This is a genomic window from Paraburkholderia sp. RL17-347-BIC-D, assembly GCF_046027915.1.
Classification (GTDB): domain Bacteria; phylum Pseudomonadota; class Gammaproteobacteria; order Burkholderiales; family Burkholderiaceae; genus Paraburkholderia.
Genome location: NZ_JARESS010000002.1, coordinates 285485 through 400827, shown reverse-complemented (window position 1 = coordinate 400827; position 115343 = coordinate 285485). Strand labels below are relative to the sequence as shown.

The window sequence follows — 115343 nt, the reverse complement described above, 5'->3', positions numbered from 1 at the left end:
CAACCTCGTCCAGATGCTCCAGCAGATCGGCGGGATCGTCGTAGACCCGCAGTGCGCCCGCCCGTTCGAGTTCCTCCGTGCCGTACCCGCCCGACAGCAAGCCCACACCCAGCGCACGACAGCGCCGCGCCGCGAGCATGTCCCAGATGCTGTCGCCGACCACGACCGTGTTTTCGACCGGCACGCCGAGCCGCCCGGCCGCGGCGATGAACAGATCCGGATCCGGCTTTGCATATTTGACGTCGTCGCGCGTCACGACCACCGCCTTCGCGGGATCGACACCCAGCGCCTCCAGATTGAGCGCCGCCGTCTCCATGCGGCCGCTCGTCGCCACGGCCCACGGCGTTCCGGCTTGCGTCAGCGCGTCGAGCAAGGCCCGCGCGCCCGGCAGCGGACATACCTGCGCGCGCAATCGCTGATAGGCCGCGGCGTGAGCATGACGAAGACGCTCCACCCGCTCGGCGCTGATTTCACCGTGCGTTTCCCGCAGAAGCTGATTGGTGAAGAGCCCGCCGCTCATGCCGATCTTGCGGTGAATTCGCCAGACCGACAAAGGAATGCCTTCGCTGTCGAGCGCTTCTTTCCAGGCCAGCACGTGCTGGTAGACGCTGTCGACCAGCGTTCCGTCGAGATCGAAAAGGAAAGAGGTCTGGATCCGCATGGTGTGCTCCTGTTGATGACTCCGTTCGCCAATATGCCATGTCCCGGGGTTCGCCGGTCGCGCGAATCCGGCCTCGATTCCCTTGACCCTCACGTAGCGTAAGGTTCTAACCTCCAAGGTGCACACTGACCGGAGGCTCGAATGCTGTTGAAAGTGGGAGAACTTGCGAAGCGCAGCGGACTGACCGTCCGCACGCTTCACCACTACGACGCAATCGGACTGCTCACAGCTTCGGCACGTGCTGAGAACGGCTACCGGCTCTACGACCGCAACGACGTCGCCCGGCTTCATCAGATCCAGGCGCTGCGCCGTTTCGGACTCGCGCTCGCCGAGATTCACACCTGCCTGACGCAACCGGAGACGCCGCTGGTGTCGATCGTCGCGCGGCAGATCGCCATGCTCGACAGCCAGATTGCCCAGGCGAAGCGCTTGCGCGAACGCCTCGTCGACCTGCACGGCGTGTTGCTTGACGGCAAGGAACCGGAGCTGACCGATTGGCTTATCACGTTGGAGTTGATGACCATGTACGACAAGTATTTCTCCGAAGACGAACTCGCACGCATGCCGATGTACCGCAATAGCCAGACGCCGAACCCGGAATGGACCGAACTCATCGGCCAGGTCCGCACCTTGATGGACAGCGGCGCGCCACCCGAGGGCGACGAGGCGCGCGCCTTGTCGATGCGCTGGATGACGATGCTCGTGCGCGACACGAATGGCGACGCGCGCCTGCTCGCCAAGCTGAATCTGATGCACGACAACGAACCGTCGATGCAGACGCACGTCGGTATTTCGACGCAGTTGCGCGACTACGCGCTGCGCGCCTTTAGCGAAACCAAGCTGCTGATCTACGAGAAGTATCTGTCGCCCGAGGAGATTCGCTTCATGCGCGCCAATTACGGCAAGCGCGCGATGGAATGGCCGCAACTGATGGCCGACGTGCGCGATGCGATCGACGCGGGCGTCGGACCGCAGACATCGCGAGCGCGCGAGCTTGCGCTTCGCTGGCTCGAACTTTTCAGAAGCTACGCGGGCGACGATCCACGTACGCAAGCCAAGTTCCGCCATGCGCTGCAAACGGAGCCGGAGTTGATAGCCGGCACATGGGCGGATGAAACGCTGCTCGCTTTCATCCGCGAGGCGATGGCGAACGTTGCGCAGCCGCTTTGATGTGACGAGCGGCTTCCCGTCGATTTCGGCCGGCCGGGAGTTCAGTGGTCTGAACTGGGTCGATTCTCGCGCTGTGCTGTTCATGCTAGCCTCGTGACTTCCAATTACAGGACGTCGCATGAACACACGTCGATTGCGCCTTCATGGCCTGACCCGGCGACGCACGATCGCGATGCTTGCCGCGTTATTGACCATTTCGACCAGCCTGAATCACTCTTCCCTCGCGCAGACTGAGAACACGACTAGCGTCGAGTATTCCGGCTCAGTCGGCGAAGCGAAGGTCGGCATGACGCTCGTGCTGCATGGGAAGGTGGTCGGCAAAGGGCATTACTTCTACTACCGCTACCTCAAGGACATTGCACTGACCGGCCAAAAGTCCGGCAGCGATCTGACGTTGCAGGAAGCGAACGGCACGTTCAACCTGCACTTCGTGGGCAATGGATCGAACGGCGCCCAGCCACTCGATTTTTCCAATAGCGTGGGCCTTGCCGGCAGTTGGACTGGCGGCGGAAAGACCTTGCCGGTCAAATTCACTCTCGAAGGAATGTCATTCGCAGATGCGAATGCCGGACACCGCTACGGGATGATCACCGACGAAACGGACGACGCATTCGAAGCACGCGCTCAGGGCTTCTATTTCGCCGCTTTGAAAGGCGACCCGAAGCAGGCGGCGCGTTTCGTGCACTTTCCGCTGCGTGTGAACTGGAGCGCGACACATCACGAGATGATAGGTTCGGCGAATCAGCTTGCCGCCGACTGGAATCGCATCTTCACGCCCAAGTATCTTGCGGCGCTACGTGACGCCGTTCCGCACGATATGCCGGTGATCAAGAGCCAGTACGCGATGCTCGGCGCCGGGCTCGCTTTCTTTACGGATAAGGGTGTCGAGGTTTTGAATGCGCAGCGGTAGGCGTTGCGCAGGGTAGAGAATCTTGCAGCGCGTGCCGCTCTCTCCGTCTTTACGCGCGGCGAGCGCGGTCGGACTTCATGGTTACGATCGACGTCGGCGCGCAATGACTAAAGGGTGCCGTCGCCGACCTGACCGTGATGCGTAATCGACGCGCCGCCATTTCGGCGGCGCGTCGATCGTTTTCAGCGCTTATTGGACTGCTTATTAGCGCGCTAGTTGAGCCGCTTATTGGCCCGTGTAACCGAGCGGAACAGTCGCATTGGCCTTGGCAACCGTGGCGTTGTTCGACACGATGTACTGCGGCACTTCGGTGAGGGTCAGCGCGACCTGGCCGTTGGTGTAGGCAACCGTGCTGACATTGCCGTAACCATCGATCTTCGTCACATTGCCCGACGTGCCAGCGTTGTCGACCTGCAGCGAATAGCTGGTCGAATAGCTCTGGCTATACGTGCCGTTGCTCGTCGGCCACTGCGCGTTGTTGTGCGTCCACGCCGCGGTCACGACCTTGCCGTTGCCCAGTTGCTGGAACCCGTACGCAAAGACTCCGGCAGGCGCGCTCTTGATGCGGCCCAGGGTATTCGTGCCGTCGAGAACACGCGTCATCGTTGCGAAGGCCATCGCTTCAGGCTTCGGCGAAAGGTTCGTCGCACCGAACGCGCCTTGTGCGTTGTTCAGGTCGAAGAACGAGCCGTATCCCACTTCGCCCGGATAGTCGGGACCGTAGAACAGAGTCGTGACCTGTGCACCGCCGCCCAGCACGATGATATGCGCCCGCACGCCGACCGCCGCATGCGCGAACAACTGGTTCTGCGACGGCACATTCGGACCGTAGTTGAGACCCGGATCGTAGCTCACGCCGGCTTCCGTGAAGAAGAGCTTCATATTCGGCTTGCCTGCCTGCATGACCGAACGCAGTTGCGTCATCTGGTTGTCGAGCGCGTTGGCCTGGTTCGCCGGATTCGGATCGGAGTCCTGCAATTCAGGCGGATGGGCCGGGTACGTACCCGCATTCCAGTAGCCATGCGTTGAGACTGCATCGATGTAATTCCACAGACCGAGTGCGCCGAACTTCTGCAGATAACCCGTTGTACAGGTGTCGCAATTCGCGGCGAACGGATTGCCGGTGCCCATCACGACTGCATTCGGATCGGTCGAGTGAATGCCCTGGTAAGCAGCCTTGTACATGGCGACGAAGTTCGCGTCGCTATCCGCCCAGCCGAGGCTCGGTTCCCAGGTTACCTGATAGTAGTTCTTTTGCTGATTCGGGTAATTGGCAGCGCGGATCAGGCTCGTATCGGTGCCGACCTTGCTCATGAAGGTCTGGAACTCAGGCATGTTCGACGGCGCATAGTAGCTGTCGTTGAACTGACCGGTCTTCGAATCCCACGCCGGCAGTCCATCGAGACGCACGATACGCATCTGATCAGGATTGGCCTTGTAGAACGGATCGAGGTCGTTCACGTTCGGCGTATACGTATTGGGACCGTTGGGTTCCATGGCCGATACCTGACGGTCGTCGATCGTCCACGAGATGCCCAGAGCGTGCAGCGCGGCGATGTTGCCGTTGAAGCCCTGCATGCCGAAGCGGTGCTGATCCTGATGCGCATACGTCACGGTGCCCAGTGCCGAACTGAGGTTCGGCAACACGCCGAACGTCGCGATACCGACCGGCCGCGTGCCGCTTCTCGGCAACGTGCCGCCGTTCGAACGCAAGGTGGCGGTGAGTGCGCCATAGCCGGACCACGTCGACGTACACGGAATCGTGCTGGTCTGTACGCCTGCCTTGACTGCAAAACTGCCTTGCGTCTTGATCGCACCGTTGGAATCCGCTACGGACCAGACGACGGTATCCGCGCTCGGTGCGTTCGTGGTAATCGCCAGCTTGAACGGGGCGTTGTTCTGGAACACGCGCAGGCCGTCGGTGGTGGGCGTGTCGGCGCTGATCACGCCGTTCGCGGTTCCGCCGGCCGTTTGCGTCGGCGCGCTGCACGACATGGCCGAGCCGCCCGGCGTCGGGGACGGCGTCGCGCTCGGAGTCGGACTCGGCGCGGGAGTCGGCGTCGGGGTCGGTGTCGGCGTCGGCGTCGGCGTGGGCGTCGGGGCCGAGGCCGGAGTCGGCGTGGGAGTCGGCGTGGGCGTCGGCGTGGGGGTCGGGGTCGGGGTCGGGGTCGGGGTCGGGGCCGGAGTCGGCGTTGCGGCAACCGCTTTAACCCAGCAAGACTTGCCATAGCCGAACGCGGGGTCCGACTGCGACACTGCGCCGACGTAGCAGCCGACACCGTTGCTGAACGTGCGCGGCGCGCTCAACATCACCGAGGGCGAGGTGGGCGGAACCGCACCGAACACAACCGAACCCGTTCCGAGGAATGAGCACTTGCCATTTTCCTGCGCGCACAACTTGTATTGCTGCCCTGAGACCGTGATGGTGCTTGCCTGAGCCTGCGCGCTTTCCGCGGCAAACGATGCCAACACTGTTGCCGATGCAACGCCCAATAGTTTCAAGTATCTCGTCATTGTCCGTATGTTTCGCTAAAAGCAGGTTGTCCCCGAGAATTCAGCAAGATCGATCAGTCGTCCCGCCTTGACGTTATTGAGTCCAGAGAGAGGTGAACCTGAGAACGCGCTGACCGCGCTCATTGCTGATGAAGCTGAAGCTTTGATGTGCTGCTATCCGGTAGCGGACGCACTTGCCATCCGCTCGCATGCCGACTTTCGCCGAGCAGCGGCGCAACGTGCACCAACTCCACCTGTGCGCACCGATAGCGTAAAAAACTCTGTCGGCGCCGGGATGAAGAATCCCGCCGATCGAATGACTGGGAAAACATCACAAGGGGTCAATGCATGCCGCTGACGCGACTCGAACATCTGGCGAGGCTCGCACTGACAGGTCAGCGCACCTCAATTTGATAAACAAATTTCGCGCCAATATGCGCGACTTAAAAGTTAGGATAACGAAAAATTAATGCAATTTTTTTTCGTCCACCGTTGACAGCCCGTTATTGACGTGAACCCGTCGACTCGACAGCGACCGAGGGGCGCCCTCGCCTCGCGAGGCGGGTTCGGAACCCAAAAAACCGATCGACCCGCGGATTTTCTTCGCGCGATCCAGCGGCAGCGAAAGTGTTGATGCGTCAAATCGAAGCGAGCCACGCCTCCGCCAACGCCGCTTCGCGCTAAGAAAAGCGGCCTATCGCAGCGCAGCAACCGGTGATGTAACTGTTACAGAAGAGGCAGTGATCGACCAATCTGTCCGGTATTAGTTACAGAAGTTTTTGGCAGACGAATTATAAACGTTTCATCCGCGTAACGTGTCCGATTCAAGGGCGATAAGTGATAATTACAAAAAATTTCAATAGTATCCGTCCGAAGCTTTTCCAAACGAGAGTGAACGGAAAAGCTCTACCTCATGGCGCGCGTGAAAACGTAAATATTTGATTTATCAGCTCATTGAGGGTATTTTTGTTCGTCGTTTTTGCTCGCGCGCAATTCTTATATTGGTAATACAAATATGCTGAAGCCGTTGCCAACCGCTTGGCCCGAACAAACCGGCCAATTCGAACGAAATGCAGAAATAGGTTCGCATCCTTTTTTATCGGAAATTCAGTCCGTCCCAGGACACAATGGACTGAAAAATCGATGCGCCGATATTCCCGCATTTAGTTTGGATGACGAACCAACAGCGACCAGCAAAGTCGACGCGGCATCTGCACCGGCAACACATCCGCCGACAGCTCTTTTCGGCGATCTTCTCGAACTACTAGCTGTTGGATACGCTGATCTCCGGCGAGGGCATGCTGACGGCGGAAGCGCAAGACTATCTAGAACGCCTCGAAATCGTCCACAAGGTGTCGGTTCGCGACGGCGTGCGCCACTTCCGATCTGTCGACCGACCAGCGCAAATGGCTCGCGCTGGTGCACGCGTATCTGGAGCGCCGGCAGGTGATAGTGCTCGACGAATGGGCCGCCAACCAGGACCCGAGCTTCCGCTGGATTTTCTATAGCAAGATCCCGCCGGACCTGACGCGTCAGGGCAAAACGCTGATCGCGATTTCGCACGACGATCGCTATTTCAGCGCGGTCGACCGTTATATCCGGCTGGAAGACGGCCGCATCGTAGAAGAAGTGCGGCCCGTCCGCGCGTCAGCTCACGCCCTATCGCGCCGCCGTCACAAACAACACCGGATCGTTGCGATACAGATCCGGAAACATCCGTTTCAAGTCAGTCACTTTCGGCAGATCGTTGATCGCGATGTACGGGTAGTCCGGATGCAGCGCGAGGAAGTTCTGGTGATAACTTTCCGCCGGATAAAACCCCTTGAAGTCCTCCACGCGAGTCACGACTTTCGCCGAGAACACATGAGCGTTGTCGAGCTGCGCGATATACGACTGCGCGATACCGCGCTGCGCTGCATTCACCGGAAATATTGCCGAACGATATTGCGTGCCGTGGTCGGGGCCCTGATAGTCCAACTCGGTAGGATTGTGCGCGACCGAGAAGAATATCTGCAGTAGACGTCCATACGTGATCTGCGCCGGATCGTAAGTGATCTGCACCGACTCCGCGTGTCCCGTATCGCCGTCGCTGACGGTTTCGTATTGCGCCGTGGATGCCGCGCCACCGCTGTAACCCGACGCGACCTGCTTCACGCCGCGCACATGTTCGAACACGCCCTGCACGCCCCAGAAACAGCCGCCCGCGAACACCGCCGTTTCACTGTGCGTCGTACCGACTTTCTCGTCCTGTACGGGCACGGGAATCTTCGTGGCGGCTTCGGCCGAATGCGCGACATGCTGCGCGGCCACCACGCCCAGAGCAACGACGACGAGGCCCATGATTCGAGTGACGGAGAAACGCTTCCGCAGCGACGCTGTGCTGGTAGATATCGTGCGCATGGTCAGTCCTTTTGGTCAGTTGAGAGTTGTTGAGGCGGCTCGCTCGCGCCGCCTTAGCCGAACGTGAAGGCAAACGCCTGCACGCCCGGGTCCAGAAACTCGATCGAGAAAGTGTGATCCCCGACTTCGCCGGTTTGCCGCACCAGTTGATAGAGACGCTGTCCGGTCACGGTGCCGCTGCCATCGGCGGCGACGTCGGTGCCGTGCGACGCGCCGGGCGCGGCGCCGTCGACGCTCACGCGAAACCGCACCGGCTTGCCATCCTTGCCCGGACCGAGCACCAGATGCAGGTCGCGTGCATGAAAGCGATACACGATGCGTCCCGACGGGGCCGCGAGCGTGGCGTGCTCCGCGCCCACGTTCCATGAACCGGCGAGACCCCAGTCGTTGACGCCAGGTTGCGACGGCGCTGCATACGTGTGCGTCTTGTCAGCCACTTCCCCGCCCGGCGACGCGAAATTCTCTGCCCGCTGATAACCGACGTAGGTTTCCGGCGATTGCATGTCGGCGTTGTCGGCCGCGGCCTGCACGCCTTGCGCGCCGCCGTTTGCAATACCGATAGCGACCTTCGACGCGTTCGCATGGCCCGCTTCGGTCAGCAGTTGCTGGATCACCTTCTCGGATTCCGCGTAATCGCCTTCGCCGAAATGGTGATAACGGATCTGCCCTTTCGCATCGACGAAATAGTGCGCGGGCCAGTACTGGTTGTTCAACGCGCGCCAGATCGCATAGTTGTTGTCGATCGCGACGGGATAGTCGACGCCGAGGTCGTGCGTGGCTTTCTTCACGTTGTCGATATTGCGTTCGAAGGCGAATTCCGGCGCATGCACGCCGATCACGACGAGCCCCTGATCCTTGTACTTCTGCGCCCATGCTTTGACATACGGCAGCGAGCGCAGGCAGTTGATACACGAGTAAGTCCAGAAATCGACCAGCACGACCTTGCCACGCAAGTCCTGCGTCGTAAGCGGCGGCGAATTCAGCCATTGGACCGCGCCGTTCAACGGGGGCAGCACGCCTTCGACGGGCAGCGGCGCCGCCTCGGCGGCGGTGCGCATCATCGCGCCGCCCTGCGCGGCATTGGCCACGGTGGAATCCGCATCGGCGTTAGCGGCCGGTTGCGGTGCAGGGTTGGCGCTCGCCATCGCGCCGCCGGACGCGTCGCCCGAATTACCCGCGGCCGGCGCTTTGCCCGGCGCCGCGTTCGGCGACAGCTTATCCACGAGTTTCTGTTCGAGCCCGCCAGTTGCGACGGTCGAGACACGAGCGAGTATGCCGGTGTCGAAACCGAGCGCGATCGCCGCGACGCCACACAACATCAACGCGCCGATGCCGCGGCGAATCCATTCCCCCGCGCCCAGCGAACGCTTCATCGCCGTAAACACCTTGCCGCCGATCAGCAGCGCCACCGCCAGCGAACTCGCCGCACCAGCCGCGTAGGCCGCCAGCAGCAACGTCGTGCCGACGCTCGCGCCGCGCAATGCCGCGCCTGTCAGCACGAGACCGAGAATCGGACCGGCGCACGGCGCCCACAGCAGGCCGGTGGCAATGCCGAGCAGAAACGACGAACCCGCGCGGACCTGCTGACCGTCGGCCTGCGCGAAATTCGACAGGCGATTGCCGGCACTGACGAGCGGCCGCATCAGATGATCGGCGAAGCGCGGGAACAGCAGCGTCAGCCCGAAGATCGCGAGCAGTGCGATAGCCAGCCAGCGGCCGTACTGGTTGGCTTGCGTGACCCAGCCGCCGCCCACCGCGGCAAGCGTCGCGACGAGGGCGAAGGTCAGCGCCATGCCCGCCAGCAAGGGCAAGCCGCTGCGCACGAAAGGTTGATCGGCGCGCGCGAAAACGAAGGGCAGCACCGGCAGGATGCACGGGCTGAGAATCGTAAGGGCGCCGCCGAGATAGGCGAGAACGATGAGTAACATGTCAGTTCCGAACGTTCGTTTAGGTCGGTTAAAGTGGGCACGCTGGCTCAGGCGGCAGCCGGTGTGCAGTTCATCCAAAGCCTGATACTGCGGAAAGTGCCCACATCCTAGAGCGCCGCCGGTGTCGAAGTCCTCACGAAAAGTTAAATTAAATGTGATAACTCGCTGCCGGGAAATTTTGCACAATGGCGCAAGGGCCGTTTTTCCCGGCGGCCATGCCCGGCCCCTCTCCTCAACCACGCCCTGAACCGCGGCTGAAGCCCACCATGGACAATTTGAAGCGCATCCTGATAGTCGAAGACGACGTCGACATCGCCAACGTGCTGAGCCTGCATTTGCGCGACGAGCGCTATGAAGTCGTGCACAGCGCCGACGGCAATGAAGGGCTGCGCCTGCTGGAGCAAGGCGGCTGGGACGCGCTGATCCTCGATCTGATGCTGCCCGGCGTCGACGGACTGGAAATCTGCCGGCGCGCCCGCGCGATGACGCGCTATACGCCGATCATCATCACCAGCGCCCGTTCGAGCGAAGTGCACCGGATTCTCGGCCTTGAACTCGGCGCGGACGACTATCTCGCCAAACCGTTCTCCGTGCTCGAACTGGTGGCGCGCGTGAAGGCGCTGCTGCGCCGCGTCGACGCGCTGGCGAAAGACTCGAAAATCGAAGCCGGCAGTCTGCGCATCGCCGGGTTGTCGATCGATCCGCTCACGCGCGAGGCCGCCGTCGACGGCAAGCCGATCGAACTCACGCCGCGCGAATTCGACCTGCTGTACTACTTCGCGCAGCATCCCGGCAAAGTGTTCTCGCGCATGGACCTGCTCAATGCGGTGTGGGGCTATCAGCACGAGGGCTACGAGCACACCGTCAACACCCATATCAACCGGCTGCGCGCGAAGATCGAGGCCGATCCGGCCCAACCCGAGCGCATCCTGACCGTCTGGGGACGCGGCTACAAGCTCGCTGTGCCCGGCGAGCCACCGGCGCCCGCCAGCGCACCGAAGGACCCATCGTGAATCTGACGCTGACCCAGCGGCTCTCGCTCGTTTTCTCCGTACTGTTGCTGGCATGCTGCGGCGCGTCGGCCCTCCTGCAAATCCGCTCGAGCGATCTGCACGAGAAGGAAGTGATACAGAGCCTGTCGCGCAATCTCGCCGACCATATCGCTCATGGCAACTCGCTGATGGACGCCAACGGCTTGCGGCCCGACGCGGTCCGGCAATTGTTCGGTCAGTTGATGAGGGTGAATCCGAGCGTCGAGGTCTATCTGCTCGACAATCAAGGGCGCATCAAAGGCGACGATGCGCCCGCGGGACACGTCAAGCGCGAGCAGGTGAATCTTGCGCCGATCCGGCAGTTCATCGCGGGAGACGCGTTGCCGATTCTCGGCGACGACCCGCGCAGCGTCGACGGTAAAAAGGTGTTCAGCGCAGCACCGCTGCAATTGAGCGGACAGGCGCCGTCCGGCTATATTTACGTGGTCCTGCTCGGCGAGGAACACGATGCGCTCGCCGCGCGCGTGGCGGCCAGTTCCGTGCTGCGCACGACGTTGTGGTCAATGGCGCTAGTCGCCCTGTTGGGATTGCTCGCAGGTTTGACCGCGTTCGGCCTGATCACGCGGCCGCTGCGCCGCCTGACCGACGCCATGCGCCGATTCGATGCGGAGGGCGAGCCCGACACCCAGCCGAGCGTGCCGCGTTCATCGCCGGCCGGTCGGCGCGACGAAATCGCCGTGCTCGAAGCGACGTTCGCGCAGATGGCGCACCGCATCGGCGAACAATGGCGTGCGCTGACGCGGCAGGACCAGCAGCGCCGCGAACTGATCGCCAATATTTCGCACGACCTGCGCACACCGTTGACCTCGCTGCACGGCTACCTCGAAACGCTGTCGTTGAAGTCCGACACGCTCGGCGAGACGGAGCGCAAACGCTATCTGGCGATCGCGCTCGCGCAAAGCGTCAAGGTCGGCCGGCTCGCGCAGGCCTTGTTCGAACTGGCGAGGCTCGAACACGGCAACGTGCAACCCGCGCTTGAACAGTTCTCGCTGGTCGATCTGGTACAGGACGTCTTTCAGAAATTCGAATTGCCGGCCGAAGCGCGGCACATTCAGTTGCGAGCGAATATTCCGCCACGCTTGCCCAACGTCTGCGCCGATCTCGGCATGATCGAGCGCGTGCTGACGAATCTGCTCGACAACGCGATTCGACATACACCCGCTGAAGGATCGATCGAAGTCGATCTCGCGCATAAGGAAGGCAAGGTGTCGGTCACGGTCAGCGACACGGGCCCCGGCATTCCGCCCGAGCAGCGCGAAGGTCTGTTCGAGCGTCCATTCAGTTCGGGCGGCGCGCATCGGGGCGGTGGACTGGGGTTGCTGATCGTCCAGCGCATGCTGCAATTGCACCATAGCCAGATACGCCTGCTCGACACGGCGGGAACGGGCACGACCTTCTGCTTCGAGTTGCCGACGGCCGCTACCCGGTCGAGTGCCGCCGGTGTCCTGATGTAACTTACTTAACGAAGAGCGCCTTGCTTCGCTGCGGATTCAGGCTCAGGCCAGCAAGTCTTCATAGAACGCCCCGAATGGCCGGGTCGGATGGGCAAGCTGGATTTCCAGAATCCACAGGCCGGCGTCCGGACAATCGGCGAAATCGCCCAGGTTGCCGGCCTTGTAGATCGCGTGCGGAAAGTCGCTGACGCGATGGCCCTTGATATCCAGATTCAGACGCCAACCGAGCGCGGCCGCGCGCTGCTCCGCAAAGTCGTATAGCGCTTTTCCGCCAGCGCGGGTCGTGCGCCAATGGTGTTCCACCTCGTCGAATACCGTTTTCGCGGCATCCGCGCAGGCCTTCATCTCAGCGTCGTTGCCGACCACGAAGGTGGCGCCCGCGTCGCCTTCGTGCCCATCCCAAACCACACCGAGGTCGACGAAGAAAATATCGTCTTCCTTGAGCCGCGGGTCGCCTTCCGATGGCTGCTTGAACACCTTCAGGGTGTTTTCGCCAAAGCGCACCAGAATCGGATGCCAGATACGGTCCATGCCCATTTCGTTGAGCACGTTATGGCATTCCGCCTTTGCCTCTGTCTCCAGCATGCCAGGCTGTACCCGTTGCGCCAGCCGGTTCACGGCTTCCCACGTCTTGCCCTGCGCGTATTTCATCGACTCGAGCACGTATCTGCTTCCGACCGCCTGCTTTGCCGCAGCTTCCATCCCATCTCTCCGGTTATGTCCGCTTGAACATAGCGAGCGGGACAGCAAGTGTCCACGGCGCACGTCACCTTACTGTGTGTCATAAAGACGACAACTACCTACGAATTCGTTTACGAGAAGTTAACAGGCCGATATATTCCGCAAGACATAACGGGACAAGACGGCTCGCTTTTTCAAAGACACTCGCGCGCCGGACCGATTCGCCGATGCTCCGACGCGTCCGTCACCAGGCGGCGCCGATCGCGCACAACGTGGTCGTCGTCTCGCCCCCGTTCAATCGCACTCTTCAGACATCGATCTTTCCCTGCGCGGCCTCGTGCGGCTTTGCCGTGGACGCTCGATTCATGTCTGGTGCCGTTTGCCAACCCGGTTCGCGCCGCGCGCAACAACCTGCGCCGCGCAGCCACCCTATAAGAAGAAGGAAACGATGAAAAAGACCCTGCTCGCAACCGCCGTCCTCGGAAGCATGACGCTCAACGCACATGCACAAAGCAGCGTCACGCTTTACGGCCTGATCGATGCCGGTATCAGCTACGTGAACAACGCCCGAGCCGGCACGGGCCACGACCACCTCGTCAAATACGACGACGGCGTTGCGTCGGGCAGCCGCTGGGGCCTGCGCGGCACGGAAGATCTGGGCGGTGGCCTGAAGGCGCTGTTCGTATTGGAAGGCGGCTTTAACAGCGGCAACGGCACGCTCAGCCAAGGCGGCGCACTGTTCGGCCGTCAGGCTTATGTCGGTCTGTCGCAGAACAACGTCGGCGCGCTGACGTTCGGCCGCCAGTACTCGTTCTCGACGGACTACCTGGGCGGCACGTATTCGACCGGCAGCCAAACCGTTGCAGGCAACTACGATTATCACATCAACGACGTCGACCAGTTGACGTCCAGCCGTATCAACAACGCGGTCAAGTTCAGCAGCGCGAACTTCTCCGGCTTCACGTTCGGCGCGTTGTATGGCTTCTCGAACCAGGCAGGCGCTTTTGCCGGCGCACCGGCCAGCGGCACGGCCGCGGCACCGGTCGCGGGTTCGTCGCGCGCGTATAGCTTCGGGGCGAACTACGCGAACGGCCCGATCAGCGTCGGCGCCGCGTACACGGACATCCGCTTCCCGAGCCAGGCCGTCCCGACCTTCTCGACCACCCTTGCAAACGTGACGACAGGCAACGTGCGCGACCTGCGTACGTACGGTGTCGGCGGCCGTTACACGATCGGCGCGGCCACGCTGTGGGCGCTCTACACCAATACGCGTTTCGAAACGCTGACGGGTGCGGCGACCACGTTCACGGCTTACGATGCAGGCGCGAAATACGCGTTCACCGCGGCCTTGACGGTCGGCGCGGGCTATACGTACATGCATTTGAGCAACGCGAACACGGGCCACTGGAATCAGGGTGACCTGAGCGTCGACTACGCGCTGAGCAAGCGTACTGACGTGTATGCGCTGGGTATCTACCAGATCGCTTCGGGCCACAACACGGCAACGGGCGACGTGCAGGCGCAGATCGGCTCTAGCACGAGCTTCTTCGGTCCGTCGGGTCCGGGCGCGGACAACCAGTTGGCATTCCGCGTCGGCATTCGCCATCGTTTCTGATGCATACGCTCCTCGCCATGGCGAGTTGCGCTGTTAGTTGAACGGTATCTCGCCGCGCAACAACCGACGAGCTTCAGTGTCCGCACTTCTCTTTGTGCTGCACGCTGAAGCTCGTCGGCACATCCGGGGTCGTGAATGACACGCGATGAACGTCGAGAATCAGGCGTCAATCATCGCCTTCCGAAGCCGCCGACGTTCCACCCAGTTGCGTAGCTGGCCCGCCACGAACGCGCCGATCAGCAACGACAGATACAGCATCAGGATGTTGTGGCGCCATGCATCGAGCGCGAGTTGATGCCCGACCAGCTTCGGGTCGGCGTGCAATGGTCCGACACGAAGTGCCAGGACCGCCAGCTTCATTCGAACAAAACCCACAGCGGACAGTGTAGGCAACAGAACGAGCAGTGCAACCAGAAAGGGCTTCGCGCGCCGCGCCCCTTCACGATGACGCATACGCAGCCACAGTCCCAGACAACCATGTACCCAGCCCGGCGCAAGCAGTGCAAGCTGCAAACCTTGCGTGCCGCTGGTGATGAGCGATATCACGATGCGCTCGTAGTTCGGTTCGAAACCGTACAGCGACGAGGCAAGGCGGGTGGACACCACATGGCGGATCAGCAGTAGAGGCAGACTCAGTCCCGCCCAAAGCCGAACCCATTCAGTGAGCGGCAGCTTCCAGTGACGGCGGCCATAGATCGTTCGCAGCGCCAGCGAAAAATGCAATAACGAGGCGCCATAAAGGAGCACCGTTCCCGGCGCACTGCGCCACACCCGCAGCGCCAACACAAGACCGCGCCCCGCAAGATCCAGCGACCAGATTCCGAGTGCGTGATTGACCAGGTGCAGGGAAAGATAGACCAGCAGAACCACCCCGGACACGAGCTGACAGCGGCGCAGAAGAGTATGGACGGTCGATTCCCTCACAACGCGAGCAGACAAACTCAGCGGCCGCCGAAAAGGCATCAGCGGCGCGCGCCCGGCGGCTCGCAACATATCGCCCGCAAGCAGAGGCTTCCAGGTCGCAATGCGCGTTCGATTCATTTCGGCCCCCACGCGCGAGGCCGTTCCTGCCGGTTGCCACCCGTTTTGTGATTCGCCGGCGTCTGGCGAATAGCGTCCGCAAATTTCTGTAGCGCCGACAGCGAACCGCACACGCTGTGGTATTCCTCCCGGCCGATCCGGGCGTCGAGAATAACCGCCATTCCCGATTGACGGGCCATGTCGATGATGTCCATTTTGATCACCCCCAATTCGTGTCTGCACGCACTGCAAGACGCCGAATCCGAGCTGGTTATTCCCACGCTTTTCTCAACGCGCTGCCGGGAATAAGAAATCCACTCCGCTGGTTTACCGGTTCAGAGCGTGCTGATGCCGACTCGCGTCGAGTTCGAACATTGCGCTCGCATATCGAGGAGTATTGACATGAAACTGATCTCTCTGAACCGTCTCATGGTCCGCGCCGTAGCCGGCGCACTCGTCGCAAGCGCCGCCCTTCTGGCGACGGCGAGCGGTGCCTATGCGCAAACATCGGCCACGCCCGGTACGCATCAAGTCACGCGCGCAGAAGTGCGCCATGAACTCGAGGAGTTGGAAGCCGCCGGCTACGACCCGTCTCGCGGCGACGAAAGCGACTATCCCGCCGATATTCAGGAAGCGGAAAGAAAAGTAGCCGCCATGCACGCAGCCCAGCAGAGCGCGCTCAGCGACAACCAGCCGGCAATGCAAAACATGCCCATGCATTGATGGCGGTCCGGTGTGTGTGAACCTGTGGACAGCGGGTTCTCCTTTTGAGCGTCGGTCTTCTTCCGATCGACGCTCCTTTTTTCCCGGCATCGAACTCACCGCGCGCGGGCGTTCGCGTCTAGCGGCTGGAAGCGAAACTGCGGCTGGAGATCGAGATGGAATTGCCGTCGGGGTCCTTGGCATTGGCAAATGTGTAGCCGTCCGCCCGATGCGTTGCGCCGAATTGCAGGCCGTTCTTTGCGCATTGCTCCTTGAACGCCTCCACGTCCCGAATATCGAAAACGAGTTTGACGGTCACTTGTCCGGACTTCACTGCCTTCCCCGCCTGATGAACCATGATGATGGCGCAGCCGTGCGGCGACACCAATTCGATGATGCGGTCATCTGGGTCGACTTTGCGGGCGAATCCGAAGTGTCGTTCATAGAACGCACAGGTCTTAGCGACGTCTTTCACATACAGCAAAATCCGGTTCAAAGTGGGCTGCATTGAATTCCCGATTGTTTTTATAACGATGACGCGCAGCAGCCTTGATCGTCACAGGCTCAATGCGATCGTCAAACTGTTGAAAAGCGCATGCGTTGCAAATGTGGCGCGAAAGGCGGGCCCCGACCGTCTGGCTTCGATGATAAAGAGCGAAGTCAGAATTGCCGCGGTCGACAGCATTCTAATCGCGCGCCAATCGGTATGCCCGTGTCCGAGGCCGAACACCACGGTGGATACGACGCCGGCAACTCCCCACGAACGACGCAGCGGCCCTCGCAAGAACTTGATGATCAGCCACTGAAAAAGAAAAGTCTCATACAGCGGCGCAAATAAAGCGACCCATAGAATTTTGAGCCACAGTGGGCGTCCGGCAAACGGGTCGAGACCCGGCGTCGGATAACCGAATACTCCGCCGAGGCAAATAGAGATTGCATATTGCGCCAGAAGGATGGACGCTACCCCGGCAAAAATGAGAACCGGCGTGGGTACAGTCGTGAGAGCGGCGAGTGATCTGCTTCGAAGTGTCGATGTCGATTCCAGAATTGCCTCCGGTTTGCGGTTATTCGAGTTGTTATCAATCGCTGATTATCGACGAGAAACCGGCTGGTCGCACCACCACGTCATCGCTCCCCACGCAACGCCGCCCAACGGGAATACAACGAATGCCCACAATACTTCTCTGACGCTGATCGTCGAGTGAACATACCACCGGATGCCAAGAGAAATCAGTGCGCTGGAAACGCCGTACATCAATACGCCCCGGGTCACGATAAATCGAAGCATGGTCCATCCTTATGAGTTATTTGGGCAGATGTTCACCCGCGAGTGTTAACTCATCCGGACTTTTCGGCAAGACCCCGCTGCCGTCAAAAACCGAGGCAGCCTTGCTGCCTCAGTCGTCATCACATCTGATTCAGCATCACACTGTTCAATGTGCGCTGCACGATCGGCGCGAGCGACGCGCCCAGCCGCTCGCCCTGAGGTTCGTCGATCAGGCTCGTCAGAAGTTTGGAAAAGCGCGGCTCTTCAACCCCCGACACGATGTACTGCCAGCGATACGCATCCAGCATCCCGGCCTTCACGCGCGCCTGTTCGTGATCCGTGAACGTGCGTCCGGCATTGGCGAGAAAGTACTCCGCGTCGGCCTTGGCCTGCAATTGCAGCAAACCGTCCACCGCGCCGATCAATTCGATCAGGTCGCTAATCGCCGCATCCCGCGCCGTGGCATCGAGCTTCGCATCGTCGCGCAGCCATTCGAGTTCATCGATGATCGCGTGCTGCGACTCTTCTTTCCAGTGAAACAGGAACACGTCCTTGAACAGAGGCGACAGACTGTCATCGACTTCCATGCTCTGACGGTAATGCACCTGCGTCACGATTTCGATGCAGCAGGTCAGCGCGAGAATGGCCCACGTCGATTTGCCGAGAACGAAGTTCGCGACGTCGTCGGTCGGCGGCAAGAAGCGGTAACCCGTCGGCATGTCCTCACCGGCCAGTATCTCAATGCGGCGGAACAGTTCCTGATGCTTCAGTTCTTCTTCGGTGAAACGCATCACGGCTTCGAGCGCGATCTGGTCACCCAGCGCGTGATCGCGGCCTACTTCGAGCATCTTCGCGCCGACAAAACGCTCGACCAGCCGGAACATGTTTGCGTAAGTGCGTCCCTGCACCTGCGACATCAGCCGGCGCTCGTCCGCGTTCAGGAACGGCAGCCGGTCGACTTCCGTGAGACCGTCGGGCAGGAACTTGTGCGAGAGATCGAAGCGGCGTCCGCGAATCACGTCGCGGTCGATATCCCAGCGGATACGCCGGGACACTTCAATACATCTCGCGTAACGCTGGGACGGCAACTCAGCCTGGATGGCATTCATGGCACTACTCCTCGATGGAAAAGGGATTCGAGCGGCGCAGCGAGACTTCGCATGGGTCACCGTCTGAATCGAATTTTCCGTGTGGGGGTCGTAGCGCACATGAGGCGGCGGTCCCGGCAAGCAGCCCGGATAGCGCGAATTAGTGCAGTGCCAGGGGGACCTGTGTCCCGGATGCCCAGGCTGGTCCGATACCGTCAGGCGGCGGGAGAATCGAAACCCGCCTTGCGGGCGAGCACGATGGCCTGAGAACGGTTCTCCACTTCGAGCTTCGCAAAGATGCTCGTGATGTGATTGCGCACGGTCTTTTCGCTGAGCGCGAGCCGCGCGGCAATCTGCGCGTTATCGCGTCCGCCCGCAATCAGCTCGACAATGTCGCGCTCACGCGGCGTCAGCGTGGCGAACACGGGGTCGATGGCGACGTCGGCGGAAAGGAAGTTTCTGATTTCTTCGCGCCAGCGCAGCCACGCGGGCTCCGTATCGAGCAACAGATGATTTTCGCTTTCGAGCGGCACGAATCGCGCATCTGGAATCTGTCCCGCAAGCAGGCGGCTTTCTTCGAAGGGCACGCGGGCATCGCCACTCGCGTGCAGCACAAGCGTCGGGCACGTGACCTGTTCGAGCAGATCGACGACATCGATCTCGTTGAAGACCCGCATGATTCGCGCGGCGTTGCGCGGCGTGGTGGTCATGCGTTCGAGTTCGTTGAACCAGCGATGCTGCTCGGGCGTGCCGCCAGGGATGAACTGCGTCGTGAAGAATTGCCGGAAAGCCGGATTCTGCTGCCCCCAGCCGAGTTCGGCGAGTTTGACGAGCGTTTCGGCCTCGTCGCGCATCGCGTCGCCGCCGTGCCGCTTGAGCTTGCCGCGCGCATAGCCGCCGTAGAGGATCAATTGCTTCACGCGCTCCGGATGCGCGACCGCGTAAGCGACGGAAATCGACGCGCCCTGCGATATGCCCAGCAACGTGAAGCGCTCGACGCCGCTCGCGTCGATTACCGCCTCGAGATCATGCAGCCAGGCTTCGAATGAAATCTCCGCTACGTCGCGATCAGATAGGCCGCAGCCGCGCTGGTCGTAGCGCACGAGCGTGTGATTGCGGCTCAGTTCCTCGACCAGATGGCTCCACACGGGACTCGTCAGATCGAGTTCGAGATGGCTCAGCCAGTTCGCCGCCTTGATGATCACGGGACCGGTGCCCGAGACCGCATAGGCGATGCGCACACCGTCGCTGCTGGTACAGAAACGTATCTGCTGCCGGAGACTGGGCGGACTTGCGGACATGACTCGCGGAATGTAGTTGCGGGCTTGAGAGGCCGTGATTTGTCGGAGGAAAGAACTTCCCGCTAGCCGCGCGGGATGCCGGTATGAGCAGCTTTCAACATAGAAAGCCGTCACGATGTAATCAAACGCTGCAAACGTTCGAGCGCGAACGCGGGACGTGCCGTGGCACACGAGCATTCTTCAAACATCGCCTTCGTGATCGCCTCGCCGAGCTTCGTCTTTTCCGAACCTTCGCTTCGTAATTAGCAGGTTTATCCGATCCTGAACGCACCGCAGACTGGAGTTCATCTTCACTACGGACATCGTCCACGCAAGGAAAATATCATGCGAACCTATCCGCGTAACAGCCCGCAAGCCGCAGCACGCATCGTCGCGCTGGCCCTCACTTCGGACGGTCACGTGTGCAGTTCGGAAGAGCGCGTGCTGCTGCGCTTGAATATCGCCGGCGAACTCGGTCTCGCGCCCGCGCAGTTCGAGCAGATCGTGCAAACGCTGTGCGAGGACCATTCGGTCGCGCATCTGTCATTCGCGCCGCCGGTGGGCCGTCTCGATCCGGCCATGCTCACGACCTTGATCGACGAAATCGACGATCCTGCGTTGCGCCGCAAGATCATTCGCCTATGTGTCGCCGTTACGGTCGCGGACGATTATCTGGCGGACGGCGAAATCGCCCTGCTCGCGGCCATCCTGAACGCGTGGGGACCCAATCTGACGCCGGCCGCCAACCGTCACGGGCTTCCGTCGCGCGTCATGCGCAGTTATCAACGCGCGCCGGCCACCACCTGAGAAGCGAGCCCGTGATGTTGCCCGCGACGCGAGCGGATGGCGTGAATCTCCTCGATCACGCCATCCGCGCGGCCGAGCCAGCGCAGGCCCCGCAGCAGCGACAGGTCCTCCGCGCCGAGTTCCGCGAGCGGAAACACGCCGAGGCCACGCGCGGCGAACACCGCCATCAGCGCGCTGTCCTCGAATTCGCCGACGATGCGCGGCCGGATGCCCTGCGCGTCGAACCAGCGGTCGAGCCGCGCGCGCAAGGCGGCGTGGCGGGTCGGCAAAAGTACGGGCACGTCCGCGAGGCACTGCGGAAAGCCCGCGCGCGCGGACTTGCGGACGATTTCCGTCGGGCCATACCAGTCGACCGGCGAACCGGCGAGGCGCTGGCTCAGCACGCGCAGGTCGGCATTGTGCGGCGCCGGCTGGCAAGCGAGCACCAGATCGAGCCGATGCAGCGCGAGTTCCGACATCAATTCGGCGTGCTCGCCCTCGTGACACAAGAGCCGCAGCGACGGCGTACCGAGCACCGGCGCCAGCAACGCGTGCGCCGCGAGCTTTGAAATGCCGTCGGACAGACCGACGGCGAGCCGCGCCACGCCTTCCCCTCCGGCCTCGCGCATCTCGTCGAGGAGCGCCTCGCCGAGCTGAAAAATCTGTTCCGCGCGATTGAACGCCGTCTCGCCGGCTTCCGTCATCGTGACGCCGCGCCCCGCCGGTTTCAGCAATTGACGCCCGATCGATTTTTCGAGCTCCCGAACCTGCGCGCTGATGGTCTGCACCGCCATGTCGAGCCGTTCGGCCGCGCGCGCGAAGCCGCCCTCTTTCACGACGATCCAGAAATAGTACAGATGACGGTAGTTGAGCATGGCGTAACACTTCGAAAAATACGATACGTCGCTCAGAGTATCACTGATTTATCCGAAGCCAGAAGATGGCGATCATGACGCTAATCCGACGTCACCCGCATTCATTCGCCAACGGACACCATGGACACTCTGCTCACACTCGTTGCCGACCCCGCCGCATGGGCCGCGCTCCTCACGCTGGTCGTGATGGAAATCGTGCTCGGCATCGACAACCTGATCTTCATCTCGATCCTGAGCAACAAGCTGCCGGAAGCGCAACGTGCTCGCACGCAGCGCATCGGCATCATGCTCGCGCTCGTGATGCGGCTCGGCCTGCTCGGCACGGTCGCGTGGATCGCGCAGTTGACCGCGCCGGCCATTACGCTCTTCGGCCACGCGTTTTCGTGGCGCGATCTGATTCTGCTCGGCGGTGGCCTGTTCCTCGTCTGGAAGGCGACGCGTGAAATTCACCATCACGTGGTCCATGCCGAAGAGGAACGCAGCAAGACGGGCAGCACCGTCCAGTTGACCGTGGCGGCCGCGATCGGCCAGATCCTGGTGCTCGATATGGTGTTCTCGGTCGACAGCATCATCACCGCGGTCGGCATGACCGAACACATGCCGATCATGTTCGTCGCGGTGATCAGCGCGGTCCTGGCAATGCTGTTCGCCGCACGCCCGCTGTCACGCTTTATCGATCGCAATCCGACCATCGTCACGCTCGCGCTCAGCTTTCTGCTCGTGATCGGCATGACGCTGATTGCGGAAGGTTTTGGCTCACACGTGCCGAAGGCCTACATCTACGTGGCGATGGCGTTCTCCGGTTTCGTCGAGGCGATGAACATGCTGGTGCGCCGCGCGAAATCGAAGCGCACTCGGCACCGGGCAACGGTCGATACCGTGTGATGGTTTGTTTCCGGATCGGGCGGCTCGCCCGGTCCAGCATTCGATGTCTTTCTACTCTTGAGGAGCGACACTATGAAATGCCCCGTTTGCAAGACCACCGACCTGCTGATGACCGAGCGTCGCTCGATCGAAGTCGATTACTGCCCGGACTGCCGGGGTGTGTGGCTCGATCGAGGGGAACTCGACAAGCTGATTGCGCAGGACGCGGCAAGTGCCGACGCACCGCCCGCGCCGCGTGGTGCAAGCCGCGACGGCTACCGGGAGCGGGAGCATTCGTACGATAACCACCAGCGTGGATACGACGACCGTCGAACGGACTATCGGACGCAGAAGAAAAAGCGCTCGATTTTCGACGTGTTCGATTTCGACTGAGCGTCGTCAGCCGTGAGGGAAGAAGCGCCGGGAACATTCCGGCGCATATCGCACTAGCGTGCTTTGCCGCGAGCGCTCTTGCCGGCGTTGCCGCCGCGAGGCGCGTCTTTACCGGTGGGCGCGGCGCCACCATTCATCTGCTCCATCCACGACAAGGCGTCGACGTAGGACAGAAACTGCTTGAGGTAGCCCGGTGAAACTTCGCGCATGAGTGAGAGCGCCCGGTGCACGAGGCTGCTCGAGTTGAGCGGGCCGGCGTTTCCAGGCACCTGTTCCAGCGACTGCCGCATCTGCTTCTCGGTACGGACTTTCGACCAGACTTCCCTGAAATAATCCAGCGCGGGCAGTTCGGGATACGAAGCGGAGTGCGGCAATCCGCTCGCCACAGGCACATGATCCTGACTCGCGATGTAATCGACGAGGCCTTTCAGCGTTGCATCCGCGGATTCGCCCGCGCCGTGAGCAGCTGCGTCGTTAGCCGAAGAGGCCGCGCGTTCGATTTGCGCGGCATACGCGTCCAGCAGACCCGACAGCCGCTCGTCCAAAATCCGTCGTGTTTCGCCGCCGTGGGCGGCCGCGCGCCGCTCGAACGCATCGATGAAATGGAAGCGCACAGGATCCAGGCGATCCGCGCCGCGCTCGCGCCACGCGTCGAGCGTCGCACGGGCTCCGCTTGCCGGATCGCTGTCGCCGCCGTTAATCACGTGGCTTCACCGTTGCAATCGACGGCCTCGGCACCGGCGCGATTTCCACACGACGGTTTTTGGCGCGTCCCTGCTCATCCGTATTCGAGCTCGCTGGTTGCCCGGAGCCGAACGCCGCCGCGAACAACGACGACGCGGGCACGCCGTCGTCGATCAGCGCGCGCGTCACCGTCAGCGCGCGCTGCGCCGACAGTTCCCAATTGTCGGCGAAACGGCGATTGCCTTCGCGCAACCGCTGGTCGTCGGTAAAGCCGCTCACCATCAGGATTTCGTCATTGGCGCCGAGATACGCGGACAGCGGCCCGGCCAGACTCTTCAGCAGATCCCGGCCTTGCGGCTGCAACTGATCCGAGTTCAGCGCAAACAGCACATTGCCGCTGATGCCGATGCGCCCGTTCACCAGCGTCACGCGCCCGGCGGCGAGCGGACCCGCGAGCGCCTGCTCAAGGGTCTTGCGGCGCTGCGTTTCCAGTTGACGCTGCTTGACCTCCTGCTCCAGCTTGCTCGAAAGCTCCAGTTGCACGCCGATCACGCCCACGAGGATGAGCACGAAGGCGCCCAGCAGCACCGACATCAGGTCGCCAAAAACCGGCCAGATCGGCGCGACCTGCTCCACGCCGCCGTCGATGTCCTCGCTCATGCCGCTTCAGCTCCCGCCGATGCGCGCCGGCCGGCGAGCCGCTGCAGGTCTTCGACGATCTGCTTCTGCGACATCACGCTCAGGTCGATGACTTCCCGCGCCTGCGCCACGTAGTACGCAAGCTGTTCGTCGCTGCGCGCAAGGGATTTGTCGAGCGCGCTTTCGATACGTTGCAGGTGCGTCACCAGCTTGTCGTTCGACTCGCCGAACACTTGCACGGCGGTGCCGAACGCTTCGCCGAGACTTGCCACTTCGACGGCGCTGCCAGTGACTTGCGCGGCAACCGCGCCTAGCTTGCCGGTTTCGAGTTCGATCCTGTCGGTGAAGCGCGTGCCGACGCGCTCCAGCAAATCCGCCGACGTGGCGACGAGCGCGTCGACCGCCGTGCGCTGCTCGGTGGACGCGTGATTGACGGCGTCGAGCAGGGTTTCCAGCGTTTCCAGCAAGCGAGCGCGCTCCTGCAGCATCGCGGTGTCGCGGACCATGCTGTCGGAGAGCTTCTGGCGCAGTTCGGCGACGACTTCGGCCGCGGCCTTCGGCGCTTCCGAGGCGGCTTGCACGAGTTGGCCGATCTCGGCGATCGTGTCGCTGGCGTGGGCCTGCGTCTGGGCCGAGATGTCGCGCGCGGTTTGCGCCAGCGTCTCGCAGATTTCCTGCTGACGGCTCGCGGTGCGTGCGCCCGCTTGTTCCCACTCCTGGCTCAGCGTCGTGGCCATCGTGCCGAGCGCTTCGGTCCAGGCTGCCAGACGTTGCTGGTCCCGCGAGGCCAATTCGGCCTGGAGGTTCGCAGCAGCCTTCGGCGCTTCCGCCGCGGCCTGCACGAGCCGGTCGATTTCAGCAATCGTGTTGCTAGCGTGGGCTTGCGTTTGAGCCGATATGTCGCGAGCGGTTTGCGCCAGCGTCTCGCAGATTTCCTGCTGACGGCTCGCAGTGCGCGCGCCCGACTGCTCCCATTCCTTGCTCAAGGTCGCCGCCATCGCGCCGAGCGTCTCGGTCCAGGCTGCCAACCGTTGCTGGTCCCGCGAGGCCAATTCGGCCTGCAGATTCGCCGCGGCCTTCGGTGCTTCCGCCGCGGCCTCGACCAGCCGGTCGATTTCGGCAATCGTCTTGCTGGCGTGTGCCTGCGTTTGAGCCGAAATATCACGCGCCGTTTGCGCCAGCGTCTCGCAGATTTCCTGCTGACGGCTCGCGGTTTGCGTGCCCGACTGCTCCCATTCCTTGCTCAAGGTCGCGGCCATCGCGCCGAGCGTCTCGGTCCACACCGCGAGCCGCTGTTCATCCTTCGAAGCCAGCTCGGTCTGCAAATCCGCGTGCGACTGCCCCACGCCACGCAGCAGGGACGCCGCGTGCCGCTCGAAAGTCGCAGCGGCTGCCGCCCATGCCTGCTGGTTGCTCGCCGCAAGCTTCTCGCCGACGCTCTCCTGACGCGACAGCGCCTCGTTCCACGCCTGCGAGACATTTCCCGCCGTGCTTTCCAGCCGCGCGGACACGCCATCCAGCAGACCGGCCGAGCGTTGCTCGAAAGTGTCGGTGAAGCGATCCAGCGAGGCGCGCAGATGCTGCGCCAGTTCCTCGCTCGAACGTTGATGTCCCGACAATGCCTTGTTCCAGATATCCGCGACGGTCGTCGTGCTCATCTCGAAGCCGTTCGTCAGGCCGTCCAGTTGCCGTTGCACAGCGTGCGTGACGGTGTCGTGCAAGGCCGTCGTCTCGCGCGCGAGGCCGGCCATCGTGGCTTCCATGACCGGCTGCAGCGCCGCGCCGGCGGCGCGCGTGCTGTCCGCCACGCTCTCCTTCAACGACTGCTCGACCGAACTGGCGAGGCGCGTATAAGCGGCCTCGGCCCTGACGTGGAAAGCCTCCTGGCTGGCGATCTGCCGCTCATTCAACGCGAGGCTTTGTTGCTCGATGGCCGACATCATCGTCTGCAGCCGGTCGACCAGCGTGGGCATCACTTCAGTCTGACGCTGCAAAAGCCTGAACGCCTCTTCGCGCTGATGACTCTGCGAGTAGATGCGCAGGGTCGTCGCGATCTTCACGTCGAGCATCTGCGCTGCCTGCAGGCGCTCGCGACGGCACAGCGCGGACAGCAACCCCAGCATCGCGGAGGTGGCCACGCCCGCAATCGAGGTGCCGAACGCAAAGCCCAAGCCCTTGACCGGCGCGGCGAGCGAAGCGCGGATCGCTTGCAGGTCGGTCGCGCTTTCCAGCGCCATGCCGGTGCCGCGCAAGGTCACCACCATGCCGAGCAGCGTGCCGAGCATGCCGAGCAGCACCAGCAAGCCGACCAGGTAAGGCGTCAGCGCCGGACCCGGCAAGGCCACCCGCTCGCCCTCGATGCGCAGGCGCGCCGCGTTGCGCAAGCTCGGATGCAAGGGCTCGAGCCATGCGCCGAGATTCGGCGGCGGCCCGGACAGCCCGGCGACCGCGTGCGCGAGCGTGGCGGTGGCCTGGTTGTAGCGGTGCAATTCGAGCGCGCCCGCCAGGTAGCACACGCCGATCAATAACGTGACGGCCAGCGCCAGCGGGTTCGAACCGAGGTAGCCGGCGGCGATCCAGCACACAGCGGCCAGACCGGCCAAAAACACAACGAGATCAATACGATATCTGGACATAGTGTCCCAGTTAGCTGGCGCGAAGGGCGGCGAGCAACCCTTCGACCGGTTGTAAACGAACATCCAGTTCGGCAAGCAACACGCTTTGCATGTCCTTGCGGAACACATTCAGCCATGCGCCGGGCGTGGGCGCCGCTGGGTTGCTTGCGGCGCTGCTTGCCACATTGCTTCCGGCGTCGTCCGCGGATTCGGCAGATTCGGCGGACTCGCCGGCCTCGGCGGCGGCCAGCGTCGCCTGCTCGGCCGCGCGCAAGCGCTCGAAGTGCCCGGCCAGCAGCACGGGCACGGCAGCCAGCAGATTGCGCTCGCGCTCGCTCAGCGCGCGCTCCATCACCGCATCCACCACGGCGAGCCGCGCCATGGCGGGCGTTCTGGCGGCCAGCATGTTCCGCAGGCGGCCGCGCAGATTGCCGATCGCCATTTCCATCGACTGCTGGATGGAGAGGTAGCGTTGACGGAAAACCGCGTAATCGGCCGCCGGCTCCGCGGGCGCATTCTGCGACGCCGCATGTGCGGACGCATGCGCGGGACCACGCCGCCTGTCGGCTGCGAACACGCTATCGCCCGTGATGGTCTTCGCGAGCGAACTGCGCGCGCGCACGTACTCCGACTCTTCGGCGCTGCCGAAGCTTCGCGCGCCGGCGGCGACGGCCGGCGGATTGCCGCTCAGTGCCGAGGACAGCGCAATGGCGTCGGTCCAGCCGAGCCATTGGCTGAGCCGGTCCGAGAGCGATTGCCTGGATTCGGGGACATCGACATCCGCGAGGCGTGCCAGTAAGCGAATGAGCGCCGGGCCGCTGAGGGCGGTGCGCTGGGGGGCTTGCAACATACCACCGGAGACAAAAAAGTCGCCAGTTTACACGCTGTCGGCGCCTGGGCGGCCGCAAGTCGATCCGCGGACCGTGCGCGAGGCGCATTTTACTTGAGCGGAGCCGTGCTCGGCGGGGCGTTCCGGCTTGATGATTCGCCTGCTGCTTTGGCCTTCTTGGGCCTTCCGCTTCGACCTTCCGCTCCGGCTCGCCGCTCCGCCCGATTGCGCGATCACTGAAGCGACACGGCCTCGCTCATCAGAAGGTTTTCGCGCATCCACTGCGCCATGCTGCAAACCGCCATGCCGCGCTGCGCGTTGAACGTGCGATCCATATCCCATGCCACGCCCTCACCTTCCGCAAACACCACGCGGTACTTCCTGATCGAACTGTCGGGCTTCTCGGCCAGTTCGCTTTGCAATTGCGGCACGCTCCATTCGACGCGGCGAACCTTGCGCCCGAGCATCGCGTCGACGGCCTCCGCCACTTGCCGATAAGTCACCGTATCCCCGGCGACGAACACGACCTCATCCGCGATGCGCGGCTCGGCGAACATGATCTCCACGGTCAGTCTGCCGATGTCGTCGGCCGTGGTGACCGTCACCGCGTTGTCCCAACTGCCGAGCGCGTGCACCGTGTTCTGCTCCAGATCCACCACGCCGAAGGACGGCTCGAACAGAAAACTCGTGAACATGCCGGTCGACACGATCACCCATTCGGTGCGGCCTTGCGCGCGCAGCAGGTCGCGCACGTCGAGTTGTTCATCGAACAGGTCCTGCGCGCTGCCCCGGCCGATCACGTCGTAGTCCACGCCGAACTGCCACGGGAAATAACGCGCGACATCAGCCGCGAGCACGGCACGGGCAATCTTCAACTGCACGCCTTTGCCGCCGACAAACCCGGTGCAGGACACGACCGTGTCGAAGCGCCGAAACAGCGCCGCAAGCGAGGCCTCGGACTGCGCGGCCAGATCGCCCGGCACGAGTTCGATGGCGAGCGCGCGCAATTCGGCGATTTCCTTCTGCCTGGCGGCATCGCTCGATTGCAGGGTGGACGGTCGCAGGAGAACCGCGAGCGAGACGCCCGGCGTCGACGCGGCGCGCCGCGCGAGACTGCGCAATACGGCCATGCCGAGTTCACCGGCGCCGAGCACGAGAATGGATTGAGTGTGCGACATGTGTGAGACCTTTTCGAAGTTCGGGAATGGATCGAGTGGCGTTCGCTCGTGCGATCCGCCGTCACCGGTAACACGCTGCTGCGGTGTAGCTTCAGGCAGAAGTCAGCCGGACGAATTGGAGTCTAGGTGCGCAATCGCCGCCATTGTTCGCCCTCACGGAATTGAGAAAGCGCCCGCCTCGAACCAGCCGGCTCAAGTCGGATAAGCGAACGACTCCATGTAAGATGAACGCCCGCTGCAACGCGCCTGTGGACGGCGCAGTGCGAACCCGGACAGGTGCCCCGCTCATGGACAAACTTCAAGCGATGACGACCTTCATGCGCATCGTCGAGGCTCAGAGCTTCAGCAAGGCCGCGGAGACGCTTTCGCTGCCTCGTTCGTCGGTGACGACGATGATCAAGAATCTGGAGCACGAGCTGGGCGCCGCCCTGCTCCGGCGCAGTACCCGCACGCTCAGCCTGACCGATGCGGGCGAGCGGTACTACACGTCCTGCCGGGCGATTCTCGCGGAGATCGCGCGCGTGGAAAGCGAGTTGTCCGCCGACGCGGCGACTCCGCGTGGACGTGTCCGCGCGGACATGCCGGGCGTGATCGGGCGCGCGATGGTGTTGCCGCGGCTGCGCGAATTCGAGCAGCGCTTTCCCGGCATCGAACTCGTGCTCGGTCTGAGCGACCGGCCCGCGGACCTGATCTACGACGGCATCGATTGCGTGATCCGCACCGGCGCACTGGCGGATTCGAGCCTGATTGCGCGGCGGCTCGGAGAACTGAGCTGGATCACGTGCGCATCGCCGCGATATTTGAAAGAATATGGCGAGCCCGACAGCGTGAGCGCGCTCAACGATCACCGTGCGATCAATTACATCTCGAACGCGACAGGGAGGCCGCTCGACTGGCGCTTCCACGTACAAGGCGAAGATCTCGCGATGACCATGCCGAGCCGCTTCTCGGTCAACGAGACAGAGGCCTATCTGCAATGCGGCCTGGAAGGATTGGGACTGATCCAGCTCTCGGAATTCGTCGCGCTGCCGTATCTGAAATCAGGGCGTCTGAAACAAGTACTCGCCAGTGCGCGATCGTCGGCTGTGCCTGTTTCGATCGTCTATCCGCACGGCCGAAACGCAAGCGGCGCGACCCGAACGTTCGTCGACTGGATCGCGGAACTCTTCGAACAAAGCGACTTCAAGCGAGGCCTATAAGCAGAATGAAATTCGATACTGTTGTGCTCGGGGCAGGCATTGTCGGCGTATGCGTCGCCGTGCATTTGCAGAAACGCGGCCGCCAGGTCGCGCTGGTCGATCGCAAGCTGCCCGGCAACGAGACCTCGTTCGGCAATGCCGGACTGATTCAGCGTGAAGGCGTCTATCCCTACGCGTTTCCTCGGGGACTCGACACGTTGCTGCGCTATGCGCGCAACCAGTCGGCGGACGTTCGCTATCATGCCGACGCCATCCTCAAGACAGCGCCGTTTCTGTGGCAGTACTGGCGCAACTCACATCCGGCGCGGCACGCCGCCATTGCGAAGTCGTACGCGACGCTGATCGAGCATTGCGTGAGCGAGCACCGGGCGCTCGCCGTCGATGCCGGCGCAAGCGCGCTTTTACGCCCGATCGGCTGGATGAAAGTGTTTCGCACCGCAGCGGCTCGCGACGCGGAATTGCGGCTCGCCGAACAGTGGCATCGCGAATACGAGGTCGAGTTCGAAGCGCTCGACGCCGCCCGTCTGCAACAGATGGAGCCCGATCTCGACAAGACGCTACTGGGCGGCCTGCGTTATCCGGCATCCGATTCCGTGAGCGACCCGAACGCGCTCGTCACCGCTTACGCCAGATACTTCGAAGCGCTCGGCGGACGGTTTTTTATCGGCGATGCGGACACGCTTCGCGATGCCTGGCAGGTCGATACGGAAGCGGGAACGATCTCGGCTTCGTCCGCGGTCGTGGCGTTGGGGCCGTGGTCGGATCGCGCGAGTACGCGATTGGGTTACCGCTTGCCCCTCGCCGTCAAACGCGGATATCACATGCACTACGAGCCGCAGGGGACAGCCCGTCTGAATCATCCGGTGCTCGACGCGGAAGGCGGCTACGTGCTGGCGCCGATGGCGCGCGGCATCCGCTTGACCACCGGTGCGGAAATCGCGGACCTCGATGCGCCCAAGACGCCGGCGCAACTCGCGGCGGTCGAGCCGGTTGCCCGCACGCTGTTTCCCTTGGGCAAGCGTCTCGACGACGAACCCTGGATGGGCCGACGTCCTTGTACATCGGACATGATGCCGATCATCGGCGCCGCGAAAAAACACGCGGGCTTGTGGTTCGCGTTCGGCCACGCACATCACGGGCTGACCTTGGGTCCGATAACCGGACGTCTGATCGCCGAGATGATGACCGGCGAGGAAACCGTGGTGGACCCGCGGCCGTTCAGCGTGGAACGGTTCTAACGGCGCGGGTCGCGCTCCGAGCCACAATAAAAAAACGCCGCGGACAAACAAGCTCCGCGGCGTTCCTTTATCTCGACATCGATTGCTTAGGCCGCGGCCACCACTCTACGCGGCGACAGAACCGACACGGCGAAGCTCACGACGATATTGACCGCCAGCGCGATCAGGCCGATATACACCGGATAGACCGCATCGCCGAGATGCAGGGCGAACACCGGCTTGAGGCCTTGCGAAATCGCCAGCCCGGTTCCGAGCACGATCCCGGCCAGCCAGCCGAGGAACAGACCCGGCGTGTTCAAACGACGCGTGTACAACGAGAACACGATCGCCGGGAAGATCTGCAGAATCCACACGCCGCCCAGCAGTTGCAGGTCGATCGCGTATTGCGTCGGCAAAAACACGATGAACAGCAGCGCACCGAACTTCACGACGAGGGAGACGATCTTCGCCGTGGAAGCCTCGCCTTCAGGCGAGATATTCGGCGAAACGAGCGGACGCCACAGGTTGCGCGTGAACAGATTGGCCGCGCCAATCGACATGATCGCCGCCGGCACCAGCGCGCTGATCGCAATCGCCGCCGCCGCGAAGCCGACGAACCACGACGGGAACAGCGTGTTGAACAACGCCGGCACCATGTCCGAAGCCGACTTCACATGCACGCCGGCCGCAATCGCCATATAGCCGAGCAACGCGATCAGACCCAGCAGCAGCGTGTACGCCGGCAGGAAGATCGCATTCTTGCGCACCGTATTCGCCGACGAAGACGACAGCACCGCCGTCATCGTATGCGGATACATGAACGCCGCCAGCGCCGAGCCCAAAGCCAGCGACGCATACGCGGTGAATTGCGTCGGCTTCAGAATGATGCCGGTCGCGCCGCCCTTGGCCTTGAAATACGTATCGGCCGCGTCGAACACATGCGCGTAGCCGCCGAGCTTGGCCGGAATCAGCCACACCGCCGCGATCACGACGATGTAGATCATGATGTCCTTGACGAACGCGATCATCGCCGGCGCGCGCAGGCCGCTCGCATACGTGTACAGCGCGAGAATCACGAAGGCGACGATCAGCGGCATTTCGCCGGTCACGCCGAGCCCCTTGATCACGACCTGCATGCCCACCAGCTGCAGCGCGATATACGGCATGGTCGCGACAATGCCGGTGATCGCGACGGCTGCCGGGAACCACTTGCCGCCGTATTCGCCCTGCACGTAGTCCGCTGCCGTGATATGGTTTTTCGCCTGAGCGACCTTCCACAGTTTCGGCATCACCGCGAACACGAACGGATAGACGATGATCGTGTACGGCAACGCAAAGAAGCCATACGCACCCACCGAATAGACCAGCGCGGGCACCGCGATCACCGTATAAGCGGTATAGAAGTCGCCGCCCACTAGGAACCACGAAATGACCGTGCCGAACTGGCGGCCGCCGAGACCCCACTCGTGCAATTGCGTCAGGTCGCCCCGTTTCCAGCGCGCGGCAAAGAAGCCGATCACGGTAACGAGAACGAAGAATGCGATAAAGACGGTCATCGCAACCGGATTCACAGGATTCGTATCGCTCATTTGACACCTCGGTACACGACGTAAATCAGTAACGAGGTCAACGGCACCCACAAGAACTGATACCAGTAGAAGAACGGAAAGCCGGCGAACGACGGACGCGTGTCGTTATAGAACGGCAGCCACAGCAATGCGATGTACGGGATCAGCAGGATCAGCCATAGCCATGAACGGCCGGCAGGGTGGGAGGTCTCCACAATCATCTCCTAAGTCTATTATCGACACCGCGCGCCAGGGCTTGTGGCCCGGCACGCGGAAACCGGTTTCGTGATATTAGTCGGCGAAACCGGAATGCGCTCCTCGCGCCGCGCAAACGCCCTCAAGGCGCACTACGCCGCGGGGATGTAGTATTCGCCTTCGTGAGCGTCCTCACAAGCGCGCAACTACGTAAGCCGGCTACGTAATACTACGTAGCCGGCCGGCCGTCTTTTCAACGATGAAACTCAAAGCCAAGATTGTCCTGCTGGCGATCGTGCCCTTTCTGGCCGCCATCGCGAGCATCGAAATCGGTGTGCGCCAGGAAGCCACGGCGCTCGCCGAGACGCAGCACGCGACCACGCAGGCCGCGTATATGGCCAGCAAGGAGATCGAGCTCAAGCATTACGTCGAACTCGCCACTACCGCGATCGCGCCGCTCTATAACGCTGGCCAGGACAATGCGCGCGACGACTCGATGCTGCGCATGCGCGCGCTCGACGTGCTGGAAAAAATGGACTTCGGCAAGGACGGCTATTTCTTTGTCTACGACATGCACGGCCGTTCGTTGATGCATCCGCGCGAGCCCGACCTCGTGGGGCGCGACCTGTGGGAAATGCGCGACCGCGAAGGCACGCTGACGATCCAGCAACTGCTCGCCGCGGCCTCGCGCGGCGGCGGCTATGTGCGCTACCTGTGGCATCGTCCGTCGACGGGCAAGGTGGCTTCGAAACTCGGCTATGTGGTGCCGCTGGAGCGCTGGGGCTGGATGATCGGCACCGGCATCTATCTCGACGACGTGGACAGCACGCTCGCGCATATCGACGAGGGCGCGGCCGCCAACATCGATCGTACGATGAAATGGATCGACGCGATCGCCGTGGCCGGACTCGCTGTGATCGCGCTATGCGCGCTCGTGCTCAACGTCACCGAATATCGCAGTGCGGACGCCAAACTGAAGCGGCTTGCTCAGCAGGTGGTGGAGTCGCAGGAAAACGAACGGGCGCGCCTGTCGCGTGAACTGCACGACGGCATCAGCCAGATGATGGTCTCCGTGAAGCTGCTGCTCGAATCCGCGCTGGCGCGCTTCGAGCGCAGCGAAGTGCGCGTGCCCCCGGCAGAGGCCGCGCTCACCACCAGCCTCACCCGGCTTGGCGACACCTTGCGCGAAGTGCGGCGCATTTCCCATGCGCTGCGTCCGTCGATGCTCGACGATCTCGGTGTGGCGGCTGCGCTGGAGCAACTCTCCCGCGAACTCAGCGAGCAGTCGGGCATCGAGATCGGCTTCACGCAGATTGCCCACACTCACGCGGCGGCTTTGCCCGACGCGGTCAACACCGTGTTGTTCCGGATCGCGCAGGAAGCGCTGACGAATATTGTGCGCCACGCGCAGGCGTCGAGCGCGGCGCTCGCGCTGGAAGTATCGAACGACGCCGTCACGCTGAACATCGCGGACAACGGACGCGGCTTCGACGTGGCGCATGCGTTCGTCGGCCGGCGCTCGGGCGTGGGTCTGCGCAATATGCGCGAACGGCTCGAAGCGCTGGGCGGCACGCTGTCGCTCAGTTCACAGGCCGGCCACACTCTCGTCACCGCACGCGTGCCGCTCGGATCGACCGAGCCGACATTGCCGGCCTTGCAGGAAACCTGACCATGAACGACGCCTCACCCGCTATCGCCCGTCTGATTCTCGTCGACGATCATCCGCTCGTGCGCGACGGTTTGCGCGCACGGCTCGAAGCGGTGCGCAACCTCGAAGTGGTCGGCGAAGCGGGCAATGCGCAGGAAGCGCTCGCCCTCGCCGCGAGTGAGGAGCCCCACCTCGTACTGATGGATGTCGGCATGAACGGGATGAACGGCATCGCACTGGCCGGCATGTTTCATGAACGCTTCCCGGCGATTCGCGTGCTCATGCTGTCGATGCACGACAATCTCGAGTACGTGACCCAGGCGGTGCGCGCGGGCGCGAGCGGTTACGTGCTCAAAGATTCGCCCGCCACCGAAATCATCCAGGCGATCGGCGCGGTGCTCGAAGGTAAACAGTTTTTCAGCGCGGGACTGGGCGCACGTCTGATTCAGGCTTCGGCAACGCAGTCGCCCGTCGAGCGGCTCACGCCGCGTGAACGCGACATTCTCGACGCGCTCGCGGAAGGCCTGTCCAGCAAGCAGATCGCTCAGCGCAACGATCTCTCCGTGCGTACGGTGGAAACGCATCGGCTGAATCTGAAACGCAAGCTCGATATTGAAGGTCAGGCCGAGTTGATCAAGTTCGCAGTCGAGAATCGTCGCACGAGCCGGTAAAAACCTGACTGACGCGAGTGCGCGATCGCAGCATAATTAGCACAGCATCCACTCAAACCACTGCCGTCGTTCCGTCTGATCTACTCAACGCCCGACACCTGGAGCTGATGAGGATGAAACGCTCGATCCCATTGCGGCTAGCGAGTCTGCTGATCTGTTGCGCCGCCACTCACGCGCATGCCGAACCGGCGCGCGTCAATCGCGGCCACGATCCGTTCTTTCAGATCTCCAAAGCAATCGGCGACTGTCCGGTGCCTTTGGGCCCGCTCGAAACCGAGCAGGAATGGCTCGACGACAGCCATTACCGGATCGAGCGCGGCAATAGCTGCTGGGTGGAAGGCCGCTGCCGTTTGTCGAACGCTTATCTGTACGACGTGGAAATCGCCGACGCCCTGCAGCGACGCCTCACCAACATCAACTTCGCCACGCACTGGCGCGAACAGTCGACGCTCTGGCTGACGCTGCAACGCCGCTTCATCTATGTCGAAGGTTGCGTTGCGCCAGGTTTCGACAAGAAGGCCTTCCTCACCGAACTCGCGAAAACCGCGGACGTCGAGCGTGTGATCGACGACACGACCACCAATCCGCATGCCGCACAGCTCCCCTACAAAACGCTTGCGAATCCGGACAAGCCGGTACTCGATCCAGGCAACTAGCCACACAGGCCGACGAGCGAATGCAGCGCGCGCGTGATATCCGGTATCACGCTGCAACGCCTATATCGGCGATCGAACATAGCAACGCAGAAATCGAACTTTGGGCGTTTCGACGTCATTGCTACCATCGGCGACCCGACATATCCGGTCACGACAACAATGACAACACAACGATCGCAGCGCCCTTCTCTTCGCCTTGGCATGATCGGCGCCGCCGTTGCCAGCCTCGTCGCACTCGCGTCGTGCGGCGACGACAATTTGCCCAGCCCGACGCCCGCACCCGTAGTCGCGCAGAAACGCCCGAACATTCTGTACATCATGGCTGACGACCTCGGCTATTCCGACATCCACGCGTTCGGCGGCGAGATCAACACGCCCAACCTCGACGCGCTAGTGCAATCGGGCCGCATCCTGACGAATCACCACACGGGCACCGTCTGCGCGATCACGCGTTCCATGCTGATTTCCGGCACCGACCACCATCTGGTCGGCGAAGGCACCATGGGTGTGCCGACCGATGAGCGCAAAGGCCTGCCGGGTTACGAGGGCTATCTGAACGACCGCGCGCTCTCCGTTGCGCAGCTGCTGAAGGACGGCGGTTATCACACGTATATGGCCGGCAAATGGCATATCGGCTCGGGCATTGTCGGCAGCACGACGGGCGGTGGGCAGACGCCCGACCAATGGGGCTTCGAACACAGCTATGCATTGCTCGGCGGCGCCGCGACCAATCACTTCGCGCACGAACCGGCGAACTCGCAGAACTACACCGAAGACGGCAAATACGTGCAGCCCGGCCAGCCGGGACAACCGGGCGGCGCGGGCGGCAGCCCAGCGGTGTTCTATTCGACCGACTTCTACACGCAGCGCCTGATCTCGTACATCGACTCGAACAAAGGCGATGGCAAGCCGTTCTTCGCCTATGCGGCCTACACGTCGCCGCATTGGCCGCTGCAAGTACCCGAGCCTTATCTGCATAACTACGCCGGCAAATACGACGCCGGTTACGACGCGATCCGCAACGCGCGCATTGCGCGGCAAAAGGCGCTCGGCATCATCCCGAACGACTTCGTGCCGTACGGCGGCGCGTCGGAAACGCTCGCCGCGACCGCGGCCACCGCGAACAACGGCACGGTGAACGCGAAGTACGTGAGCGCCGTGCATAGCGCGGCGCAAGGCTATACCGACTATGGTCCGGGCACGGTGAACAAGACGTGGGCGAGCCTCTCGCCCGCCGAGAAGAAGGTCCAGGCGCGCTACATGGAAATCTACGCGGGCATGGTCGAAAACCTCGACCACAACATCGGCCTGCTGATCCAGCATCTGAAGGATATCGGCGAGTACGACAACACGTTCATCATGTTCCAGTCGGATAACGGCGCGGAAGGCTGGCCGATCGACTCCGGCGCCGACCCGACCGCGACTGACACCGCCAATGCCGCCGACCCGGTTTATTCGGCACTCGGCACCGACAACGGCAAGCAGAACGCGCAACGTCTGCAGTACGGCTTGCGCTGGGCCGAAGTGAGCGCCACGCCGTTCCGTCTGACCAAGGGCTATTCGGGCGAAGGTGGCGTATCCACGCCGTTGATCGTCCATCTGCCGGGTCAGACCACGCAGAAGCCGACGCTGCGTGACTTCACGCACGTGACCGACAACACCGCGACGTTCCTCGCCGTCTCGCAGATTCCTCCGCCCACGCAGGCCGCGCCGGCGCTCATCAATACGCTGACCGGCGTCGATCAGAACAAGGGCAAGGTGGTCTATAACATTCGCTACGTGTATCCGGTGACCGGACAGTCGCTGCTGCCATTGCTGAACGATCAGGCCACGAGCGCGGTGCACACCGCGTCGTTCGGCGACGAAGCGTACGGCCGCGGCTATCTGCGCAGCGCCGACGGCCGCTGGAAAGCGTTGTGGACGGAACCGCCGCTCGGTCCCGTGGACGGTCATTGGCAACTGTTCGACATGAGCGCCGACCGCGGCGAAACGCAGGACGTGTCGACGCAGAATCCCTCGGTGATCGACGGTCTCGTGCAGCAGTGGAACAACTATATGAGCAGCGTCGGCGGCGTCGAACCGTTGCGTCCGCGCGGTTACTACTGAGCACGCAATGACCGTCAGATTCAAGCTCAAAAGCAACGCGGCGCTGTACGGCGTCTACGCGGCGATCGCCACGGTCGCCTTCGCCGCTGCATTTACCGCCGCGACGGCCGCTTCGGCGGTCTTTAGCGGCGGCAAACAAGGGGCGTTCGACGAACTCAATGCATCGCGTCCGTTGGCCGCGCTCGGCTCCGAGCGGCAATGCGAGCGTTACGCCGGCCTGCCTTCGCGCTGGCGCGACGATCCGAAAGCTGGCATGGTGCACCTGCATGGCGGTGATTTCGTGTTCGGCAGCAAGCTCGGTTACGAAGACGAGCGTCCGGCCGGCGACGGCAAGACGCGCGTCGCGGGCTTCTGGATCGATCAGACCGATGTGACGAATGCGCAGTTCGCGGCATTCGTGAAGGCCACGGGCTACGTCAGCGATTCGGAGCGCCAAGGCGGCGCAGTGGTATTTCATACGCCGACACGCGACGAGATGAATGCACGCGATCTCGCGTGGTGGACGTGGGTGAAAGGCGCCGCATGGAATCATCCAACCGGACCTGGCAGCACGCTCGAAGGCCGCATGAACCAACCGGTAACGATGGTCACGCAAGCCGATGCGCTCGCCTACGCGCGCTGGTTGGGCCGCGATCTGCCCACCGAAGCCGAGTGGGAATACGCGGGCAAGGCGGGCCGCGAAGGCGCGGAGCTCGATACCGCTCCGCGCGATGAACACGGCAAGCCGAGCGCGAATTACTGGCAAGGCGTGTTTCCCGTGCTCAACACGAATGAGGACGGTCACGTCGGCCTCGCGCCCGTCGGCTGCTATGCCGCCAACGATTTCAAGCTCTACGACATGATCGGCAATGCGTGGGAATGGACCAAGGATGCTTATAGCGGTCCGCACCAGTCCCACACCAATGGCGATACCGCGGCGGTCGCGCCGCTCAGCCGCAAACACGACACGCCGATGGTCATCAAAGGCGGCTCGTTCCTATGCTCGCGCGACTATTGCGTGCGCTATCGGGCGGCGTCGCGCGAACAGCAGGAAGCGGATTTGCCGGCGTCGCATATCGGTTTTCGCACGGTGTTGAGGGATGCGTCATGAAGTCACGGTTATTCGCAACGGCCGTGCTGCTGGTCGCCGCTTCGATGGTTCAGCACGTGCAAGCTGCCGCGTCGCAAGTCATCAAGGTAGGTGTGAGTGCGGGCGCGCATGCCGAGATCATGAACGAGGTGCGCCGCGTCGCCGCCAGTCGCGGACTCACGCTCGACGTGGTCGTATTCGATCAGCCCGAGCGTATCGACGCCGCGCTTGCCGCGAAGCAGATCGACGCGGCGAGTTTCGAAGACGAGCCACGCTTCGACGCACAGCGCAAACAGCACGGCTTTGCGCTCGCGAGCGTCGCCACCACCGTGACGTTTCCCATCGCCTTGTACTCGCGCAAACTGACGAACCTCGGCCAACTGCAACGCGGCGCGACGATCGCCATTCCGGACGACCGGGAAGGCACGGCGCGCGCCTTGATCCTGCTGCAGAACTTCACGCTGCTGACGTTCAAGGACAGGGCCGGCTTGCATGCGACGCTCGCCGACATCACGAGCAACCGGCTGAATCTGCAGATCCGCCAGGTGCCGCGCGCACGTCTATTCGACTCATTGAACAGCGTGGCCTTCGCCGTGATCGATAGCGACGACGCGGCGCGCGCGGGTCTTTACCCGGCGCGCGACAGCCTCGGTCTCGAAGATGCCCGCTCGCCTTACGCCAACGTGTTGACGGTGCGCGATTCCGACCGCGCTCGGCCTTGGGTTGCGCAACTGGTGGCGGCTTACCATTCGAACGACGTCGCGCATTTCATTCTGACGCGCTATCAGGACTCGGTGCGCCGGCCGTGGTGAACGCTTTCTCGTTCGCGTGCACGGCGTGCGGCAAGTGCTGCAATAGTCCGCCGGCCATGTCGTTACCCGAGCTGTTCCGGCATCGCGACCGGTTCATCGGCTGCCTTGCGATCGGCCGCGTGCCGCGCAGGCGCATCGGTGAGCGGGTGCGCGTCGGCCGGCACGAAGCCTTGCTCGACGAGGCCGATATCGCCGCTTTCGAATCGATCGCGGACACGCTGCTCCATCGCGCGGGCGACACCTTCAGCATCATGACGCAGGGCTACGATTACCCTTCTCTGGCGCGCTGTCCCGCGCTCGCCGATGATGGACGCTGTGCGATCCATCTAAACGGCAAGCCGGTCACGTGTGAAGTCGTGCCGCTCGATCCGCTCGTGCCGGATACGCTGCAACATCTCGTGCTGGCCGGCCGCAATCAGAGCGCCTCGTACCTGGGCGCCGACTGCATTCAGGAAGGTGAACGCGCGGACGCCGCACTAATGACCGCGGAAGGCGAGATAAAAGACGCGAATGCGAGGAACGCTTTGGCGCGTCGCCGCCGCGCGCTCGAAAAAGAACGTGAGGTGTGGGGCCGTGCCGTATTCGAATCGCTGCGCAAAGATCTGTTCGACTCGCCCGCCGCGTTGGCGCGTATTCCGCCGGGCGGCTTTCTGACGATCTCGATCGTGCCGGCGCTGTTGGCCGTGGCCAGTACTTCCGCGCGCTGTCGCCAGTTGTGTCTCGACTATATCGACAGCCAACTCGCGTTGATCGACCGCAGTATTAAGCAAGCGCTTTTGCGCCGCCGACTGGACGATCGTCCGGTGACTCAGGAATTGCGCGGATTCGCTCATGCGTATCAACGTGCACAAACGCTTCTTGGCACACCACTCCCTGCCATGGAAGTGGAAAGCGGCACTCCCTCTTCTCTATCACCTATCGAAGCCTATCTCTCTGGCGCAGATCGGTAATCAAAAGAACCGTCAGAGTTGCGTATCCAGCAGCGGCACGAACTTTTCGATCAGCTTTTCCGTAAAGGGCCGGTGCATCCATGCTTCGAGCGTAACCTGCTGCGACTTCTTTAGATCCTCGGCAAAAACGGCGGTTTGTTGCTTCGCGAAGTCGCGGTCGTAGATGTTCAGATTCGCTTCGTCGTTGAGCTTGAACGAACGATTATCGAAATTGGTCGAGCCGACCGAAACCAGGTATTCGTCCACCACCAGCAATTTGCAGTGAAACATGGTCGGCTGATACTCGTACATTTCCACGCCCGCTCTGAGCAGATCGCCCCAGCACGCGCGCGACGCTTCGCGCACGGTATGCGTGTCGATCCGTTTGCCGGGCATGATGATCTGCACTTTCACGCCGCGTTTCGCCGCCTCGACAATCGCGTTGATGGTCAGCTTGTCGGGAACGAAATAGGCACTCGCCAGATGAATGGAGTGCGTGGCTGCCGTGATCGCCATCAGATACATTAACTGCATGTCGTCGCTGCCGCCCGAGGGCGAACTGCTGAACATATGCGCGAGGCCGTCGCCCATTGACTCGACATCGGGAAAATAGCCGGGACCGTGCAGCACATTGCCGGTTGCCTTGACCCAGTTGTCCATGAATACGGCCTGCATATGGCCGACCACCGGACCCGCCACGCGGAAATGCGTATCGCGCCAATGCTTTTCATTCTGTGCGTGGCCGGTCCACTCCGGCGCAATACCCACACCACCCGTAAAGCCGATATGCCCGTCGATCACCAGCAGTTTGCGGTGCGTGCGATCGTTCATGCGGCCAAGGCCGGTCCAATGGGGCTTGTGATACTGAATCACTTCCGCGCCGGCATCGCGAAGCAGATCCAAATAGCGCTTATCCATTTTCGACGAGCCGACCCAGTCGAGCAGCACGTGCACCGCGATGCCTTCGCGCGCTTTATCCGCGAGTGCCTGCGCAATCTGCTCGCCAATCTCGCCGGACCAATAGATGAAAGTTTCAAACGTGATCGTTTGCCGTGCGGAACGGATGCCTTCCAGCATCGAAGGAAAAATGTGGTCGCCGTTCAGCAGCATCTCGAAGCGATTGCCCGAGATGACCGGCGGCCCGAGCAGCAAACCCATCGAGCGAAGGAATTGCGGATCGTCGCTCGCATAAAGGCGTTCGATCTTATGTTCGATCTTCTTCTCGCCGCTCGATAAATTGGCAATCACCAAGATGATGACGAGCGTGACGAAGGCGGTAATGGAAATCGTCAGCATGCGTGGCCTCGATGCTAATCGGCGGGACGCGTCGGATGCGCGTCCTGCGGTTTGACGAAGACTCCGGGCCTCAGCCCCGGCTGTTACGACGAACGCAGGACGCATTGCGCGTGCCCGTTGCAGGCCCGCACCTTGCTACTCAACCTCATTACCTGACCAGCGAGAACGCTTCCCGGATGGCTATTTCACCCGCGCCATAGACACCGACTACCGTATAGTCCGACGCTACGCATTCGAAGGTGGACTGCTGAAACGTGATGACAAAATGGCGCAGCGCGGGTCCCGTCGATGCGACCGCCGCAAGCTCGGCGGCAAGCGACGAATTCATGACTTCATGAACCGAGTAGCTAGTGAGACCCTGCGAGGCGAGTGGATGGATCTCGAGATCGCCGTCGCCGGGCGGACCCAGGCGATGAAATACAGTGTCCGGAAACAGCACCGCGCAAAATGGATCGTCGTCGGGATCGAATGGTCCGAACCGTTCAAAGTCGGACTCCGCAATCGGATAAGAGAGAATGACCCGGCGGTCACTCGCGACGATGAAGGGTTCGCCGGCATCTTCTGCCGGATGAGGAACGGAGTCCAGCAGGACGACCTGGTCTTCCTGCTGGGGTGTTTCAAGCGTACTGGTCATCTACTTCACGGCTCGGTTGCGCTCATGCACTGGCTGACGCCGGCGCGGCTTGCGGCGTGGCCGCGACAGTCGCCGCGACGGCTTTTTTGGCTGCGGTCTTGCGCACAGGTGCTTTCCTGGCTGCTTTAGTCGCGGCGCTCTTCTTCGCGGCCGGCTTTGCGGCGCCTTTCTTTGCCGCTACTTTCCTGGTCGCCGCCGTGGCTTTCTTTGCAACCGTCTTTTTGGCCTCGCCTGCTTTCTTTGCCACGACTTTTCGGGCTGCGGCTTTCTTGCTCACTACGCCGCTAGTTGCCGCCGACTTCACTTTGCCGGCCTTCTTTGCGGCTTTGTGACCAGCATCCGCCACGCTTGCCGAAGCGCTATCGATCAGGAATCTGGTGCGGTCCTTGACCGTGGCGAGCCATGCCGGCGCCGGGCCGCGGCCGCTCCAGGTCGCGCCGGTTTTCGGATTGATGTACTTGGGCGGTTGCGCGCCTTTCGGCTGACCTTTGCTGCCTTTCGCATGGGTGACAGCCGCCTTGGCCGCCGACTTCAGTTCGCTCGCGCCTTCGACCAGGAACTGTGTGCGGTCTTTCACGCCGGCAATCCAACCCGGCGCGCGGCCATGACCCGTCCAGGTCGCACCGGTTTTATGGTCGCGGTACTTTGCTATTGCCTTACCGGAGCTGCCGGCTTTCACCTTGCCATTGCCATTCAGGCCTCTCGCGGCGCGCCGGGCTTTTGCCTGGGCTTCGATATCCGCGGTAGTCAGGCCATGTTTGAGCATCAGGTCACGAATCTGGTCGACCGCGACTTGCGCTTTCCTGGCAATAAGGACGTCAGCTTGCGCCTGAAGCTTTTTAAGCTTTGCTTGGATTTGCTCTAACGTGGGCATTTGATTGCTCCTTATGTGGTAATCGATCGAACTATGCCACGAATGACGCGAGAAAGGCAGATCGGCGTGGCTATAAAAACACGAGTCGGAGTCGATCATGCATCCGGTGGAGTACGAACTTTTTGGGTTCTTTACTCCGTTGCCGCACTTTTTCTGTCTTTTCCTTTGCCACTCCCCCTTCTCTTCTATTGTCTTTCCAATTGTTGGGCCGGCGATCACATCGGCGTAAACACGACGGCCTGACGGTCGGCGATATACCGCACACTGCGCATGAACCGGTACTGCTGGTCATCCGCGGTAATGCGGTTGAGGCCCATCCGGGTCAACGACAGCATCTCGTCAGCCTGACAGGCGGCCACCACACCATGCTCGGTCAATTCCTCCAATGCGCCGGACGGGTCGCCGACATAAACACTGCGCACATGCGTGCCGACTCGCATCAGGACCACGCTTTCGCCTTCGTCGAGCGCCAGTTCGAGATAGCCGGCAAGCGCTCGTAAGGACTCCGGCGTCGACGCCCGGGACTGATAGATCGCAGCATTCGATGGTGTCATTTTGGTTTCCCCGTCACACGCATCAAGAAAGGCAGCCGCTGTGCATCGCGGCATTAGTCGCTTCTACTATAGGCAAGCATTCGAAGATTCAAAGGACGGCAGTACATTTTTTATTGCTTCGTACGTTTGCGCCGGTCATTTTTTATAAAAACACTTTTTGCCTGCCAGGAAATCCAGGTTTCCCGCGATGCAATGCGCTAGCCCGAACCTCCGTAACCCCGCGTTACCAATCTCGCAGCGCTGTTTCACCTGTGTCCGGACCACCCTCCTACACTCCGAACCGTAACTCGACGCAAAGCTCTGGAAAGCTCGCAAGGGCGAACCTGAGGCAATCGGAAGCATCGCACTTCGATATGCAAGGAGAAGGCAAATGAACAAGAAGATCATCGGCGCGGTATTGGGTCTGGCAGTACTGGCGGCATCGTCGGCGGCCTCGGCGCACGTGGATGTGGCCGTCGGAGTCGGCATTCCAGTCGGCGTGGTTGCAGCGCCGCCGCCTGTTTATGTCGCGCGCGGTCCGGCGGTGGTCCCGGTTGCCTATGGCGGTGACGGCGACTGGCGCGCACGCGAGTGGCGCGAGCGCCGTGAATGGCGGGAACGCGAATGGCGCCGTGAGCATTGGCGCGAACACGAATGGCGTGAACGGCATTGGGGCGGCTATTGAAATGACGCCGAATAGCGCCACGTTAGAACACCTCAATTGAACGGGTACTTTTCAGATGAAAGCGGGTTACATCAAAACGGCCCTCGCGGCGGTCGCACTCACTTCGGCAGCGGTCGGCACGGCAAACGCGGCCGGCTGCATGAAGGGAGCGGTCGTAGGCGGAGTGGCGGGTCACTATGCCGGACACCACGCGGTGGTCGGCGCGGTCGGCGGCTGTCTGGTGGGGCGGCATATGGCCAAAAAACATGCGGAAGAACAGGCCGCGCAACGTCAGCAAGCCAGAGTGGAATAACCGGGGTTCGGGGCGCCGGCGCCCCGTTCAGGCGATTCGCAATCCGTGCGTCGGCAGAATCTCCTGCGTGGTCACGAAGCGGTGCTGCTTGACCGCGTCGTGAAATAGCCGGTAATCGCTTTTCTCAAAGGCGTCCGTCCATACCGGCTTGTCTCCGGTGTCGTCGTCGAACTTCAAACCGGTGGCCAGGAACTTCCAGGAGCCGGGACCTTTAGGCACGTATTCCGGAATCGACTCTTTCAAACCCGGAATACCGCCGGCCTTCACGAGGCGGCAAATGTGCCGCAAGCGATCGTTGTCGTCCTCGAGCCGGTTCGTATTGAGCAGGTTCGTGAGCACGTCTCTCACATCGTCCGGCATGCCGGGCAGGTTCTCGAAATCTTGCCGCCCCGCCAGATAGGCGCGCACCGCGCGGCATGCCATCTCGGCCGCTCGCACGAATTCCGGCAGATTGTGTCGTTGGACGAACTCGTTTCTACCGTCGATGTAATGCCATTTTGCCCACGGCTGGTCAGGATAGTGCAAGGCAGCGCCATGACCGACGGGCAGCGCAACGGTCAACACATCCTCTTCGATGTGCTCGATCAGGTGCTCGCTGGCGAGCCTTAGTTTGGCGAACCAGCCTTTGCGCGTACAGTCCTGAGCCTCCAGCAGATGAACCCGATTCCACGGACTTTCGATTCCGGCGAAGCCCTGATGCGCCCATGTATCCACATAGGTGTGAAGCGTCACGCCCAGCCGATGCAATCCTGTCTCGGTGTCCCGGCGCAGGATGGCGCGCCGCACCACCTCGCGCGCGACCGCGCTATCCGGGCGGCACACGGCCTTTTCGTGCAACGTCGAACCAACGGCGGCCGGCAGAAAATGAAAGGGCGTCCACACCAGCCGGTTTTTGTCGTCCTCCGTGGTGGCGTAGTCGAATAACTTGTGCGCGGTGGCAAAGCGTTCGAACGTCTCGCCGCCCTTGAAGCGCAAGATGCCCGCGGTCGTCGCATCGTCCACGTATTGGCAGGCATGCGCCACGGTGATCGCGTCGCCGGCCGGCATGCCGGCCACGCGGGCGGCAATATAGACGACACCATAATGAAAGTCGATATTCATGGCAGGCGCTCCTGACGCGCGACGAATGACGACGGGGGATTCTGGACTGCGCGGCGAGGTGGATGCCGCGTCGGCGCGTGAGTAGATAGTAGACGACCGAACGCGCCGGGACTTTAAAAAACCGCTCGCCGCCCTGCTTCATGCGGAGTCCGGCCCATACACGCCGCTCCACTAAATAGACTTGTGACAATCGGGCGCTGCATTTACCCGTTTTTGTTATTTGCACTGTCCGGCGGCTCAGCTATGCTGTGCCATTGGAAACTATTCGTAATGCGAAAGGGCATAGCCGGGCCGCACCACTCTCCAGTCCAAACCTTCGGGCAGTACACGCTAACTCAAAGGATAAATCCTGTGAAACTCGACAATTGGAAAGAAGGCGCAAGTCCGGAACGGCGCAAGCTGCTACGCAGCAAGCTTCACGTCCTGCTGGCCACGATCGGCACGCTGGCGTCCGTGGTCGGGATCTGCGTGGCCATTAACGGCGGACTGGAATTCAATCGCACCAAAGTTTTCATCGGAGTCGGCATTACTGTCGTCTCCACCATCATTTATATCTCGATGCTGTTCGCGCCATCCGAGTGAATCCGGCCTTCTCCCGTTGCGCAAAGGCGCCGCCATCGAGTCGGCGGTTACGACAGGTGGGTAATTTTCAGGCGGCTATTCCAACGCGAGTTCAGGTATTCGAGTGCGAGCCGCCGGTGGCAGTGGTGTGGTAAATGTTCACTGCAAAGCAGGCAGGCCGAGCGGAATAGATCGACGTCCAGATTGCTTTCCACCCGGCGCTTTGCGATCAACTCGACGTAAGCCGCCGAGAAATCGTCCCACGTCAGTTCTTTGGCCTTGTAGCGCTTGAACAAATCGGGCTCCGGAGCCAGGTCGGGCATCCCCTCGTAAGCAGCGCCGCACAACTTGTCGAGAAAGAAAGGCAGATCCTGTTTTTTCGCGAAGCCGGCAAGTTGCGACGTATTGCTCAGGCGGATGTCGAGTACCGTCCGCACCTGTGCGTTTTTCAGCAAATCGAAAAATTCCTGAGCCGTCTTGCCGGTAAATCCGATGGTGGCCACCTGCACGGCATTGGTTTCACGTTTCATCTCGGGAGTACCTGGCAGCGGGCAGACGCAGTGCCCGGAAAAAGAAAAGCCCCGCTGCGATATCCGGAGCGGGGCTCAGTTTCAGTTCACGTCGCGCTGGTTTACTTGACGATACCGACCAGTTCGACTTCGAAGGTCAAGTCGCTGTTCGGCGGAATCACGCCGACGCCGCGATCGCCGTAAGCGGTCGCTGCCGGGCAGGTCAGTTTGGCCTTGCCGCCCACCTTCATCTTCTGCACGCCTTGCGTCCAGCACGGAATCACGCGATTCAACGGGAACGTGGCCGGGCCGCCGTGTTTCGCCGAGCTATCGAACTCGGTACCGTTGGCGAGCGTGCCGCGGTAGTTGACCTTCACGACATCTTCTGCGGCCGGTTGGGCGCCAGTGCCTTGCGTCAGGTGTTCAACCACGACGCCGGAAGGCAGTTTTTCGGTGGTGGGCGCGGCGGCCATTGCCGTCGAAGACAGAAGAGCTGCTGCGACCAATGCAACGATAGATTTCAAAGCGAGTCTCCAGATGGGTAGTGCGCGTCATTGTAACGGATCGCATGTGACGCACCAGCACTGCTGGCTTGCATGGACGAAGCTGTACTGCGGACGCCGGCTATTACGGCCCGTTCATAAGCGAGGCGGCCCGTTTCACGTTACTGAGCGCGGGCATGATCGCACTGTTCCGAGCGACGCCCGCGTCGCAGCGCAACACTTTGAGCGTGGTGCAGCCTGTTGCTTCGAATTGACTTACGGCGAGCGTTTTTAGTCAGTCCAGACTTTGTACCGCGTAGGCTCCCGTCGTCGCCTCGCCGCGCGCGTTGAAGTCCGCGAGCACCGTCTCGCGTTCGCGGACATCGGCCAGCACGGCCGGATCGAGTAGTGCGGTAATCACTTGTTCGCGCTCGCGGCTCGCTTCCGCCACCACGTCGCCAGACGGGCTCCAGATTGCGCTCGCACCGCACGTGGCCCAACCGCCGGTCGTGCCGATGTGATTCGACAACAACGCGTACACGGTGTTGTCGAATGCCCGCGCGGGAAACCAGATGCGCGACTGGTGGTAGCCGGTCTTCACGCTGAAGAGCGCGCTCACCAGATACGCGTGCGCGCCGTTGACCGCCGCAAGACGCGCGTGCTCCGGAAAGGCGGAGTCGTAGCACACGCCGAGCGCGAGACGCCATCCGTCGATTTCAAGCATGCGGCCTTGCGTGCCCGGCCGATAGATCTTTGCTTCGCTGCTGTACAGGTATTGCTTGTGATACGGATCGAGTCGCTCGCCGGAACGGCTGAACACCAGCGAAGAAATATGCAAGCCGCCCTCGCCGCGCGTCGCCGCGCCGACGATCACGGCAATCTCGCGCTGCCGGCAAATGTTCCGAATCGGTTCGAGGCGTGCGTCGTTTGCGTCGAACGCGTATTTCGCGGGGTCGCCGGCGATCAGGCCGGGTTCGTAGCCGCTCAGGAATTTCTCGGGAAAAACCACCAGTTTTGCACCGGCGTTTGCGGCCAGAGCGGTCAATTCGACCGTTCTGGCGATGTTGGCCGTGACGTCACCGGAGACCGGTTGAGCTTGCGCAGCCGCGATTCGCAATGAAGTTTGCGGCAGCAATGCCTGTGTGTGATTCAACGCGCACTCCGTGATGAATGAACCGTTGCGATGCGCCCGCCTACGTTCAACCCCGGATATAGGCGGGCAACGCCTCGGCATTTAAACACGAGCAGCACGCCGCGTGTAAGTGCGAAGATGCGTGGTGAACCACCTGTGCGGTTTGGCGGTCGACATAGAAGACCCCCTCCTTCGAGTTGTTCGCCGACACGCGAATCCGATGCTAAAGAGCGCTTTTCGATGACCGAGCCGGCTGATTCCGACGAGACCACGGCCCCGGCGCCGTCTGCTCTTCCGGAGCGGCGCCGCGCGCCCCGGCCGCGCCGGATTCCGCGCAGCCGCGAGCAACAGGCGCGGCTCGACGCGCGTGAGCCGGCGTTCGAGCCGCTGCCTTTTTCCATCGACGAAACCGCTGCACAACGCCCCTTTGCCGTAAAACTCGCCGAGTGGTTCGACGCGCGCCGTTGGCAGCCATTCGAGTTTCAACGCGAGGTCTGGCAGGAAATCGGCCGTGGCGCGAGCGGTTTGCTGCACGCCACGACCGGCGCAGGTAAAACATGGGCGGTATGGTTCGGCGCACTGGCCGCTTTTGCCGCCCTGCCAACCACGCGCAAACGCACGCCCCGCACACAGCCGGAGCCGCTCACCGTGCTGTGGATCACACCGATGCGCGCGCTCGCTGCGGACACCGCGCGCGCGTTGCAAAGTTCGGCCGCGGAACTCGCCGTGCCGTGGAGCGTCGGGTTACGCACAGGCGATACGTCGTCGGCCGAGCGCGCGCGGCAGAACCGGCGCATGCCGTCGGCGCTGGTCACGACGCCTGAAAGTCTCTCGCTCATCCTCACTCGCCCGGATGCACGCGACGTGCTCGCGCACGTGCGATTGGTGATCGTCGACGAATGGCACGAGTTGCTCGGCAATAAGCGTGGCACGCAGACGCAACTCGCGCTCGCGCGTCTCGCGCATTGGCGGCCTGAATTGCAGGTATGGGGCTTGTCGGCGACGCTCGGCAATCTGTCCTTCGCCGCCGATGTCTTGCTCGCGCCCGTGAAGACGCCACGCGTGAGCGTGCATGGCGCGCTGCCGAAAGCACTGATCGTCGATACGGTGATTCCCGAGACCATCGAGCGGTTTCCGTGGGGCGGCCATGTGGGCATGCGCCAGGTCGGCGCAGTGGCCGAAGCGATCGGCGAGGCTCAAACGTCGCTCGTGTTTACCAATACACGCTCGCAATGCGAGGTCTGGTATCAGGCGCTGCTCGAAGCGCGGCCCGAATGGGCCGGCCTGATCGCGCTGCATCACGGCTCGCTCGATCAGGAAGTGCGCGAATGGGTCGAGCGTGGCCTCAAGAGTGGCTTGTTGAAAGTGGTTGTGTGCACATCGAGCCTCGATCTGGGTGTCGATTTTCTGCCGGTGGAGCGCGTGTTCCAGATCGGCTCGCCCAAAGGCGTCGCGCGTTTGATGCAGCGCGCGGGGCGTTCGGGTCACGCGCCGGGGCGGCCGTCGCGTGTCACGATCGTGCCGACGCATGCGCTCGAACTGGTCGAGGCCGCCGCCGCGCGCGAGGCTGTCGAGAAGCGTCAGATAGAAGGACGCGAGACGCCCGAGAAACCGTTCGACGTGCTGGTGCAGCATCTCGTCACCGTGGCGATCGGCGGCGGTTTCGACGCGCGCGAACTGTACGGCGAGATTCGCAGCACCTACGCCTACCGGCAGCTGACGCAGGCGGAGTTCGACTGGGCGCTCGGCTTCGTCGAAGGCGGAGGAACGGCATTGCGCGCCTATCCTGACTACCATCGCGTGGTACGCGAAAGCGACGGCCTGTACCGCGTGCCGCGAGAGGATCTGGTGCGAAGGCATCGCAACAACATCGGCACGATCGTCGCGAACGGCACTTTGAACGTCGCTTATCTCTCGGGCGGACGGCTCGGCGCGATCGAGGAATCGTTTATTTCGCGGCTGAAACCGGGCGATATTTTTACCTTCGGCGGCCGTGCACTCGAATTGATCCGCGTGCAGGATATGACCGCGTGGGTTCGGCGCGCGACATCATCGCGTGGAGCCATGCCGCAATGGGCGGGCAGCCGCATGCCGCTGTCCTCCGAACTCGCCGACGCCACGCTGACGATGCTCGCACGCGCGGCCGGCGGCATCTACGACGAACCCGAAATGCGTGCCGTGCGGCCGCTGCTCGAATTGCAGCAGAAGTGGTCGGCCTTGCCCGAGCCGGGCGTGCTGGTGGTGGAGTTAGTGAAATCGCGCGAGGGACACCATTTCTTTTGCTATCCGTTTGCCGGGCGCACGGCGCATATCGGTTTGGGCGCATTGCTCGCATGGCGCGTCGCACGCGAAAAGCCCGGCACGTTTTCTATTTCGATGAACGACTACGGCTTTGAATTGCTGTCCGCGCAACCATTCGATTGGGCTGCGCAACTCGAAAGCGGTTTGCTCTCGCCCAAAGAACTGGATCACGACATTCTCGCCAGTCTCAATTCTTCGGAACTCTCGATGCGGCGCTTTCGCGAGATTGCGCGCGTGTCGGGGCTGGTGTTCCAGGGGCATCCAGGGCAGCAGAAAAGCGCGCGGCAATTGCAGGCGTCGAGTGGCCTCTTCTACGAAATCTTTCGCAATCACGATCGCGGCAACCTGCTGCTCAACCAGGCCGACGACGAAGTGCTGCTGCAGGAACTCGACGCCCGCCGCATTCGCATTGCGCTCGAACGCATGAACGCGAGCCGTGTGGTCGTCACGCGACCGAAAAAGCCGACGCCGTTTGCGTTTCCGCTGATCGTCGGACGCCTGCGGGAAAAGGTCAGCACGGAGAAACTCGCGGATCGCGTCGAGCGGATGCTCGCCGAACTCGAGAAGGCGGCCCGCATATGAAGCCGGCATCGTTGCCGGTGGAGATCGGCGGGCATGCTCTTGTGCTGTCGAGCTTGCGCGCGATGTTCGATCCGGCGCTGCGCTGTCTGTTCGTCGCCGATGCGCATTTCGGCAAGGACGCGGTGTTTCGCGCACGCGGCATTCCGGTGCCGATCGGCTCGACCGCCGACAACCTGATGCGCCTGGATATTCTGATCGCCGAATTCGAACCGGCCATGCTGGTGTTTCTCGGCGACCTGCTGCATGCGCGCGAGGCGCATGCCAGCGAGACGCTCGACGCATTGCATGTCTGGCGCGCGCGGCATGCGGGGCTGCGGGTTGTGTTGGTCGAGGGCAATCACGACCGGCATGCGGGCGCGCTGCCGGCGACGCTCGACGTCGAGTATGTGCAGGAGCCTTGGCGTGTGGGGCCGTGGGCGTTGTGTCATCACCCGCACCGGGTGGAAGGTGCGTATGCGCTCGCGGGGCATATGCACCCGGTGTATCGGATTGCGACGCGCAACGATTCGGTACGGGTTCCGTGTTTCCGGTTTGGGACGGCGTGTGGGGTATTGCCTGCGTTCGGGAGTTTTACTGGAGGCGCGCGTGAGGATGGTCGCGTGGCCGGGGAGAAGGTTTTCCTGGTGGTGCAGGAGAGGGTGATTGAAGTGGTGTGATGCGGGACTTCGTTCTGATCTCTTGAGCAACTGATTCGTGGAGGTTGAGGGTGGGAGCGAGCGGACGGGGGTCGTTCGCTCGCTCCGTTTGGCATCGGTAGGGAGGCCGGTCTCCCGGCCTCCGTGCGATGAAGGAGCGTCGCTCCGTTAGTGGTTGCCGCCGCCGTGGCCTCCTCCTCCGCCGCCTCCGCCGTAGCCGCCACCGTGGCCGCCAAAGCCGCCACCGAAGCCGCCGCGGCCTGAGCCGAAGCCGCCGCCGAAGCCGCCGCCGTGGCCTTGGCCTCCGTTGCCGGAGCCTGGGCCGTTACCGCCGCGGCCGTGGCCGCCGTTGCCGGGGCCGCCTGCGCCGGGACCGCCATTGCCCGGGCCACCTGCGCCGGGACCGCCATTGCCGGGGCCGCCTGCGCCAGGACCGCCGTTGCCGGGGCCGCCTGCGCCGGGACCGCCGTTGCCGGGGCCGCCTGCGCCAGGACCGCCGTTGCCGGGGCCACCTGCACCAGGACCGCTTCCGCCCTTGCCGCCGTTGCCGGGACCGCCGTTACCCGGGCCGCCTGCACCAGGACCGCCATTGCCGGGGCCACCTGCGCCAGGACCGCTTCCGCCCTTGCCGCCGTTGCCGGAGCCACCATTACCCGGGCCGCCTGCACCAGGACCGCCATTGCCCGGGCCACCTGCGCCAGGACCGCCTCCGCCCTTGCCGCCGTTGCCCGGCCCGCCTGCGCCAGGACCACCATTGCCCGGGCCACCTGCGCCAGGACCGCCATTGCCAGCGCCGCCTCCGCCAGGACCGCCTCCGCCCTTGCCGCCGTTGCCGGAACCGCCGTTACCCGGGCCGCCCGCGCCAGGACCGCCATTGCCCGAACCACCTGCGCCCGGACCACCATTGCCAGCGCCGCCTCCGCCAGGACCGCCTCCGCCCTTGCCGCCGTTGCCGGAACCGCCGTTACCCGGGCCGCCTGCGCCAGCACCGCCGTTGCCCGAACCACCTGCGCCCGGGCCACCATTGCCAGCGCCGCCTCCGCCAGGACCGCTTCCGCCTTTGCCGCCGTTGCCGGAACCGCCGTTACCCGGGCCGCCCGCGCCAGCACCGCCGTTACCCGGGCCGCCTGCGCCAGGACCGCCGTTGCCCGAGCCGCCCGCGCCAGGACCGCCATTGCCGGAGCCGCCATTGCCCGGGCCGCCTGCGCCAGGACCGCCATTGCCCGAGCCACCTGCGCCAGGACCGCTTCCGCCTTTGCCGCCGTCTCCGTGACCACCGTCTCCGTGACCACCACTGCCGGGACCGCCCGCGCCAGGACCGTTTCCGCCATTGCCGCCGTCGCCGTGGCCGCCTTCTCCATGGCCACCATTGCCCGAGCCGCCTGTGCCGGGACCATTTCCGCCCTTGCCGCCGTCGCCCTTGCCGCCGTCACCATGACCACTGTCGCCGTGACCGCTAGCGCCATGACCGCCGTCGCCGTGACCACCATCGCCATGGCCACCATCGCCGTGAGCGCCGTCGCCGTGACCACCGTCACCATGGCTACCATCGCCATGACCACCGTCACCGTGACCACCGTCGCCGTGGCCGCCGTCGCCATGACCACCGTCACCATGGCCGCCATCGCCATGACCGCCGTCACCATGACCGCTACCACCATGACCACCATCGCCATGTCCACCGTCACCATGACCGCCGTCGCCATGACCGCTACCACCATGACCGCCATCACCATGGCCACCATCGCCATGACCGCCATCACCATGGCCACCATCGCCATGACCGCCATCGCCGTGGCCGCCGTCGCCATGGCCGCCATCGCCATGACCGCCGTCACCATGACCGCTACCACCATGACCGCCATCACCATGACCACCATCGCCATGACCACCATCACCATGGCCACCATCGCCATGACCGCCGTCACCATGATGGCCACCATCGCCATGACCGCCGTCACCATGATGGCCACCATCGCCATGATGACCACCATCACCATCACCATCGCCATGACCGTGATGACCGCCGTGACCATGATGGCCACCATGGCCATGACCATGACCGCCGCCATCGCCGCCGTCGCCACCGTCACCTCCATCGCCGCCGGTGCCACCGCCATCACCGCCATCACCCCCTGTGCCGGTTCCGCCGCCGCCACTACCCGTACTGCCGGAGCCCAACCCCGACGAGCCGGAGTTAGCCCCACCATTCGCGCCGCTATTGCCCGCGCCCGTCGCCCCCACCGACGAAGGCCCGTTGCCGCCGCTGCCCGTAGCCGATACCGACCCACCCGCAGCCGCGGCGATTCCACTTCCACCAGGCATCACGAGGCTACCGATTTCCCGCTTGCACCCAAGCGAGTCCAGACAATCGGCCGGCAAGGCTTGCGCCAGCATCATCTTGTTCGAGCTGACCGACGGCGCGGCCGACGCAGCCGGATTCGTTTGCGCACCCGCCATCGCCGCATACAGACTCACAGCAACTGCGAATACCGCCCGGCGCGTCCCCAGCGCCAGCGCGTCCCCGTTTTGCTTTTTCATTTCATTCTCCTAACTATATGCTTTGAGTGACCGGCCCTGGTAACAGGTGAATCTCTGTTCACTGTCAAAGATGAAACCTCAACGCCCAGTCGTCTTTGCCTCGCGTTACGCTAAAACCACATGACGCTCGGCCTCTCTCGCGCGGAAAACCCCGGTCCGATTCAACGTGATTCGAGAGAAGACAACTGGCTGTGCGCGAGCCTGTTTTTTAAAACCGCACAGCTGGGCCTGATGGACGTTGAAGTTATGCGGAGTGCCATCCAGTGACCGTGCGCTACCCCACGCAATGCGATATCGCCGCGTTTTTTACGATTAATTGCGCAGCGGAACTGTTAAAGATCGTCAGTTACCGGCCTTATAAAGAGTCGAAGATTCGAGCCTTTAGATACGCAGTCCAAACTATTATTTTTTTACGTTTTCCTTAATCCGCTTGATCAGATGAATCAAGCGGATACGTTCGAATGCTTCATATACGGGTGCATGCGAACACAAAAAGGAAACTGCCCATGCGCGAGTGAGGGCAATCACACAGACGGCACAACTCGGACTATTTACCCTGCGCCATAATCACCTCCGTACTTCGGCAAGGCGCAAAGACGTCGAGCGAACAAAAGCATTTCATCATCGGATCGACTACCCTTCCTCGCCATATAAAACTTGTGGCACGCACCGCATTCCAATTGCCGCGCGAATCCACCACCAATTCCTTTTTGAATTCGTTCGCGATGTATGCGCCATCGCACGGAGCGAGCGCGAATCCTGAATCGGGCGACAATACGAGCATCGCAATTTCATCGACAACAGGAGAACCGATGCTTCTATCCGAACAATGGGTGCTGGTCACGGGCGGCGCTCGCGGACTCGGTGCGGCGATCACGCGCGCGCTGGTGCGCGAAGGCGCGAGCGTGGTCGTGAACTACCGTAACAGCGAAACAGCGGCTCTCGCGCTGAAAGAGGAATTGGGCGATCGTGTGCTGCCGCTTCGGGCGGACGTCACCGACGCGGCCGCCGTCACGCGCCTGTTTGAAAAAGCACAGGTGCAAACCGGGCAACCCATCGTGTCGGTAGTGAACAACGCGCTGGCCGACTTCCAGTTCGACGGCGACGCTCGCCCGAAAATCGACTCCATCGACTGGGCGCGTTTCCAGCAGCAACTCGACGGCTCGCTTAAAGGCGCGCTCAATACGATTCAGGCGGCGGTCGCCGGCATGCGTTCGCGAGGGTTCGGCCGCATCGTCAACGTGGGCACCAATCTGTTTCAGAACCCCGTGGTTCCCTATCACGACTACACCGCGGCCAAAGCGGCGCTGTTGTCGCTTACGCGTACCGCCGCCCACGATCTCGGTCCGGACGGCATCACGGTGAACATGGTGTCGGGCGGACTGCTGCGCACCACCGACGCAAGCGCGGCCACGCCGGAATTCGTCTTCGACCTGATCGCGAGCTCCACGCCGGTGCGCCGCGTCACGACACCGGAAGAGTTCGCGGATGCCGTTCTGTTCTTCCTGTCGCCGTGGTCACGCGCGGTGACCGGCCAGAACCTGATCGTCGACGGCGGCCTCGTGAAGGGCTGAGCGGTTCGCTCACCATTCGTGCGCCTCCCATTCGCGCGAGCCAAACCAGGAAGTGTCGCTGCGCACCCACCACGCCGCGGCACAACCAACACTTCCTGTCAGCATCTTTTTCCGAAGCATTTCCACCATCCGCGGCGCCGGGATGGGCTAGCGCCACCGCCAAGGCCCGCGGACGCTTGCCGCGCGAGCTCCTGCGCACAATCGGTAAAGAACGCGGGTTTACCTTTGTTTGACTTCAGGAGGCAGACTCGTTTACTGGACGCAAAACAAGCTTTCAGAACACTTCCGATTTGCTTTGGTCAGCTGAATAGTGTTCTGCAAATCTCCACCACTATCTCAGGAGTTTGAGCCATGGTTAATGTGTCCAGCAGCGCCGTCGACGAATTGAAAACCGCCATGCGGGGCCAGGTTCTGCTGCCCGGCGACGCGAGCTTCGATGAAGCCCGCAGCATCTGGAACGCGATGATCGACCGGCGTCCGGCGATCATCCTGCGTTGCGCAGGCGTAGCCGACGTGCGCCGCGGCGTGGCGTTCGCGCGCGACAACGGCCTGCCGCTCGCAATTCGCGGCGGCGGCCACAACATCGGCGGCAGCGCATTGTGCAACGACGGCGTCGTGCTCGACCTGTCGCAGATGAAATCGGTGCGCATCGATCCCGCGGCCCGTCGCGCGTATGTCGAACCGGGCGCGACGCTGCGCGATTTCGATCATGAAGCGCAGGCCTTCGGACTCGCCACGCCGCTCGGCATCAACTCCACCACCGGCGTCGCGGGCCTGACGCTCGGCGGCGGCTTCGGCTGGCTGAGCCGCAGATACGGCATGACCGTGGACAATCTGGTGTCGGCCGACGTCGTCACCGCCGAGGGCGAACTGGTCCACGCGAGCGCCGACTCGCACGAAGATCTGTTCTGGGCCATTCGCGGCGGCGGCGGCAATTTCGGCGTCGTCACGCGATTCGAGTTCGCCCTGCATCCAGTCGGACCACTGGTGTACGGCGGCCTCGTGGTCCTGCCGATCGACCAGGCGAGGGACGCCCTGCTCAAGTACCGCGCCGCTAACGCCGGCATGCCGCAGGAACTGAGCGTGTGGGCCGTGCTGCGACTCGCGCCGCCGCTGCCGTTTCTGCCACCCGAAGTACACGGCAAGCCGGTGATCGTCTTCGCGATGTGCTATACCGGCGACGTCGAAAGCGGTCCGGCCGCGGTGGAATTCGTGCGCGCCTTTGGAACGCCGCTCGGCGAACATCTCGGCCCAATGCCGTTTGTCATGTGGCAACAGGCGTTCGACCCGCTGCTCACGCCGGGTGCGCGCAACTACTGGAAATCGCATAATCTCGACGAGATTCCGGACGGCCTCATCGACGCGCTGCTCAACGCGATCGACAACCTGCCGTCGCCGCAATGCGAGATTTTCTTCGGACAGATCGGCGAGCAGACCCAGCGCGTCCCAGTCGAAGCCACCGCCTATTCGAGCCGCGACACGCTGTACGCGATGAACGTGCACGGCCGTTGGGACGATGCGAGCGACGACGAGCGCTGCGTCGGCTGGGCCCGCGCATTTTTCGATGCAGCGGCGCCGTTCGCGCTCGGCAGCGTCTACGTCAACTTCATGACGGAGGAGGAAGGTGGACGCGTCGCCGATGCGTACGGGCCGAATTACGAACGCCTCGTCGGTGTAAAAAACCGCTACGATCCACGCAACCTGTTCCGTCACAACCAGAACATCCGGCCATCGGCGTAGTCATAGACAGGCGGGGAACGGGCGCCGGGATCTTGCGCCTTGTCCCCGCTAACGCGTGCCAGGGCTGCCGTGAACACGCGCGCGGCGGGGCCGGGCACGCAAAGTGCTGGTTAGCAATCGACGTACGGGCGTGCCGGCGTCACGGCCCTACCGCTTCCATGGAAACGAAAAACGCCACTTCATAACGTCAATAACGCAAAAGGAAAACAATCATGCGCAGACGACAATTCATCATGACCACCAGCGCCGCGCTCGCCACCGCAGGCTTCGGCCTCGCGGGCTGCACGACGACGTCGCCGTCCTCGAGCGCATCGCCTTCGGCCAACGCCGGCAAGCGTGACAGCATCAACGCGGGAGTCGATTCCACGCTGTCGCGTCTCTACGAGAACGTCGCCGGCTCGCGTGAACTGGTGGCCAAAGCACGCGGCATTCTGGTGTTCCCGAACGTCATCTCGGCGGGCTTCTGGGTCGGCGGCCAGTACGGCGAAGGCGCGCTGCGCGTGGCCGGCCGCACGACCGGTTACTACAGCACCGTCGCGGGCTCGTTCGGTTTGCAGATCGGCGCGCAGTCGAAGGCCCTCATATTCCTGTTCATGACGCAAGATGCACTCGACAAATTCACCAGCAGCCAAGGCTGGGCTGCCGGCGCGGATGCCACCGTCGCCTTGCTGAAGATCGGCGCGAACGGCGCGGTCGACACGTCGACCGCCACGAGTCCGGTCGAAGCCTTTGTGCTGACGAACGGCGGCCTGATGGCCGGCATATCGCTCGAGGGCACCAAGGTCTCGCGTCTGATGATTTGAGTATTTGAGTCTGAACGCACACGCGCATTGCCACGCAGCCGCCTCGTCGGTTGCGTGGCACCTCCGCCTAGCATGGCCCGGCGCGGAAGCTGCCACTGCGTTGCCCGCCTCCCGGTCACCCTGACCGCAGTGCTGTAAAATCCACGCTTTTTGCAATCTTGCCCGGCCACCGCTGCGCCCCAGGCCGGGACACTCATCTGTCCGCATACGCGCGTCTCGCATGCATACGCGCCGTTTGCCCGGACTTCCCACCTCGCAGAAGATGAACACCGCTCGTCCCACTCACGGCTGGCTCGCCACGCTGCCCGGCATCAAAAGCAATGTCCTCGCAGGACTGACCTCGTCGTTCGCGCTGGTGCCGGAATGCATCGCCTTCGCGCTGGTTGCCCACCTCAATCCGTTGATGGGCCTGTACGGCGCTTTCTTCATCTGCGCCATCACGGCGTTGTTCGGCGGACGGCCCGGCATGATTTCCGGGGCCGCCGGTTCGATGGCGGTGGTCATCGTGGCGCTCGTCGTGCAACACGGTGCGCAATATCTGCTCGCAACAGTGATCCTCAGCGGCATGCTGATGGTGCTATTCGGCGCGCTGCGACTCGGCAAACTGATCCGCATGGTCCCGCATCCGGTGATGCTCGGCTTCGTCAACGGGCTGGCGATCATCATTGCGACGGCGCAGCTCGCGCACTTCAGACAGACCACGCCGCAAGGCGAACAATGGCTGCACGGCAGCGCGCTGCTGATGATGTGCGGACTCGTGGCGCTGACCATGGCGATCGTCTATCTGCTGCCGCGGCTCACGCGCGCAGCGCCGCCCGCGCTGGTGGCGATTGTCGGCGTGGGTCTCTTCACGCAGTTGCTGCATGTGCCGACGCGCACGCTAGGCGACATGGCGCACATTGCGGGCGGCCTGCCGAGTCTGCATATGCCGAGCGTCCCGCTGAATCTGGACACGCTGCATGTGGTGCTGCCCTACGCGGTGCTGATGGCGATCGTCGGTCTGCTGGAAACGCTGCTCACCTTCAATCTGACTGACGAGATCACCGAAACGCGCGGCCAGCCGAACCGCGAATGCCTTGCGCTCGGCGCGGCGAATATCGCCTCGGGTTTGTTCGGCGGCATGGGCGGCTGCGCCATGATCGGCCAGACCATGATCAATCTGAATTCAGGCGGCCGTTCGCGCCTGTCTGGTGTCGTCAGCGGCGTGATGATCCTGATGTACATCCTGTTCCTGTCCCCGCTGATCGAGCGCATTCCGCTGGCGGCACTGGTCGGCGTGATGTTCGTGGTCGCGCAGCAAACTTTCGCATGGGGCTCGCTGCGGGTGCTGGGCAAGGTGCCGCGCAACGACGCGCTGGTGATCGTGGCGGTCACCATCATCACCGTGTTCTCCGATCTGGCGATCGCCGTGCTGTGCGGCATCGTGATCGCCGCGCTCAATTTCGCGTGGCAGCACGCTCGTGAAATTCACGCGCATGTCGAAGATCGCGCCGGCGACAAAATCTACGCGCCGCGCGGCACGCTGTTCTTCGCATCGACCACGCGTTTTCACGAGCTTTTCGACCCGGTAAAAGATCCCGAGCGCGTCACGGTCGACTGCCGCGATCTGCTGTTGGCCGATCATTCCGCGCTTGCGGCATTGCAAGGCTTGGTCGAACGTTATCGAAAAGCCGGCAAGGAACTACGTATGAAGAACTTGTCCGAGCGCAACCAGCGTCTGCTGAGCCGCGCCGGAATTGCATTTGCATGACGAATGGCAGCACGGACACCTGAAAGTTGCGCGCGCAACCTGACGAATTTCCAACGCCAATTTGCACCTGGTGCAAACACTGATCGAAGGTAATATTTCCCGAGACTGTTGGTTTTTCGTACTACAGTAGACGTTCCGCGTGCAGTCTTCGGAGGCCACCGTGACAAGACGCGTATCGCTCGACGATGAAACCGAGTTTGCGATCTGGAAACGCAGAAGCGCAGCGGATGCCAGGCAATCGCGCCGCGTTCTAATAGGACATCGTGACAAGGCGATCGGCGAATCGCTGGTGCTGCTGCTTTCGCTGAAGGGCTACGACGCGATCTACGCCGCAGATCTGATCAAGATGCAAAGCTTTCTGAAGTGGTGGAAGCCGCACGCGGTTTTACTCGACACGCGGCTCGACTCCGTTTCCAGCTATGAATTCACGCGCACGGCGCGCGCGGAACGATCCAATGCCGACGTCCTGATGCTGGCCATGAGCAACGTCTGGCCGCTCGACCCGATCGGCCTGCTGAAAGACGCCGGCTTCGACGGCCATTGCCGGCGCCCCTGTTCGCTCTGGCGCGTGGCGGATATTCTCGAAAACCACTTCGCCCAGGCGTGAGCGGCCGGTCAGCGGCCTTCCGGCAGTGTGAACACGGCAATCGCCGCGCTAAGCTGCCCGGTCTGCGCTTTCAGCACATCCGCTGACGCGCTCGCTTCTTCCACCAACGCTGCGTTCTGCTGGGTCGTCTGATCCATGCTCGCCACCGCGATGTTGACCTGCTCGATGCCCGAGCTTTGCTCCACCGAAGCCGCGCTGATCTCGCCCATGATGTCCGTCACGCGACGCACCGCCTGCACGACTTCCTGCATGGTTTCGCCGGCGCGGCTCACGTACTGCGAGCCGCCTTCGATCTGTGCCGCGGACTCTTCGATCAGCGTCTTGATCTCCTTCGCGGCCGCCGCGCTGCGCTGCGCGAGGCTGCGCACTTCGCCCGCCACTACGGCGAAGCCGCGTCCTTCCTCGCCGGCGCGCGCCGCTTCGACCGCCGCGTTCAAAGCAAGAATATTGGTCTGAAACGCGATCCCCTCGATCACACCAATGATGTCGCCGATCCGATGCGACGACTGCGAAATGCCGCGCATCGTCTCGACCACCTGGCCGACCACTTCGCCGCCGCGCGCCGCCGTCTCCGATGCGTTATGCGCCAACTGGCTCGCCTGCTTCGCGTTGTCGGCGTTCTGCTTCACGGTCGCGGTGATCTGCTCCATGCTCGACGCGGTTTCGCCGAGCGCGGTGGCCTGCTGCTCGGTACGGCGCGACAGGTCTGCATTGCCCGCGGCGATTTCGTTGGACACCGTCGAGATCAGCGTCGCGCCGCCGCGAATCTGCGCGATCGCCTGCGCGAGGCGCTGCTGCATGCGCTGCATCGCGGCCAGCAGGCTGGTTTCGTCGCCGGCTTTCGTCTCCACCGTCACGTCGAGGTCGCCGTCGGCGATACGCGCGGCGATCTGCGCCGCGTACGCCGGTTCGCCGCCGAGTTGCCGCAAAATGCTGCGCAGAATCACGCCGATCACGAGCGACACCACCAGGCACAGCAGCAACGCGGCGCCCACATACTGGATGAGTGTCGTGTAGAACGCGGCGTCGATATCGTCGGTGAATACGCCGGTGACGATCGTCCAGTCCCACGGCTTGTACAGCCGCACGTAGTTGATCTTCGGCGCCATTTCGTTGGAGCCCGGCTTCAGGAACTGCAAGTGGATGAAGCCTTCGCCTTCTCGCTGGGCGAGATCGGAGCCGTCCTTGAATACGTGGCGGCCTTGCGGGTCGGTGAAGCCGCTCATGTCCTTGCCTTCGAGGTCGGCGCGCACGCCGTGCATCAGCACGCGGGCATGCGCGTCCTCGATCACGAGGTAGCCGCCTGCACCGTCGTAGCGCATGGCGCGCAGATCGGCCATCGCCGTGCGCTGCGCGTCGGCGAGCGGCACGGTGCCCGCGGCGACCAGGCCGTTATAGCGATCGAGCACGCTGTACGCCACGCTGACCACGCTCTTCAGTTCGGCCTGGCGGTCGGCGATCATCGTGTCGCGTGTTTTGAAAGCGCCCCACAGGCCGATTGCCAGAATTCCCATGCACATGACTGCTAGTGCAAGCCAAAGCCGCACCTTCAGGCGAAACCGTTCCATCTCCGTATCCCTTGTACTTGTCGTCGACGCGCCGCCTCGCGGCGGACGCCGCGGCGGTTCATGTCACTCTTTGGATTAACGGCGGAGCGGGGGAAAACTTCAGGCTTTGCCGGTCGGCTTCGGACGCCGGGCCAGGACGTGGGTGTGGCAGGCTCCGGCCGGAGCGCGAACCCGGCTGGCTCTGTTTACTAAGAGACACGCGCGCGGCGGCGCCCTTCGCTTAATTTGATGTCGTGCTTGCGGATCGAGCCGAGCCTCACTCCGCCGGCAGCGTCAGCGACGCAACTTCGCAGCGCGGCCATTGACGCAACACGTCGGGCGCCAGCAACAACTTGGCGGCTCGCACGCCCGCGCCCATGACGATCTGGGTCCGCTCCATAACGGCGGCATCGACGAGAATGCGCCAGTCGTCCGGCAAGCCGAAAGCCGTGATGCCGCCGAACTCCATGCCGCTGTGCTCCACCGCCGCTTCCCGCTTGGCGAACGAAAGCCGCTGCGCGCCCAGCGCCGCTTTCACCGCGCCGTTGATGTCGAGCCGCAGCGAACCCAGCGAGACCACCGCCGCGTAATGCTCGGCGCCCTCTTTCTTGTAGCGGATCACGATCGTGTTCGCGCAGTCTTCCAGACCGAAGCCGTAGCGCGCGCTGAATGCGGCGGTATCCGACGCGTCGTCGGTGACGGAGAAAACCGTCACGCCATGCGCCGGCAATTGCTCGACCACATGCGCAGGCAAATGCGCGCCCAGTTGTTCCGCTGCAATGACGTCCAGCCGCTGTACGAGTTCGTGCGAGTGCATAGTGAGCAAAAGTGTAGGAGGATCCCTCGGCATTCTAACGGCACTCCTCGCCCGAGGTGTGCCGCCCGGCACGCAGGCGGCGCGCGCCGGTCACGCTTGTTATAGTGACAGGCACAAGGTTTGCGAAAGGCTTTGACGCGAAGACCGTGGCTAAGCTCCTTGAACAGTCAGCCTCCGGTCCGCACCCGCCACCTCGTCTTGCCCGCGCGGCGCCAGCACCCATTGGGAAACACGACCATGGACATCGATACGCTTTCTGCCGAGAACCTGCAGCTGGTGGCCCGCAAGCAGGCCAACTGGGCCATCGGCGCCTTCAAACAGTTCTCCGAAGACCGCTGCGCTGCGATGGCCGCCAGCATCGCCTTCTATGCCGCGTTCTCGCTCGCGCCCACGCTGGTCATGGTGATCGCCGTGGCCGGCTGGTTCTTCGGCGCCGAAGCCGCGCGCGGCGAGTTGTTCGACCACATTCACGGCTTGCTCGGCGATCAGGCCGCCGCGGGCGTGCAAACCATTGTCGAGAACGCCCATCACAGCGGCAGCGCCGGCGGCGTAGCAGCGATCATTTCGCTCGCGACACTGGTGATCGGCGCTTCGGCCACCTTCTCGTCGCTCAACAGCGCACTCAATATAGTGTGGCCGTACACGGGGCCGCGCTCGTCGAGCGTGATCGCGCTGGTGCGCGTGCGCCTGATCTCGTTCGGGCTGGTGCTGGGCGTCGCGTTCCTGCTGATTGTTTCGCTGGTGCTCGATACGGTCATTATCTTCATCGGCAAATGGCTGTGGGGCGACTCGCCGTATGTCGTGATCGGCAATCTTATGCAACTCGGCGTCGGTCTGCTCGTGCTGGCGTTCGCCTTCGCCGGCTTGCTCAAGTTTCTGCCGGATGCCCGCGTGCGCTGGCGGGATGCGCTCGTCGGCGGGATAGTCGCGGCCGTGCTGTTTTCGGCGGGCAAGAAGCTGTTCGCGCTGTATCTCGCGCACGCCGGCATGGCCACCTCGTTCGGCGCAGCCGGCTCGCTCGCCGTGCTGCTGATGTGGCTGTACTTCTCCGCCGCCGTGCTGCTGCTCGGCGCGGAATTTTCGGCGGCGCGCGGGCGCATGCACGATCCGCGCGGTGGCTGGGGCATGCAGGACGACACGCCGCCCGGCAGCCGCGCCAAGCTCGCCTCGGTGCTGGCGGCATCGACGATGGCGGCGGATGCCGTGCCGCACGCCGACGCGGAACCGGACGGACGCACCGCCTTGGGCGACGCCGCGCTCGCCCCCGCGATGCGCAACGCAAAGGCGGGCGCACTCAGCGGCGCAGCGCCGGTGGGGACTTTCCGGGTGCAATCCAGAAACAGGCCGTCGGCGCGAGCGACGGCGCTCAAGGTCGGCCGTACGGTCGTGCTGGCCGAAGCGCAAGCGACGCGCATCGCGGCCGTCACGCTCATTGAGGCGAGCCGCAAAGCCGTTGCGGCTGATCGCTACGTGAGGCGCCATCCGTGGACGTCGGTGCTATTCGCGGCGACCGCTGGGCTCGCCGCGGTGATGGTCGCGCGCCGCAATACCGACGACAGCAACCACTAAACCGTAAGTTGCAACCAGGCCAGTTACCAGGGCTGCACCCGTCGGCCCGGACGGTAGCACCTGCTCACAGCGCCGAAACCCTGTCTAGCCGCGTCGTCAAGCGAATCTGTCTCGATTTTTATGGAAACGCTACAAAACGGGCAGGAAACTTAGACGACTTCATTACAAACTCCATTCAAATCAGTGTCGAAAATACACGTATTGGAGCAGTCACTGTCAACAAAACAACAATAATGCTGAGTCAATGAATAAATGTTGCGGAAACAGAAATAATCGTTAACGCGCTTTAAATACAAGGCTTTGCGTGGTTTGTCAGTTTTTGGAGACACTCTTTTTTTTCCAGTTCTTGCCAATTGACCCTCTGAGCTATTCTCCTTTCCGCAACAAAGAAACTAATCATCTGCGTGGAGAAATGGATGAAACGAATCGCACTGTCTACCCTCTCGCTGGCGCTGCTCGGCGTCACTGGCGTGGCACATGCTCAAAGCAGCGTAACTCTGTACGGCTTGATCGACGAATCGATCCAGTACGTTCACAACACGGTGGATTCCGCTGGCCAGAACAAGAACCTGGTAGCCATGTTCGCCGGCAACCTTCAAGGTGACCGTTTCGGCTTGAAGGGCACGGAAGACCTGGGCGGTGGCCTGAAGGCAATCTTCCAGTTGGAAAACGGCTTTGACGTGAACAGCGGCAAGCTGGGTCAAGGCGGCCGGATGTTCGGTCGTCAAGCGTTCGTGGGCCTGACGGGCGATCAATGGGGTACGGTCACGCTGGGTCGTCAGTACGACCCGCTGGTCGATCTGGTCCAGCCGCTGACGGCTGACAACTACTTCGGTTCCACCTTCACCACGCCGGGCGACGTCGACAACAACGACAACTCCTCGCGCACGAACAACGCCATCAAGTACACCTCGCCGGTGTGGGGCGGCTTCCAGTTCGAAGGCATGTACGCTCTGGGCGGCGTGGCTGGCGCAACGGGTTCGGGCCAAACGTGGTCGGGTGCTGCAACGTACGCAACGGGTCCGTTCAGCGTCGCTGCCGGTTACTTCCGCGCAGACAACGGCAACACGCTGGCTAGCCGCACGGCGGCAGGCTCGGTGGGCTGGAACGGCAGCACGTCGGACGGCACGTTCGACAACCAGGTCAACGGCGCATACGCCGCGGCCAAGTCGATCGGCATCGCTTCGGTCGCTCTGCAATACGTCGCAGGCCCGTTCACGGCTAACCTGCGCTACAGCAACGCACAGTACAAGCCGGATGCGAATTCGGGCTTCGGTTCGACCGAGAAGTACAACATCGGCGGCGCATACCTGGGTTACCAGGCAACGCCGGCAATGCTGGTTGGCGTGGGCTACATCTACACCAAGGCTAGCGGCGATTCGAGCGCAACGTATCACCAGGTTTCCCTGGGCGGCGACTACAACCTGTCGAAGCGCACGGACATCTACCTGGTTGGCGCATATCAGCACGCAAGCGGCCAGCAACGCACGTCGGCCGGCACGCTGGTCGATGCAGGCGCAGCAATCGGTTCGTATAGCTACAACTCGGCTTCCAGCTCGCAAGAGATGGTCAGCCTGGGCATCCGCCACAAGTTCTAATCGAACTTTGACGGACTGCTGAAGCAACACGCAGTAAAAGACCAGCCACGGGCGAGAAGCCCATGGCTGGTTTTTTTTCGTCCTGAGTTCTTTGCTCCTTCGGGACGACACAAACGAAAAAGGCCGTCAGCAAGCCTGATTCAGGCTGCTGACGACCTTTGGTGTGATGCCTCGCGCGCTCGGAAGCGCCGGAGCGCTGAAGCAAGCGGCGTATACGCCGCTCAGCCTACTTTCGCTGCGCCTTGCCCCGCTCCGCCTGCGCCAACGTCTGCGCGGGCTTCGCATCGAGTTCATGCTCGATGCCGTCAGCGCCCACCGGCGCGCGATGCAGCACCAGCGCCCGCTCCCGCTGTAACAGCGGCACATTCGGCGATTCCTGCCAGTCCGGATCGGGGATCTCGCCGAACACCTGGCGCAGCCGCTCGCCCCAGGTGCGGTGAATCATCTCGAAGTACGTATTGTCGTGATCGATCGAGACGAAGCGCGTGACGCGCAGCGTGCCCTTCTGATAAACCAGTAGATCGAGCGGCAAGCCGACCGACAGGTTCGAGCGCAGCGTCGAGTCCATGGAGATCAGCGCGCACTTGGCGGCTTCGTCGAGCGGCGTGGACGGCGTCAGCACGCGGTCGATGATCGGCTTGCCGTACTTGGCCTCGCCGATCTGGAAATACGGATTCACCGCCGACGCCTCGATGAAATTGCCCGCCGCGTAGATCATGAACAGGCGCGGCCGGTTGCCCGCGATCTGCCCGCCGAGAATGAAGCTGCAATTGAAGTCGACGCCGAATTCCTGCAGCGCCTCCGCCTCGCGCTGATGCACGCAGCGCACCGCGCGGCCGATCACGCGGGCCGCGTCGGCCATGGTAGGCGCGCTCCAGAGCGTGGGCTGGGAAGGATCCGTGGGCTCGGACAACTCGTGCAGCACCGCCTGGGTGAGCGACAGATTGCCCGCGCCCAGCAGCGTGAGCATGCGCTCGCCCGGCAGCTCGAACACCGACATCTTGCGCGCGGTGCTGATGTGATCGACGCCCGCATTGGTGCGCGTGTCCGAGAGGAACACGAGACCGTCGTCGACGGACATCGCTACACAGTAAGTCATAAGGAAAGGTACCCGCAAAAAACAACTGAACGCCGCTATTGTAATGCGGCGCGCATGCGCCTCTATCGTGCTTTGTTCCTGTTTATCGGCCTTTGCGGGCCTGAGCTGAATAGATATGAGGGCTGGCGCGCGCTCGCGCCTCCAGGGCCCGCTCCGCGGACCGCCCTCCTTCTGCGTCTATTGTGACAGCTGCGAGCTGACCGTAACGGACACTTTGAGCTGTTCTTCCAGCCCGCCGATACGCCGGCCGCGCACCGGAGCAGCCGCTTCATAGTCTCGCGCGACGGCGAGGCGGCAGTAGATTTCGCTGGCAAACGCGGCATGCGTGACGTCGATGGAAATCCAGCCCTTGCCTTCGAGCCACACGTCCACCCACGCATGGCTCGCGCCGTGCGTCACCTCGCCGGGTTCGATATAGCCGCTCACGTAGCGCGCCGGGATGCCGCGCGCGCGGCAGCACGCGAGCATTAGATGCGCGTGGTCCTGGCACACGCCGTTGCCGAGCGCGAGCGCCTGAGCGGCCGTGCTGGTGACTTCGGTAATGCCCGGGTTGTACTTCACGCGCTGCAGGATCTGCTCGGACAGCGCGATCAGATTCGCCGAGCTCGTCAGGTTCGGCACCGATTCGGCCAGTTCACGGACCGCGCCATCGGCCTCGGTCAGCCGCGTGGAGCAGGTGAAATGCTCGAGCGGAATCGGGCCGACGGCGTCGGGCAAATGACCGTCGATCAGCGGAATCGTGTCCACTTCGCCGGCCACGTGCAGGCGAATCTCGCTATGCGGCTTGTTGATGACCAGCGTGTGCAGCACGTTGCCGTAGGCGTCGAAGGTCGCGTCGAGCTTGCCCGGCGCGTCGATGCTCCAGCGCCGCACGACCTGCGAGGCGCCGCTCGCCGGCGTCAGACGCAGTTGCTGGATCGAATAATGGACAGTCGCTTCGTAGCGATAGGACGTGTCGTGGCGGATCGTCAGGTACATAAAAGAACTCCGTCAGGCGACTGGCAACATCAGATAGGTACGCGCAACCAGATTGCCCAGCTCGAACACGCGAGCGAGGAACTGTGTCAGATAGGCGTGCAGGCCGGCTTCGAAAATCTGCCGGATGTCGGAGTACACGAGTTCGGCGCGCAGCTTGCCGGCGAACCGTTCGCACTGGTTGGAGCCGGATGTGCGCAGCATCGCCAGATTCACACAGACGCCTTCGAGCGACGCCAGCAGCGAACGCGGCATCTGCTGATTCAGGATCATCAGTTCGACCACGCGCGCCGGCGTGACGACGTCGCGATACACCTTGCGATAGATCTCCAGCGCCGACACCGAACTCAGAATCGAGGTCCAGTAATAAAAGTCTTCGAGCTGGCGCGCGGCGTCGCGTGAATTCGGTTCGACGTCGGCAAAGCGCACGTCGAGAATCCGCGCGGTGTTGTCGGCGCGTTCGAGGAAGGTGCCCAACTGTGTGAAGAAGAACGCGTCGTCCTGCAGCGCGGTGCCGATCGTCACGCCGCGCGACAGATGCGAGCGGAACTTGACCCATTCGAACAACGCGCCCGGATTGCTCGCGGCCTGGCCGGACGAAGCGCGCTCATTGAATTCGAGCCACGTATCGTTGATGGTTTCCCACCACTCGGTCGTCAGCGTGCCGCGCACGGCGCGGGCATTTTCGCGCGCGGCCTGCAGACACGAATGAATACTCGACGGATTGGTCGCATCGGCCACCATGAAATCGAGCACGTGTTCGCGGGTCGGTTCGTCGTAGCGCTGCGCGAACGCGGTTTCGAGTTCGGAGATGCGCAGCACCGAGCGTTGCGCGCGCGCCTCCTGGTCGGGCGTCTGCGGCAACAGCAGCGCCTTCAGGTTGATATCGAGCATGCGGGCGGTGTTCTCCGCGCGCTCCATGTAGCGGGCCATCCAGAAAAGGTGATCGGCGGTTCGGCTTAGCATGACGGCGTTCCGTATCTGATGACGCGAGGCCTCGTCGAAGTAAAAGGCTCGCGCTGGTTATCCGTGTGCGCCGGTGGCGTGCGAGTCGCGTATCGCGTGCTGCCCCGGCGCGTTGGGTTGCAGGCGCGGTTGCGTGAAGCCTGGGCAACCGCATCGGCAACCGCGTCAGTCGACCATCCACGTATCTTTGGTCCCGCCTCCCTGCGACGAATTGACGACCAGCGATCCCTCCTGCAGGGCCACGCGCGTCAGTCCGCCGGCGACCATCGTGACGGTCTTGCCGGACAGCACGAACGGACGCAAGTCGATATGGCGCGGCGCGATGCCGGCTTCGACGAAGGTCGGACACGCGGAAAGCGCCAGCGTGGGCTGTGCGATGTACCCCGCCGGACGCGCGATCAAGCGCTCACGGAATGCTTCGATTTCGGCTTTCGTCGAAGCCGGTCCGACGAGCATGCCGTAGCCGCCCGCGCCGTGCACTTCCTTCACGACCAGCTCCGGCAAATGCGCGAGCGTGTACGCCAGATCGTCCGGCTTGCGGCACTGGAACGTGGGCACGTTATTGAGGATCGGCTTCTCGCCGAGGTAAAACTCGATCATTTCCGGCACGTACGGGTAGATCGATTTGTCGTCGGCGATGCCGGTGCCCATCGCATTCGCGAGCGCCACGCGGCCGGCGCGATACGCGGTCAGGAGACCCGGCACGCCGAGCGCCGAGTCGTTACGGAACGCGAGCGGATCGAGAAAATCGTCGTCGACGCGGCGGTAGATCACGTCGACGCGCTTCGGCCCCTGCGTGGTGCGCATGAACACATAGTTGTCGTCGACAAATAGATCCTTGCCTTCCACCAGTTCCACGCCCATCTGCTGCGCGAGGAAGGTGTGCTCGAAATACGCGGAGTTGTACATGCCCGGCGTGAGCACCACCACGACCGGATCGTCGACGCCTTCCGGCGCGACCGAGCGCAGCGTATCGAGCAATAGATCGGGATAATGCGCGACCGGCGCAATGCGGTTCTGCACGAACAGTTCGGGGAAAAGCCGCATCATCATCTTGCGGTTTTCGAGCATATAGGAGACGCCCGACGGCACCCGCAGGTTGTCTTCGAGCACGTAGAACTCGCCTTCGTCGCCCGCGCGCACCACGTCGACGCCGGCGATATGCGCGTAAACACCGAGCGGCACATTCACGCCCTGCATTTCAGGCCGGTATTGCGCGTTGGTATAGACTTGCTCGGCCGGCACGATTCCGGCGCGCACGATATTGCGATCGTGATAGACGTCGTGGATGAACAGATTGAGCGCTTGCACGCGCTGGCGCAAACCAGCCTCCAGCGTCTGCCATTCACCGCGCGGAATGATGCGCGGAATCAGGTCGAATGGGATCAGCCGCTCGGTGCCCGACAGGTCGCCGTTCACCGCGAAGGTGATGCCGACCCGGCGAAACAGCAGGTCGGCTTCCGCACGCTTGCGTGCGATCGCCTCGTTGCCCTGCTTCACCAGCCACCGCTCAAAGCGCGCGTAGTGTGGCCGCACGGCATCGTCATGATGACGCATCTCGTCATAGCATCGCATGTCACGCCCCGCTCTTGTTGTCGGATAGAAGGCGAATGCGCTGCGCATTCGGTGTTCGACAATCGATCAAGCAAGCGCTATGCCATTGAGCTTTTCGCGTACTAAACAGGTTGCATGCACGCGAATAGCGCATCCCGGCCGGCATGGCTTCGATGCCATCGTACTGCGGCGGCCCATGATGCGCTAGTACGGTGCATTTGCGGCACCGCGCTGCGCCGCCGGGAAATCCCTGAGTCGTCCAATCAAATCGCAATACGCACTGAGCGCGCATAAAAAATCCCCGTGGATTTGCACCCGCGGGGATTCGGACAACGTGCACTGCGGATCGTCCCCAAGGGGACTTCCTTCGAAGCGTCTCAAGCGTCAACCATTGTTAAACAACGGCAACGCGTGAAACGCGATCAGCCTGCAGCTGCGTCTTTCAGCTTCTTCAGCGGACGTGCCTTGATGCGCACGCTAGCCGGCTTGGCCGGGAACCAACGCTCTTCGCCCGAGAATGGGTCTTTGCCGAAGCGCTTCTTCTTCGCCGGCACAGCTTGCACGACGATCTTCAGAAGACCCGACAGCGTGAATTCGCCAGCGCCCTTCTTGTGCACGGCGCCGAGGATCGTGTCTTCGAGCGCGGCCAGAACAGCCTTGGCGGTCTTCGGTTCCACAGCAGCGCGTTCAGCGACGTGTGCAGCCAGCGAGGCCTTCGTGAAGGTGTCCTTGATCGGCGACGGAGCGCTGGACGCCTTCACGGCGACCTTCTTAGCTGCGACGGCCTTCTTCGCAGGAACTTTCTTTGCAGCAACCTTCTTGGTCGGTACCGGGGCAGCAGCCTTCTTGGCCACCTTTTTTGCGGAAGTCGGCATGTTTCTCCTACCTGTTGTGGTCAGTGAATTGCACGAAGCGCACACGGTATGTGCACGCTTCAACGCCGGATTCTACAAGCGCTAATACGATTTGCGCGACTCTTTTATGTATAACAGCGAAGGTTTGTTGCGCGGCGCAGACTGCGCAACACATTTTGATGCTTGTTTTAGCGGGTAAACGTGCGTCGAGGGGCCTGGCAACACCAACACGTAACGTACGTTACAAGCCATTTCGATGCATGAATAACGGCACTTTCTGCGTGGACGATGACCGGTGGACCGCTCGTCGTCGGCTTCCATGCGGCGGAAAAAACACGCCCCCTGCAGCGAAAAGCGCTGCAGGGGGCGGCCAATCTCGCCCTGCGATAGAAATCGCGGGCGGCAGTCAAAACACTTTTTTACTGCCGGCTGACGTGTTTGAGATCGTGTTCGCTCTCCTTCACGTGAGCCCAATACTCGTTTTCGTCGCGCAGCAAGCCGAGCTCGCCGTTGCGATACGCCATCGCCAGCGCGAGGTTGGCTTCGGGTAACTCCGCATTGGCCGCGCGCGTGAGCCATTGCAGCGCCAACGCGTCGTTGTGCGGCAGCGTCGCGCCGAAGCGATACTCGTTGGCAAGCTGGAACTGCGCGAGCGGCAGCCCCGCTTGCGCCGCCTGTTCGAGCCAGCGAATCGCCAGGCCTGCATCACGCGCCACGCCGTATCCGTTGCGATAGAGCGTCGCGAGATCGTAGGCCGCCTGGGCATCGCGGGAATCATGCGATGCCGCCAGCGTCAGCCAACGGCGGCTTTCCACGTAGTCCGGCACGACGCCGGGCAGGCCGCGCAACAGCAGACGCCCGAGCGTGGCTTGCGCGCGCGGCGCGCCGTCGAGTGCGAGTTGCCGGTAAAGCTCGACGCCTTCGCGTTGCTCGTCGATCTGTAGCGAACTCACCAGCACGTCCGCGAGCGCTTCACGCGCGGTCGCGTTGCCGAACGCCGAGGTCAGCCGCAACTGCCAGAGCGGCCAGGCCGCATGCGTCGCCGTGCCCTGCATCTGCCAGTCGTCGATCTGCACGTTGGACACGCGCGTGGCCGCCACCGTGGCGAGCGTCCCCGCGCAGATGGCCACGGCCGACGCCAGCGTCAAAGAGACGCGCGCGTTCATTGGTTGAGGTTCACGGAGTAGACCGCGAGACCCTTGCCGGTACCGTCATCGGACTGGATCTGGGCGACGTTGCTGATGCCGTTGGCCTGCGCGAGCGCTGTGAGGTTCGGCGCCGACAGGAAGGTTACCGGACCGGCTGTCGCCACCTTCGTGAAGCGCCAGCTACGATCGCTGCCGTTGCTCGCCGCCTTGATGGTCTGCGCTTTCTTGATGTAGGCGATCAGCACGTCGCGGCTCGCATCCGGCGACGCGTAAATCGTCTTGCTACCGTCGAGCCCTGGGAAATTTCCGCCGCCGCTCGCGCGATAGTTGTTGGTCGCGACGATGAACGACTGCGTATCCGAGATCGCCACGCCCTGATATTTCAGGTTGCGAATGCGGCTGCCGACCGCCTGCGTCACGTCGATTTCGTAGCTGAAGTCCTTCGACGTGATCATGTCGAAGTTATAGCCGGGATACGTGCTGACGAGTGCCTGCGCCGCCGTGTTGGCCGGATCGATCGTGTTGAAGCGCTTCGCCGCGGTTTCGAGCCACGCCTTCAGATCGGCGCCCGTCACCTTCACCGCGTAGATCGTGTTCGGGTACAGGTACAGGTCGGCGGCGTTGTTGATCGCCACGTTGCCTTGCGCGACGTCGGTGAAATCGTTACCGCCGCCAAAGCCGCTCTTGAACGGCGCGCTCACCGACAGCACCGGAATGCCCGCATATTGCGGCAGATTCGCGTTGATGTAGTCCTGCGTGTAGGCCGCTTGCGCCTGGTTGACGATCTCGATGGCCGACACGTCGCCCACATCGGCAAAGTAGGTGGTCATGCGGAAATCGGTCGTGCCGATCGGCGTTTTCACGTAGTTGATGGTCGCCGCATGTTCGGCGGCGATCGCCTGCGAGACTGCCGGGTCGACGGCCACGTAGCTGTTATCCGCGTTCTGGATCGAGCGGGCTTGCGCGGTGCTCGCGTTGCGGTCCACCGTCCACGTGCCGTTCGTGTAGTTCAGCGCGAGCTTGATCACGCCGAGATGCTTGCCCCAGAAATTCGCCATCACGGTCGGCACGCCGTTGACGGTGCCCTTTACCTTGTCGACACCCGGCAGGTTGAATTGCGTGACGGTGCTGTTTTTATCGGGGAAAACCTGGTGCGAGTGGCCGATCAGCATCGCATCGATGCCGGCCACTTTCGAGAGATAGTAGCTGCCGTTTTCCATCGACGGCGAATAGGTCGAGTTATCGAGCCCGCCATGCGACATCGCCACGATGATCTGCGCGCCCTTCGCCTTCATTTCCGGCACGTACTTCGAGGCGCTTTCCACGAGCCCTTGCGTGTAGACGTTGCCGTCGAGCCAGCGCTTGTCCCACGCCATGATTGCGGGCGGCGTAAAGCCGATCACGCCGATCTTCACCGGCGCGCTGACGGTCTTGCCGTCGGGCGTCGTGGCCGTGATCGTGCGTTCGAGGATCGTGTACGGCTTGAAGATCGGCTGCTGCGATTTCGCGCCGAGCACGTTGGAGAGCACCAGCGGAAAGTTCGGCCCCGCGCAGGCCGGCTGCGACGCGACCGGGCTCATGTTCGGCACGTCGAACGCGCTGCCGGTCACTTGCGCGAGAAACGGCAGGCCGTAGTTGAACTCGTGATTGCCGATCGTGCCCGCGTCGTACTTCAGCAGATTCATGACTTTGTAGACGCCGAGCGTGGTCTTGCAATCGACCGGCGCGACCTGCGCCTGATAGTCGGCGAGCGCGGTGCCCTGGATCGTGTCGCCGTCGTCGAGCAACAGGGTGTTGGGGAATTCCTTGCGCGCCGCCGCGATCAGCGTCGCCGTGCGCTCGAGGCCGAGCGACTTGTCTTCCGCCAGCTTGTAGTAGTCGTAGCTGAGCAGATTGGTGTGGATGTCGGTGGTCTCCAGCAAGGCGAGCGTCGCGGTCGTGCCGTTCGCCACTTGCGGCGCAGGCGTGTCGACACTGCTGCTGCATGCTGTTATACCGATCGCGCTCAGCGCACCCACGGTTCCCAAGGCGCCGATCGCGCCACGCGCGCGCAGCCGCTTTCCTGCCATCAAGGTCACTCGCATCTTTACCGCCCTCCGGTTTTGTTGTGTTGTCATGCCGGACCATCGGGCCGGCTTTGCATTACAAACAATTACAGAGGCGCAAGAGTACGGTGGGTTTATGACACTGATTTGTATGGCATTAGATAGCCATAAGTAATCCGCACACGAGGATCACGTGCTTACCGCGCGAGCCGCGGCAGGATGCCGGCGAGCTTCGTGAGCGCGGCGTCGATGTGCTCGACCGCGATATTGCCGTAGCCGAACATCAGGCCCGGCTGCGCCTTCGCGCGTAGATGAAACGGCGCGAGTCCATACAGGCCGATCGATGCTTCACGCGCCGCGTTCACCACCGCTTCTTCCGTCAGCGGCGCTTTCAAACGCGCCGCCATGTGGATGCCGGCCGTCGGCACGATCGGTTCGAACCAGGGCGCGAGGCCGCCGCGCAGATGGTCGAGCAGCATCTCGCGGCGCGCCGCGTAAGTCTTGTGCATGCGCCGCAGATGCTTGGCGAAATCGCCGTTGAGCATGAAGGACGCGAGCGCGGTTTGCGTGAGCGTGCAGCCGTGCCAGTCGCCGATCTGACGCGCCTTGATGAGCGGACCATAGAGCGAGGCCGGCGGCACCACATAGCCGACTCGCAGCTCAGGAAAGATCGTCTTCGAAAACGTGCCGACGTAGGCGACGAGTCCGGCGCGGTCGAGGCTTTTCAGCGGCTCCATCGGCCGGCCTTCGAAACGGTACTCGCAGTCGTAGTCGTCTTCGATGATCACCGCGCCGCGTTTCTGTGCCCATTCGAGCAACTCGACGCGGCGCTCGAGGCTCATCGGCATGCCGAGCGGAAACTGATGCGAAGGCGTCACGTAGACGAGCCGCGCCTTGTCCGGCAGCTTGCTGACGATCAGGCCTTCGGCATCCACCGGCACGGGCACCACACGCGCGCCGGTGGCCTTCAGGCATGCATGCGCCGGCGTATATCCAGGGTCCTCGATCGCCGCGACTTCGCCGGCACGCAAAGTGATGCGCGCCAGCAGATCGAGCGCGTGCTGCGCGCCTTGCGTGACGATCACGTCTTCCCAGTTGCTGGCGACGGCGCGGTTGAAGGCCAGGTAGCGCGAGATCGCGAGGCGCAGTTCCTGCTCGCCGGCCGTGTCGCGATAGATGCCGGGCCCGCGCGCTTGCGCACGCAACGCTTGATTCACGCAGCGGCGCCAGACGTCGAAGGGAAACAGCGTCTTGTCGGTCGCGCCGCCGACGAAGTCCTGCGGCGACGCCACCGAAGGCCGCGGCAACGGCAAGCTCTCGGGCATCTCCTCCCACAGCGGCTGGGCGCGCGCCGCCGCCTTCACCTTGGCCCGCTCGCGCGACGACTCCGCCGCCCGCGCATGCGCGGAGCGCTCCACCGGCAGACGCTCCAGACCATCGGCGACGAAGGTGCCCGAGCCGCCACGCGCGCTCAGATAACCCTCGGAGAGCAGCCGCTCGAACACGTCGAGCGTGGTCTTGCGCGACACGCCCAGTTGCGTGGCGAGATCGCGCGTGGACGGCAGGCGCGTGCCGCCCGCGAGACGCCCTTCGAGAATGCCGGCGCGCAACTGCCGATAGATCTGTCCGGACAGATCGTGATGCCCTTCGACCGCGATATGGATTTCCATCCGGGTGGCTACCTTGAGTATCCGGGAAACGGTTATTTGAAAAGACCAATGGCAACCGTTAGCTTACCTCTGCCCGTGCTATCCGATGGCCATTCAAGCGCGTGCGCGGCGCCTCCAGATACAAAATGGCACGCCGTGCATTGCAAGGCGCGCCATTCAAGTTTTGCCAGCGCACGCCGTGACGTGCGCCGCGTTTGGCACCCGGAACGCGATTACTCCGCCACCACCCCATTCAATGCCGCGGTTTGCCGCGCGGTCGCACGCGCCTCATCGCTGCAACGTTGATGCTCGCGCGAAAGCTTGCGCATCAACGGCAGCAACAGAACCGCCACCAGCGCACCCACTGCCGCGAGCCAGCCGAGGCCGGTAAACAGCTTCGTATAGAGCGGCAACGATTCGAGCGGATCCATATCGCCCGCCGGCATCTGCGCGAAATTCGCGACCACGCTGCCCAGATATTGCGACACGCCGGTCGCCACGAAGTAAGCGCCCATCATGAAACCGCTCATGCGCGCCGGTACGTAGCGCGCGATCATGGCGAGTCCCAGGCCGCTCACCAGCAGTTCACCGAGCGAATACAGACCGTAGCCGCCCACCATGAACCACGACGACACGCGCCCGTTCACCGCGTACTTACCGCTCGCCGCGTAGACGAAGAAGCCGGCCGCGACCACCGCAAAACCGAACGCATACTTCACCGCCACCGGCACGTCCTTGCCGCTCTTCGCGAGCTTCGTATAAAGCAGCGCGAGCACCGGGCTCAGCAACATGATCCAGATCGGGTTGAGCGCCTGGAACTGCGCGGCGCTCCACGTGAACAAGGTTTCGCCGAACAGCGTGAAACGCGGGTCGACGTTGCGCAGCGCGAACAGCGTGAGCGACGTCGACATCTGCACGTAGAACACGAAGAACAGGATCACTTGCGCGGTCAGGATCAGCGCGGCGACCAGCCCCGAGCGCTCCGAGCGTTCGCACTTCATCAGCATGTAGCCGAAGATCGCCAGAATCGCGACGCCCGCCGTGTATACGCAGGCCACCGCGATCGCCTTGTGCTGCAGCACGAACATGGTCGCCGCGCCGAGCGCGAGGCCACCCAGCGCGACCGCGCCGACGCGCTTCCAGCGCACCGGTTCAACGTCCGGCGCGGAGCCGATATGCGCGAGCGTGCGGAACATGATGAAGTAGTTCAGCACCGACAGCAGCATCCCCGCGCAGCAGACGGCGAAGGCCGTATGCCAGCCCCAATGGTCCTTGATCCACGGCGTGGCGAGCATCGACACCGTCGAGCCGATGTTGACCGCCATGTAGTAGATCGTGAACGCGCTATCGATGCGCGCGTCGTCGCCTTCATAGATGCGGCGCACGAGATTCGCGGCGTTGGCCTTGAAGAGACCGTTGCCGACCACGATCACGCCGAGCGACGCGTACATATAGGCAAGCTGGTCATTGGGCAACGCCAGCATGAAATAGCCGACGGACAGCACGCCGGCGCCAAAGATCATCGTGCGGCGCGCGCCGAGAATCTTATCGCCGATCCAGCCGCCGATCGACGGCGACGCATACACCAGCGCCGTGAATGCGCCCCACGTGAGGGTGGCGTGGCTGTCGGTGAATTGCAGCTTGTCGATCATGAACAGCACGAGCAGCGCGGCCATGCCGTAGTAGCCGAAACGCTCCCACATCTCGATCAGAAAGACCGTCGAAAACGAACGGGTCTGCGAGACGCGTGCGCTGGGCGGATTGGATGAATGCATCATGTACCTCTTGTTCAAACGGTTGCGGCGTCGCGCGAACTGGCCGCGCGGCGCGTGAAACGGAATCTGGAAAGACAGTCGGCGAAGCGTGCGCGTCACCGGTGCGATAGGCACCACACGGCACCGCGCGGCCACAGCGCGTAGGCGCGCTCATCCACGCGCTAGAGCGCCAAACCAGCAGATAAACCAGGGGATGGGATCGAGGCCCGCCTCGCGAAACGCCCCGCAGGAAGTCCCCTTGAGGGAACCTGCGCCACACCGGGCTCGGACTCCGGCATGCGGAGCGGGCTCAATGATAAAGCATCGCGACGAACGGGGATTTCGAGGCCGACAGAAAGCGGCGTTGCCGCGCGGTGGCAGGCGCAAAGCCCGCGGCGGGAAAAATCGGCAGTGATGGTCATGTCCTTACGCCGGCTGCCGTTCGGTTGGAACGTGCCGGACAGTGCTCCACCGCGCAGGATCGCCGCGGGCGGAATGAAAAACAGCGGCCGGGTTCGCGTGTGGTGTGCACGTGCGCGCCCTTCCGCAAGCGGGGCTGATTCTGCAAACAGAAACATCCTGAGTCACTCAGGGAATTCACTGATCCGGCGTCAATAACCTGTCGTTACACGCCATACGCCTTGGCCGCGGCGGCGCTTGCCATCGAAAATAGTCTTTCGTGTCATACGTTTAATCTTCCCGATACTCATATTGCATAACCGTGGTTAGCGGCGGGCAATGCTGCAGCCGTTACTGCGTTTGTTTGCTATTTCTCGAAATAACCAGTCAATTTGGCTGGGATTAGTTTCGGTTCTGGCAACATAGAGTGTCGTCTCGAAATGTGGTCTCTCGCAGCACCGGGGCTAAAAGACCCGAAGCCCGGCCTGGACGCAATCAAACCATATTTACTTATATCAAACAAATTTTGACGGGCTAATTTCCTCCTGCTATGGTCACGACAATTCAAAAAAGCAATCCGGCACTAGAAATCGGCAGCAAGATCCGCGCACTGCGCCAACGGCTCAAGCGGACGCTGGATGACACGGCAACCGCGGCGGGGATTTCCAAGCCGTTTTTGTCGCAGGTCGAGCGCGGGCTGGCGTCACCGTCCATCACTTCGTTGGCCGGTATCGCCCACGCACTCGGGGTCACGGTGCAGTATTTCGTCGACACGCCCAGCGAAGAACGCAGCGTGAGTCGTGGCGATCAGTTGAAGTTTTTCGGTTTTGCGGACTCGGCCAATCTGTTTGCGCGGCTGACCAACGTGACGGGCGGCCGTCAGCTCGAAGCGATCCTCGTGAGGATGCCGCCCGGGCAGAAGCGCTCCGAAGTCACCACGCATGCCGGGGAAGAGTTTGTGTATGTGATCGACGGCGAAGTGTCGTTGACGCTGGAAGGCAAGACGTTCGTGTTGCACGCGGGAGACAGCGCGCATTACGAATCGACGGTGCCGCACAGCTGGGTGAACACCGCGCGCATCGAGTCGGTGGTCGTCTGGGTGGGCACACCAAGACTGTTCTAAAGAGCAGGCACCTTATCCGGTTGAGCCGGCCGGGGATTGCCTGCATTACGAAATGTAAGGAATCCTGCATGTCGCGCTACCACCACGAGCAACAAGGGCCGCCCTGGCCCGAGCAACGCAGCTAAACGGGCGCCCTGGCGCCAGCGCGTTTCTCTCTCGACCTTTCCTGCGATCTCAACCGATGAAAACCCCGTTCGTCTACGCGACGGCGCTGACTGCGCTCGTCCTCACGTTTGCCCCTTCCGCTTTCGCCATCACGGTGCCCGCGGGCGTCACGCTCGCCGCCAGCCAGGAAATGACCCGCCAGGTGCCTGGCGAAACCGAATCGCTCGACCCCGCGCATATCGAATCATGGACCGGCAATACGATCGGGCTCGACCTGTTCGAAGGCCTGACGCGCATGGATGCGAGCGGCGCGATCGTGCCGGGCGTCGCCGAGTCGTGGTCGCGCACCGGGCCGAATACGTGGGTCTTCAAGCTGCGTCACGATGCGCGCTGGAGCAACGGCCAGCCGGTCACGGCGGCCGACTTCGTCTACTCGTGGCAACGCGTGCTCGATCCGAAGACGGGTTCGAAATACACGGTGCTGGTCGAATTCGTGAAGAACGCCAAGGCGATTCTCGCCGGCAAGGCGCCGCTCGCGAGCCTCGGCGTGCGCGCCGTCGATCCGTACACGCTCGAAGTCACGACCGAAGTGCCCGCCACGTTTTTCCCGCAGCTAACGGCCATGGCGACGATGACGCCGGTCAATCGCGCGGTCGTGACGAAGTTCGGCGGCGACTGGACCCGTCCGGGCAACTTCGTGGGTAACGGCCCGTATGCGCTGGCCGACTGGCAGCCGGGCAACCGCCTGGTGGCCACCAAAAGCCCGACGTACTGGAATACTGGCAAGGTCGTGATCACGAAAGTGACCTACCTGCCGATCGAGAACGACGAAACGGCGATGCGCATGTATCAGGCCGGCCAGTTCGACTACACCTACTCGGTGCCCTCGGGCATCTATGCACAGGTGAGCAAGCAGTTCGGTTCCGAGCTGAGAACCGGCCTGCAGATCGCCACGTACTATTACAGCCTGAATAACGACGACCCGGCCTTCAAGGACAAGCGCGTACGCCAGGCGCTGGCGATGGTGCTGGACCGTGACCTGCTGACCAAGCGTCTGACGGCCGACGGCGAAGTGCCGATGTACGGCCTGATCGCCAAAGGCACCGAAGGCTCGGGCGTGTTTACGCCGGAGTGGGCGAGCTGGCCGATGCCCAAGCGCATCGACTACGCGCGCAACCTGCTGAAGACCGCGGGCTATTCGGACGCGAAGCCGCTGACGTTCACGCTCACCTACAACACCAACGACCTGCACAAGAAGGTCGCGTTGTTCGCCACCTCCGAATGGCGCACCAAGCTCGGCGTGACCGCCAAGCTTGAAAACGTCGAATACAAGGTGCTGCTCAAGCAACGCCACGACGGCAAGGTGCAGGCCTCGCGCGACGGCTGGTTCGTCGACTACAACGATGCCAACTCGTTTTTCGATCTGATCCGCTGCAACAGCGTGCAGAACGACCAGCACTACTGCAACCCGCAAGTGGACAAGCTGATCGACGAAGGCAACCAGCAGCTCGACGACGCGAAGCGCACCGCGTTGTTCACGCAGGCACACGATCTGGCCATGAACGACTATCCCGTGGTATCGCTCTTCCAGTATTCGGCCGACCGGCTGGTCAAGTCGTATGTAGGCGGCTACAAACCGACCAACTACCTCGACATGCGCGCCACGCAAGACATGTATCTCACCAAGCACTAAACGCGGGGAGCACCGTCATGCTGGCCTATACGCTGCGCCGCACGCTCTGGGCGATCCCGACGATTCTCGCCGTGATCACCGCGTGCTATCTGCTGCTGCATCTCACCCCGGGCGGCCCGTTCGACACCGAGAAGCAACTCTCGGCGGCCGTGCTGGCGAACCTGAACGCCAAGTATCACCTCGACGAACCGTTGTGGTTGCAGTACTTCCACTACCTCGGTTCGCTGCTGCACGGCGACCTCGGGCCGTCGTTCCGCTACGCCGACTGGTCGGTCAACGACCTGGTGTGGAAAGCGCTGCCGGTCAGCCTCGGCGTGGGCGGCGTGTCGGTGCCGATCGCGGTCGTGATCGGCGTCGCGCTCGGCACGGTGGCCGCGGTGCGGCGCGACCGTTTCGTCGATCACTTCGTGATGGTGCTCGGCAATATCGGCAACGTGGTGCCGCCCTTCGTGCTCGGTCCGGTACTCGTGTGGATCTTCGCGATCCTGCTGAAAACTTCCGAAGGACACGGCTGGCTGCCGGCCGGTGGCTGGGGCGACGGCGAGTGGCGCTATCGTGTGCTGCCGATCGTGCTGCTCACCATCATCAACGTCGCCGCGATTGCCCGCGTGATGCGCGGCAGCATGATCGAAGTGCTGTCGGGCAACTTCATCCGCACGGCGCGCGCCAAGGGTTTGCCGGGCCGCACGATCGTCCTGCGCCACGCCATGAAGCCCGCGCTGATGCCGGTCGTCTCGCTGCTCGGCTCGATCTGCATCTCGTCGATCACCGCGGCGGTGGTCACCGAATCGGTGTTCGCGCTGCCAGGCCTCGGCCAACTGGTCGTCAACGGCGCGATCAACCGCGACTACACCCTCGTGCTCGGCCTTGTCGTGCTGACGACCGCCGTCGCCGTGCTGTTCAATCTGCTGGTCGACCTCGCGTATGCTTGGCTCGATCCGCGCATCCGGTACTGATCCATGCCCCGCTCTCTTCAATCGACTGGCGCGGCGCTCGACCCGCTCGCGGCCATCGCGAAGGCGCCGCGCTCGCGCGGCCCGCTCGCCACCGCCGCGTGGCGCTTCGTGCGCAACCGCGCCGCTTTTACCGGCTTCGTCGTGCTGATGCTGATCGTGATCGCCTGCGTGGCGGGTCCGTGGTTCCTGCCGAACAATCCGATCGATAGCGACTGGAGCGCGATCAGCCTGCCGCCCACGCTGCAAAACATGCACTGGTTCGGCACCGACGAACTCGGCCGCGATCTGCTCGCGCGTGCGCTGCAAGGCGGGCGCGTGTCGCTCGAAGTCGGACTGCTCGGCACGCTGGTGTCGGGGCTGATCGGCGTCGCGTACGGTGCGACCGCGGGCTATCTGGGTGGACGCGTCGACGCGGTGATGATGCGTATCGTCGACATGATGTACGCGATTCCCTACATGCTGATCGCCATCCTCATGATGACGATGTTCGGCCGCGCCTTCTATCTGGTCGTGCTCACCATCAGCGCGTTTTCATGGCTCGACATGGCGCGCGTGGTGCGCGGCCAGACGCTGTCGCTGCGCTCGCGCGAATTCATCGACGCCGCGAAGGCGATCGGCGTGAGCTCGCGTTCGATCATCGCGCGTCACATCGTGCCGAATCTGTTCGGCGTGGTCGTGGTGTATGCGAGCGTGACCGTGCCGAACATCGTCCTGACGGAATCGGTGCTCTCGTTTCTCGGCCTCGGCGTTCAGGAGCCGATGACGAGCTGGGGCGTGCTGATTCAGGACGGCGCGCAGAAGCTCGAATCGATGCCCTGGCTGCTGCTGTGCCCGGCCGTGATGCTGTGCGTGACGCTGTATTGCGTGAATTTCGTCGGCGATGGTTTGCGCGACGCATTCGATCCGAAGGACCGTTGACATGCCGCTACTCGAAGTCAAAGACCTCAGCGTGCGCTTTACGCGCCGCGAAGGCGCACCCGTCGACGCGGTGCAAGGCGTGTCGTTTTCGCTCGAAGCGGGGCGCACGCTCGGCATCGTCGGCGAATCGGGCTCCGGCAAGAGCCAGACCGTGATGGCGTTGCTGGGTCTCCTCGCTGGCAACGGCAAGGTGTCGGGCGCCGCGACCTATCGCGGCGAGAACCTGCTGAGCATGAACGAAGCGGCGCTGAACAAGATTCGCGGCGACCGCATCGGCATGATCTTTCAGGACCCGATGACCTCGCTCAATCCGTTCCTGACGATCGAACGGCAGATGACCGAGACGCTGCAACTGCATCGCAAGATGTCGCGCCGCGAAGCGCGCCGCCGCGCGATCGAAACGCTCGAATCGGTGCGCATTCCCGATGCCGCACGGCGTATCAACATGTATCCGCACGAGTTTTCCGGCGGCATGCGCCAGCGCGTGATGATCGCGATGGCGCTGCTCTCCGAACCGGAAATTCTGATCGCCGACGAACCCACCACCGCGCTCGACGTGACCGTGCAGGCGCAGATCATCGAACTGCTGCGCGAACTGAATCGCGAACGCGGTACGGCGATCATCCTGATCACGCACGATATGGGCGTGGTGGCCGGCCTGTGCGACGACGTGATGGTGATGTACGCCGGCCAGACCGTCGAGCAGGCTAGCGCCGCCGCGCTATTCGCCGCGCCGACGCATCCGTACACGCTCGGCCTTCTGAACGCGCTGCCGCGTCTGACCGACGATGACGACGACCGTCCGTTGCAAACCATTCCGGGCAATCCGCCGCTGCCCGGTGAAGTCGGCGCGGGTTGCGCATTCGCGCCGCGTTGCGGATATTGCACCGACCGTTGCCGCGAATCGCGCCCGCCCCTTTCCGCCGCCGCGGGCCACGCCGACGCGCTGCGCGCGTGCCACCGGCCGGTCGGGGAAATTCTCGAGGCACAACACGTATGAACACCACTCCTCTGGCAAACCAGGACGCGGCCACGCTGTTGCGCGTCGACAATCTCAAGGTGCAATTCGGCGTGCCGCGCGGCGGCTATCCGTGGTCCGGCAAAGCGACGCTGCGCGCCGTGGACGGCGTGTCGTTCAACGTGCGGCGCGGCGAAACCGTGGGGCTCGTCGGTGAATCGGGTTGCGGCAAGTCGACGCTCGCGCGCGCCATCATCGGACTCGCGCCGGTAGCGAGCGGCAGCGTGCGCTGGCTCGGCGACGAAACCGTGCTGCCGGGCGCGCGCCGCGATACCTCGCGTTTGCGCCGCGACGTGCAGATGATTTTCCAGGACCCGCTCGCCTCGCTCGACCCGCGCATGACGATCGAACAGATCGTCGCCGAGCCGCTTCTCACGCACGGTCAGGACATTGCGCGTGCCGACGTGCAGCGGCGCGTGCTGACCATGCTCGAACGCGTCGGTCTCAACGCGCAGCATCTGCGCCGTTATCCGCACGAGTTTTCCGGCGGCCAGTGTCAGCGCGTCGGCATTGCGCGCGCGCTGATCGGCGAGCCGCAACTGGTGATCTGCGACGAGCCGGTGTCCGCGCTCGACGTGTCGATCCAGGCGCAGATCGTCAACCTGCTGCGCGATCTGCAACGCGAACTGTCGCTCTCCCTGCTGTTCGTCGCGCACGATCTGGCCGTCGTCAAAGCGATCAGCCACCGCGTGCTGGTGATGTATCTGGGACGTGTGATGGAGTTCGGCGACAAGCGCGAGGTGTACGGCACGCCCCGTCATCCGTACACGCGGGCGTTGCTCTCGGCCGTGCCGGTGCCCGATCCGGTCGTGGAGCGCGCGCGCCGTCATCTGCTGTTGCGCGGCGAGATTGCCTCGCCGCTCAGTCCCCCCTCCGGCTGCGCGTTTCGCACGCGCTGCCCGGATGCGATCGAAGCCTGTACCCGGGAGATTCCGCAGCCCGTCACGCATGGGGCCAAGGCGACACGCGTCGCTTGCATTCGCGTGGGAGACACCGCGAAGTAAATGCCCTCGGGCAACGCTACAGCAAAGAACCTGAGAAGCTAAAACCAGAAAGTTAAAACCGTATTCCCGGCGCGGCGGGCCGTCGCGCCGTTGGATTCGTTCGTCCTGCCAATCGCGGGACGAACGATAAACGTGGACTGGCTAACCGCCAGCCAAAGATTCACCACAATAATCAGAGACGTACTCAATGAAAGATAGCCGATCAAAAAACCGGTCAAAAAAAACCGGAGCAGCAACCTTCTTTTACTGCGCATTCACGCTTCCAGCACTGACACTAGCCGCTAACGCGTATGCCGACGACGGCGTCACGGAGCCCACCTCCGAGGCGTCTAAAACTCAAACGCTCGCGCAAACGTTGTCGTCCCCGGCGCAACTCGCGCAGGCCACACCGACGCAGCAAAACGATACGTCCGGCAAGCGCCGCGCGGAGCAAGGCGGCCAGGTGCGCAACGATCAGCCCGACACCACCAACGCCATCGTCAACGCCGAGGCCAGTCAAACGGTCACGCCGCCCGCGCAGTTGTCGAGCCAAGCGGCGAGCAAGGGTTTCATCGCCGAAAGCCATCTGAATCTGCAGTTTCGCAATTACTCCGACTACTTCCAGGCGCCCAACACGATCTACCGTCACGCGTGGGTCCAAGGCGTGCAGGCCAACTACGAATCCGGCTACACGCAAGGGCTGGTCGGCTTCGGCGTCGATGCATCGCTGTTCGGCGCGCTCAAACTCGACGGTGGCAACGGCGCGGGCAACATGGTGCACGTCGGCAAGGACGGCGGCGGGTCGGAGCAGCTCGCGTGGGCTTATCCCGGCATGTACGATATCAAGGGACGCATTTCGGAAACGGTCGTGAAATACGGTTTGCAGATCGTCACCAACCCGTTCCTCGAACCACACGACAACCGCGCGCTGCCGCCGACCTTCCTCGGCGTCTCGATGGTCAGCAACGATCTCGTGCACACCACGCTCGAGGCCGGCAGCTTCACCAAAGTCGACGCGCGCGGCCACACGAACCTGAGCAATCTCACCACCTCGTATGGCGGCACGCGGATCGATCGCCTCACGTATGTGGGCGGCACGTGGCACTACGCGAAGAACGGCGAGATGGCCCTGTATGTCGATCAGGCCGACGACGTCTGGCGTCAGTACTACGGTTCGGTCGCGCAGTCGTTCGGCGATCCGACCACCATCAAGTGGAGCGGCCTCGCCAACATCTACTCGACGCACGATACCGGCGCGTCGCGTCAGGGGCACATCAACAGCAATGCGTACAGCGTGTCGGTCTCCGCGCAGCACGGCCCGCATGCGCTGCTGCTCGGCTACCAGCAGGTACTCGGCGACCAGTTCTTCGACTACGTCAATGAGACCAACGGTATCTACCTGACCAACTCGATGGACGTGGACTACAACGCGCCGCACGAGCAATCGCTGCAATTGCGCTATACGTTCGACGGCAAGTATGCCGGCGTGCCGGGACTCAAGGCGATGTTCTGGGGGCAATACGGCTGGGGCGCGGATGCATCGGCGGGCGCGGCGGAAAACGCCTCGCCTTCCGCGCCGCTGCATGATCTGTACTGGAAGAACGGCGAGCCAGTGCATGGCCACCACCACGAGTTCGGCTTCATTCCGAGCTACACGCTGCAAAGCGGACGCTTCAAGGATACGAAGATCACGTTCATCGCGATGTGGCACAACAGCCAGTACCACTACTCGGATGGCAACAACATGGAATACCGGCTGGTGGTGAATGTGCCGGTGAAGGTGTTCTAAGCGCTTCCAGCGCGATTCGGGGCGGCGCGGTTTACGCGCTGCCTCGGTGATCGCGCTTACGCTCAGCCCGTGATCCGTTCAGTCGTCATCGCGCGCGACAAGCCGTGCATCGGCCGGCGCAACGCGACATCGAACGGATTGGTTTGCGGGCCGATCGCATCGGCCTGCCGACGCAGCAATTCGACCACCATCGGCAGACGGTCGTCGCCCAGACGCGCGGCCAGCGTGCCGACGCTCAATGCCGCCACCGCCACGCCGGTGCGATCCAGAATTGGCACCGCCACGCCCGCCATGCCGTCGAGCACGCCGCTATTGCGCCCCGCGTAGCCCAACTGGCGCACACGCTCGATCTCAGTGCGCAAATACACTTCGTCGAGCACGCCGTACCCACGAATGCGCGGCACGTTGAAGCGGATGATCTCCTCGCGCTCAGCCTCGGGCAAAAACGCGAGAATCGCCAGACTGCCCTGCCCGACTCCCAACGCCACGCGCCCGCCGATATCGCCGGTGAACGAGCGGATCGGAAACGGCCCTTCGCAGATGTCGAGGCACACTGCGTCGAAACTGCTTTTGACGAGCAGAAAGATCGTGTCGCCCAGACTCGCGCACAAGCGCAGCAACGCGGGACGGCACAGCGTGCGCATGCCGCTCGGATTGCCGGCCTGCGCCGCGAGCGCGAAGAAATCGACACTCAGCCGGTACAGCTTGGAGTTCTCGTCCTGTTCGACGATGCCTTCCGCGATCAACGCATGCAAGATGCGATGCACGGTGCCCTGCGTCAGCCCGACTGCTTTCGCGAGACGCGTGACGCGGCCGCCATCGGGTTGCGCTTCGGACAACGCGCGGATTACCGCGAACGCACGTTCCAGCATGCCGGGGCCGGGCGCGCCGCCGGTCTCGTCGGCGGCGGCTGGGTCGGTATCTCGTTTGGCGGCAGCATTCATCTTTATGGCTCGTAAATATTTCACTGATCGGAACACTATAAAGTGTTTTATCCGCAAGTGGAATCCGGCCCGCCATCCTCTGTGTTGCCGTTGCATTAATGATTCATAGGGATTTTCCGGACGTCACGCAGCGGAACGTTTGCTATCGGATCAACCGAATACATTCCATCAAACGGAATTTTTTCAAATCTTATACCAGCAAACGGAATTTGAAATTGACTGACGGTAATTTGGCTAGCTAGAGTCGGCGTCATCGAGACAGTAGTCGATTGAACCGGTGTCGCAACATCCAAAGGCCAGACCATGTCGTTCCTTACACTCACGGACGTAACGAAATCGTTCGGCGATCTGCAGGCAGTCGCCGACGTGAACCTGTCGGTGGAAAAAGGCGAGTTCGTTTCGTTGCTCGGACCGTCCGGCTGCGGCAAGACCACCACCTTGCAGATGATCGCGGGCTTCGTCGAGACGACGCGCGGACGCATCACGCTCGACGGCCACGACATCACGCACATGAAACCGAACAAGCGCGGTCTCGGCATCGTATTCCAGAGCTACGCGCTGTTTCCGCACATGAGCGTCGCTGACAACGTCGGCTTCGGGCTGGAGATGCGCAACATCGACAAGGCCGAGCGCAAGGAGCGCATCCGCGAAGCGCTGGCGCTGGTGCGCCTCGACGCGCTCGCGCATCGCTTTCCGCGCGAACTCTCCGGCGGTCAACGGCAGCGTGTGGCGATTGCCCGTGCCATCGTGATCGCGCCGCCGGTGCTGCTGCTCGACGAACCGATGTCGAACCTCGACGCCAAGCTGCGCGAAGACATGCAGTTCGAACTGCGCGGCATTCAACGCAAGATCGGCACGACCACCATCATGGTGACGCACGATCAATCCGAAGCATTGTCGATCAGCGATCGCGTGGTGGTGATGGAAGCCGGCCGCATCACGCAGATCGACACGCCGTACGAAGCGTACGAGCGCCCGGAGAATCGCTTCGTCTCGCAGTTCATCGGCAAGGCCAACATGCTGCCCGGCATCGTGGTGGCGCGCGACGGCGACGCGATCCGCATCGACCTCGGCCACGATCTCGCCGAGACGGGGCACACGGCGCAGTTGCCGGCGCGCGAGCGCGTGGTCGGCGTCGGCGACGCGGTGACCTTGTGCATCCGCCCGGAAAAGCTGCGCCTGTGCGCACCGAACGCGGGACGTGTGCCGGCCACCGTGACGAGCCGCTTCTTCCTCGGCAGCCAATGGTTGTACCGGCTGGACAGCCGGCTCGGCGAAGTGCTGGTGTGTTGCCAGAACGAAGGCACGGAGCCGCTCGCCGAAGGCGCGGCGGTCGGCGTCGACTGGAACAGCGAGGCAATCCGCTTCATTCAACGGGACGCGCATCATGGCTAGTACGCTGCCCGCCACCGACGACCGCGACATGAAATCCGGCAACAGCCGCCGCGCGCCCTGGCATGCGTTTTTGCCGCTCTGGCTGATGTGCGCGCCGGCCTTTCTGCTGTTCGTGGCGCTCGTGCTGGTGCCGCTATTGATGACGCTAGTGCTGACGTTCTATCGCTTCGATCCGGCCAGCGGGCCGATCGCCGCATTCCAGTTCGGCAATTACGCGGAAGTGCTGAGCTCGTCGTATTACCACACCATCTTTTTGCGGACCTTCGGCATTGCGTTTCTGGTCACGCTGCTGTGTATCGTGATCGGCACGCCGGAAGCGTACGTGCTCTCTCGCATGCGCGATCCGTATCGCTCGATGTTCCTGCTGGTGATTCTCGCGCCGCTGCTGGTCTCAGTGGTGGTACGGGCGTTCGGCTGGAGCATGCTGCTCAACACCAACGGCCTCGTGAACCAGGCGTTCGGTCTGGTCGGACTCGGGCCGTACAAACTCGAGTACACCACCTTCGCGATCGTCATTGCACTCGTTCACGTGATGCTGCCGTTCATGGTGATTCCGGTATGGACCGCCTTGCAGAAGCTCGACCCGCAAACGGAAAACGCCGCGCTTTCGCTGATGGCGTCGCCGGCCACCACACTGCGCCGCATCGTCCTCCCGCAACTGACGCCGGGCATTCTGTCGGGCAGCCTGATGGTGTTCGGTCTGTCGGCGAGCGCCTTCGCGATTCCGGGCCTGCTCGGCGGACGACGCCTGAAGGTCGCCGCCACCGCCGTCTACGACGAATTCCTCGGCTCGCTGAACTGGCCGCTCGGTGCAACCATCGCGCTCCTTTTGCTGGTCGCGAATCTGATCGTGATGCTCACGTACTACCGGGTTCTGGAACGCAAGTACACCAGAAGCCTCGGCTAATTCATCGGCATACATTGGCTCACTCAGTGAAAACATCATGAGAAAAAACGGCCCCATCGCGCTGATTTTCCACACGCTCGTGATCGCGTTCGTGCTCGCCCCGCTCGTGATCGTCGTGCTGGTCGCCTTCACGCCCGACGAAACGCTCACGTTGCCCACGCACGGCGTCTCGCTGCGCTGGTTTCGCGCGATCCTCAATTACCCGGATTTCATCGGCGCGTTTTTCAACAGTCTGAAGCTGGCATTCGCTTCGGCGACACTGTCGCTGATCGTGGCGCTGCCCGCCGCGCTCGCCATCGGCCGCGCGCGCTTTCCGGGACGCAGCTTCCTTAACGGGCTGTTGCTGTCGCCACTCGTGATTCCCGGCCTCGTACTCGGCATCGCGCTGCTGCGCTTCTTCGCGCTGATCGGCGCGACCGGCTCGTTCGCATGGCTCGTGCTCGCGCACATGATCATCATCACGCCGTTCGTCATGCGGCTCGTGCTGGCTTCGGTGAGCGGCCTCGATCGCAGCGTCGAGCATGCCGCGCACTCGCTCGGCGCCGACCCGTGGACCACGTTTCGCCGCATCACCTTCCCGATGATTCTGCCGGGCATCACCGGCGGCTGGCTGCTGGCCTTCATCAACAGCTTCGACGAATTGACCATGTCGATCTTCGTCACCTCGCCGCAAACCGTCACGCTGCCGGTGCGCATGTACATGTACGCGACCGAATCGATCGATCCGATGATGGCCTCCGTCTCGGCGCTGGTGATCTTCATCACCGGCGGCGCGATGCTGCTGCTCGACCGCGTGTACGGCCTGAACCGCATTCTGATCGGCCAGCACTGATGTCCTCTTCCGACCACGCTCTCATGCCGTCCACCTTGCCGTCTACTCACGCTCCCGCGTCACGCCGCGAGCCGCAGTTCATCCGCGTGGCGGAAACGCGGCGCGAACCGCTGCACTTCTTTCTCGACGGCCAGGAAGTCGCCGCGCTGCAAGGCGATACGCTGCTGACGGCCGTGCTGATGCAACAACGCCGCGTGCGCGAAAGCGAATTCAGCGGCGCGCCGCGCGCGGGTTTCTGCCTGATCGGCGCATGCCAGGACTGCTGGATGCGCACCGAAGACGGCAAGCGCGTGCGCGCGTGCTCGACGCTCGTGACCGAAGGCATGCGTGTGCTCACGCGACTCGCCGCTGTGGAAGCCGGCGCCGCGGATGAAACCGGAGACGCCCGATGAGCGACGAACGCCGCATCGTGATCGTCGGCGCGGGGCCGGCCGGCGTACGCGCTGCCGAGACGCTGGTCGCGGCCGGCGTGAAGCCGATCGTGATCGATGAAAACGCACGCTGGGGCGGCCAGATTTATCGGCAACCGCCCGCCAACGGCGGCTTCGAGCGCTCGAAAAAAACGCTCTACGGTTTCGAAGCGCACAAGGCCGAAGCCCTGCATTCGACCATGGCCGCACTTCTGCCTCATCTCGACTATCGCCCCGACACGCTCGCGTGGGCCTGCGAAGCGGGCCGCCTCGGTACCTTGCATGCGGGACGCGAGTTGCGCGTGCCGTTCTCGCATCTGATCATCGCCAGCGGCGCGACCGACCGTGTACTGCCGGTGCCGGGCTGGACCTTGCCGGGCGTCTACACGCTCGGCGCGGCCCAGGTCGCGCTGAAGGCGCAAGGCTGCGCGATCGGCCGGCGCGTCGTGCTGGCCGGCACCGGACCGCTGTTGTATCTGGTGGCGTACCAGTACGTGAAAGCCGGCGCGCAAGTCGTGGCCGTGCTCGACACGAGTCCGCTCTCGCAGCAGATCGCCGCAGCGCCGAAACTCGCGCGTCTGCCGTCTACTTTCGCGAAAGGCCTGTATTACGTCGGCTGGCTGAAAACGCATGGCGTGCGGATCGAGCGCAATGTGACGCTGGTCGGCATTCGCGGCGTCGATGGTGTGCAAGCGCTCGAATGGCGCGCGTCGCGTGAAGATTCGCCGACCGAAACCATTGCATGCGACGCGGTCGGCGTGAGCTTCGGCCTGAAACCGGAAACGCAGCTGGCCGATCTCGCGGGCTGCCGCTTTCGTTTCGACGCGACCAACCGTTGCTGGCTCCCCGAAGTGGACCGGGCGGGACGCAGTTCCGTGCACGGCCTTTATCTCGCCGGCGACGGCGCAGGCATCGCCGGCGCGGACGCCGCCGAACTGGCCGGCCGCCGCGCCGCATTGGCCTTGCTCGACGATCTCGGCATCGCGCATCCACGCGGTCCGGGCATGCCGGACGCCGCATCGATCGAGCGCAGCCTGAAACGTATCGCGGTATTTCGCGAGGGCATCGAAACGGCCTTCGCGTCGCCGGCCAAATGCGCGTCTCAATGGCCCGACGACATGACCGTGTGCCGCTGCGAAGAGATCGACGCGGGCACGTTGCGGCGCTGCATCCGCGACGGCGAAGCGAATGAGATCAACCGGCTGAAGGCGCTCACGCGCGTCGGCATGGGCCGCTGTCAGGGACGCATGTGCGGCGAAGCCGCGCTGACCCTGCTCGCCGAGGAAACCGGCCAATCGCTCGACGCGGTGGGCCGCCTGCGCAGCCAGCCGCCCGTCAAACCGATTCCGCTCTCGCCGGAGATGGTTGCCGACGACATCGCCGACATCCCCGTGGAGGCGCGCGATGAGTGACACATTGCACTACGACGTCGCGATCGCGGGCGGCGGGCTGGTCGGTTCATCGGCTGCGCTGGCGTTGGCGAAGCGAGGCTTGCGCGTCGGCCTGTTCGAGCGGCGCTATTGCGGCGCGCAAGCAAGCGGCGTGAACTACGGCGGCGTGCGCTGCCAGGGACGCCCTGTCGAACAGATGCCGCTCGCGATCCGCGCGCGGCGTATCTGGGACCGCTTGCCGGAGCTGATCGGCATCGACGGCGAATTCACGGTGTCCGGACACTTGCGCCTGGCGCGCAGCGAAAGCGATCTGGTCGCGCTGCAAACGTGGGCCGACATGGCGCGCGACTATGGACTGCATGCTCAACTGATCAGCGGCACGGCGTTCCGCCAACGCTATCCGTGGCTCGGGCCAGCGGCCGTCGGCGGCTCGCTGTGCGCGACGGACGGTCATGCGAATCCGCGGCTGGTGTCGCCCGCATTCGCACGAGCCGCGCGGGCCGCCGGCGCGGACGTGCGCGAGCAAACCGAACTCACCGACATTCATCACGACGGCACGCGCTTTCAACTGCGCGCCGGCGACCTGCGCATCAGCGCCGATTGGCTCATCAATTCCGCAGGCGCGTGGGCGAATACGGTGGCGGGCTACTTCGGCGAGACCGTGCCGATGAAACCGATCTACCCGAACATGTGGGTCACCGAACCGCTGCCGCTCTTCATCACGCACAACCTGGGCGTGTATGGCGGCGGCATCTACGCGCGGCAAGTGGCACGCGGCAATTGCGTGATCGGCGGCGGACGCGGACATGGCGACGGCGAATACGGCCAGCCGTCGACGGACACCACGCGCGCCGTGATGCGCGATGCGTGCGCGCTGCTGCCCGCGTTGCGCGAGGCGCTGCTGATCCGCACATGGAGCGGCGTGGAAGGCGAAACGCCCGACAGCAATCCGATCATCGGTGCGAGCCGTACCGTGCCGCGTCTGTTGCATGCATTCGGTTTTTCAGGCGGCGGCTTCCTGCTCGCGCCGGGTGTCGGTGACGTGCTCGCCGATCTCGTCGTCGACGGCGCCACCGCCACGCCACTCGACGCTTTTTCGATTGGCCGCTTTGCTGCTGTCGCGACCTCGCCGGTCGCTTAAGTCCTCGTTTAGTGAATCTCAGGAGCCCCTCAATGAAACTGTTCAAGACGCTCGCGGCGCTGGCCGCAATGTGTGCATTCGGCGCGGCCGCGCCGGCGTGGTCGCAAAGCAAGACGATCTACATCGGCATGAACGGCGGCCCGATGGAAAAGGCCTATACGAGCCAGGTGCTGCCCGACTTCGAGAAAGCCAACAATGTGAAGGTGGTGGTGGTGCCGGGCACGTCGTCGGACATTCTCGCCAAGCTGCTCGCCAACAAGGCCAGCCCGCAGATTCACGTGGTGTTTCTCGACGACGGCGTGATGGCGCGCGCGGTCAGCATGGGCGTGTGCAAGAAGCTCGACGACGCGCCCGTGCTCAAGGAACTCTATCCGTTCGCGCGCATGAAGGACGACATGGGCGCGGGCGTGCAGCTCGGCATGACCGGCATTGCCTACAACAAGAAGCTGTTCGCTGAAAAAGGCTGGGCCCCGCCCACATCGTGGATGGACTTCGCCGATCCGAAATACAAGGGCAAGGTGGTGTTCCAGTCGGCGTCGAGCAGCACCTTCGGGCTGCACGGCTTTCTCGCCATCAACCGCTTGATGGGCGGCAGCGAACAGAACGTGGAGCCGGGCTTCACGAAATGGGCAAGCACGGTGGGACCGAACGTGGTCGAGTACGTGCCGAATTCGGCGAAGATTTCCGAAATGGTCCAGACCGGCGAAGCGGGCCTGTTCCCGTTGACGCCGACCGCCGTGGGCGATCTGGCGGACAAGGGCATTCCGGTCGGCTATGTGAATCCGAAGGAAGGTCCGGTGCTGCTGCTGGTCGACCTGTGCGTGGTCAACAACAACCCCGATCCGCAACTGGCGCAGAAGCTCGCGCAATTCCTGTTGTCCGCGCCGGCGCAAACCAGGGCCGCCGAGGCCGGCCGCCAGATTCCCACCAACCATCTTGCGAAGATGACGCCGCCCATGCAGCAGAGCCTCGGCAACGTCGACGATCTGGTGCGCAAGGTGACGGTGGTGGATTGGGATACGATCAACGCGCACCGCGCGCAGTGGGATACGCGCTGGAATCGGCAGATCGAGCGTTAAGCGCTGATTGGTTGCGCTTCAACGAAAACGCGCGCCTTGCAAAGCTGCAAGGCGCGCGTTTTTTTGTGCGTGAGCGTCGCGTTGCGTGGTTGCGCTAGAAGATCACCGACATCGCCACCGCAAGCCAGATTCCCACCACGCCGACAAGAAACAGATGCCGCGCAATGCGAATCCGGCTATCGCTGGATTCGGGTTCGACCGGACTCGTCGCGACCCACGGCACGAGTCCGAGGCAGCCGAAACCGATCAGCGCGGACACGAAGACGAAGACGTCGGCAACTCGCCATGTGGTCGGTTCATACAAACCCCAGTAGCCGAGAAAGACGATGCCGATCGAGAAGATCGTGGCCGAAGCGGCACTGAGTGCGGGCACTGATCCGATTGGACTCGGCATGCTTCACCTCTGATCGTTAGGCTGTTTTGGCCATGCCAGCGGAGTCCCGATTCGTGCCCGTGGTATCGCTCAGGACGTGCGGGCCTGCCTCGCTTCATACGTCTTCAGATGACTATAGGCGATACGCAGCAACGACAAGCCGTGCTCGCCCTTTTGCGCGTCGCCGCCGCGCGAAATCAGATCGCCGAGAATGTGATCCGCCTCGGTATGCGAGTGGTTTTCCACGTCCCGCAACATGGAAGCGGTGAGCGGCGATGGCGTGAAGAGCGTTTGCGTGGCGCGTGCATCGAAGTCCGGGCCCATCGTGAAACCGTTGTGCTCCGCCACCGCGCGGCATTCGCCCAACAGATTCTCGATCACGCGCTTGCCGTCCGGCGCAGCCAGAATATCGCCCACCGAACCGCGCATCAAGCACGTGCCGGCCGCCAATGTGGCCAGGAACACCCACTTCTCCCACATGCGCAGCAAAATGTTGTCGCTGACCAGCGCGTCGAAATTCGCGCCGGCCATCGCGTCGGCGATCGCCTGGACACGCTCCGACGTGCCGCCGGCCGGTTCGCCGAAAGTGATCGCGTGGGTGTCGTTCAGATGCACGATGTGCTGCTCGGCATTGAGCGTCGCGGCAATCACGCATTGACCGCCCAGCACGCGCGCGGCGCCGAACTTTTCGTTGAGCACGTCGATATGGCGCATGCCGTTGAGCATCGGCAGAATCAGCGTCGACTCGCCGACCAGCGGCGCGAAGGAATCGATGGCGTCGTCGAGACTGAAGGCTTTGCAGCTCAGCAGTACCAGATCGAACGGCTCGGCGCTGACGCCGGCGAGAATCGTTTGCGGATCGGGCAGCTTGAGATCGCCGCGCACGCTGCTGATGACGAGTCCGTCACGCTTGAGCTTTTCCGCCCGGCCGGGACGCACGAGGAAGGTCACGTCCTGGCCCGCCGCTGCGAGACGCCCGCCGAAGTAGCCGCCCACGGCGCCCGCCCCTACTACTAGAATTCGCATCTTTTGGCCTCTTGATAGATTTCGGTCACGCACCGGCGTCCATGAGCCACGGCTTCAGGAGGCGCTTATGCAGTGCGTGTGCAGAAATGTAGCAAAGATTGAAGATCGGCACCGGCCAGGATTGCCGTGGTCCGGCGTGTTGCATTGCACAGCGGCTTACGTCAGATCAATCCGCGCCTGCCGCATGCGCGTCTGTCATACGAGCGCGTCATTCTCAAAGCGTGCCGCAAATGGTGCGCTCGTAAAGCGCCAGCATGCCTGGCACATCCACCTCGACACATACTTTGCAGTTGGGGCGGCTATCCCAGGCAGGCGCGGGCACGGGCATGGCCGACGGCTTCTGGATGGTTTGGCCCACCGCGATGCCCTCCGTCAACACGCGCACGGGACCACTGCGTGTCGTATAGAGTTGCGGCGCCAGCACATAGGCCACCGCCGACGAATCGTGCACGTAGATGCCCTCAAGCTGCGCGCTTTGCTCGTGAAACGCCTCGTAATGCCGCGACACTTCCCACACGAACTGACCGGCCGCGCCGCCGCGCTCGCGCAGCGAAGCCAGATACTCGTGGCTCATGATGGTGCGCTGCGTGACGTCCAGCCCGACGATCGCAACCGGCCACGCCGCGCCGAACACGATATCGGCGGCATCCGGGTCGCCCAGGATATTGGCTTCCGCCGCGGGCGTGACGTTGCCGAGCACGCCGTCCGTGCCGAACGCGCCGCCCATGATCACCACCTGCTTGACGAGGGAGGCGATCTGCGGATCGTCGGCAAGCGCGAGCGCAAGGTTCGTGAGCGGGCCCACGGCAAGCAGCGTCACTTCGCCAGGATGCGCGCGCACCGTCTCGATGATGAAGCGATGCGCGGGGCGCGCATCGAGCGCGGCCGCGTCCGTTGTATCCAACGCGATATTGCCGACCCCGTTGTCGCCGTGAATCCACGCGAGCGGTTCAGGCGCGCTGCGCTCGAGCGGAGCCGCCGCACCCTGCGCGACCGGCACGCCGGCGGCGAACCGTCCGGCGAGAACGCGCGCGTTGCGCGTGGTCGTTTCGATCGTCGCGTTGCCGAATACGCTCGTCAGACCGAGCAGTTCGATATCCGGATGCAGCGCCTGAAACACGAGCGCCATTGCATCGTCCACACCTGGGTCGGTGTCGTAGATGACCTTGTGCTTGCTCATAGATAGAACGCATCCGGCAATTGTTCGCGCGCGGTGGTGTCGCGCGTGGCGCCATGCAGATTGCCGAGGCGAATCGGCAATTCAGGGCCGCCCAGTTCGATGATCACCTGGCGGCACGCGCCGCATGGCGCGATCGGGCCGTCCGTATCGCCGATCACCGCAAGCGCGGCGAACTGGTCACGCCGATAACCCGCCGCAATGGCGCTGAAAAACGCGGTACGTTCCGCACAATTGCACAAACCGTAAGAGGCGTTCTCGACGTTGCAGCCGTCGAACACCCGGCCGTCTTTGGTCAGCAGCGCCGCGCCGACCTTGAATTTCGAATAAGGCGCATAGGCCTTTTCTCGCGCGACGCCCGCGCGTTCCAACAGTTGTTCCATATTCATCCAGCAATCCTCGATTCAATTCAGCGTAATGAACATGCCCGCAATCGTGGCGCTCATCAGGTTCGAGAGCGTCGCGGCAAGCACGACACGCAGGCCGTAACGCGCGACTTCGGCACGGCGTCCCGGCGCGACGGCGCTAAAGCCGCCCGTTAGCACCGCGATCGACGAAAAGTTCGCGAAGCCGCACAACGCAAACGACAGGATAGCAATGGTACGCGGATCGAGCGCCTGCAGGCCGGCCGCGGTCACGCTCGCGGCGTCTTTCAGATAGGGCGACAGCGACGCATACGCGACGAACTCGTTGAGAATGACCTTCTGGCCGAGGAAATTGCCGGCGATCGTGGCCTCGTTCCACGGCACGCCGATCAGATAGGCGAGCGGCGCGAAGATGACGCCAAGCACCGATTGCATCGACAGTTGCGGATGGCCGAACCAGCCGCCCACGCCGCCCACGATCCCGTTGAGTAAGGCAATCAACCCGACGAACGCGATCAGCATCGCGCCGACCATCACCGCGATTTTCAGGCCCACGGTCGCGCCGGAACTCGCGGCCTCGATGATATTGGCGGGACGCTTCTCGTCGAAGTTGAGGTTGTCCATATGTACCCGGCTCGGTTCGGTGGACGGATGAATGATCTTCGCGAACAGCAAGCCGCCCGGTACCGCCATGAACGACGCCGCCAGCAGATACTCGATGCGCACGCCGAGCCCCGCATAGCCCGCCAGCACCGACCCGGCGACGGCCGCCATGCCGCTCGACATCACCGCGAACAATTCAGCGCCGGTCATGTCGCGCGTAAACGGTTTGACCACGGCGGGCATTTCGCTTTGACCCAGAAAGATCGTGGTGACCGCGGAGAACGATTCGAGCTTCGACACGCCGAGCAGCTTCTGAAATACCGTGCCGAGCACGATCACGATCCAGCGCATCACGCCGAGGTAGTACAGCACGGAGATCAACGCCGTGACGAAGATGATGGCCGGCAACACGCGCACGGCGAACACGAAACCGCCGTCGCCGAAGACCTGGAACATCTTCGCTTGCACGAGGCCGCCGAACAGGAACTCGATGCCCGCGTTGCCGTAGCCGAGCACGTTATTGACGGCGGACGCCGCGCCCGAAAGTATCGACTTGCCGACCGGCACGAACAGAATGAATGCGCCGATACCGATCTGCGCCAGCAGCGCGCTGATTACAGTCCGTAAGCGGATAGCGCGCCGGTTGGTGGAAAAGATCAACGCGATGAATAGCAGTACGGCAATACCGAGGATATTTCGAGCGATCAGTGCCATGTCTCGTGATGTTCTTGTGAAAATGGCATTGATGCTAAACGAAACTGATGCCGGAACAAAAACTTTAAATATGGGACGGCACTCTAGTGCCGAAGAATGCATCACGGTTGATGCGAGACGCATCTGCGAAACTTCGACAAGGGTGCGTCGACATGTATTTCGCATGCCGACGCACCCTGCAGCTATCGACTCAAAGTCACAGCATTTCCAATGCCAGCGCGATGCCTTGGCCACCGCCAATACAAAGCGTCACGATGCCGCGTTTGAGGCCGTCGCGCCGCATCGAATGAAGCAGGCGTGTCGTCAGCACGGCACCGGTCGCGCCGATCGGATGGCCATGCGCGATCGCGCCGCCTTGCACGTTGATCAGTTCGTCCGCAATGCCGAGTTTGCGCGCGACCGCGATCGGCACGGCGGCAAACGCCTCATTGATTTCGAAGCGCTCGACATCGCGCAATTGCCAACCGGCTCGCGCCAACGCCATCTCCACGGCCGGCACGGGACCGAGGCCGAACATGCCGGGCTCGACCGCGGCAACGCCATAAGACACGAGACGCGCGAACGGCGCGATACCGTGTGCTTCCGCGAAACCGCGCTCGGCCACGAGCATTGCGGCCGCGCCACTGTTCAATCCGGGCGCGTTGCCCGCGGTGATCGTGCCGTCGGGACGAAATGCCGGACGTAGTTTGGCCAGCGTTTCCACGGTGGTGTCGGGACGCGGCTGTTCATCGCGCGTGAAATGCTGCGGGCCTTTGCGCCCTGCTATTTCCACGCCAACCAGTTCGGCGTCGAAATCGCCGCGCGCCTGGGCTTCGCTAAATCGCTGCTGCGAACGCGCGGCCCAACGGTCCTGAGTTTCGCGCGTGATGTCGAATTGCGCGACGAGATCTTCGGTGTGCCAGCCGGAATGCTCGCCGGAAAACGCGTCGTTCAGGCCATCGCGCAACAGGCTGTCGTGGATCTGCGCGTTACCCATGCGGTAGCCCCAACGGCCGCCGTCGAGCAGATACGGCGCGCGGTCCATGTTTTCCATGCCGCCCGCCACGGCCGCATCGCCGAGACCTAGCAGGATTTCCTGGGCCGCCGATGCGATTGCCTGCGCGCCCGAGCCGCACACGCGATTGACCGTCAATGCCGGCACGGCCACCGGCACACCGCCGCCGATCGATGCCTGGCGCGCGGGATTCATCTTGTTGCCGGCCTGGATCACATTGCCCATCACGACCGACGCCAACTCAGCCGCGTCGAGCCCGCTGCGGCGCAACGTCTCACGCACGGCGACCGCGCCGATTTCGGTTGCCGGCACGTCCTTCAACGATCCGCCGAATGCGCCGATCGGCGTTCTCACCGGATTGCAGATCACTACTTCTCGCTGGTTCGCCATCATTTCTCTCCAGTTGGTTCAACACCTCATTGGCCACGCGCGTGCATCGGTCGATCAGTTGTTCGCCGATACCGCCGTGACCGCGTCAGGCACATCCCAGCCGCCGCCGAGCGACCGGTACAACGCGACAGCCGAAAGCGCATGCTCGCGCTTGGCCTGGTTCAACGACTCCGCGTCACGCAGATACGCCTCCTGCGCGGTCAGCACATCGAGAAAATCCGCCGCGCCGCCCTTGTACAGTTCGCTCGACAGACGCAGCGCCTGGTTCGACGCATCGAGCGCGCCGCCAAGACGTTGCACCTGCACGGCGCCGCTCACCAGATCGCTGCGGTTGTCCTCGATTTCCTTCAGCGCTTGCAGCATGGTTTGCTGCAAGCCGAGTTGCGATTCGCGCATGCGGCTTTCGCTCGCGTCGATATTCGCGGTGATGCGGCCCGCGTTGAAGATCGGGCTCGTCGCGTTCAAGGCGGCGCTGAAGAGGTTGTCGGTCAGCGTCGGCAAGCCGAGATAGGACGAGGCCAGCAAGCCGTCGGCGAGATTGAGGCGGAACTGCGGATAGCGCTGCGCTTTCGACACGCCCACTTCCGCCGCGCGTTGTTCGACCGTCGCGTAGGCGGTGCGCACGTCGGGACGCTGCAGAAGCGCTTCCGAGGGCAGCATCTGCGGCACGCTTTGCGCGGGCACCGGAATGTCGCGTGCATTGGCGAGCAGCAAGCTGTCGACGCTCTCCGGCGTGCGGCCCGAGTACACCGCGATCAGACTCAATTGATGCTGCACCGCCGATTGCACGCGCGGGATCTGCGCCTGCAAATCCTCGAGCTGGTTCTGTGCGCGCGCGACGTCGAGTTGCGTCGACAGTCCGTAGTGCAGACGCTGCTGCGTGAGCTTCAGCGCGCGTGCGCGGATCTGCTCGTTGTCGCTCAGAATCTGCAACTGCGATTGCGCCCACCGCAGATCGATATACGCTGCCGCGGTATTCGCCGCGAGCGCGAGGCGCACCTCGTTCAATGCCGACTGGCGTCCCGACACTTGCGCCTGCGCCGCTAATACCGCGAGACGCTCGCCACCAAACACATCCGGCGTCCAGCTCGCCGTCAGGCCAACGCCGGCCTGACGCACATAGCCGAGCGGCGGCGGCGTGTTCTGACGCGAGTTGGACGCGGTCGCGCTCGCATTCAACTCCGGCAGCAGGGCCGCGCGATTCTGCTTCGCCAGATCCTGCGCCTGCCTGACGCGCTCCACCGCCGCCTGCACATCGAGATTGCCGGTCAACACGGATTCGACCAGTTGATGCATGACCGGGTCGCCGAACTGCGCCCACCACGCGTTGGCGCTCACGCTGTCTTGCGGCGCGTCGACATTCCATGCGGCAGGCGCGACGGTCTTCACAGTTTGCGGCAAATCCGCGTGCGTTGCCGGTTGCACCGCGCACGCCGCGAGCGTCAGCAAGGCGGCGCTCGCGAGTACTTTGACAAGGATCGGTTTCATGTTGAATTCCTCAATGAGCATCGGGCGGCGGTGCGGTGTTGCCGAACGGGCGCGAGAACAGCACGCTCAGCAGGCCGACCACGAAACAGAGCGACAGGGCGTAAAACGTGTCGGAGAACGTGAGCACGAGCGCTTCGCGCATCAGCAGCGCGTGCAGTTGGCCGAGCCCGGCGTTGGCCGCGTTCAGCGCGTTGCCGCCCACCGCCGCAAAATGCGCGCTTTGCTGCTGCAAGATCGATTCGACCACCGGACGGCCCACGTTCAGATGTTCATCGAGCCGCTCGTAGTGCAGGTTCAGGCGGTCGTTGAGCATCGTGCTGCTCACCGCAATGCCGATCGCGCCGCCCAGGTTACGCATCAGGTTGAACAGGCCGCTTGCGGAGCGAAGCCTCGACATCGGCAATGAACCGAGCGCCATCGTGACGATGGGCGGAATGCAGAACTGCTGACCGATGCCGCGCAACGCCTGTGGGATCAGCAACTCCTGCCAGCCCCACTGATTGGTCAGCGGCACATACAGATAACAGCCGACGCCGAACAGCACCAGGCCGAACACCAGCAGGATCCGCATGTCGATGAAGCGCGCGACCACCGAATACGCCACCATCGCGACCAACTGAAAACAGCCGACCGACAGCAGCGCCACGCCGATCTGCAACGAATCGAAGCCACGCACACGGGACAGGAACACCGGCGTCAGGAACACCGCGCAGAAAATCCCGATCCCGGTGATGAACGACAGCAGACTGCCAATGCCGAAGTTGCGGATCGCCAACGCGCGCAAATCGACGATCGGCTCTTTCGCGGTGAACGCATGCACGATGAACAGGAATCCGCAGATCGCCGTTATCCACGCGCACGTCAGGATCACGTCGTCGCCGAACCAGTTCTTGCGCGGCCCTTCCTCCAGCACGTATTCGAGGCAACCGAGAAAACCGGACATCAGAAGGATGCCCAGGTAATCGCCTTTCTTCAGCAGCGACAGTTCGACGTTGTCGAAATGCACGTATTTCGGCACCATCAGCGCGACGGCCAGACCCGGCACCAGGTTCAGATAGAACAGCCAGTGCCACGACCATTGCGACGTGATCCAGCCGCCGATCACCGGACCAATGGTCGGCGCGAGCGTGGCGAGCGCGCTGATGGTGGTGGATGCAATCAGCCGCTGCTTGCCGGGAAACAGCACGAAGGCCGTGGTGAACACCGTCGGGATCATCGCGGCGCCGAGCGCGCCCTGCAAACCGCGGAACAGGATCATCGAGTTGATGTCCCACGCGAGACCGCACAACATGCTGGTGATCGTGAAGCCGAGCGCGGAAAACGCGAACACCCAGCGCGTGGAGAACACGCGGGTGAGCCAGCCGGACATCGGAATCACCAGAATCTCAGCGATCAGATACGAGGTTTGCACCCACGAGAGTTCGTCCTGGCTCGCGGACAAACCGCCGCCGATATCCTTGAGCGACGACGCCACGATCTGGATATCGAGCGTCGCCATGAAAAACCCCACGCACATCAGCGTGAACGCCAGGACTTTGGTTCGCGTCGGCAGGTCGGCGGGGTTGGCGAGAACTTGGGTCATGATCGGCTCATCCGCGCGCCGGCGCGTTGCCGGAACTCACATGCACTTTCACCGTGGCCGACAGACCGGGGCGCAGCACGCCTTGCATTTCCTTCGGCACATTCAGCCGCACACGCACCGGCACGCGCTGCACGATCTTCGTGAAGTTGCCCGTGGCGTTCTCGGCAGGCAGCACGCTGAACGTTGCGCCGGTGGCCGGGGCCAGACTTTCCACCACACCGTGAATCGCAGTGCTCGATGCGTCGAGATCGACATCGACGCTGTCGCCGACGCGCATCTTCTTCAACTGGTCTTCCTTGAAGTTGGCGTCGATCCACAATCCACTCGACGGCACCACGGTCAGCAGCGACACGCCGGTGTTCGCCAGCAGGCCGACACGCGCCGTGCGATTGCCGATATAGCCGTCGATCGGCGAGCGAATCGTCGTGTACTCCACATTCAGCGCCGCGACACGCTGGGCGGCTTGCGCCGTCGCGATACGCGCCTCGGCGTCGCCGATTTGCGCGTCGAGCACCGCAATCTGACGTTGCGCCGCGATCAGCGCGGCGCCGCTGCGATCGACCGCCGCACGCGCTTTGGTCAGATCGGCATCCGCGCGTTCGACGACCTGGTTCGATACCGCGTCGTCCTTCACCAGTTCGCGGTAGCGCGTCTGGTCCGCGGCGCTGCGCGTCAATTCGGCGCCGGACGCGCGCACCTCGGCGGCCTGCTCATTGATGGTGGCGAGTTGCAAGGATTTCTTCGCCTGCAGTTCGATCACCGCGGCTTGTGCGCTCTGCACTTCCGCCGTGGCCTGGGCGAGCCGCGCGTCGTAATCGCGCGCATCGAGCCGGATCAACACCTCGTTCGCGTGGACGAACTGGTTGTCGTGCACGAGCACATCCGTAACGAAGCCGTTCACCTTCGGCGCCATCACGGTGACATCGCCACCCACGTAGGCATCGTCAGTCGTTTCGACGAAGCGGCCGACGAAGAACCAGTACGACGCAGCAAGCGCCAGCACGGCAATGACCGTGATGACCGCGAGCAGCATCCACGGAATGCGCCGTGCCGGTTTGGCGGTCTGCGCCGCGCTCGGCGGGGCGATAGTCGATGGAGTAGTGGACATGGTGTCGATATGTGCGTATGCACTCGTTACGTTAAAAAAAACGGCGCGTGGATTGCGCCGGCTGTACGTCGCCGTATCCGCGACTTCAGATTGAATCCCGTGTGATGGCGAACAATTCGCCTCGCAATGCAGCCGCGCGCCGTTCGCCGAAACGATGCTCGAATTCGGCTTGCGCGGCATGCCAATGTTCGCCCCCGGCCTTGAGACGTGCCTCGCCTGCAGGCGTGAGCGTGATCGTCAGCGCCCGCGCGTCGGCGCCGAGTGCCTCGCTCGACACGAGGCCGTTGCGGCGCAGCGGCTGAATCGTGCGGACCAGGGTGGTGCGTTCCATGCGCATGGCTTCAGCCATTTGCTTCATCGTCATGGGGCCGGTGCGTTTGAGCCGTCCCAGCAGCGAAAACTGCGTAATGGTCAGCCCGACATTCGCCAGGTGCCGGTCGTATATCTGCGAGACATAACGCGCGGCCTGGCGGATGGCAAAGCAGTCGTCGTCGAAGAGCCCTTCCATTGCTGCACTTCCTCGTTTGTGAGTGCGTATGCACATAAACAGGCGAACCGATGCTCGTCGGAACGAGCGGGTGCGCCTCAACTAGCCGGTGATGCTGAAGAGTTCGGCGCGCAGCGTTTTGGCGCGCGCATGGCCGAACTTCTTTTCAAACTCGTCCTGTGCGGCACGCCACGCGATGGCCGCCTGATCAAACGTGGCTTCGCCCTTGTCCGTCAGGCTGAACAGAAACGTGCGGCCGTCATGCTCCGCCGATTCGGCTACTACCAGACCGTCGCGCTGCAGGGGTTTCATAGCGCGGACCAGCGTGGTGCGCTCCATCACCATGGCGTCCGCCAGATCCACCATGGGCAGATTCGGCATGCGCGCGAGCTTGGCGAGAATCGTGAACTGCGCAGCCGTCAGGCCCACTTCGCCGAGGTGGCGTTCGTAGATTTGCGTGACGTGCCGGGCCGCCTGGCGCAGCGCGAAGCAGTTGCATTCGTCGTAAGAGATGGGACGGTTCATGAGCTGGAGTCTATATGTGCATACGCACAGAGTCAAGTTTGGCTATTTTGAACACAGTGTTGCTGAATTTGGGCAACGGCCTCATCCATGCTGCTTCCCGCTATATGGGGTTACCCACGCGAAAGTGTTATTTTTAGCACATCTGCCATATCAACGGGCCAAATCACGGTTCCTTCAGTGCACCAGCACATTGTTGATCTGGACCACGTCGGCAATGCTCAGGGCGGCTGTGTCGCCCTTGAGTTGCATCAACGCGACGATGGCGTCATAACGAGCCGCCAGCAAATCGCGTTGCGCAGAATAGAGTGCGTCGATCGCTCTGAGCACGTCGCTGGCCGTGCGGCTACCCACGCGGAAGCCGACTCGGGTGGCCGCCAGCACTTCTCGCGATGACGCCACCAGATGCGTGAGCAGGTCGATTCGCGTGCGCCCGTACTGATAGCGGCTGTAATCGTCGCGTGCCGCGGCTTCGGCGTCCCGCGTGGCGCCCGTGAAGCCCTCTTGCGCCTTGTCTTCCAGCGCCGATGACGCCTCCACCTTTGCCTGTGTCTCACCGCCGGAAAAAATCGGTATCGAGACCGCCAGCATGCCCGTTGTCGTGGTTGTGGGTCGCGAGTAACCGGAGGCCGCGCCGGCGGGCGTATAGCTTCCGGTCAGGTAAACCGAGGGCAAGTGCGCCGACTGCGCCTTGCTCACTTCCGTCCGGGCGATCTCCCAGTCCAGCTGTTTCAGTTGCACGTCGAACGCGTGATTCTTCGCCTGCGCGGCCCATGCATCAATGTCCTCAGGTTGCAGGCGCGGCATGGGCAACGACTCTGGCAATCGCGCGAGCGTCTCGAACGGCACGCCGGTGGCTTGCTCGAACGCCCGGCGCTTCGCAAGCAACGTGTTTTCAGCATCCATCCGCTCGATCGCGACCTTCTCGCGCGCGGTTTGGGCGTCGCGCAAATCGATCAGCGTTGCTTCACCCGCCGCTTTGCCCCGATTGATCAACTGCAGGTGCTGATCGACCGCGGCCGCGTATTCGCTCACGCGCCTCAGTTCATCCTCGGCGACAAGCGCTTCGAAATAGATACGCACGGCGCGCAGAATCGCCGCCTGTTGCGCGGCATTCAGTTCGACAGCGCCGCGCGCTTCGACAAAATCCGCCTGCTTGTAATTGCTCCATTTCGTCCAGTCAAACAACGGCTGCGCGATATTGACGGTCCAGCCCGATTGCCAGTAGGTCGTGGTCGGAAAACCATCTGTCGCGAGGCGATTGTAGGTGCGCCCCCAGCCTGCGGAAATCTGCGGCAGTAATCCCGCACGCGCCAGCGGAACAGCCTGCTGCGCGGCCGCGTAGCCCGCACGTGCCTGCGCGAGGCTGGAGTCGCGGCCGAGCGTCTGCTGCGTGACGGTGAGGAGGTCAGCCGCAAATGCGGGACTCGCCATGGCGCAAAACAGGTGCACCGCAACGCGCGCGACACGGAACTTAAGCATGGATCGGCTCCGGCAGAGGATGTAAGTGCTCGGGCATCAGTGCACCGTCTACAAGGCGATACCGAACGTCGAACGCGGCTGCCAGTGACCGGTCGTGGGTGATCACGACAACCGTGCAGTTCAGCCGGCGCAGCAAGGCAGCCACGTGTTGCACCGAAGCCGGATCCAGATTGGACGTGGGCTCGTCGAGCAGCAGCAGACTTCGGCCCTGATAGAGCGCACGCGCCAACAGCAGGCGTTGCCGCTGGCCAGCGGAGATGTTCGCAATCGTGTCGCTAATCACGGTCCGGGTGCGCATCGGCAGACGCATGACGTCCTGCATCAATCCGACGTCTTCGAGCAGCGCGTGTACGCGGTCTTCGTCGATACTGGCTGCGAATAACGTGATGTTTTCGGCAATCGAGCCGTGCAGAATCAGGTCGCCCTGACGCATGTGGGCCGCATGCCGGCGGATTTCGTCGATAGTCAGATTGGGCCATGCGATGCCGTTGAGCATGATCTGACCTTTCTGAAGCGGCTCGGCAGCCGACAGCAGTTTGAATAACGTCGATTTCCCCGCGCCCGACGGACCCGTAATGGCGATCTTGTCGCCATGCCGGATATCGATACTCACGTCTCGCAGAACCGGCTGGTCGGACACGCCGTAGCGAAACGTGACGTTGCGCACCTCGATACGCTCGAACATACGTATCTCCGTCACACGGTTGCGCTCGGCAAACGGCGTATATCGCTCTTCCTCGCACTCGACGATATCCGCCACGCGCGCGGTCGGCACGCTCAGCATGAAATACGCGAACGCGCCATTGACGGCATGGGCAAAGCGCTCGGACATCAACGACTTGTAGATCAGAAACGAATAGAACACGCCCACGGAAACGCTGCCGGCCAGCATCAGCCGCGCGGCGAACCAGGTGATCGCAATCGTGTCCGCGTACTGGACCAGTTTGAGGATCGCGTCGCGCGCGCTGTTCAACCTGTTACTCGCCAGCAGCGCGCCCACATATTCCTTGTACTTGATCATGTAGAGCGCCGTACGGCGCGTCTCGCCCTGCGCGAGCTTAATCAGGCTCGCAGCCCGGATCGTTTCGATCAATGCGTCGTCGCAGCGCGCCGACGTTTCCAGCACAAGCGCGTGGTTGTCCCGCATGCGCGCGAACATGCCCAGCGCGACGGCAAGATAGAGGATGAACATGGCCACGGCGACGGCCGTCAGCATGCGGCTCTGCACCAGCATCAGACCCAGCGCCAGAGATCCCACCGCGATGTCGATGCACATCGACGTGACGGTTCGGGTCGCATAGACGCTGATCTCGTCCTGCGCCTTGACGCGTGCGAAGACATCGCCGACATGACGCTTTTCGAACCACGACATCGGGTTGCGCAGGAGATGGCCGAGCAATCCCTCGGTCATGTTGACCTGCGTAAGCTGATGCAGCAGTTCGACAAGGCGCGACTCCACATACTGGCTCAGCGCCCCGACCGCGAAAATGCCGGCAAATGTCAGCACTAACACGCTCAGCAAATTCAGGTTGTCCGCGGAGACCACGTAGTCGAGCACGAGGTTGCCGAGATAAGGCATGGCGAGAATCGCAAACTGGCTTCCCAGTGCGACGAACATGACTTTCGCCAGTTGCCTGCGCAGTGCGGGATTCAATGCCCGCACGCGTTCAAGCGCACCGGGCACCGGCGATTTCGCGCGAATACGCGGCATGGAAGGCGTTGCCGAACATTCCAGCAGATAACCGGACACGCTCGCCATAAATGTATCCATCGAGACCCGCCGCCGCCCGCTGGCCGGATCGAGGACTTGAACGTAGCCATGCCCGCACTTCTCGAACACCACGAAATGCGCGCCGCCGAAGTGAAGAATCGAGCCTCGCTTGACCGAATGAAGATCCGCCATGTCGAACCGGTAGGCCTGTACGGCCAGGCCGAAGTCGGTCGCCACGTCGTAGAGATCCATCAAAGTCAGGCCATTTGCCGAGATTGGCCTGAACGCGGACAACTCGCGCACTTCAGTCGCGCGGCCGAGATGTGAAAGCACCATTGCCAGGCAGGCATAGCCGCATTCCGCGACTTCGTTCTGATAGATCGTTCGCACCGGGTCTCCTGTTAGCCTCTGATCATGCGGAAAAGCGGCGCCAGCACCCATTCGGCGATCGTCCTGCGCTCGACGACGATGCTCGCCGTTGCCCGCATCCCCGGCAAGATGTCGAAATGTTGCTTGCCGTAGTCGAACGTCTTGCCCCGCAGCGTTGCCCACGCCAGATAGTCGCCGTCTCCACCGCCTTGAGCGGCCAGCGAGGCGGGAACGCCAGGAGGCGCTGCGGAGGCCTGCATCGTCGTGTCGGAAATAGCGTCGATGCGGGCTTCGTAGCTGCCGAATTTCGCGTACGGAAACGCATCGAATTTAAGCCGTACGGTCTGACCTTTTTCGACGAACCCACGACGCCGCGACGGAATGCGCAGCGCCGCCCGCAACGCACCCTTCTCGTCCGTCGCGATGACGAGCGCGACGTCGGATGCCTCCAGCGTGTGACCCGGCACGAGTTTCGAAAACGTGACGACTCCCGCCCGCGGTGCCGAGATCGTTGCGTCGAGGCGCGACTGCTCGAAGCGCATCTGGATTTCCTGAATGCTTTGTTCGTGCCTGGCGTCGTTCTCTTTCAGTTGCGCATCGAGGTCGATCAGCGTGCCGCTTAACGTCGATATCTCGCCGCGCAACTGTTCGCGGCGCGCCCTGCCTTGAGCAATGGAGACCTTGACCTGATGCTCGTCCGCGCTGGCCTGCTCGATACGATCGGCTGTCACGTAGTCCGACACCGACTTGAGACGCACGAGCTTCTGCTGCGATTCGTCCGCAAGCTGGCGGTTCTGGGCGATCTGTTCATCCAGCGCGCTGAGTTCCGCTCTCCGGCTCGCGCCGGTCAGCGATGAAGCATCGCGCTGCGCGGTGAGTTGCGCCTTGCGCTGCGTGTACTGCTCGTCTGCGACACGAATCTGCTCGTCGCGCATTTGCGAGTCGAACACATTGCGCTGGCGGCCGTCGCTCGATAACGATAGATCGCGCTGCAGTGTGAACAAGGGCGCACCCGGCGCCACACGTTCCGACGGGTGCACGTACACCGACGTCACGAGTCCGCTCAAACCCCGCACCTTCACTTCGGATGCCGACACGATTTCGCACTGCACGTCCTGCTTGAGCTCGACTTCATGCAGAAAGCCGAAGCCAATCGCCACCACCACGATTGCCGACGCGGCATAGGCGATCCAGCGCCAGGAAATGTCCTTGAACTGCGGAATACTGGTTGGTTCCATTACTGTCCTGCCGCCTCTCTTCTGAGACGAGATGTGTCTTTCCAACGCTGCTCGTGTGGCTTATCTGGCCGGCGCAAATGCGTACATTGAAGGATGTCCGGCGGCCAGTGAGCGCGCATAGTTCTCTCTCAGCGCTTTCTCGATGCAGTCGGCGACACGTTGAGGCGCGTCGCTTCGCGCGAGCTCGAGCGGCTCGAGAACGACCGCACTGAAACGCCCACGCTCGAAGCGCAGATAGAACGGCAGCAGCAGCGCGTCGAGCGGCGCGCCCATACGGAATACGCCGTTATGAATACGCGCCGAACGGCCGAACATGGACACGCCGACCGTCTCCATCGGATAGCCGCTCAACGCGAATGGCGGCGCGTCGGAAAACAGCACGACGACGCCGTTGCGTCTGAGCGAGCGCGCCGCGCGCAAACCCAATCCGCCGCGGTTCGTTTCGCTATAGGTGTGAAGGATGTCGATGTGCGGAATCATCGCCTCATCGCTTCCGTAGATGTCTTGCGGCACGCCCGATACGACACCGATGGACGCGAGACCGAGTTGCTTGCGCAGTTCGTCGATCAGATAAATATTGGCGTATTGCGAAAGGTAGTGAAACGGCGAAACGATGACCGCCCGCTCCGGCGTCGCTGTTTTCACCTTCCTGATGATCTGCGCGAGGATGCTCGCCGCGCGTTGCAAATCCGGCCAGGCTTCCGCGCGATTGCGCTGGCGGCCGAAATGAAGCCGCTGATCGATCAGTTTCTCGAGCACCCTGCCCGACAGGACGCGATGGTCGTCAATCTGTTCGAGCTTCAACACGTCGCGCCCGACATCCCGCCGCTCAATACCGCTCCAGCGTAGCCGAGCGTTGAAACGACTCCCCACGTACCACGCGAAAATTGCAAGCGGTTCGATCGCACGCAGAGGTATGCGCGCGAGACAGGCGCCTTGCACCCAGGCGCGGCCGCGCCTCGCACCGCGCCTGACGGCAACGGGCAACGCGCGCAACGCTTTTAACAACCCCATGCTCGCTCCTTCGTCACGGTGACATAGCCGTTCCGCGGGAACGCCATCATTCGTCATCTGAACGCGAAGGCCGATCGCGAACGATCGGGCTTCGCGAGACTGCGGGCGGGTAATCAGCCCGCCCTTACACCCTTAACGCTGCTTAGTTACGCCCCCAGTGGCAATTCGGTGCCGGTGCCGGTGCCGGCTTCGCCGGTGCACAGTAGCCCTTGCAGCAGCCACCGGCGATTTTCGATTGAGCCAGCGCGTTACGATCGATCTTTTGCATTTTCTTGCCTTTTTTGTGAAATAAAGTTAGTACAGCTATAACTACAGACTACGACCTACAAAACATGGCTTTGCCTCCAGTGAGACTCGGCCAATTCTCGAATCTTTATCCATCTGGGCCACGCAGATTTTCAGACAGCCCCGAGTGAGGACATCGCGCGTGAGCGCCCCCGGCTATTTCAGTGATGCCCGTTCCCGCGCTCGACTTCCGACCACAGGACAACCGAATTACGTGCATACACTTTCATCGGCATGATGTTCGTGAACAGCATCAGACGCTCGGCGCCTTCCGTCTGGTCCGCAGTGGCGACATTCGCAGCGACGTTGTCGCCAACCGTCTCCTGCTTGATGACCCACTCATTCCATCGCGACGCAGTCTCCGGATCCGTCGGTTCGGCGCTGCCGTTGGCCAATTCGCGCCGGACGCCGATTTCAATCCGGTCCGCACCGCCCGGCTCCAGATGCGGCACCGGCACATAACCGGGACTGCTCGCGTTCGGGCCAATAGAGTCTGGCGCGCTGACATTTACGCCGTTCTTCGGCAAAACAATGTCCGCTGTGACTCCAGGTTCGTTGCCCAGCGCAATGCCTCGCCGGTGAACAAACACTGAGCCCCGCATATTCGCCGACGCCTGCGAGTAACCGGAACCGCCGCTCGCACTCCCACCGAAAGTCGCGTAGGTACTTTGGTACTGCGCACTGCCACCACCTGTAGTCGACCGTTCCGAATGCGTTCCGTATATGCCGTAACGCAGTTCATCTGCGGTGCCGCCGGAGCCCGCGAGCATGGCCTGCTCGGACCAGCCGGCACGACTGTCATGCATCAGGCCCATCGACAGCGACGAGGCGCGCTCCACCTTGCCGAGCGGCACCGAGACGCTTGCGAACACCTGATTGCTCATTGGCCCTGCCAGCCCGTTGCGCTGACGGGAAACCGATACGGTGTAGTTCAGATTCGTTTCGGCCACACGTAACGCGCCGGTGTATCCGATCTGAAACTGCGTATCGGAGCCCGAATGGTTCCAATCATTCGAGGTCGAGCCGACCACATAAAGCGAACCGTCACCGGCGCCGACGCGCTGGTTCAGGGTGATCTGCAACTGGTTGCGCCGGCGTCGGATGCCGTCTGCGCCAGAATCCGCTTGCATTGCGTCCCGCCCCAGCATCGCGTCGCGCAGTGTGAGGAAGCCACCGGATGAGTAGCCGTACGCCGCGACGGACACGTTCGTATGTGTCTGCTCGATGAACTCGCTATAGCCGATGCGCAGACTTGTGCCGCGCATACTCCGTGCATGCGATACATCGGCCTGAGCCTCCGAGACATCGGCCGACAGTGCGCCGATCGGCGTACGGAGCGCCGCGCCGATCAGGCCGGACAGATAGCCGTCGGCGACGATCGCCCCGCCATAGCCCGTCATCACGCTGTTGATACCGTGCTGAACCGCGCCTTGCAGCAAAGCGCCGTGATGCCTGATCTGCGCGTCACGGGTCACGCCACCGACGATGCTGAAGCGCGTCGAGCCTGGCCGCACAAGCGGTACGACAGATGTATACGGCACGGTGAAACTGTGCCGACTTCCATCCGCCTCCGTCACGGTAACGAGCAGATTGCCGCCGTACCCTGTTGGTGCAACGTCATCAATCTCAAACGGCCCTGGCGCAACTGTCGCTTCGTATAAACGGTTGCCGTTCTGCGTAACGGTGACCAGCGCATTCGACATCGCCACGCCGCGCACCACAGGTGCGTAACCGGGCAGCGACTCAGACACCGCGCTATCGACACTCTCCATCTTTACGCCACGCACGCCGATGCTGTCGAACACAGCGCCGTCCGTGAACTGGTCCCCCAGCACGAGCTGGCTCTTCAACGAGGGGATGTCACGCTGCAGGTAAGCCGCGACATTCTGGTAGGACGTGCCCCGGCCCGTATTGGACTGCAACACACCCCGCTCGCGCACTCGCCAGTTGCCGATATTGACGCCGGCAGTAAAGCCAAGATAACTCTGTGTGTCCGCTGCTCCTTCGCTGGACGTATGGAACGTATTGAACGCGTAGCCGAGCGCCGCCGACGGACTCTCAGCGTACGGATTCACGACAGGTTCGCTTGTGGGCGCAGGCACTTCAGGCACTATTGCCGAAGCATCGACGCGATCGTCGTTGCGCTGGCCGCTGAACACGCTACTAACGCCGGCAAGCGCCTGCGCGTGCCCGGACGCCGGCACGCAAGCGCCGAGCGCGCCGAACATCAGCGCATGGGTATGCCTGAACGCACGCCTATTCAATCCCCGCGCGAATTCGGACTGTCTTTTCCCCGCCATTTCAACCGTCAGTGTTCGTTATGCGTGTAGCGATGTGCACGTGGCTCTGCGTGGCCGCGTTTCGAACGAAAGTATCGGCGCTGGCGCTCGCGCCAGCTAGACGATTTCACTGAGAGAAGGCCGGAACTTTCCCAAAAGGGCCGCAGGTTTTACGCGCGGTACAAGCATTGA

The 115343-nt window shown here is 62.9% G+C and carries 102 protein-coding genes (1 of these 102 cut by a window edge); 45 read left to right on the top strand and 57 right to left on the bottom strand.

Annotated elements, in window-relative coordinates:
* A protein-coding gene (locus P0D96_RS05175) for an HAD family hydrolase (RefSeq protein ID WP_132377739.1) crosses the window boundary here: on the bottom strand, positions 1 to 661 show its 5' portion. Its footprint begins 14 nt before the window's first position; the window shows 661 of its 675 coding nt (coding positions 1-661); its start codon is at positions 659 to 661; its stop codon lies beyond the left edge, outside the window.
* 141 nt (positions 662 to 802) lie between these two features.
* Between P0D96_RS05175 and P0D96_RS05170 the strand changes: the two genes are divergently transcribed.
* Both P0D96_RS05170 and P0D96_RS05165 read left to right on the top strand, forming a co-directional pair.
* Positions 803 to 1831, top strand: a complete 1029-nt coding sequence (locus tag P0D96_RS05170) for a MerR family transcriptional regulator (RefSeq protein ID WP_408312206.1) — start codon at positions 803 to 805, stop codon at positions 1829 to 1831.
* 118 nt (positions 1832 to 1949) lie between these two features.
* The gene (locus P0D96_RS05165) at positions 1950 to 2741 is read left to right on the top strand and encodes a hypothetical protein (protein ID WP_408312203.1); all 792 of its coding nucleotides are present in this window, start codon (positions 1950 to 1952) and stop codon (positions 2739 to 2741) included.
* A gap of 225 nt (positions 2742 to 2966) precedes the next feature.
* On the opposite strand, the gene P0D96_RS05160 is transcribed toward P0D96_RS05165, so the two are convergent.
* From P0D96_RS05160 to P0D96_RS05150, 3 genes are all read right to left on the bottom strand, one after another.
* Positions 2967 to 5255 carry a hypothetical protein gene (locus P0D96_RS05160; RefSeq protein ID WP_408312200.1) on the bottom strand — a complete coding sequence of 763 codons (2289 nt, stop codon included), beginning with the start codon at positions 5253 to 5255 and terminating at the stop codon, positions 2967 to 2969.
* A gap of 1638 nt (positions 5256 to 6893) precedes the next feature.
* Positions 6894 to 7634 (bottom strand): peptide-methionine (S)-S-oxide reductase MsrA, encoded by a 741-nt coding sequence (msrA, locus tag P0D96_RS05155; protein ID WP_408312197.1) that lies wholly within the window; start codon positions 7632 to 7634, stop codon positions 6894 to 6896.
* Positions 7635 to 7687: 53 nt separating this feature from the next.
* On the bottom strand, positions 7688 to 9562 hold the full coding sequence (locus P0D96_RS05150; protein WP_408312194.1) for a cytochrome c biogenesis protein DipZ: 1875 nt from the start codon (positions 9560 to 9562) through the stop codon (positions 7688 to 7690).
* 266 nt (positions 9563 to 9828) lie between these two features.
* On the opposite strand from P0D96_RS05150, the gene P0D96_RS05145 reads away from it, so the two are divergent.
* Entirely contained in the window at positions 9829 to 10575 is a 747-nt protein-coding gene (locus P0D96_RS05145) for a response regulator transcription factor (protein WP_408312190.1), read from the top strand.
* A complete protein-coding gene (locus tag P0D96_RS05140) occupies positions 10572 to 12068 on the top strand; it encodes a HAMP domain-containing sensor histidine kinase (RefSeq protein WP_408312187.1) in 1497 nt (498 codons plus the stop codon). The genes P0D96_RS05145 and P0D96_RS05140 overlap by 4 nt, the downstream gene beginning before the upstream one ends.
* Before the next feature lie 42 nt (positions 12069 to 12110).
* On the opposite strand, the gene P0D96_RS05135 is transcribed toward P0D96_RS05140, so the two are convergent.
* The gene (locus P0D96_RS05135) at positions 12111 to 12770 is read right to left on the bottom strand and encodes a M24 family metallopeptidase (RefSeq protein WP_408312184.1); all 660 of its coding nucleotides are present in this window, start codon (positions 12768 to 12770) and stop codon (positions 12111 to 12113) included.
* Positions 12771 to 13197: 427 nt separating this feature from the next.
* On the opposite strand from P0D96_RS05135, the gene P0D96_RS05130 reads away from it, so the two are divergent.
* Positions 13198 to 14364, top strand: coding sequence for a porin (locus P0D96_RS05130; protein WP_408312181.1), 1167 nt, complete (start codon positions 13198 to 13200; stop codon positions 14362 to 14364).
* A 159-nt stretch (positions 14365 to 14523) separates the two neighbouring features.
* Here the strand turns inward: P0D96_RS05130 and P0D96_RS05125 are convergent, their stop codons facing one another.
* Both P0D96_RS05125 and P0D96_RS05120 read right to left on the bottom strand, forming a co-directional pair.
* Positions 14524 to 15327, bottom strand: a complete 804-nt coding sequence (locus tag P0D96_RS05125; RefSeq protein ID WP_408312336.1) for a hypothetical protein — start codon at positions 15325 to 15327, stop codon at positions 14524 to 14526.
* Positions 15328 to 15401: 74 nt separating this feature from the next.
* Positions 15402 to 15599: a hypothetical protein gene (locus tag P0D96_RS05120; protein ID WP_408174985.1), complete on the bottom strand. Its 198-nt coding sequence runs from the start codon at positions 15597 to 15599 to the stop codon at positions 15402 to 15404.
* A 187-nt stretch (positions 15600 to 15786) separates the two neighbouring features.
* Between P0D96_RS05120 and P0D96_RS05115 the strand changes: the two genes are divergently transcribed.
* Complete coding sequence (locus P0D96_RS05115; RefSeq protein WP_132377759.1) at positions 15787 to 16107, top strand: DUF4148 domain-containing protein; 321 nt, start codon at positions 15787 to 15789, stop codon at positions 16105 to 16107.
* A gap of 118 nt (positions 16108 to 16225) precedes the next feature.
* Here the strand turns inward: P0D96_RS05115 and P0D96_RS05110 are convergent, their stop codons facing one another.
* From P0D96_RS05110 to P0D96_RS05095, 4 genes are all read right to left on the bottom strand, one after another.
* On the bottom strand, positions 16226 to 16594 hold the full coding sequence (locus P0D96_RS05110) for a VOC family protein (RefSeq protein ID WP_408174987.1): 369 nt from the start codon (positions 16592 to 16594) through the stop codon (positions 16226 to 16228).
* Between the two features lie 48 nt (positions 16595 to 16642).
* Complete coding sequence (locus P0D96_RS05105; protein ID WP_408281471.1) at positions 16643 to 16939, bottom strand: CPBP family glutamic-type intramembrane protease; 297 nt, start codon at positions 16937 to 16939, stop codon at positions 16643 to 16645.
* Between the two features lie 554 nt (positions 16940 to 17493).
* Positions 17494 to 18462 (bottom strand): hypothetical protein, encoded by a 969-nt coding sequence (locus tag P0D96_RS05100; protein WP_408174988.1) that lies wholly within the window; start codon positions 18460 to 18462, stop codon positions 17494 to 17496.
* A gap of 194 nt (positions 18463 to 18656) precedes the next feature.
* Positions 18657 to 19742, bottom strand: a complete 1086-nt coding sequence (locus tag P0D96_RS05095; protein WP_408174989.1) for an alpha/beta fold hydrolase — start codon at positions 19740 to 19742, stop codon at positions 18657 to 18659.
* Between the two features lie 324 nt (positions 19743 to 20066).
* On the opposite strand from P0D96_RS05095, the gene P0D96_RS05090 reads away from it, so the two are divergent.
* A complete protein-coding gene (locus P0D96_RS05090; protein WP_408174990.1) occupies positions 20067 to 20528 on the top strand; it encodes a TerB family tellurite resistance protein in 462 nt (153 codons plus the stop codon).
* Here the strand turns inward: P0D96_RS05090 and P0D96_RS05085 are convergent.
* Positions 20504 to 21382: a LysR family transcriptional regulator gene (locus tag P0D96_RS05085; RefSeq protein ID WP_408281076.1), complete on the bottom strand. Its 879-nt coding sequence runs from the start codon at positions 21380 to 21382 to the stop codon at positions 20504 to 20506. The genes P0D96_RS05090 and P0D96_RS05085 overlap by 25 nt on opposite strands.
* 120 nt (positions 21383 to 21502) lie before the next feature.
* Here P0D96_RS05085 and P0D96_RS05080 point away from each other — a divergent pair, with 120 nt between their 5' ends.
* Both P0D96_RS05080 and P0D96_RS05075 read left to right on the top strand, forming a co-directional pair.
* The gene (locus tag P0D96_RS05080) at positions 21503 to 22267 is read left to right on the top strand and encodes a TerC family protein (protein ID WP_408312175.1); all 765 of its coding nucleotides are present in this window, start codon (positions 21503 to 21505) and stop codon (positions 22265 to 22267) included.
* A 72-nt stretch (positions 22268 to 22339) separates the two neighbouring features.
* On the top strand, positions 22340 to 22639 hold the full coding sequence (locus P0D96_RS05075; RefSeq protein WP_408174994.1) for a TFIIB-type zinc ribbon-containing protein: 300 nt from the start codon (positions 22340 to 22342) through the stop codon (positions 22637 to 22639).
* A gap of 53 nt (positions 22640 to 22692) precedes the next feature.
* Here P0D96_RS05075 and P0D96_RS05070 read toward each other — a convergent pair whose 3' ends face one another.
* From P0D96_RS05070 to P0D96_RS05050, 5 genes are all read right to left on the bottom strand, one after another.
* Positions 22693 to 23343, bottom strand: a complete 651-nt coding sequence (locus tag P0D96_RS05070; protein WP_408281074.1) for a DUF2894 domain-containing protein — start codon at positions 23341 to 23343, stop codon at positions 22693 to 22695.
* Positions 23336 to 23983 (bottom strand): OmpA family protein, encoded by a 648-nt coding sequence (locus tag P0D96_RS05065; protein ID WP_408174997.1) that lies wholly within the window; start codon positions 23981 to 23983, stop codon positions 23336 to 23338. Before P0D96_RS05065 ends, P0D96_RS05070 begins: the two co-directional genes overlap by 8 nt.
* Positions 23980 to 26598: a DUF802 domain-containing protein gene (locus tag P0D96_RS05060; protein ID WP_408281071.1), complete on the bottom strand. Its 2619-nt coding sequence runs from the start codon at positions 26596 to 26598 to the stop codon at positions 23980 to 23982. The genes P0D96_RS05065 and P0D96_RS05060 overlap by 4 nt, the downstream gene beginning before the upstream one ends.
* Positions 26599 to 26608: 10 nt before the next feature.
* Positions 26609 to 27427 (bottom strand): DUF3348 domain-containing protein, encoded by an 819-nt coding sequence (locus P0D96_RS05055; protein WP_408312172.1) that lies wholly within the window; start codon positions 27425 to 27427, stop codon positions 26609 to 26611.
* Between the two features lie 212 nt (positions 27428 to 27639).
* Positions 27640 to 28584, bottom strand: coding sequence for an aromatic alcohol reductase (locus tag P0D96_RS05050; RefSeq protein WP_408312169.1), 945 nt, complete (start codon positions 28582 to 28584; stop codon positions 27640 to 27642).
* Positions 28585 to 28871: 287 nt separating this feature from the next.
* Between P0D96_RS05050 and P0D96_RS05045 the strand changes: the two genes are divergently transcribed.
* Together P0D96_RS05045 and P0D96_RS05040 are read left to right on the top strand one after the other, a co-directional pair.
* Positions 28872 to 29783: a LysR family transcriptional regulator gene (locus tag P0D96_RS05045; protein ID WP_408312166.1), complete on the top strand. Its 912-nt coding sequence runs from the start codon at positions 28872 to 28874 to the stop codon at positions 29781 to 29783.
* Between the two features lie 5 nt (positions 29784 to 29788).
* On the top strand, positions 29789 to 31021 hold the full coding sequence (locus P0D96_RS05040) for an NAD(P)/FAD-dependent oxidoreductase (protein ID WP_408312163.1): 1233 nt from the start codon (positions 29789 to 29791) through the stop codon (positions 31019 to 31021).
* 86 nt (positions 31022 to 31107) lie between these two features.
* On the opposite strand, the gene mctP is transcribed toward P0D96_RS05040, so the two are convergent.
* Positions 31108 to 32589, bottom strand: coding sequence for a monocarboxylate uptake permease MctP (gene mctP, locus P0D96_RS05035; RefSeq protein ID WP_132377787.1), 1482 nt, complete (start codon positions 32587 to 32589; stop codon positions 31108 to 31110).
* Positions 32586 to 32783, bottom strand: coding sequence for a DUF3311 domain-containing protein (locus tag P0D96_RS05030; protein ID WP_132377789.1), 198 nt, complete (start codon positions 32781 to 32783; stop codon positions 32586 to 32588). The genes mctP and P0D96_RS05030 overlap by 4 nt, the downstream gene beginning before the upstream one ends.
* A 239-nt stretch (positions 32784 to 33022) precedes the next feature.
* Here P0D96_RS05030 and P0D96_RS05025 point away from each other — a divergent pair, with 239 nt between their 5' ends.
* From P0D96_RS05025 to P0D96_RS04995, 7 genes are all read left to right on the top strand, one after another.
* Positions 33023 to 34432, top strand: a complete 1410-nt coding sequence (locus P0D96_RS05025; protein ID WP_408175006.1) for a cache domain-containing protein — start codon at positions 33023 to 33025, stop codon at positions 34430 to 34432.
* 2 nt (positions 34433 to 34434) lie between these two features.
* Entirely contained in the window at positions 34435 to 35082 is a 648-nt protein-coding gene (locus tag P0D96_RS05020; RefSeq protein ID WP_132377793.1) for a response regulator, read from the top strand.
* A gap of 113 nt (positions 35083 to 35195) precedes the next feature.
* Positions 35196 to 35738 (top strand): hypothetical protein, encoded by a 543-nt coding sequence (locus P0D96_RS05015; RefSeq protein ID WP_408312159.1) that lies wholly within the window; start codon positions 35196 to 35198, stop codon positions 35736 to 35738.
* A 159-nt stretch (positions 35739 to 35897) separates the two neighbouring features.
* A complete protein-coding gene (locus P0D96_RS05010; protein ID WP_408312156.1) occupies positions 35898 to 37844 on the top strand; it encodes an arylsulfatase in 1947 nt (648 codons plus the stop codon).
* A gap of 7 nt (positions 37845 to 37851) precedes the next feature.
* Complete coding sequence (locus P0D96_RS05005) at positions 37852 to 38934, top strand: formylglycine-generating enzyme family protein (protein ID WP_408175009.1); 1083 nt, start codon at positions 37852 to 37854, stop codon at positions 38932 to 38934.
* Positions 38931 to 39725, top strand: coding sequence for a MetQ/NlpA family lipoprotein (locus P0D96_RS05000; protein ID WP_408312153.1), 795 nt, complete (start codon positions 38931 to 38933; stop codon positions 39723 to 39725). The genes P0D96_RS05005 and P0D96_RS05000 overlap by 4 nt, the downstream gene beginning before the upstream one ends.
* Entirely contained in the window at positions 39719 to 40675 is a 957-nt protein-coding gene (locus tag P0D96_RS04995) for a hypothetical protein (protein ID WP_408312150.1), read from the top strand. Before P0D96_RS05000 ends, P0D96_RS04995 begins: the two co-directional genes overlap by 7 nt.
* A gap of 12 nt (positions 40676 to 40687) precedes the next feature.
* On the opposite strand, the gene cls is transcribed toward P0D96_RS04995, so the two are convergent.
* The 4 genes from cls to P0D96_RS04975 all read right to left on the bottom strand — a co-directional run bounded on the left by cls (position 40688) and on the right by P0D96_RS04975 (position 44012).
* Positions 40688 to 41950: a cardiolipin synthase gene (gene cls, locus P0D96_RS04990; RefSeq protein WP_132377803.1), complete on the bottom strand. Its 1263-nt coding sequence runs from the start codon at positions 41948 to 41950 to the stop codon at positions 40688 to 40690.
* 148 nt (positions 41951 to 42098) lie between these two features.
* Positions 42099 to 42584 carry a hypothetical protein gene (locus P0D96_RS04985; RefSeq protein WP_408175013.1) on the bottom strand — a complete coding sequence of 162 codons (486 nt, stop codon included), beginning with the start codon at positions 42582 to 42584 and terminating at the stop codon, positions 42099 to 42101.
* Positions 42585 to 42606: 22 nt separating this feature from the next.
* Entirely contained in the window at positions 42607 to 43458 is an 852-nt protein-coding gene (locus P0D96_RS04980; protein ID WP_408175369.1) for an H-NS family nucleoid-associated regulatory protein, read from the bottom strand.
* A gap of 215 nt (positions 43459 to 43673) precedes the next feature.
* Positions 43674 to 44012 carry a hypothetical protein gene (locus P0D96_RS04975; protein WP_132377807.1) on the bottom strand — a complete coding sequence of 113 codons (339 nt, stop codon included), beginning with the start codon at positions 44010 to 44012 and terminating at the stop codon, positions 43674 to 43676.
* 370 nt (positions 44013 to 44382) lie between these two features.
* Here P0D96_RS04975 and P0D96_RS04970 point away from each other — a divergent pair, with 370 nt between their 5' ends.
* Together P0D96_RS04970 and P0D96_RS04965 are read left to right on the top strand one after the other, a co-directional pair.
* Complete coding sequence (locus P0D96_RS04970; RefSeq protein ID WP_408312147.1) at positions 44383 to 44676, top strand: hypothetical protein; 294 nt, start codon at positions 44383 to 44385, stop codon at positions 44674 to 44676.
* 55 nt (positions 44677 to 44731) lie between these two features.
* Positions 44732 to 44968 (top strand): hypothetical protein, encoded by a 237-nt coding sequence (locus tag P0D96_RS04965; protein WP_132377811.1) that lies wholly within the window; start codon positions 44732 to 44734, stop codon positions 44966 to 44968.
* A 27-nt stretch (positions 44969 to 44995) separates the two neighbouring features.
* Here P0D96_RS04965 and P0D96_RS04960 read toward each other — a convergent pair whose 3' ends face one another.
* Positions 44996 to 46069, bottom strand: coding sequence for a DUF6765 family protein (locus P0D96_RS04960; RefSeq protein WP_408312144.1), 1074 nt, complete (start codon positions 46067 to 46069; stop codon positions 44996 to 44998).
* A gap of 351 nt (positions 46070 to 46420) precedes the next feature.
* Here P0D96_RS04960 and P0D96_RS04955 point away from each other — a divergent pair, with 351 nt between their 5' ends.
* On the top strand, positions 46421 to 46651 hold the full coding sequence (locus tag P0D96_RS04955; protein ID WP_132377815.1) for a DUF2964 family protein: 231 nt from the start codon (positions 46421 to 46423) through the stop codon (positions 46649 to 46651).
* 47 nt (positions 46652 to 46698) lie between these two features.
* On the opposite strand, the gene P0D96_RS04950 is transcribed toward P0D96_RS04955, so the two are convergent.
* The 3 genes from P0D96_RS04950 to P0D96_RS04940 all read right to left on the bottom strand — a co-directional run bounded on the left by P0D96_RS04950 (position 46699) and on the right by P0D96_RS04940 (position 48774).
* On the bottom strand, positions 46699 to 47160 hold the full coding sequence (locus P0D96_RS04950; RefSeq protein WP_408312141.1) for a DUF488 domain-containing protein: 462 nt from the start codon (positions 47158 to 47160) through the stop codon (positions 46699 to 46701).
* A 101-nt stretch (positions 47161 to 47261) separates the two neighbouring features.
* Positions 47262 to 47663: an FKBP-type peptidyl-prolyl cis-trans isomerase gene (locus P0D96_RS04945; protein ID WP_041759096.1), complete on the bottom strand. Its 402-nt coding sequence runs from the start codon at positions 47661 to 47663 to the stop codon at positions 47262 to 47264.
* A gap of 253 nt (positions 47664 to 47916) precedes the next feature.
* Positions 47917 to 48774: a carbon-nitrogen hydrolase family protein gene (locus tag P0D96_RS04940; protein ID WP_408281031.1), complete on the bottom strand. Its 858-nt coding sequence runs from the start codon at positions 48772 to 48774 to the stop codon at positions 47917 to 47919.
* Positions 48775 to 48993: 219 nt separating this feature from the next.
* Here P0D96_RS04940 and P0D96_RS04935 point away from each other — a divergent pair, with 219 nt between their 5' ends.
* The 8 genes from P0D96_RS04935 to P0D96_RS04900 all read left to right on the top strand — a co-directional run bounded on the left by P0D96_RS04935 (position 48994) and on the right by P0D96_RS04900 (position 61286).
* A complete protein-coding gene (locus tag P0D96_RS04935) occupies positions 48994 to 51636 on the top strand; it encodes a ligase-associated DNA damage response DEXH box helicase (protein WP_408312138.1) in 2643 nt (880 codons plus the stop codon).
* A complete protein-coding gene (pdeM, locus tag P0D96_RS04930; protein ID WP_408312135.1) occupies positions 51633 to 52292 on the top strand; it encodes a ligase-associated DNA damage response endonuclease PdeM in 660 nt (219 codons plus the stop codon). Before P0D96_RS04935 ends, pdeM begins: the two co-directional genes overlap by 4 nt.
* Positions 52293 to 53540: 1248 nt before the next feature.
* Positions 53541 to 54842: a hypothetical protein gene (locus P0D96_RS04925; protein WP_408312132.1), complete on the top strand. Its 1302-nt coding sequence runs from the start codon at positions 53541 to 53543 to the stop codon at positions 54840 to 54842.
* A gap of 782 nt (positions 54843 to 55624) precedes the next feature.
* Positions 55625 to 56386 (top strand): 3-oxoacyl-ACP reductase, encoded by a 762-nt coding sequence (locus tag P0D96_RS04920; RefSeq protein WP_408312129.1) that lies wholly within the window; start codon positions 55625 to 55627, stop codon positions 56384 to 56386.
* A gap of 351 nt (positions 56387 to 56737) precedes the next feature.
* Positions 56738 to 58126: an FAD-binding oxidoreductase gene (locus P0D96_RS04915; RefSeq protein ID WP_408312126.1), complete on the top strand. Its 1389-nt coding sequence runs from the start codon at positions 56738 to 56740 to the stop codon at positions 58124 to 58126.
* A gap of 212 nt (positions 58127 to 58338) precedes the next feature.
* Positions 58339 to 58929 carry a BPSL1445 family SYLF domain-containing lipoprotein gene (locus tag P0D96_RS04910; protein WP_132377831.1) on the top strand — a complete coding sequence of 197 codons (591 nt, stop codon included), beginning with the start codon at positions 58339 to 58341 and terminating at the stop codon, positions 58927 to 58929.
* Positions 58930 to 59191: 262 nt separating this feature from the next.
* Entirely contained in the window at positions 59192 to 60679 is a 1488-nt protein-coding gene (locus P0D96_RS04905) for a SulP family inorganic anion transporter (RefSeq protein ID WP_408312333.1), read from the top strand.
* Positions 60680 to 60839: 160 nt separating this feature from the next.
* A complete protein-coding gene (locus P0D96_RS04900; protein ID WP_408175027.1) occupies positions 60840 to 61286 on the top strand; it encodes a response regulator in 447 nt (148 codons plus the stop codon).
* An 8-nt stretch (positions 61287 to 61294) separates the two neighbouring features.
* On the opposite strand, the gene P0D96_RS04895 is transcribed toward P0D96_RS04900, so the two are convergent.
* Positions 61295 to 62854: a methyl-accepting chemotaxis protein gene (locus P0D96_RS04895; protein WP_408312123.1), complete on the bottom strand. Its 1560-nt coding sequence runs from the start codon at positions 62852 to 62854 to the stop codon at positions 61295 to 61297.
* Positions 62855 to 63110: 256 nt separating this feature from the next.
* Positions 63111 to 63650, bottom strand: a complete 540-nt coding sequence (locus tag P0D96_RS04890) for a YbaK/EbsC family protein (protein WP_408175370.1) — start codon at positions 63648 to 63650, stop codon at positions 63111 to 63113.
* A 237-nt stretch (positions 63651 to 63887) separates the two neighbouring features.
* Here P0D96_RS04890 and P0D96_RS04885 point away from each other — a divergent pair, with 237 nt between their 5' ends.
* Together P0D96_RS04885 and P0D96_RS04880 are read left to right on the top strand one after the other, a co-directional pair.
* Positions 63888 to 65219 (top strand): YhjD/YihY/BrkB family envelope integrity protein, encoded by a 1332-nt coding sequence (locus P0D96_RS04885; RefSeq protein WP_408175028.1) that lies wholly within the window; start codon positions 63888 to 63890, stop codon positions 65217 to 65219.
* A 416-nt stretch (positions 65220 to 65635) separates the two neighbouring features.
* Complete coding sequence (locus P0D96_RS04880; RefSeq protein ID WP_132377839.1) at positions 65636 to 66817, top strand: porin; 1182 nt, start codon at positions 65636 to 65638, stop codon at positions 66815 to 66817.
* A 226-nt stretch (positions 66818 to 67043) separates the two neighbouring features.
* Here the strand turns inward: P0D96_RS04880 and P0D96_RS04875 are convergent, their stop codons facing one another.
* The 9 genes from P0D96_RS04875 to P0D96_RS04835 form a co-directional block, all read right to left on the bottom strand.
* Complete coding sequence (locus P0D96_RS04875) at positions 67044 to 67916, bottom strand: proteasome-type protease (RefSeq protein WP_408312120.1); 873 nt, start codon at positions 67914 to 67916, stop codon at positions 67044 to 67046.
* A 177-nt stretch (positions 67917 to 68093) separates the two neighbouring features.
* Positions 68094 to 68894 (bottom strand): transglutaminase family protein, encoded by an 801-nt coding sequence (locus P0D96_RS04870; protein ID WP_132377843.1) that lies wholly within the window; start codon positions 68892 to 68894, stop codon positions 68094 to 68096.
* 12 nt (positions 68895 to 68906) lie between these two features.
* Positions 68907 to 69857 carry an alpha-E domain-containing protein gene (locus tag P0D96_RS04865; protein ID WP_132377845.1) on the bottom strand — a complete coding sequence of 317 codons (951 nt, stop codon included), beginning with the start codon at positions 69855 to 69857 and terminating at the stop codon, positions 68907 to 68909.
* A 165-nt stretch (positions 69858 to 70022) separates the two neighbouring features.
* Entirely contained in the window at positions 70023 to 71432 is a 1410-nt protein-coding gene (locus P0D96_RS04860) for a circularly permuted type 2 ATP-grasp protein (RefSeq protein WP_132377847.1), read from the bottom strand.
* A gap of 401 nt (positions 71433 to 71833) precedes the next feature.
* On the bottom strand, positions 71834 to 72286 hold the full coding sequence (locus P0D96_RS04855; RefSeq protein WP_007177969.1) for an HU family DNA-binding protein: 453 nt from the start codon (positions 72284 to 72286) through the stop codon (positions 71834 to 71836).
* 398 nt (positions 72287 to 72684) lie between these two features.
* Positions 72685 to 73431 (bottom strand): tetratricopeptide repeat protein, encoded by a 747-nt coding sequence (locus tag P0D96_RS04850; protein ID WP_408175032.1) that lies wholly within the window; start codon positions 73429 to 73431, stop codon positions 72685 to 72687.
* Positions 73428 to 75497: a bifunctional 2',3'-cyclic-nucleotide 2'-phosphodiesterase/3'-nucleotidase gene (locus P0D96_RS04845; protein ID WP_408312116.1), complete on the bottom strand. Its 2070-nt coding sequence runs from the start codon at positions 75495 to 75497 to the stop codon at positions 73428 to 73430. The genes P0D96_RS04850 and P0D96_RS04845 overlap by 4 nt, the downstream gene beginning before the upstream one ends.
* Before the next feature lie 158 nt (positions 75498 to 75655).
* On the bottom strand, positions 75656 to 77128 hold the full coding sequence (gene pdxR / locus P0D96_RS04840) for a MocR-like pyridoxine biosynthesis transcription factor PdxR (RefSeq protein WP_408175034.1): 1473 nt from the start codon (positions 77126 to 77128) through the stop codon (positions 75656 to 75658).
* A gap of 212 nt (positions 77129 to 77340) precedes the next feature.
* Positions 77341 to 78882 (bottom strand): peptide MFS transporter, encoded by a 1542-nt coding sequence (locus tag P0D96_RS04835; protein ID WP_408312329.1) that lies wholly within the window; start codon positions 78880 to 78882, stop codon positions 77341 to 77343.
* 928 nt (positions 78883 to 79810) lie between these two features.
* Here P0D96_RS04835 and P0D96_RS04830 point away from each other — a divergent pair.
* From P0D96_RS04830 to P0D96_RS04805, 6 genes are all read left to right on the top strand, one after another.
* The gene (locus P0D96_RS04830; RefSeq protein WP_132377855.1) at positions 79811 to 80383 is read left to right on the top strand and encodes a helix-turn-helix domain-containing protein; all 573 of its coding nucleotides are present in this window, start codon (positions 79811 to 79813) and stop codon (positions 80381 to 80383) included.
* 181 nt (positions 80384 to 80564) lie between these two features.
* Complete coding sequence (locus tag P0D96_RS04825) at positions 80565 to 82181, top strand: peptide ABC transporter substrate-binding protein (RefSeq protein WP_132377857.1); 1617 nt, start codon at positions 80565 to 80567, stop codon at positions 82179 to 82181.
* 17 nt (positions 82182 to 82198) lie between these two features.
* A complete protein-coding gene (locus tag P0D96_RS04820) occupies positions 82199 to 83137 on the top strand; it encodes an ABC transporter permease subunit (protein WP_408312112.1) in 939 nt (312 codons plus the stop codon).
* 3 nt (positions 83138 to 83140) lie between these two features.
* Entirely contained in the window at positions 83141 to 84055 is a 915-nt protein-coding gene (locus P0D96_RS04815; RefSeq protein WP_408312109.1) for an ABC transporter permease, read from the top strand.
* Position 84056: 1 nt separating this feature from the next.
* Positions 84057 to 85055 (top strand): ABC transporter ATP-binding protein, encoded by a 999-nt coding sequence (locus tag P0D96_RS04810; RefSeq protein WP_408280994.1) that lies wholly within the window; start codon positions 84057 to 84059, stop codon positions 85053 to 85055.
* Positions 85052 to 86077, top strand: coding sequence for an ABC transporter ATP-binding protein (locus P0D96_RS04805; RefSeq protein ID WP_408312106.1), 1026 nt, complete (start codon positions 85052 to 85054; stop codon positions 86075 to 86077). The genes P0D96_RS04810 and P0D96_RS04805 overlap by 4 nt, the downstream gene beginning before the upstream one ends.
* A gap of 38 nt (positions 86078 to 86115) precedes the next feature.
* Here P0D96_RS04805 and P0D96_RS04800 read toward each other — a convergent pair whose 3' ends face one another.
* On the bottom strand, positions 86116 to 86331 hold the full coding sequence (locus P0D96_RS04800; RefSeq protein ID WP_408312339.1) for a hypothetical protein: 216 nt from the start codon (positions 86329 to 86331) through the stop codon (positions 86116 to 86118).
* On the opposite strand from P0D96_RS04800, the gene P0D96_RS04795 reads away from it, so the two are divergent.
* Positions 86265 to 87845 carry an OprD family outer membrane porin gene (locus P0D96_RS04795; RefSeq protein ID WP_408312103.1) on the top strand — a complete coding sequence of 527 codons (1581 nt, stop codon included), beginning with the start codon at positions 86265 to 86267 and terminating at the stop codon, positions 87843 to 87845. The genes P0D96_RS04800 and P0D96_RS04795 overlap by 67 nt on opposite strands.
* A 62-nt stretch (positions 87846 to 87907) precedes the next feature.
* On the opposite strand, the gene P0D96_RS04790 is transcribed toward P0D96_RS04795, so the two are convergent.
* Together P0D96_RS04790 and P0D96_RS04785 are read right to left on the bottom strand one after the other, a co-directional pair.
* Positions 87908 to 88789, bottom strand: coding sequence for an IclR family transcriptional regulator (locus P0D96_RS04790; protein ID WP_408249228.1), 882 nt, complete (start codon positions 88787 to 88789; stop codon positions 87908 to 87910).
* 95 nt (positions 88790 to 88884) lie between these two features.
* Complete coding sequence (locus P0D96_RS04785) at positions 88885 to 89094, bottom strand: hypothetical protein (protein ID WP_408312100.1); 210 nt, start codon at positions 89092 to 89094, stop codon at positions 88885 to 88887.
* Between P0D96_RS04785 and P0D96_RS04780 the strand changes: the two genes are divergently transcribed.
* The 7 genes from P0D96_RS04780 to P0D96_RS04750 are packed head-to-tail and all read left to right on the top strand — an operon-like array spanning position 89093 to position 95944.
* The gene (locus P0D96_RS04780; RefSeq protein ID WP_408312097.1) at positions 89093 to 90184 is read left to right on the top strand and encodes an ABC transporter ATP-binding protein; all 1092 of its coding nucleotides are present in this window, start codon (positions 89093 to 89095) and stop codon (positions 90182 to 90184) included. The genes P0D96_RS04785 and P0D96_RS04780 overlap by 2 nt on opposite strands.
* Entirely contained in the window at positions 90177 to 91091 is a 915-nt protein-coding gene (locus P0D96_RS04775) for an ABC transporter permease (RefSeq protein ID WP_408175044.1), read from the top strand. Before P0D96_RS04780 ends, P0D96_RS04775 begins: the two co-directional genes overlap by 8 nt.
* Positions 91092 to 91128: 37 nt before the next feature.
* Complete coding sequence (locus P0D96_RS04770; protein WP_408249223.1) at positions 91129 to 91923, top strand: ABC transporter permease; 795 nt, start codon at positions 91129 to 91131, stop codon at positions 91921 to 91923.
* A complete protein-coding gene (locus tag P0D96_RS04765; RefSeq protein ID WP_408175046.1) occupies positions 91923 to 92315 on the top strand; it encodes a (2Fe-2S)-binding protein in 393 nt (130 codons plus the stop codon). The genes P0D96_RS04770 and P0D96_RS04765 overlap by 1 nt, the downstream gene beginning before the upstream one ends.
* Entirely contained in the window at positions 92312 to 93745 is a 1434-nt protein-coding gene (locus P0D96_RS04760) for an FAD/NAD(P)-dependent oxidoreductase (protein ID WP_408312093.1), read from the top strand. Before P0D96_RS04765 ends, P0D96_RS04760 begins: the two co-directional genes overlap by 4 nt.
* Positions 93738 to 94865 (top strand): NAD(P)/FAD-dependent oxidoreductase, encoded by a 1128-nt coding sequence (locus tag P0D96_RS04755; RefSeq protein WP_408312090.1) that lies wholly within the window; start codon positions 93738 to 93740, stop codon positions 94863 to 94865. Before P0D96_RS04760 ends, P0D96_RS04755 begins: the two co-directional genes overlap by 8 nt.
* A gap of 32 nt (positions 94866 to 94897) precedes the next feature.
* Positions 94898 to 95944 carry an ABC transporter substrate-binding protein gene (locus P0D96_RS04750; RefSeq protein WP_132377881.1) on the top strand — a complete coding sequence of 349 codons (1047 nt, stop codon included), beginning with the start codon at positions 94898 to 94900 and terminating at the stop codon, positions 95942 to 95944.
* 94 nt (positions 95945 to 96038) lie between these two features.
* Here P0D96_RS04750 and P0D96_RS04745 read toward each other — a convergent pair whose 3' ends face one another.
* The 16 genes from P0D96_RS04745 to P0D96_RS04670 form a co-directional block, all read right to left on the bottom strand.
* Positions 96039 to 96338: a hypothetical protein gene (locus tag P0D96_RS04745; protein ID WP_132377883.1), complete on the bottom strand. Its 300-nt coding sequence runs from the start codon at positions 96336 to 96338 to the stop codon at positions 96039 to 96041.
* Between the two features lie 69 nt (positions 96339 to 96407).
* Positions 96408 to 97343 (bottom strand): 2-dehydropantoate 2-reductase, encoded by a 936-nt coding sequence (panE, locus tag P0D96_RS04740; RefSeq protein ID WP_132377885.1) that lies wholly within the window; start codon positions 97341 to 97343, stop codon positions 96408 to 96410.
* 214 nt (positions 97344 to 97557) lie between these two features.
* Positions 97558 to 98523 (bottom strand): nucleoside hydrolase, encoded by a 966-nt coding sequence (locus tag P0D96_RS04735; protein ID WP_408312086.1) that lies wholly within the window; start codon positions 98521 to 98523, stop codon positions 97558 to 97560.
* A complete protein-coding gene (locus P0D96_RS04730; RefSeq protein WP_408175053.1) occupies positions 98520 to 98909 on the bottom strand; it encodes a cytidine deaminase in 390 nt (129 codons plus the stop codon). Before P0D96_RS04730 ends, P0D96_RS04735 begins: the two co-directional genes overlap by 4 nt.
* A 15-nt stretch (positions 98910 to 98924) precedes the next feature.
* Entirely contained in the window at positions 98925 to 100202 is a 1278-nt protein-coding gene (locus tag P0D96_RS04725; protein WP_408280969.1) for a NupC/NupG family nucleoside CNT transporter, read from the bottom strand.
* Positions 100203 to 100398: 196 nt separating this feature from the next.
* On the bottom strand, positions 100399 to 101586 hold the full coding sequence (locus P0D96_RS04720; RefSeq protein WP_408312326.1) for a thiolase family protein: 1188 nt from the start codon (positions 101584 to 101586) through the stop codon (positions 100399 to 100401).
* Between the two features lie 54 nt (positions 101587 to 101640).
* A complete protein-coding gene (locus P0D96_RS04715; protein ID WP_408280963.1) occupies positions 101641 to 103074 on the bottom strand; it encodes an efflux transporter outer membrane subunit in 1434 nt (477 codons plus the stop codon).
* Between the two features lie 10 nt (positions 103075 to 103084).
* Positions 103085 to 104656 (bottom strand): DHA2 family efflux MFS transporter permease subunit, encoded by a 1572-nt coding sequence (locus tag P0D96_RS04710; RefSeq protein WP_408175059.1) that lies wholly within the window; start codon positions 104654 to 104656, stop codon positions 103085 to 103087.
* 7 nt (positions 104657 to 104663) lie between these two features.
* Positions 104664 to 105764 carry an HlyD family secretion protein gene (locus P0D96_RS04705; RefSeq protein WP_207915700.1) on the bottom strand — a complete coding sequence of 367 codons (1101 nt, stop codon included), beginning with the start codon at positions 105762 to 105764 and terminating at the stop codon, positions 104664 to 104666.
* An 85-nt stretch (positions 105765 to 105849) separates the two neighbouring features.
* Positions 105850 to 106272 (bottom strand): MarR family winged helix-turn-helix transcriptional regulator, encoded by a 423-nt coding sequence (locus tag P0D96_RS04700; RefSeq protein ID WP_408175061.1) that lies wholly within the window; start codon positions 106270 to 106272, stop codon positions 105850 to 105852.
* A gap of 81 nt (positions 106273 to 106353) precedes the next feature.
* A complete protein-coding gene (locus P0D96_RS04695) occupies positions 106354 to 106776 on the bottom strand; it encodes a MarR family winged helix-turn-helix transcriptional regulator (protein WP_408249197.1) in 423 nt (140 codons plus the stop codon).
* Between the two features lie 174 nt (positions 106777 to 106950).
* On the bottom strand, positions 106951 to 108255 hold the full coding sequence (locus P0D96_RS04690) for a TolC family outer membrane protein (protein WP_408312083.1): 1305 nt from the start codon (positions 108253 to 108255) through the stop codon (positions 106951 to 106953).
* Positions 108248 to 110356 carry a peptidase domain-containing ABC transporter gene (locus P0D96_RS04685; RefSeq protein WP_408175064.1) on the bottom strand — a complete coding sequence of 703 codons (2109 nt, stop codon included), beginning with the start codon at positions 110354 to 110356 and terminating at the stop codon, positions 108248 to 108250. Before P0D96_RS04685 ends, P0D96_RS04690 begins: the two co-directional genes overlap by 8 nt.
* Positions 110357 to 110367: 11 nt before the next feature.
* Positions 110368 to 111573, bottom strand: coding sequence for an HlyD family secretion protein (locus P0D96_RS04680; protein WP_408280955.1), 1206 nt, complete (start codon positions 111571 to 111573; stop codon positions 110368 to 110370).
* 60 nt (positions 111574 to 111633) lie between these two features.
* The gene (locus tag P0D96_RS04675; RefSeq protein WP_408175066.1) at positions 111634 to 112587 is read right to left on the bottom strand and encodes a lysophospholipid acyltransferase family protein; all 954 of its coding nucleotides are present in this window, start codon (positions 112585 to 112587) and stop codon (positions 111634 to 111636) included.
* Between the two features lie 446 nt (positions 112588 to 113033).
* Entirely contained in the window at positions 113034 to 115172 is a 2139-nt protein-coding gene (locus P0D96_RS04670) for a fimbria/pilus outer membrane usher protein (protein ID WP_408312079.1), read from the bottom strand.
* Positions 115173 to 115343 lie beyond the last annotated feature (171 nt).

What these genes read in the sequence shown, in the direction of transcription:
- P0D96_RS04845 (WP_408312116.1), bottom strand. Translation starts at nt 75,497, where the DNA reads ATGCGAGTGACCTTGATGGCAGGAAAGCGGCTGCGCGCGCGTGGCGCG.
- P0D96_RS04915 (WP_408312126.1), top strand. Translation starts at nt 56,738, where the DNA reads ATGGTTAATGTGTCCAGCAGCGCCGTCGACGAATTGAAAACCGCCATG.
- P0D96_RS04780 (WP_408312097.1), top strand. Translation starts at nt 89,093, where the DNA reads ATGTCGTTCCTTACACTCACGGACGTAACGAAATCGTTCGGCGATCTG.
- P0D96_RS04825 (WP_132377857.1), top strand. Translation starts at nt 80,565, where the DNA reads ATGAAAACCCCGTTCGTCTACGCGACGGCGCTGACTGCGCTCGTCCTC.
- P0D96_RS04855 (WP_007177969.1), bottom strand. Translation starts at nt 72,286, where the DNA reads ATGCCGACTTCCGCAAAAAAGGTGGCCAAGAAGGCTGCTGCCCCGGTA.
- P0D96_RS04715 (WP_408280963.1), bottom strand. Translation starts at nt 103,074, where the DNA reads ATGAAACCGATCCTTGTCAAAGTACTCGCGAGCGCCGCCTTGCTGACG.
- panE (WP_132377885.1), bottom strand. Translation starts at nt 97,343, where the DNA reads ATGCGAATTCTAGTAGTAGGGGCGGGCGCCGTGGGCGGCTACTTCGGC.
- P0D96_RS05010 (WP_408312156.1), top strand. Translation starts at nt 35,898, where the DNA reads ATGACAACACAACGATCGCAGCGCCCTTCTCTTCGCCTTGGCATGATC.
- P0D96_RS04860 (WP_132377847.1), bottom strand. Translation starts at nt 71,432, where the DNA reads ATGCGATGCTATGACGAGATGCGTCATCATGACGATGCCGTGCGGCCA.
- P0D96_RS04785 (WP_408312100.1), bottom strand. Translation starts at nt 89,094, where the DNA reads ATGGTCTGGCCTTTGGATGTTGCGACACCGGTTCAATCGACTACTGTC.
- P0D96_RS04965 (WP_132377811.1), top strand. Translation starts at nt 44,732, where the DNA reads ATGAAAGCGGGTTACATCAAAACGGCCCTCGCGGCGGTCGCACTCACT.
- P0D96_RS04820 (WP_408312112.1), top strand. Translation starts at nt 82,199, where the DNA reads ATGCTGGCCTATACGCTGCGCCGCACGCTCTGGGCGATCCCGACGATT.
- P0D96_RS04790 (WP_408249228.1), bottom strand. Translation starts at nt 88,789, where the DNA reads ATGAATGCTGCCGCCAAACGAGATACCGACCCAGCCGCCGCCGACGAG.
- P0D96_RS05000 (WP_408312153.1), top strand. Translation starts at nt 38,931, where the DNA reads ATGAAGTCACGGTTATTCGCAACGGCCGTGCTGCTGGTCGCCGCTTCG.
- P0D96_RS04765 (WP_408175046.1), top strand. Translation starts at nt 91,923, where the DNA reads ATGTCCTCTTCCGACCACGCTCTCATGCCGTCCACCTTGCCGTCTACT.
- P0D96_RS04795 (WP_408312103.1), top strand. Translation starts at nt 86,265, where the DNA reads ATGAAAGATAGCCGATCAAAAAACCGGTCAAAAAAAACCGGAGCAGCA.
- P0D96_RS04960 (WP_408312144.1), bottom strand. Translation starts at nt 46,069, where the DNA reads ATGAATATCGACTTTCATTATGGTGTCGTCTATATTGCCGCCCGCGTG.
- P0D96_RS04675 (WP_408175066.1), bottom strand. Translation starts at nt 112,587, where the DNA reads ATGGGGTTGTTAAAAGCGTTGCGCGCGTTGCCCGTTGCCGTCAGGCGC.
- P0D96_RS04890 (WP_408175370.1), bottom strand. Translation starts at nt 63,650, where the DNA reads ATGCACTCGCACGAACTCGTACAGCGGCTGGACGTCATTGCAGCGGAA.
- P0D96_RS04850 (WP_408175032.1), bottom strand. Translation starts at nt 73,431, where the DNA reads ATGAACGCGCGCGTCTCTTTGACGCTGGCGTCGGCCGTGGCCATCTGC.
- P0D96_RS04700 (WP_408175061.1), bottom strand. Translation starts at nt 106,272, where the DNA reads ATGGAAGGGCTCTTCGACGACGACTGCTTTGCCATCCGCCAGGCCGCG.
- P0D96_RS05110 (WP_408174987.1), bottom strand. Translation starts at nt 16,594, where the DNA reads ATGCAGCCCACTTTGAACCGGATTTTGCTGTATGTGAAAGACGTCGCT.
- P0D96_RS04985 (WP_408175013.1), bottom strand. Translation starts at nt 42,584, where the DNA reads ATGACCAGTACGCTTGAAACACCCCAGCAGGAAGACCAGGTCGTCCTG.
- P0D96_RS05090 (WP_408174990.1), top strand. Translation starts at nt 20,067, where the DNA reads ATGCGAACCTATCCGCGTAACAGCCCGCAAGCCGCAGCACGCATCGTC.
- P0D96_RS04905 (WP_408312333.1), top strand. Translation starts at nt 59,192, where the DNA reads ATGAACACCGCTCGTCCCACTCACGGCTGGCTCGCCACGCTGCCCGGC.
- P0D96_RS05095 (WP_408174989.1), bottom strand. Translation starts at nt 19,742, where the DNA reads ATGTCCGCAAGTCCGCCCAGTCTCCGGCAGCAGATACGTTTCTGTACC.
- P0D96_RS05170 (WP_408312206.1), top strand. Translation starts at nt 803, where the DNA reads ATGCTGTTGAAAGTGGGAGAACTTGCGAAGCGCAGCGGACTGACCGTC.
- P0D96_RS05135 (WP_408312184.1), bottom strand. Translation starts at nt 12,770, where the DNA reads ATGGAAGCTGCGGCAAAGCAGGCGGTCGGAAGCAGATACGTGCTCGAG.
- P0D96_RS04730 (WP_408175053.1), bottom strand. Translation starts at nt 98,909, where the DNA reads ATGAATATGGAACAACTGTTGGAACGCGCGGGCGTCGCGCGAGAAAAG.
- P0D96_RS04690 (WP_408312083.1), bottom strand. Translation starts at nt 108,255, where the DNA reads ATGCTTAAGTTCCGTGTCGCGCGCGTTGCGGTGCACCTGTTTTGCGCC.
- P0D96_RS05100 (WP_408174988.1), bottom strand. Translation starts at nt 18,462, where the DNA reads ATGAATGCCATCCAGGCTGAGTTGCCGTCCCAGCGTTACGCGAGATGT.
- P0D96_RS05065 (WP_408174997.1), bottom strand. Translation starts at nt 23,983, where the DNA reads ATGAGCGAGGACATCGACGGCGGCGTGGAGCAGGTCGCGCCGATCTGG.
- cls (WP_132377803.1), bottom strand. Translation starts at nt 41,950, where the DNA reads ATGCTGACGATTTCCATTACCGCCTTCGTCACGCTCGTCATCATCTTG.
- P0D96_RS04835 (WP_408312329.1), bottom strand. Translation starts at nt 78,882, where the DNA reads ATGCATTCATCCAATCCGCCCAGCGCACGCGTCTCGCAGACCCGTTCG.
- P0D96_RS05150 (WP_408312194.1), bottom strand. Translation starts at nt 9,562, where the DNA reads ATGTTACTCATCGTTCTCGCCTATCTCGGCGGCGCCCTTACGATTCTC.
- P0D96_RS04870 (WP_132377843.1), bottom strand. Translation starts at nt 68,894, where the DNA reads ATGTACCTGACGATCCGCCACGACACGTCCTATCGCTACGAAGCGACT.
- mctP (WP_132377787.1), bottom strand. Translation starts at nt 32,589, where the DNA reads ATGAGCGATACGAATCCTGTGAATCCGGTTGCGATGACCGTCTTTATC.
- P0D96_RS05075 (WP_408174994.1), top strand. Translation starts at nt 22,340, where the DNA reads ATGAAATGCCCCGTTTGCAAGACCACCGACCTGCTGATGACCGAGCGT.
- P0D96_RS04705 (WP_207915700.1), bottom strand. Translation starts at nt 105,764, where the DNA reads ATGTCCACTACTCCATCGACTATCGCCCCGCCGAGCGCGGCGCAGACC.
- pdeM (WP_408312135.1), top strand. Translation starts at nt 51,633, where the DNA reads ATGAAGCCGGCATCGTTGCCGGTGGAGATCGGCGGGCATGCTCTTGTG.
- P0D96_RS05020 (WP_132377793.1), top strand. Translation starts at nt 34,435, where the DNA reads ATGAACGACGCCTCACCCGCTATCGCCCGTCTGATTCTCGTCGACGAT.
- P0D96_RS04920 (WP_408312129.1), top strand. Translation starts at nt 55,625, where the DNA reads ATGCTTCTATCCGAACAATGGGTGCTGGTCACGGGCGGCGCTCGCGGA.
- P0D96_RS05125 (WP_408312336.1), bottom strand. Translation starts at nt 15,327, where the DNA reads ATGCCTTTTCGGCGGCCGCTGAGTTTGTCTGCTCGCGTTGTGAGGGAA.
- P0D96_RS04745 (WP_132377883.1), bottom strand. Translation starts at nt 96,338, where the DNA reads ATGCCGAGTCCAATCGGATCAGTGCCCGCACTCAGTGCCGCTTCGGCC.
- P0D96_RS05160 (WP_408312200.1), bottom strand. Translation starts at nt 5,255, where the DNA reads ATGACGAGATACTTGAAACTATTGGGCGTTGCATCGGCAACAGTGTTG.
- P0D96_RS05130 (WP_408312181.1), top strand. Translation starts at nt 13,198, where the DNA reads ATGAAAAAGACCCTGCTCGCAACCGCCGTCCTCGGAAGCATGACGCTC.
- P0D96_RS05165 (WP_408312203.1), top strand. Translation starts at nt 1,950, where the DNA reads ATGAACACACGTCGATTGCGCCTTCATGGCCTGACCCGGCGACGCACG.
- P0D96_RS05060 (WP_408281071.1), bottom strand. Translation starts at nt 26,598, where the DNA reads ATGTCCAGATATCGTATTGATCTCGTTGTGTTTTTGGCCGGTCTGGCC.
- pdxR (WP_408175034.1), bottom strand. Translation starts at nt 77,128, where the DNA reads ATGGAAATCCATATCGCGGTCGAAGGGCATCACGATCTGTCCGGACAG.
- P0D96_RS05115 (WP_132377759.1), top strand. Translation starts at nt 15,787, where the DNA reads ATGAAACTGATCTCTCTGAACCGTCTCATGGTCCGCGCCGTAGCCGGC.
- P0D96_RS04910 (WP_132377831.1), top strand. Translation starts at nt 58,339, where the DNA reads ATGCGCAGACGACAATTCATCATGACCACCAGCGCCGCGCTCGCCACC.
- P0D96_RS05005 (WP_408175009.1), top strand. Translation starts at nt 37,852, where the DNA reads ATGACCGTCAGATTCAAGCTCAAAAGCAACGCGGCGCTGTACGGCGTC.
- P0D96_RS04885 (WP_408175028.1), top strand. Translation starts at nt 63,888, where the DNA reads ATGGACATCGATACGCTTTCTGCCGAGAACCTGCAGCTGGTGGCCCGC.
- P0D96_RS05120 (WP_408174985.1), bottom strand. Translation starts at nt 15,599, where the DNA reads ATGGACATCATCGACATGGCCCGTCAATCGGGAATGGCGGTTATTCTC.
- P0D96_RS05085 (WP_408281076.1), bottom strand. Translation starts at nt 21,382, where the DNA reads ATGCTCAACTACCGTCATCTGTACTATTTCTGGATCGTCGTGAAAGAG.
- P0D96_RS04805 (WP_408312106.1), top strand. Translation starts at nt 85,052, where the DNA reads ATGAACACCACTCCTCTGGCAAACCAGGACGCGGCCACGCTGTTGCGC.
- P0D96_RS05050 (WP_408312169.1), bottom strand. Translation starts at nt 28,584, where the DNA reads ATGTCGCACACTCAATCCATTCTCGTGCTCGGCGCCGGTGAACTCGGC.
- P0D96_RS04670 (WP_408312079.1), bottom strand. Translation starts at nt 115,172, where the DNA reads ATGGCGGGGAAAAGACAGTCCGAATTCGCGCGGGGATTGAATAGGCGT.
- P0D96_RS04830 (WP_132377855.1), top strand. Translation starts at nt 79,811, where the DNA reads ATGGTCACGACAATTCAAAAAAGCAATCCGGCACTAGAAATCGGCAGC.
- P0D96_RS05080 (WP_408312175.1), top strand. Translation starts at nt 21,503, where the DNA reads ATGGACACTCTGCTCACACTCGTTGCCGACCCCGCCGCATGGGCCGCG.
- P0D96_RS04895 (WP_408312123.1), bottom strand. Translation starts at nt 62,854, where the DNA reads ATGGAACGGTTTCGCCTGAAGGTGCGGCTTTGGCTTGCACTAGCAGTC.
- P0D96_RS05045 (WP_408312166.1), top strand. Translation starts at nt 28,872, where the DNA reads ATGGACAAACTTCAAGCGATGACGACCTTCATGCGCATCGTCGAGGCT.
- P0D96_RS04735 (WP_408312086.1), bottom strand. Translation starts at nt 98,523, where the DNA reads ATGAGCAAGCACAAGGTCATCTACGACACCGACCCAGGTGTGGACGAT.
- P0D96_RS04750 (WP_132377881.1), top strand. Translation starts at nt 94,898, where the DNA reads ATGAAACTGTTCAAGACGCTCGCGGCGCTGGCCGCAATGTGTGCATTC.
- P0D96_RS05055 (WP_408312172.1), bottom strand. Translation starts at nt 27,427, where the DNA reads ATGTTGCAAGCCCCCCAGCGCACCGCCCTCAGCGGCCCGGCGCTCATT.
- P0D96_RS05025 (WP_408175006.1), top strand. Translation starts at nt 33,023, where the DNA reads ATGAAACTCAAAGCCAAGATTGTCCTGCTGGCGATCGTGCCCTTTCTG.
- P0D96_RS04865 (WP_132377845.1), bottom strand. Translation starts at nt 69,857, where the DNA reads ATGCTAAGCCGAACCGCCGATCACCTTTTCTGGATGGCCCGCTACATG.
- P0D96_RS04880 (WP_132377839.1), top strand. Translation starts at nt 65,636, where the DNA reads ATGAAACGAATCGCACTGTCTACCCTCTCGCTGGCGCTGCTCGGCGTC.
- P0D96_RS04720 (WP_408312326.1), bottom strand. Translation starts at nt 101,586, where the DNA reads ATGGCGAACCAGCGAGAAGTAGTGATCTGCAATCCGGTGAGAACGCCG.
- P0D96_RS05015 (WP_408312159.1), top strand. Translation starts at nt 35,196, where the DNA reads ATGAAACGCTCGATCCCATTGCGGCTAGCGAGTCTGCTGATCTGTTGC.
- P0D96_RS04975 (WP_132377807.1), bottom strand. Translation starts at nt 44,012, where the DNA reads ATGACACCATCGAATGCTGCGATCTATCAGTCCCGGGCGTCGACGCCG.
- P0D96_RS04775 (WP_408175044.1), top strand. Translation starts at nt 90,177, where the DNA reads ATGGCTAGTACGCTGCCCGCCACCGACGACCGCGACATGAAATCCGGC.
- P0D96_RS05040 (WP_408312163.1), top strand. Translation starts at nt 29,789, where the DNA reads ATGAAATTCGATACTGTTGTGCTCGGGGCAGGCATTGTCGGCGTATGC.
- P0D96_RS04770 (WP_408249223.1), top strand. Translation starts at nt 91,129, where the DNA reads ATGAGAAAAAACGGCCCCATCGCGCTGATTTTCCACACGCTCGTGATC.
- P0D96_RS04755 (WP_408312090.1), top strand. Translation starts at nt 93,738, where the DNA reads ATGAGTGACACATTGCACTACGACGTCGCGATCGCGGGCGGCGGGCTG.
- P0D96_RS04935 (WP_408312138.1), top strand. Translation starts at nt 48,994, where the DNA reads ATGACCGAGCCGGCTGATTCCGACGAGACCACGGCCCCGGCGCCGTCT.
- P0D96_RS04980 (WP_408175369.1), bottom strand. Translation starts at nt 43,458, where the DNA reads ATGCCCACGTTAGAGCAAATCCAAGCAAAGCTTAAAAAGCTTCAGGCG.
- P0D96_RS04810 (WP_408280994.1), top strand. Translation starts at nt 84,057, where the DNA reads ATGCCGCTACTCGAAGTCAAAGACCTCAGCGTGCGCTTTACGCGCCGC.
- P0D96_RS05145 (WP_408312190.1), top strand. Translation starts at nt 9,829, where the DNA reads ATGGACAATTTGAAGCGCATCCTGATAGTCGAAGACGACGTCGACATC.
- P0D96_RS04695 (WP_408249197.1), bottom strand. Translation starts at nt 106,776, where the DNA reads ATGAACCGTCCCATCTCTTACGACGAATGCAACTGCTTCGCGCTGCGC.
- P0D96_RS04970 (WP_408312147.1), top strand. Translation starts at nt 44,383, where the DNA reads ATGAACAAGAAGATCATCGGCGCGGTATTGGGTCTGGCAGTACTGGCG.
- P0D96_RS04800 (WP_408312339.1), bottom strand. Translation starts at nt 86,331, where the DNA reads ATGCGCAGTAAAAGAAGGTTGCTGCTCCGGTTTTTTTTGACCGGTTTT.
- P0D96_RS04710 (WP_408175059.1), bottom strand. Translation starts at nt 104,656, where the DNA reads ATGACCCAAGTTCTCGCCAACCCCGCCGACCTGCCGACGCGAACCAAA.
- msrA (WP_408312197.1), bottom strand. Translation starts at nt 7,634, where the DNA reads ATGCGCACGATATCTACCAGCACAGCGTCGCTGCGGAAGCGTTTCTCC.
- P0D96_RS04760 (WP_408312093.1), top strand. Translation starts at nt 92,312, where the DNA reads ATGAGCGACGAACGCCGCATCGTGATCGTCGGCGCGGGGCCGGCCGGC.
- P0D96_RS04815 (WP_408312109.1), top strand. Translation starts at nt 83,141, where the DNA reads ATGCCCCGCTCTCTTCAATCGACTGGCGCGGCGCTCGACCCGCTCGCG.
- P0D96_RS04725 (WP_408280969.1), bottom strand. Translation starts at nt 100,202, where the DNA reads ATGGCACTGATCGCTCGAAATATCCTCGGTATTGCCGTACTGCTATTC.
- P0D96_RS04950 (WP_408312141.1), bottom strand. Translation starts at nt 47,160, where the DNA reads ATGAAACGTGAAACCAATGCCGTGCAGGTGGCCACCATCGGATTTACC.
- P0D96_RS04875 (WP_408312120.1), bottom strand. Translation starts at nt 67,916, where the DNA reads ATGACTTACTGTGTAGCGATGTCCGTCGACGACGGTCTCGTGTTCCTC.
- P0D96_RS04680 (WP_408280955.1), bottom strand. Translation starts at nt 111,573, where the DNA reads ATGGAACCAACCAGTATTCCGCAGTTCAAGGACATTTCCTGGCGCTGG.